General features: G+C 64.0%; 111 protein-coding genes, 4 tRNA genes and 1 other RNA gene (1 of these 116 cut by a window edge). 52 read left to right on the plus strand and 64 right to left on the minus strand.

The genetic code is table 11. From position 1 onward, the window contains the following. Positions 1–802: 802 nt before the first annotated feature. Positions 803–991: a helix-turn-helix domain-containing protein gene (locus tag E0473_RS10900; protein ID WP_137680946.1), complete on the plus strand. Its 189-nt coding sequence runs from the start codon at positions 803–805 to the stop codon at positions 989–991. Positions 992–1,019: 28 nt separating this feature from the next. Then, positions 1,020–1,868 carry a type II toxin-antitoxin system HicB family antitoxin gene (locus tag E0473_RS10905; RefSeq protein ID WP_206663439.1) on the plus strand — a complete coding sequence of 283 codons (849 nt, stop codon included), beginning with the start codon at positions 1,020–1,022 and terminating at the stop codon, positions 1,866–1,868. Between the two features lie 40 nt (positions 1,869–1,908). Here E0473_RS10905 and rhuM read toward each other — a convergent pair whose 3' ends face one another. Then, positions 1,909–2,931, minus strand: a complete 1,023-nt coding sequence (gene rhuM / locus E0473_RS10910) for a RhuM family protein (RefSeq protein ID WP_137680947.1) — start codon at positions 2,929–2,931, stop codon at positions 1,909–1,911. Between the two features lie 630 nt (positions 2,932–3,561). Here rhuM and E0473_RS10915 point away from each other — a divergent pair. Then, positions 3,562–3,960, plus strand: a complete 399-nt coding sequence (locus E0473_RS10915) for a Mor transcription activator family protein (RefSeq protein ID WP_137680948.1) — start codon at positions 3,562–3,564, stop codon at positions 3,958–3,960. 197 nt (positions 3,961–4,157) lie between these two features. Here the strand turns inward: E0473_RS10915 and E0473_RS10920 are convergent, their stop codons facing one another. The 7 genes from E0473_RS10920 to E0473_RS10950 form a co-directional block, all read right to left on the minus strand. Continuing rightward, positions 4,158–4,397 (minus strand): hypothetical protein, encoded by a 240-nt coding sequence (locus tag E0473_RS10920; protein ID WP_137680949.1) that lies wholly within the window; start codon positions 4,395–4,397, stop codon positions 4,158–4,160. 177 nt (positions 4,398–4,574) lie between these two features. Continuing rightward, positions 4,575–5,792, minus strand: a complete 1,218-nt coding sequence (locus tag E0473_RS10925) for a tyrosine-type recombinase/integrase (RefSeq protein ID WP_170308141.1) — start codon at positions 5,790–5,792, stop codon at positions 4,575–4,577. A 202-nt stretch (positions 5,793–5,994) separates the two neighbouring features. Beyond that, a tRNA-Thr gene (locus E0473_RS10930) sits at positions 5,995–6,070 on the minus strand. Between the two features lie 58 nt (positions 6,071–6,128). Then, positions 6,129–6,202, minus strand: a tRNA-Cys gene (locus tag E0473_RS10935). Between the two features lie 149 nt (positions 6,203–6,351). After that, on the minus strand, positions 6,352–6,522 hold the full coding sequence (locus tag E0473_RS10940) for a CsbD family protein (protein WP_137680950.1): 171 nt from the start codon (positions 6,520–6,522) through the stop codon (positions 6,352–6,354). 138 nt (positions 6,523–6,660) lie between these two features. Then, positions 6,661–8,121 (minus strand): MFS transporter, encoded by a 1,461-nt coding sequence (locus tag E0473_RS10945; protein WP_137680951.1) that lies wholly within the window; start codon positions 8,119–8,121, stop codon positions 6,661–6,663. Between the two features lie 234 nt (positions 8,122–8,355). Then, positions 8,356–9,555, minus strand: coding sequence for an LL-diaminopimelate aminotransferase (locus tag E0473_RS10950; protein ID WP_137680952.1), 1,200 nt, complete (start codon positions 9,553–9,555; stop codon positions 8,356–8,358). Positions 9,556–9,705: 150 nt separating this feature from the next. On the opposite strand from E0473_RS10950, the gene E0473_RS10955 reads away from it, so the two are divergent. The 6 genes from E0473_RS10955 (at position 9,706) to E0473_RS10980 (ending at position 16,012) form a co-directional block, all read left to right on the plus strand. After that, on the plus strand, positions 9,706–11,601 hold the full coding sequence (locus E0473_RS10955; protein WP_241657464.1) for a PHA/PHB synthase family protein: 1,896 nt from the start codon (positions 9,706–9,708) through the stop codon (positions 11,599–11,601). 151 nt (positions 11,602–11,752) lie between these two features. After that, positions 11,753–12,649 (plus strand): phasin family protein, encoded by an 897-nt coding sequence (locus E0473_RS10960; RefSeq protein ID WP_137680953.1) that lies wholly within the window; start codon positions 11,753–11,755, stop codon positions 12,647–12,649. A 219-nt stretch (positions 12,650–12,868) separates the two neighbouring features. Then, positions 12,869–13,279 (plus strand): ATP-dependent Clp protease adapter ClpS, encoded by a 411-nt coding sequence (clpS, locus tag E0473_RS10965; protein WP_241657465.1) that lies wholly within the window; start codon positions 12,869–12,871, stop codon positions 13,277–13,279. Between the two features lie 109 nt (positions 13,280–13,388). Continuing rightward, positions 13,389–14,636: an LptF/LptG family permease gene (locus E0473_RS10970; RefSeq protein WP_137680954.1), complete on the plus strand. Its 1,248-nt coding sequence runs from the start codon at positions 13,389–13,391 to the stop codon at positions 14,634–14,636. Further along, positions 14,626–15,726 carry an LPS export ABC transporter permease LptG gene (gene lptG, locus E0473_RS10975; protein ID WP_137680955.1) on the plus strand — a complete coding sequence of 367 codons (1,101 nt, stop codon included), beginning with the start codon at positions 14,626–14,628 and terminating at the stop codon, positions 15,724–15,726. The genes E0473_RS10970 and lptG overlap by 11 nt, the downstream gene beginning before the upstream one ends. Positions 15,727–15,790: 64 nt before the next feature. Further along, the gene (locus E0473_RS10980; RefSeq protein WP_137680956.1) at positions 15,791–16,012 is read left to right on the plus strand and encodes a hypothetical protein; all 222 of its coding nucleotides are present in this window, start codon (positions 15,791–15,793) and stop codon (positions 16,010–16,012) included. 20 nt (positions 16,013–16,032) lie between these two features. Here the strand turns inward: E0473_RS10980 and E0473_RS10985 are convergent, their stop codons facing one another. Continuing rightward, positions 16,033–17,118 (minus strand): fatty acid desaturase family protein, encoded by a 1,086-nt coding sequence (locus E0473_RS10985; RefSeq protein ID WP_137681488.1) that lies wholly within the window; start codon positions 17,116–17,118, stop codon positions 16,033–16,035. 102 nt (positions 17,119–17,220) lie between these two features. Here E0473_RS10985 and E0473_RS10990 point away from each other — a divergent pair, with 102 nt between their 5' ends. From E0473_RS10990 to E0473_RS11005, 4 genes are all read left to right on the plus strand, one after another. Then, positions 17,221–18,405 carry an N-acetyltransferase gene (locus tag E0473_RS10990; RefSeq protein ID WP_137680957.1) on the plus strand — a complete coding sequence of 395 codons (1,185 nt, stop codon included), beginning with the start codon at positions 17,221–17,223 and terminating at the stop codon, positions 18,403–18,405. 51 nt (positions 18,406–18,456) lie between these two features. Further along, entirely contained in the window at positions 18,457–18,909 is a 453-nt protein-coding gene (locus tag E0473_RS10995; protein WP_241657467.1) for a response regulator, read from the plus strand. A gap of 378 nt (positions 18,910–19,287) precedes the next feature. Continuing rightward, complete coding sequence (locus tag E0473_RS11000; RefSeq protein WP_137680958.1) at positions 19,288–20,082, plus strand: response regulator; 795 nt, start codon at positions 19,288–19,290, stop codon at positions 20,080–20,082. 28 nt (positions 20,083–20,110) lie between these two features. Further along, positions 20,111–20,476 (plus strand): winged helix-turn-helix domain-containing protein, encoded by a 366-nt coding sequence (locus E0473_RS11005; RefSeq protein WP_137680959.1) that lies wholly within the window; start codon positions 20,111–20,113, stop codon positions 20,474–20,476. On the opposite strand, the gene E0473_RS11010 is transcribed toward E0473_RS11005, so the two are convergent. The 10 genes from E0473_RS11010 to E0473_RS11055 all read right to left on the minus strand — a co-directional run bounded on the left by E0473_RS11010 (position 20,473) and on the right by E0473_RS11055 (position 29,675). Beyond that, positions 20,473–21,840 carry an MATE family efflux transporter gene (locus E0473_RS11010; RefSeq protein ID WP_137680960.1) on the minus strand — a complete coding sequence of 456 codons (1,368 nt, stop codon included), beginning with the start codon at positions 21,838–21,840 and terminating at the stop codon, positions 20,473–20,475. The genes E0473_RS11005 and E0473_RS11010 overlap by 4 nt on opposite strands. 44 nt (positions 21,841–21,884) lie before the next feature. Beyond that, positions 21,885–22,886 carry an alcohol dehydrogenase catalytic domain-containing protein gene (locus tag E0473_RS11015; protein WP_137680961.1) on the minus strand — a complete coding sequence of 334 codons (1,002 nt, stop codon included), beginning with the start codon at positions 22,884–22,886 and terminating at the stop codon, positions 21,885–21,887. A gap of 7 nt (positions 22,887–22,893) precedes the next feature. Beyond that, on the minus strand, positions 22,894–24,012 hold the full coding sequence (locus E0473_RS11020; protein ID WP_137680962.1) for an NAD(P)-dependent alcohol dehydrogenase: 1,119 nt from the start codon (positions 24,010–24,012) through the stop codon (positions 22,894–22,896). 53 nt (positions 24,013–24,065) lie between these two features. Further along, the gene (locus E0473_RS11025) at positions 24,066–24,920 is read right to left on the minus strand and encodes an SDR family NAD(P)-dependent oxidoreductase (protein ID WP_137680963.1); all 855 of its coding nucleotides are present in this window, start codon (positions 24,918–24,920) and stop codon (positions 24,066–24,068) included. A 138-nt stretch (positions 24,921–25,058) separates the two neighbouring features. Continuing rightward, entirely contained in the window at positions 25,059–25,619 is a 561-nt protein-coding gene (locus E0473_RS11030) for a 2,4'-dihydroxyacetophenone dioxygenase family protein (protein ID WP_241657468.1), read from the minus strand. A gap of 74 nt (positions 25,620–25,693) precedes the next feature. Then, entirely contained in the window at positions 25,694–26,233 is a 540-nt protein-coding gene (locus E0473_RS11035) for a 2,4'-dihydroxyacetophenone dioxygenase family protein (protein WP_137680964.1), read from the minus strand. A gap of 13 nt (positions 26,234–26,246) precedes the next feature. Then, complete coding sequence (locus E0473_RS11040) at positions 26,247–26,780, minus strand: 2,4'-dihydroxyacetophenone dioxygenase family protein (RefSeq protein WP_137680965.1); 534 nt, start codon at positions 26,778–26,780, stop codon at positions 26,247–26,249. A gap of 75 nt (positions 26,781–26,855) precedes the next feature. Then, positions 26,856–27,815: an AraC-like ligand-binding domain-containing protein gene (locus E0473_RS11045; RefSeq protein WP_137680966.1), complete on the minus strand. Its 960-nt coding sequence runs from the start codon at positions 27,813–27,815 to the stop codon at positions 26,856–26,858. Between the two features lie 6 nt (positions 27,816–27,821). Next, on the minus strand, positions 27,822–29,114 hold the full coding sequence (locus E0473_RS11050; protein ID WP_137680967.1) for an MFS transporter: 1,293 nt from the start codon (positions 29,112–29,114) through the stop codon (positions 27,822–27,824). Positions 29,115–29,132: 18 nt separating this feature from the next. Continuing rightward, positions 29,133–29,675 (minus strand): VOC family protein, encoded by a 543-nt coding sequence (locus E0473_RS11055; RefSeq protein WP_137680968.1) that lies wholly within the window; start codon positions 29,673–29,675, stop codon positions 29,133–29,135. Positions 29,676–29,811: 136 nt separating this feature from the next. On the opposite strand from E0473_RS11055, the gene E0473_RS11060 reads away from it, so the two are divergent. Genes E0473_RS11060 through arsC form a run of 3 tightly spaced genes read left to right on the plus strand, consistent with a single transcriptional unit; the run spans position 29,812 to position 31,480 of the window. Further along, a complete protein-coding gene (locus E0473_RS11060) occupies positions 29,812–30,570 on the plus strand; it encodes a class II aldolase/adducin family protein (protein WP_137680969.1) in 759 nt (252 codons plus the stop codon). A gap of 14 nt (positions 30,571–30,584) precedes the next feature. Further along, on the plus strand, positions 30,585–31,139 hold the full coding sequence (locus E0473_RS11065; protein WP_137680970.1) for a (2Fe-2S)-binding protein: 555 nt from the start codon (positions 30,585–30,587) through the stop codon (positions 31,137–31,139). Next, on the plus strand, positions 31,136–31,480 hold the full coding sequence (gene arsC, locus E0473_RS11070) for an arsenate reductase (glutaredoxin) (RefSeq protein WP_137680971.1): 345 nt from the start codon (positions 31,136–31,138) through the stop codon (positions 31,478–31,480). The genes E0473_RS11065 and arsC overlap by 4 nt, the downstream gene beginning before the upstream one ends. Here arsC and E0473_RS11075 read toward each other — a convergent pair. Then, on the minus strand, positions 31,477–32,304 hold the full coding sequence (locus tag E0473_RS11075; RefSeq protein WP_137680972.1) for a hypothetical protein: 828 nt from the start codon (positions 32,302–32,304) through the stop codon (positions 31,477–31,479). The genes arsC and E0473_RS11075 overlap by 4 nt on opposite strands. Positions 32,305–32,357: 53 nt before the next feature. Here E0473_RS11075 and lipB point away from each other — a divergent pair, with 53 nt between their 5' ends. Both lipB and E0473_RS11085 read left to right on the plus strand, forming a co-directional pair. Beyond that, complete coding sequence (gene lipB / locus E0473_RS11080; protein ID WP_277751521.1) at positions 32,358–33,035, plus strand: lipoyl(octanoyl) transferase LipB; 678 nt, start codon at positions 32,358–32,360, stop codon at positions 33,033–33,035. Positions 33,036–33,037: 2 nt separating this feature from the next. Continuing rightward, positions 33,038–33,376, plus strand: coding sequence for a hypothetical protein (locus E0473_RS11085; RefSeq protein ID WP_137680974.1), 339 nt, complete (start codon positions 33,038–33,040; stop codon positions 33,374–33,376). On the opposite strand, the gene E0473_RS11090 is transcribed toward E0473_RS11085, so the two are convergent. The 4 genes from E0473_RS11090 to E0473_RS11105 are packed head-to-tail and all read right to left on the minus strand — an operon-like array spanning position 33,373 to position 37,519. Further along, a complete protein-coding gene (locus tag E0473_RS11090) occupies positions 33,373–34,260 on the minus strand; it encodes an HpcH/HpaI aldolase/citrate lyase family protein (protein ID WP_137680975.1) in 888 nt (295 codons plus the stop codon). The two genes, E0473_RS11085 and E0473_RS11090, sit on opposite strands and share 4 nt — an antisense overlap. A gap of 14 nt (positions 34,261–34,274) precedes the next feature. Continuing rightward, positions 34,275–35,594 (minus strand): DUF2254 domain-containing protein, encoded by a 1,320-nt coding sequence (locus E0473_RS11095; protein WP_137680976.1) that lies wholly within the window; start codon positions 35,592–35,594, stop codon positions 34,275–34,277. An 8-nt stretch (positions 35,595–35,602) separates the two neighbouring features. After that, on the minus strand, positions 35,603–36,598 hold the full coding sequence (nadA, locus tag E0473_RS11100) for a quinolinate synthase NadA (protein ID WP_137680977.1): 996 nt from the start codon (positions 36,596–36,598) through the stop codon (positions 35,603–35,605). 36 nt (positions 36,599–36,634) lie between these two features. Beyond that, complete coding sequence (locus E0473_RS11105) at positions 36,635–37,519, minus strand: MBL fold metallo-hydrolase (protein ID WP_137680978.1); 885 nt, start codon at positions 37,517–37,519, stop codon at positions 36,635–36,637. 34 nt (positions 37,520–37,553) lie between these two features. Here E0473_RS11105 and glpK point away from each other — a divergent pair, with 34 nt between their 5' ends. Continuing rightward, positions 37,554–39,029, plus strand: coding sequence for a glycerol kinase GlpK (gene glpK / locus E0473_RS11110; protein ID WP_137680979.1), 1,476 nt, complete (start codon positions 37,554–37,556; stop codon positions 39,027–39,029). A gap of 3 nt (positions 39,030–39,032) precedes the next feature. Here glpK and E0473_RS11115 read toward each other — a convergent pair whose 3' ends face one another. Both E0473_RS11115 and E0473_RS11120 read right to left on the minus strand, forming a co-directional pair. Continuing rightward, on the minus strand, positions 39,033–39,527 hold the full coding sequence (locus tag E0473_RS11115; RefSeq protein WP_137680980.1) for a DUF1465 family protein: 495 nt from the start codon (positions 39,525–39,527) through the stop codon (positions 39,033–39,035). Positions 39,528–39,635: 108 nt separating this feature from the next. After that, on the minus strand, positions 39,636–39,833 hold the full coding sequence (locus tag E0473_RS11120) for a YdcH family protein (RefSeq protein ID WP_119594809.1): 198 nt from the start codon (positions 39,831–39,833) through the stop codon (positions 39,636–39,638). A 235-nt stretch (positions 39,834–40,068) separates the two neighbouring features. On the opposite strand from E0473_RS11120, the gene E0473_RS11125 reads away from it, so the two are divergent. The 5 genes from E0473_RS11125 (at position 40,069) to tilS (ending at position 45,652) form a co-directional block, all read left to right on the plus strand. Then, positions 40,069–40,224, plus strand: coding sequence for a DUF465 domain-containing protein (locus E0473_RS11125; protein ID WP_137681491.1), 156 nt, complete (start codon positions 40,069–40,071; stop codon positions 40,222–40,224). Positions 40,225–40,327: 103 nt separating this feature from the next. Beyond that, positions 40,328–42,604 carry a phosphoenolpyruvate--protein phosphotransferase gene (gene ptsP, locus E0473_RS11130; protein ID WP_137680981.1) on the plus strand — a complete coding sequence of 759 codons (2,277 nt, stop codon included), beginning with the start codon at positions 40,328–40,330 and terminating at the stop codon, positions 42,602–42,604. A 125-nt stretch (positions 42,605–42,729) separates the two neighbouring features. After that, on the plus strand, positions 42,730–43,569 hold the full coding sequence (locus E0473_RS11135) for a helix-turn-helix domain-containing protein (protein ID WP_137680982.1): 840 nt from the start codon (positions 42,730–42,732) through the stop codon (positions 43,567–43,569). Positions 43,570–43,713: 144 nt separating this feature from the next. Next, complete coding sequence (locus E0473_RS11140; protein WP_241657469.1) at positions 43,714–44,703, plus strand: tetratricopeptide repeat protein; 990 nt, start codon at positions 43,714–43,716, stop codon at positions 44,701–44,703. A 4-nt stretch (positions 44,704–44,707) separates the two neighbouring features. Continuing rightward, complete coding sequence (gene tilS / locus E0473_RS11145; RefSeq protein ID WP_137680983.1) at positions 44,708–45,652, plus strand: tRNA lysidine(34) synthetase TilS; 945 nt, start codon at positions 44,708–44,710, stop codon at positions 45,650–45,652. 207 nt (positions 45,653–45,859) lie between these two features. Here the strand turns inward: tilS and E0473_RS11150 are convergent, their stop codons facing one another. From E0473_RS11150 to E0473_RS11185, 8 genes are all read right to left on the minus strand, one after another. Continuing rightward, positions 45,860–46,609 carry a L,D-transpeptidase family protein gene (locus tag E0473_RS11150; protein WP_241657470.1) on the minus strand — a complete coding sequence of 250 codons (750 nt, stop codon included), beginning with the start codon at positions 46,607–46,609 and terminating at the stop codon, positions 45,860–45,862. 193 nt (positions 46,610–46,802) lie between these two features. Then, on the minus strand, positions 46,803–49,586 hold the full coding sequence (locus tag E0473_RS11155; protein WP_137680985.1) for a phosphoenolpyruvate carboxylase: 2,784 nt from the start codon (positions 49,584–49,586) through the stop codon (positions 46,803–46,805). Continuing rightward, complete coding sequence (gene eda / locus E0473_RS11160; protein ID WP_137680986.1) at positions 49,583–50,194, minus strand: bifunctional 4-hydroxy-2-oxoglutarate aldolase/2-dehydro-3-deoxy-phosphogluconate aldolase; 612 nt, start codon at positions 50,192–50,194, stop codon at positions 49,583–49,585. The genes E0473_RS11155 and eda overlap by 4 nt, the downstream gene beginning before the upstream one ends. Beyond that, the gene (locus E0473_RS11165) at positions 50,191–51,165 is read right to left on the minus strand and encodes a glucokinase (protein WP_137680987.1); all 975 of its coding nucleotides are present in this window, start codon (positions 51,163–51,165) and stop codon (positions 50,191–50,193) included. The genes eda and E0473_RS11165 overlap by 4 nt, the downstream gene beginning before the upstream one ends. Then, positions 51,165–52,964: a phosphogluconate dehydratase gene (edd, locus tag E0473_RS11170; protein ID WP_137680988.1), complete on the minus strand. Its 1,800-nt coding sequence runs from the start codon at positions 52,962–52,964 to the stop codon at positions 51,165–51,167. The genes E0473_RS11165 and edd overlap by 1 nt, the downstream gene beginning before the upstream one ends. Positions 52,965–53,017: 53 nt before the next feature. Further along, a complete protein-coding gene (gene zwf, locus E0473_RS11175; RefSeq protein WP_137680989.1) occupies positions 53,018–54,448 on the minus strand; it encodes a glucose-6-phosphate dehydrogenase in 1,431 nt (476 codons plus the stop codon). Between the two features lie 80 nt (positions 54,449–54,528). After that, positions 54,529–55,332: a transglutaminase-like domain-containing protein gene (locus E0473_RS11180; RefSeq protein WP_137680990.1), complete on the minus strand. Its 804-nt coding sequence runs from the start codon at positions 55,330–55,332 to the stop codon at positions 54,529–54,531. Positions 55,333–55,403: 71 nt separating this feature from the next. Continuing rightward, positions 55,404–55,820, minus strand: a complete 417-nt coding sequence (locus tag E0473_RS11185) for a secondary thiamine-phosphate synthase enzyme YjbQ (RefSeq protein ID WP_137680991.1) — start codon at positions 55,818–55,820, stop codon at positions 55,404–55,406. A gap of 79 nt (positions 55,821–55,899) precedes the next feature. Between E0473_RS11185 and E0473_RS11190 the strand changes: the two genes are divergently transcribed. Both E0473_RS11190 and E0473_RS11195 read left to right on the plus strand, forming a co-directional pair. Beyond that, the gene (locus tag E0473_RS11190; protein WP_137680992.1) at positions 55,900–56,292 is read left to right on the plus strand and encodes a DUF6152 family protein; all 393 of its coding nucleotides are present in this window, start codon (positions 55,900–55,902) and stop codon (positions 56,290–56,292) included. 22 nt (positions 56,293–56,314) lie between these two features. After that, positions 56,315–57,028, plus strand: a complete 714-nt coding sequence (locus E0473_RS11195) for a hypothetical protein (protein WP_161981578.1) — start codon at positions 56,315–56,317, stop codon at positions 57,026–57,028. A 63-nt stretch (positions 57,029–57,091) separates the two neighbouring features. Here the strand turns inward: E0473_RS11195 and E0473_RS11200 are convergent, their stop codons facing one another. From E0473_RS11200 to E0473_RS11215, 4 genes are all read right to left on the minus strand, one after another. Then, a complete protein-coding gene (locus E0473_RS11200) occupies positions 57,092–59,113 on the minus strand; it encodes a TonB-dependent receptor (RefSeq protein ID WP_137680994.1) in 2,022 nt (673 codons plus the stop codon). A 100-nt stretch (positions 59,114–59,213) separates the two neighbouring features. Next, on the minus strand, positions 59,214–60,797 hold the full coding sequence (locus tag E0473_RS11205; RefSeq protein WP_137680995.1) for an amidohydrolase: 1,584 nt from the start codon (positions 60,795–60,797) through the stop codon (positions 59,214–59,216). A 117-nt stretch (positions 60,798–60,914) separates the two neighbouring features. Continuing rightward, positions 60,915–63,821 carry a TonB-dependent receptor plug domain-containing protein gene (locus E0473_RS11210; protein ID WP_241657471.1) on the minus strand — a complete coding sequence of 969 codons (2,907 nt, stop codon included), beginning with the start codon at positions 63,819–63,821 and terminating at the stop codon, positions 60,915–60,917. A 252-nt stretch (positions 63,822–64,073) separates the two neighbouring features. After that, positions 64,074–64,550, minus strand: coding sequence for an Lrp/AsnC family transcriptional regulator (locus E0473_RS11215; RefSeq protein ID WP_137680996.1), 477 nt, complete (start codon positions 64,548–64,550; stop codon positions 64,074–64,076). Positions 64,551–64,714: 164 nt separating this feature from the next. Here E0473_RS11215 and E0473_RS11220 point away from each other — a divergent pair, with 164 nt between their 5' ends. From E0473_RS11220 to gcvPB, 5 genes are read left to right on the plus strand one after another with little or no spacing between them, the layout of a single operon-like run. Continuing rightward, entirely contained in the window at positions 64,715–67,120 is a 2,406-nt protein-coding gene (locus tag E0473_RS11220; RefSeq protein ID WP_241657473.1) for a zinc-dependent metalloprotease, read from the plus strand. After that, the gene (gene gcvT / locus E0473_RS11225; RefSeq protein WP_241657474.1) at positions 67,113–68,249 is read left to right on the plus strand and encodes a glycine cleavage system aminomethyltransferase GcvT; all 1,137 of its coding nucleotides are present in this window, start codon (positions 67,113–67,115) and stop codon (positions 68,247–68,249) included. Before E0473_RS11220 ends, gcvT begins: the two co-directional genes overlap by 8 nt. After that, positions 68,249–68,623 (plus strand): glycine cleavage system protein GcvH, encoded by a 375-nt coding sequence (gene gcvH / locus E0473_RS11230; RefSeq protein WP_137680997.1) that lies wholly within the window; start codon positions 68,249–68,251, stop codon positions 68,621–68,623. The genes gcvT and gcvH overlap by 1 nt, the downstream gene beginning before the upstream one ends. 14 nt (positions 68,624–68,637) lie before the next feature. Beyond that, the gene (gene gcvPA / locus E0473_RS11235; RefSeq protein WP_137680998.1) at positions 68,638–69,996 is read left to right on the plus strand and encodes an aminomethyl-transferring glycine dehydrogenase subunit GcvPA; all 1,359 of its coding nucleotides are present in this window, start codon (positions 68,638–68,640) and stop codon (positions 69,994–69,996) included. Further along, positions 69,993–71,543 carry an aminomethyl-transferring glycine dehydrogenase subunit GcvPB gene (gcvPB, locus tag E0473_RS11240; protein WP_137680999.1) on the plus strand — a complete coding sequence of 517 codons (1,551 nt, stop codon included), beginning with the start codon at positions 69,993–69,995 and terminating at the stop codon, positions 71,541–71,543. The genes gcvPA and gcvPB overlap by 4 nt, the downstream gene beginning before the upstream one ends. 110 nt (positions 71,544–71,653) lie before the next feature. On the opposite strand, the gene E0473_RS11245 is transcribed toward gcvPB, so the two are convergent. Both E0473_RS11245 and rimO read right to left on the minus strand, forming a co-directional pair. After that, on the minus strand, positions 71,654–72,403 hold the full coding sequence (locus E0473_RS11245) for a helix-turn-helix domain-containing protein (RefSeq protein ID WP_137681000.1): 750 nt from the start codon (positions 72,401–72,403) through the stop codon (positions 71,654–71,656). A gap of 334 nt (positions 72,404–72,737) precedes the next feature. Continuing rightward, complete coding sequence (gene rimO / locus E0473_RS11250; protein WP_137681001.1) at positions 72,738–74,102, minus strand: 30S ribosomal protein S12 methylthiotransferase RimO; 1,365 nt, start codon at positions 74,100–74,102, stop codon at positions 72,738–72,740. Between the two features lie 73 nt (positions 74,103–74,175). On the opposite strand from rimO, the gene E0473_RS11255 reads away from it, so the two are divergent. Beyond that, the gene (locus E0473_RS11255; RefSeq protein WP_137681002.1) at positions 74,176–74,589 is read left to right on the plus strand and encodes a DUF1761 domain-containing protein; all 414 of its coding nucleotides are present in this window, start codon (positions 74,176–74,178) and stop codon (positions 74,587–74,589) included. A gap of 222 nt (positions 74,590–74,811) precedes the next feature. On the opposite strand, the gene E0473_RS11260 is transcribed toward E0473_RS11255, so the two are convergent. The 5 genes from E0473_RS11260 to sppA form a co-directional block, all read right to left on the minus strand. Next, positions 74,812–75,876 (minus strand): potassium channel family protein, encoded by a 1,065-nt coding sequence (locus E0473_RS11260; protein WP_137681003.1) that lies wholly within the window; start codon positions 75,874–75,876, stop codon positions 74,812–74,814. Positions 75,877–75,899: 23 nt separating this feature from the next. Continuing rightward, entirely contained in the window at positions 75,900–76,652 is a 753-nt protein-coding gene (gene surE / locus E0473_RS11265) for a 5'/3'-nucleotidase SurE (RefSeq protein WP_137681004.1), read from the minus strand. Between the two features lie 10 nt (positions 76,653–76,662). After that, positions 76,663–77,946: a serine--tRNA ligase gene (serS, locus tag E0473_RS11270; protein ID WP_137681005.1), complete on the minus strand. Its 1,284-nt coding sequence runs from the start codon at positions 77,944–77,946 to the stop codon at positions 76,663–76,665. Between the two features lie 71 nt (positions 77,947–78,017). Next, a tRNA-Val gene (locus E0473_RS11275) sits at positions 78,018–78,092 on the minus strand. Positions 78,093–78,188: 96 nt separating this feature from the next. Then, positions 78,189–80,084, minus strand: coding sequence for a signal peptide peptidase SppA (sppA, locus tag E0473_RS11280; RefSeq protein ID WP_137681006.1), 1,896 nt, complete (start codon positions 80,082–80,084; stop codon positions 78,189–78,191). Between the two features lie 114 nt (positions 80,085–80,198). On the opposite strand from sppA, the gene E0473_RS11285 reads away from it, so the two are divergent. Further along, a complete protein-coding gene (locus E0473_RS11285; RefSeq protein ID WP_137681007.1) occupies positions 80,199–81,230 on the plus strand; it encodes an aspartate carbamoyltransferase catalytic subunit in 1,032 nt (343 codons plus the stop codon). Then, positions 81,227–82,459 (plus strand): dihydroorotase, encoded by a 1,233-nt coding sequence (locus tag E0473_RS11290; RefSeq protein ID WP_137681008.1) that lies wholly within the window; start codon positions 81,227–81,229, stop codon positions 82,457–82,459. Before E0473_RS11285 ends, E0473_RS11290 begins: the two co-directional genes overlap by 4 nt. A 48-nt stretch (positions 82,460–82,507) precedes the next feature. On the opposite strand, the gene E0473_RS11295 is transcribed toward E0473_RS11290, so the two are convergent. Both E0473_RS11295 and E0473_RS11300 read right to left on the minus strand, forming a co-directional pair. Then, complete coding sequence (locus E0473_RS11295) at positions 82,508–83,866, minus strand: tetratricopeptide repeat protein (protein WP_161981579.1); 1,359 nt, start codon at positions 83,864–83,866, stop codon at positions 82,508–82,510. 34 nt (positions 83,867–83,900) lie between these two features. Then, positions 83,901–84,617: a ParA family protein gene (locus E0473_RS11300; protein ID WP_137681010.1), complete on the minus strand. Its 717-nt coding sequence runs from the start codon at positions 84,615–84,617 to the stop codon at positions 83,901–83,903. 295 nt (positions 84,618–84,912) lie between these two features. On the opposite strand from E0473_RS11300, the gene E0473_RS11305 reads away from it, so the two are divergent. From E0473_RS11305 to bfr, 4 genes are all read left to right on the plus strand, one after another. Next, positions 84,913–86,013 (plus strand): SPOR domain-containing protein, encoded by a 1,101-nt coding sequence (locus E0473_RS11305; RefSeq protein WP_241657475.1) that lies wholly within the window; start codon positions 84,913–84,915, stop codon positions 86,011–86,013. 55 nt (positions 86,014–86,068) lie between these two features. Then, positions 86,069–87,352, plus strand: coding sequence for a DUF418 domain-containing protein (locus E0473_RS11310; RefSeq protein WP_137681012.1), 1,284 nt, complete (start codon positions 86,069–86,071; stop codon positions 87,350–87,352). Between the two features lie 73 nt (positions 87,353–87,425). Then, positions 87,426–87,620 carry a (2Fe-2S)-binding protein gene (locus E0473_RS11315; RefSeq protein ID WP_137681013.1) on the plus strand — a complete coding sequence of 65 codons (195 nt, stop codon included), beginning with the start codon at positions 87,426–87,428 and terminating at the stop codon, positions 87,618–87,620. A 121-nt stretch (positions 87,621–87,741) separates the two neighbouring features. Further along, positions 87,742–88,224: a bacterioferritin gene (gene bfr, locus E0473_RS11320; protein ID WP_137681014.1), complete on the plus strand. Its 483-nt coding sequence runs from the start codon at positions 87,742–87,744 to the stop codon at positions 88,222–88,224. Positions 88,225–88,237: 13 nt separating this feature from the next. Here the strand turns inward: bfr and E0473_RS11325 are convergent, their stop codons facing one another. Together E0473_RS11325 and der are read right to left on the minus strand one after the other, a co-directional pair. After that, positions 88,238–88,444: a hypothetical protein gene (locus tag E0473_RS11325; RefSeq protein ID WP_137681015.1), complete on the minus strand. Its 207-nt coding sequence runs from the start codon at positions 88,442–88,444 to the stop codon at positions 88,238–88,240. Positions 88,445–88,578: 134 nt separating this feature from the next. Then, on the minus strand, positions 88,579–90,027 hold the full coding sequence (gene der / locus E0473_RS11330; RefSeq protein ID WP_421721788.1) for a ribosome biogenesis GTPase Der: 1,449 nt from the start codon (positions 90,025–90,027) through the stop codon (positions 88,579–88,581). 154 nt (positions 90,028–90,181) lie between these two features. Between der and E0473_RS11335 the strand changes: the two genes are divergently transcribed. Further along, on the plus strand, positions 90,182–90,913 hold the full coding sequence (locus tag E0473_RS11335; RefSeq protein ID WP_137681016.1) for a CHAP domain-containing protein: 732 nt from the start codon (positions 90,182–90,184) through the stop codon (positions 90,911–90,913). Here the strand turns inward: E0473_RS11335 and E0473_RS11340 are convergent. Together E0473_RS11340 and E0473_RS11345 are read right to left on the minus strand one after the other, a co-directional pair. After that, the gene (locus E0473_RS11340; RefSeq protein WP_137681017.1) at positions 90,910–91,491 is read right to left on the minus strand and encodes a hypothetical protein; all 582 of its coding nucleotides are present in this window, start codon (positions 91,489–91,491) and stop codon (positions 90,910–90,912) included. The genes E0473_RS11335 and E0473_RS11340 overlap by 4 nt on opposite strands. 50 nt (positions 91,492–91,541) lie before the next feature. After that, entirely contained in the window at positions 91,542–91,979 is a 438-nt protein-coding gene (locus E0473_RS11345) for a VOC family protein (protein ID WP_137681018.1), read from the minus strand. A 203-nt stretch (positions 91,980–92,182) separates the two neighbouring features. On the opposite strand from E0473_RS11345, the gene E0473_RS11350 reads away from it, so the two are divergent. Continuing rightward, positions 92,183–92,833, plus strand: a complete 651-nt coding sequence (locus tag E0473_RS11350; RefSeq protein WP_241657523.1) for an SIMPL domain-containing protein — start codon at positions 92,183–92,185, stop codon at positions 92,831–92,833. Between the two features lie 71 nt (positions 92,834–92,904). Here E0473_RS11350 and E0473_RS11355 read toward each other — a convergent pair whose 3' ends face one another. Further along, on the minus strand, positions 92,905–93,666 hold the full coding sequence (locus E0473_RS11355; protein ID WP_137681020.1) for a TorF family putative porin: 762 nt from the start codon (positions 93,664–93,666) through the stop codon (positions 92,905–92,907). 312 nt (positions 93,667–93,978) lie between these two features. On the opposite strand from E0473_RS11355, the gene E0473_RS11360 reads away from it, so the two are divergent. Then, positions 93,979–94,779 (plus strand): metallophosphoesterase family protein, encoded by an 801-nt coding sequence (locus E0473_RS11360; RefSeq protein WP_137681021.1) that lies wholly within the window; start codon positions 93,979–93,981, stop codon positions 94,777–94,779. Between the two features lie 19 nt (positions 94,780–94,798). On the opposite strand, the gene rnpB is transcribed toward E0473_RS11360, so the two are convergent. The 4 genes from rnpB to E0473_RS11380 form a co-directional block, all read right to left on the minus strand. Continuing rightward, positions 94,799–95,227, minus strand: an RNA gene (gene rnpB / locus E0473_RS11365) — RNase P RNA component class A. Between the two features lie 39 nt (positions 95,228–95,266). Continuing rightward, positions 95,267–95,992, minus strand: a complete 726-nt coding sequence (locus E0473_RS11370; protein ID WP_137681022.1) for an N-acetylmuramoyl-L-alanine amidase — start codon at positions 95,990–95,992, stop codon at positions 95,267–95,269. A gap of 2 nt (positions 95,993–95,994) precedes the next feature. After that, entirely contained in the window at positions 95,995–96,648 is a 654-nt protein-coding gene (locus E0473_RS11375; protein WP_137681023.1) for a histidine phosphotransferase family protein, read from the minus strand. Positions 96,649–96,660: 12 nt separating this feature from the next. Next, entirely contained in the window at positions 96,661–97,107 is a 447-nt protein-coding gene (locus E0473_RS11380; protein WP_137681024.1) for a M67 family metallopeptidase, read from the minus strand. A 77-nt stretch (positions 97,108–97,184) separates the two neighbouring features. Here E0473_RS11380 and E0473_RS11385 point away from each other — a divergent pair, with 77 nt between their 5' ends. Both E0473_RS11385 and rpoH read left to right on the plus strand, forming a co-directional pair. Next, positions 97,185–98,132 carry an RluA family pseudouridine synthase gene (locus tag E0473_RS11385; RefSeq protein WP_137681025.1) on the plus strand — a complete coding sequence of 316 codons (948 nt, stop codon included), beginning with the start codon at positions 97,185–97,187 and terminating at the stop codon, positions 98,130–98,132. A gap of 135 nt (positions 98,133–98,267) precedes the next feature. Beyond that, on the plus strand, positions 98,268–99,170 hold the full coding sequence (gene rpoH / locus E0473_RS11390; RefSeq protein ID WP_137681026.1) for an RNA polymerase sigma factor RpoH: 903 nt from the start codon (positions 98,268–98,270) through the stop codon (positions 99,168–99,170). A gap of 97 nt (positions 99,171–99,267) precedes the next feature. On the opposite strand, the gene E0473_RS11395 is transcribed toward rpoH, so the two are convergent. Beyond that, complete coding sequence (locus E0473_RS11395) at positions 99,268–100,572, minus strand: amidohydrolase (protein ID WP_241657476.1); 1,305 nt, start codon at positions 100,570–100,572, stop codon at positions 99,268–99,270. 148 nt (positions 100,573–100,720) lie between these two features. Here E0473_RS11395 and mtgA point away from each other — a divergent pair, with 148 nt between their 5' ends. The 5 genes from mtgA to E0473_RS11425 all read left to right on the plus strand — a co-directional run bounded on the left by mtgA (position 100,721) and on the right by E0473_RS11425 (position 104,208). Then, positions 100,721–101,392 carry a monofunctional biosynthetic peptidoglycan transglycosylase gene (gene mtgA, locus E0473_RS11400; RefSeq protein WP_137681027.1) on the plus strand — a complete coding sequence of 224 codons (672 nt, stop codon included), beginning with the start codon at positions 100,721–100,723 and terminating at the stop codon, positions 101,390–101,392. 4 nt (positions 101,393–101,396) lie between these two features. Beyond that, positions 101,397–102,323: a cation diffusion facilitator family transporter gene (locus tag E0473_RS11405; RefSeq protein WP_137681028.1), complete on the plus strand. Its 927-nt coding sequence runs from the start codon at positions 101,397–101,399 to the stop codon at positions 102,321–102,323. Between the two features lie 172 nt (positions 102,324–102,495). Continuing rightward, positions 102,496–102,978: a MarR family winged helix-turn-helix transcriptional regulator gene (locus E0473_RS11410; RefSeq protein ID WP_137681029.1), complete on the plus strand. Its 483-nt coding sequence runs from the start codon at positions 102,496–102,498 to the stop codon at positions 102,976–102,978. 91 nt (positions 102,979–103,069) lie between these two features. Further along, positions 103,070–103,561, plus strand: a complete 492-nt coding sequence (locus tag E0473_RS11415; RefSeq protein WP_137681030.1) for a GFA family protein — start codon at positions 103,070–103,072, stop codon at positions 103,559–103,561. 299 nt (positions 103,562–103,860) lie between these two features. Next, a complete protein-coding gene (locus E0473_RS11425; RefSeq protein ID WP_241657478.1) occupies positions 103,861–104,208 on the plus strand; it encodes an SDR family oxidoreductase in 348 nt (115 codons plus the stop codon). A gap of 26 nt (positions 104,209–104,234) precedes the next feature. Here the strand turns inward: E0473_RS11425 and E0473_RS11430 are convergent, their stop codons facing one another. The 3 genes from E0473_RS11430 to E0473_RS11440 form a co-directional block, all read right to left on the minus strand. Then, positions 104,235–104,432, minus strand: a complete 198-nt coding sequence (locus tag E0473_RS11430) for a hypothetical protein (protein WP_137681031.1) — start codon at positions 104,430–104,432, stop codon at positions 104,235–104,237. Positions 104,433–104,580: 148 nt separating this feature from the next. Continuing rightward, entirely contained in the window at positions 104,581–105,852 is a 1,272-nt protein-coding gene (gene clpX, locus E0473_RS11435) for an ATP-dependent Clp protease ATP-binding subunit ClpX (protein ID WP_137681032.1), read from the minus strand. Between the two features lie 210 nt (positions 105,853–106,062). Continuing rightward, complete coding sequence (locus E0473_RS11440) at positions 106,063–106,746, minus strand: ATP-dependent Clp protease proteolytic subunit (RefSeq protein WP_137681033.1); 684 nt, start codon at positions 106,744–106,746, stop codon at positions 106,063–106,065. Positions 106,747–106,928: 182 nt separating this feature from the next. Here E0473_RS11440 and E0473_RS11445 point away from each other — a divergent pair, with 182 nt between their 5' ends. Both E0473_RS11445 and E0473_RS11450 read left to right on the plus strand, forming a co-directional pair. After that, positions 106,929–107,282, plus strand: coding sequence for a hypothetical protein (locus E0473_RS11445; RefSeq protein ID WP_206663440.1), 354 nt, complete (start codon positions 106,929–106,931; stop codon positions 107,280–107,282). A 32-nt stretch (positions 107,283–107,314) separates the two neighbouring features. Further along, positions 107,315–107,542: a hypothetical protein gene (locus E0473_RS11450; RefSeq protein ID WP_137681035.1), complete on the plus strand. Its 228-nt coding sequence runs from the start codon at positions 107,315–107,317 to the stop codon at positions 107,540–107,542. 9 nt (positions 107,543–107,551) lie between these two features. Here E0473_RS11450 and tig read toward each other — a convergent pair whose 3' ends face one another. Both tig and E0473_RS11460 read right to left on the minus strand, forming a co-directional pair. After that, positions 107,552–109,162 (minus strand): trigger factor, encoded by a 1,611-nt coding sequence (tig, locus tag E0473_RS11455; RefSeq protein WP_137681498.1) that lies wholly within the window; start codon positions 109,160–109,162, stop codon positions 107,552–107,554. 93 nt (positions 109,163–109,255) lie between these two features. Continuing rightward, positions 109,256–109,340: transfer RNA gene (locus E0473_RS11460), tRNA-Leu, on the minus strand. 142 nt (positions 109,341–109,482) lie between these two features. On the opposite strand from E0473_RS11460, the gene E0473_RS11465 reads away from it, so the two are divergent. Next, entirely contained in the window at positions 109,483–109,806 is a 324-nt protein-coding gene (locus E0473_RS11465) for a DUF3297 family protein (RefSeq protein ID WP_137681036.1), read from the plus strand. 59 nt (positions 109,807–109,865) lie between these two features. Here E0473_RS11465 and nhaA read toward each other — a convergent pair whose 3' ends face one another. Together nhaA and E0473_RS15635 are read right to left on the minus strand one after the other, a co-directional pair. Next, positions 109,866–111,092 carry a Na+/H+ antiporter NhaA gene (nhaA, locus tag E0473_RS11470; RefSeq protein ID WP_137681037.1) on the minus strand — a complete coding sequence of 409 codons (1,227 nt, stop codon included), beginning with the start codon at positions 111,090–111,092 and terminating at the stop codon, positions 109,866–109,868. A gap of 126 nt (positions 111,093–111,218) precedes the next feature. Next, positions 111,219–111,380 carry a hypothetical protein gene (locus tag E0473_RS15635; protein ID WP_241657531.1) on the minus strand — a complete coding sequence of 54 codons (162 nt, stop codon included), beginning with the start codon at positions 111,378–111,380 and terminating at the stop codon, positions 111,219–111,221. On the opposite strand from E0473_RS15635, the gene E0473_RS11475 reads away from it, so the two are divergent. Beyond that, on the plus strand, positions 111,318–111,538 hold the beginning of the coding sequence (locus E0473_RS11475) for a glycosyl transferase family protein (RefSeq protein WP_241657524.1). Its footprint extends 1,129 nt past the window's final position; only the first 221 of its 1,350 coding nucleotides appear in the window; its start codon is at positions 111,318–111,320; its stop codon lies off the right edge, out of view. The two genes, E0473_RS15635 and E0473_RS11475, sit on opposite strands and share 63 nt — an antisense overlap.

A 111,538-nucleotide genomic window follows, 5' to 3' on the forward strand; every position in this document is an offset into this window, starting at 1 on the left:
ATTGGGCTGTACCGAAATGCAGGGCTTCTTGTTTTCGAAGGCCTGCTCCGCCGCAGATCTCGCAACGCTATTCAAGTCCCACAAAATCCGGCCTCATACTGAGAGCTGAGGTCATCAAGCGCCCACGCCGCAAAATGTACCGAGAGGAGACTGGCGGATTTCGGTCGCCGAAGCTCAAAAGCTGCCTTTCAGGAAACGACCCGGTTGAAGGCAATACGCTCGGGCTGGGTTGCTAGGAAGCGACGCCGGGCTCGCCTTCTCTTCCGATCGACACCTTGTGCTCGCGCTTGCTCTCGGAGAACGGCCTCAAGGCCTCTGGGATCACCTGCCGAAAGCCGCAGCAACCATAGGAATGACGGAAAATATGCATGACAAACAAAGCCACGACTTTGTACCTTCGCCTTGTACCCTGGCGAGGCTCAAAGCGCAGTAAATCCGTTATTTTCTGAAGAATCAGCCCTTTGGAAAAGGCTGGTGCGCTTACAGGAACCGCAAAGGTGGCTGGGAGTGCCTAAATTGCAGCCTTCTATGAGTTTCGATTTTGAATTGGCCCCTAAAGCGGCCCCCTAAAATCGTGGATTGGAGCGAACACGTGCGGCCAAGGATGGCCCCCGGCCCGGCCGCATCTGGGATGGGCGGGGGAGCAGCACCTTTGAACCCCTCACCAGTTTCACGGATTATTGCGAGCAGCGTCCCGGCTCTTCATAAGTTTGGAGTTATCTATACCGCGTCGAATATGCCGAGCGTTTTACTCGCCTGCCCGCTAGTTTGCCAATGTTCCTACGGAAAGAGGCGAACACGAATGAATACGGCATATCTTCTGACGGTACGGGAAACCTGCGATGCGCTGCGGATCGGGCGCACGAACGTCTATCGCCTGATAAGCGAAGGCCAGTTGAAGGTGGTCAAGATCGGGAGCGCCACCCGCATCACAACTGCAAGCATCCGGGCGCTTGTCGGCGCGGATGCGGGCGAGGCGGCGAATGATTGACCCGCTGGCGAACCCGATAGAGGATATTGTGCGTGCGCGGCTGGATTGGGACGCGCCGCTAAGCCTGTGGTGCTGGCAGACGGCCACCGAAACCTTGCTGGAAATCGGGGTGGAGGTGCCGACGCATGGGGACGCCGCTAAGGCGGGCGCTGTGATCCGAAGGATGAACGGCGGGTATTCTCGGCGCAGTAATGGCCACAATCTGTCGCTTGTGCCGCCGAAATCGGACGCCTTGCATTCCTACGACGATAACCCCGAATGGACCGAGGCCGATTTTGCGAAGGCGCGCACCGCTGCCGAGGCATTCCCGCCTGCGGTGATCGGAGCATTCGGCAAAGGTAAACCGGCCCGTCCAGCCGGCAATCGCAAGCCGAACGCTAAGCAATCAGCGAAGGGCCGCGATGTGGTGAGCGAAACGGGCAGAGCATTCTATTGTGGCATCGTCGAGCGGGGCGAGGATAGCTTTTATATCAGCTTCCCCAATCTGCCGGTCTGTGTTGCCGCCGCCGACGATATGCAGGCGCTCGCCACGAGCGCGGAGGCCGTGTTAAAGCTGCACCTGTCTGGAATGCTGGACCACGGCGAAAGCCTGCCCGCGCCAAGCGACCCGCTGGCAATCGAGGCAGACCCGGACGTTACCGAGGTCGCGCTCCTCATGGTTGGCGCTGACGTGACGCAATCGAAGGTGCGCGTTAACGTGATGTTTGACCGGGCGTTGCTGGCCGCCATCGACGCGGCGAGCGCCAACCGCTCGCGCTTTCTGGCGGACGCGGCACGCGAGAAGCTGGCCGGGGTGGTAGAGCATGACGCCAAAGGGATTGCAGGCAGCCCGCAAGTTGAGTGCGATGACGACGAAAAACGTTTCGGAAGCGGCTAGGAAGGCCGACTGCGCCTAAGCCCAATGCCGAGAAGTGCCATTAGCGGCGCTTTCCGGTAATTTCCTTCTGCGTGGCCTTAATCTCCGCGATTGCTTTATCTGCTTCCTCGTGCCTCAGCCGTTTTTGCTCAGCTTTGTATTTGCCATATTCAAGTTCGGCGTGGCGCTTAGCATCTACCATCTTCACACGGCCGCCGCCTCGCAAAACGACACGACCGAGGCCTCTTAGTTGTGTATCAAAAAGACTGGACGCTTCATCCATCGTCCTTAGCCGTCCCATATCCATTTGGTCTTCAAAGATATCTAGCAGGATCACAGTAAGGCGATTAAGTTCTTTGATTTCGGACTCGCCGAGAAAATTTTTTGAAACAGTGACGTCTGCCTTTCGGATGTTCTCGTTCGGCCAAGTTCGCAAACCCATATTGGGCTCTTTAGCGTTGGCTCGCGCTCGCAACACTTCCGCAGGAGTGTTCGAGCAAACTGCGTGGACGAGCTTTGCTTGTGTATTGCGGTAAAACTCATGCCACTCATCAGACTGGCCATCATAGTCCTGGCACATTGCACAGATAGAGCGAAGCTCTCGATAGACATTCGCCTCATCCGCACGAATGTCGCGGATAATCTCTTTCAGTTCCGCGATACGATCTCGGTTCTCCGGAGCCTTCAAGCGCGGTGCATCCACAACAAATCCCTTCGTGGCGAATTGAACGAGCTTCTCGGTTGCCCATCTGCGGAAAAGGGTGGCTTGCTTGGAGGCGACACGGTAGCCAACCGATATAACCATATCCAAACTGTACAACTTTACAGGCTTGGTCGAGGTAGCAATTTGCGCTTTATGCAAATTGCTCTCGTCAAGCTCACCCTCATCCAAAATGCTGTTGATGTGTCGGGATATCGTCGAGACGTCACGCCCAAAAAGCTCAGCGATCTGCGCCTGTGTCATCCACAGGCTATCACCCTCGTAGCTGACTTCTACGTGGGTGCCAGTTCCATCACCGTAGATTAGAAACCGACTGCCGGTGCTCTCATCTTCATGAAGCTGTACGGGCTCTAAGTTTGACATGCTACCTCGCGAATCGAACGAATAGAGAACGTACGAGGCCCCATCTGAGACGCCAAGGGATCGCAAACGTTTTCCACCGGCGCATTTCGCCAGCATCATACCGCCCGACGGCTGACCCGCCACCGATCTGGGACGAATGACCCGGCCGCCGCGCCGGGTTTTTCACGTCCGCCCCTCGCGCCAGTGCGTTTAAACGCCGCGCCCACCGCCGCCGGCCGGCCCGGCCCTCGCGCCAGCGGGAAGCATAGGCCGGCGAGGGGGTGCGGGGTGTAGGGTTGCCTACACCCCGCCGCCATCGGTCTAAATGACGGGAATTGCGGGGGAAAGCGCGCGCAGGGGTGGCAGGGGGTGTAGGGGGTGCAGCAACTTTCCCATGTTATCCCCTGTTTCCCCCTCTCCCTTTTAAACTTAGTAAAGCTTCTAAAAGCCTACACCCCCCTACACCCCGCCCCCTTCTAAGTCTTAAGTGTCTGATTTAATGGAAACGCTTTGGGGGTGTAGGCTATCAAGCAGCCCACACCCCGCCTACACCCCTGACCGCGCCGCGCCTTATAGATAACTCGCGGCATTCGCGATTCAGGTTGCCGTCAACAATCTTTAGAACCGTCGGGCATTCAATGAGGGGCACCGATGGCAACGCCGGACAACTTCCGAGAAATCGCGGACGTGATTGGCGAGGATAACGCCGTGCGGCTTATCGAGGCGCTGCCCACCTATCGCGAGCGGGCTAGCAACTATTCGAGCGAGCGCGCCTTGCTCTATGTGCCCAAGCGCATCCGGCCCGATCATCACCTTGCGAAAATTCTAGGGCAGGAACTTGCGGACAAGCTGGCCGAGGGTTTCGGCGGGGAAATGCTCAAGCCTGCCAACGCGCGGACGGCTCGCCGAATTGTCCGCGACAAGCTGATTAGACGCCGGGCGAATGACGGGGGCGCGCGCATTCCCGACCTGTCGCGCGCCTTCCACCTGACCGAGCGCCAAATTCGCAACATCGTGAGGCGGCGCGAGGTGGTGGGCCATCAGTTATAGCGCTGGCGATGAAACAAACTGCGTGTCGGCTGGAACCGGCAGTGTTGAATGAGGTGCGCCAGCTGCCAACGGGATAGCGCCGCACAAGGCGACGCGAACCGGGGGAGCGGGACAACGCGACTGGCGCGCCCCGCCGAGCCGTCGCCGCTCTGGAAATCGGCCGGCAGGAATAACGCGAATATCCGGCCATGCCCGGCCTAGCGAACTGACCCGGTTTTGGGATGATAGTTGCACTCGTCCAACCGCGCGCGGAGCCGGTTGCCCGCAAATTGGCTAGGCTGGCCGGGAGTGCGACGGTTTGGTGCGGTCGTTATTTCGCCGCCCTTCTTGAAGTCGAACGCCATCGCGCGAAGCGTGTTGCCAAGGTCATGGCGGCCCCATGCATCGGCGTCCTGTGCTGCTTCAAACAGCACCGCAACAACGCAGTCGCGGGTCACGCGGTTGCTGCCTATTCTTTGCGATATATGCCGTCATCAGGTCTTTCCTTCTCATTATGCGCACGGCTTTGCTGTCCGGGCCGTGGCAGGTCCGGTTGACGGGGAAGGTCCCCGGCGATTGTGATGTTAAGGTTTCGGGCGCTTCCGGTTGGCGAGCGCGCCCGCTAGGCTATCGGGCTATCCCGTGCCGCGCTCTGGGAATGGCACGATCTCGGCGCCGTTGCGGAGCGTATCGAGGTGGTCGCTCCACCATTGGGCCATCTCCACCCGCTCTTCCCAGCGCTCGCCCCGGTCGTAGGGCCTGCGTGATCCGTCGTTCTCGACATGGGCAAGCGCGCGTTCGATAGCGTCTGGCGACCACTTGCCGCTTTCGTTCAGCAGCGTGGAGGCCATGGCGCGGAAGCCGTGGCCGGTCATTTCGTCGCTGGAATAGCCCAGCCGTCGCAAACCGGCGTTGATAGTGTTTTCGCTCATGGGCCGGGTGCGGGTGCGCACCGAGGGAAAGACGTAGCCAGCCAGGCCGGTGATGGACCGTATCTCTTGCAAGATCGCCACAGCCTGCCGCGAGAGCGGTACGCGGTGGTCCCTGCGCATCTTCGTTTTCTCGGCTGGGATGATCCACAGGGCATCGTCCAGCGCGATTTCATCCCATTGGGCGTGGCGCAGTTCGCCGGGCCGCACAAACACGTGAGGAGCCAATTGTAGCGCCAGCCGGGTAATGCCCATGCCTTCGTAGCCGTCAATCGAGCGTAGCAACTCTCCGACTCGCACCGGATCAAGGATGGCGGCGAAGTGCTGCACCTTGGGCGAAGTCAGGGCGCCGCGCAGGTCGCGGGTAGGATCGGACGCCAGCCGGGCCGTGGCGATGGCGTGGCGGAACACGCGGCTGGCGAGTTGGAGTAAACGGTTGGCGGTTTCGTGCTTGCCCCGCACATCGAAGCGCCGAACCACTGCCAACACCTCTGGGGCGGTAATGTCCGACACGGGGAGGGTGCCGAGCGCAGGATTAAGGACTGACAGGAAGTATTCCGTTTTCTCGACCGTGCGCGGGGCCATGCCCTCGCGCTTGCGCTTTTCGAGCAGTTCCTTGGCGATTTCCCCGAAGGTGTGGCCAGCCGCTTCCCGTGCCCGCAGCTTCGCGCGCTGCTTCTCCCGCGACGGGTCTTGACCGTCGGCAATCAATTCGCGCGCCTCATCGCGCTTCTGGCGGGCCTTGCTTAGGCTCACATCTGGATAGGCGCCAAGGCTCAGTTTCTTTTCGCGGCCGTGGATCCAGTATTTCACCTTCCAAAGCTTCCCGCCGCTCGGTTGGACCAAAAGGAATAGCCCCCGCTCGTCGCCCATTTTGTAAGGCTTCGCGCGTGGCTTGGCGTTCCTGAGCGCAATGTCGGTCAAAGGATGTGGCCGCGCCCTTCCGAAATATCCGCCCCAAGGTGGGGGCCAATTGACGGGACCGCTTTCGGCTGGCCCCCGGCTTGGCCCCGTTTGGGGGCCAGATGCTGGCGGACGCGTTCGAACGCTGGCGGTCGCTAAAGCCGCAAATGTCAGGGATTTCCGGGGGTGTCCAGCCGGGAACGAACGTCCGTGAACTGGAAAATGGTGCCGCTTACAGGACTCGAACCTGTGACCCCATCATTACGAATGATGTGCTCTACCAACTGAGCTAAAGCGGCGCTCATCGTCCTTTAGGTTCACACGCAGCGGGCCGCAACGCGCAAACTTACAAGGAAGTGGAGGCCCGAGCCGGAATCGAACCGGCGTGCAAGGATTTGCAGTCCTCTGCGTAACCACTCCGCCATCGGGCCGGAAGGCGCGCCAACTAGCGAATGCCGGAGCTTTGCGCAATGCCTTTGATTGCTTGCAGCATCTTTCTCGCTCCCGTGCGCAATCGGGCGAACGCAAAAGGGGCGCCAGTTTCCTGACGCCCCTTTTGATATGGTGTTGAAGAGTTCGCTCAGATCTTGTCGCCGAGCGCGCCTTCTACTTCACCCTTCAGATTTTGGGCCTGACCCTTGGTCTTCTGCGCCTTGCCTTCAGCGCGGGTTTCCGGATCGTTCGACTGTTCCTTCACCGAACCCGCAACCTGGTTGCCGAGGCCCTTGGCTTTATCTGTAAGTTCACCCATTTCGGATCTCCTTCATATCGGGCAGGCAGCGTGCCTGTCTTACCCAATCAACGAGGCGAGCGAGCGCATGTTCCATCGTTGGTGAGCATTTGCGCCCAGCCGAAGGATGGGGGCGACGTACCGGGCTTGTTCGGCTGCCTATTCAGCGGCTTGCCTCGCGACTACCGGAGGCTGAGCCGCGTCCGATGCCGCCTTCAGCTTCTTTGCATAGTGCGACAGCGCAAGGATGCAGACCACGATCCCGGCAAGGCAGATGGCGGTCGCGACATAGCCATCGAGCACTGCCTGCTTGGACCCAAGAAACAGCCTTGCGCCAATAAGCGGTGCGGCCACGGCGGCGAACTTGGCCATGAAGCTGGCCCAGCCGCCGCCGGTCGCGCGCACGGCGCTGGGATAGTAGATGCTGGTGATCGAGATCACCGCCGCATGGCCCGCGCCGACCAGCACCATGCCGACCAGCACCACAGGAATGAAGGCCGGGCCGTCGAGCACGATGCCGAAGCCGAGCAGCAGCACGAAAGGAATTGCGATGAGCGGGGCAAGGATGATCCCGCCAGGGCCGCGCCGCTCGGTAAACATCAGTAGCAAAACGCCCGCGATCGCCCCGGAGATGCCGCCTATCGAGCTGATGTCGCGCGCGGTATCCACGGTCAGCCCCAGTTCCTCGAGGAAGACGACGCCGAACGCGGTCTTGAGATAGATCGAGAAGGAACTGAAGAAATAGGCAGCCCAGATCAGAGGGGTGATATAGGCCAGCCAGCCCTTGAACAGCTCTTTCATCTTGCTTAGCGGATCTTGCTTGTCGTCGGTCTTGCGTTCGTCGGAAAGGGTGAAGGCGGAGTACTCTCCAGCGCTGAACTGCGGGTCGAAGCGTGCCAGCATCGGGGCGACCTCGCTTGCCGGCTTGCCAGAGGCGACCATCCATCGGGCGCTTTCAGGCAGGAAAGTGAACAGGATAACCGCCAGCAGGGCCGTCAGTCCGCCGCAGAAGAAAAACACCATCTGCCAGCTCGGCTCGGCCATGAACGAGGGGACGGTGCCCGCCGCATAGAGCCCGGCATACCAACCACCAGGCGAGGCAAGCAGGTTGGCCGCCTGCGCCGCGCCAGCGCTGCCGATAGAGAACCCGAGCATGATGATCGTGACTGAGGTTGCGCGCATGCTCTTGGGCATCGATTCGATGTTGAGCGACCAGATCGGCGCTAGCAACCCGCCGATGGCGAGGCCGCCCAGCAGGCGCAGGGTAAACAGCAGCTCGGGCGATCCGGCAAAGCCGGTCACGAAAGTCAGCACAGCCGCGCCCAGCGTCGAAATGATGATGACCGGGCGGCGGCCGAGGATATCGGCGATATAAGAGCCGATCAGGGAGCCGATCATCTGGCCGATGAACGCGGCGGTCGAGACGTCGCCCATCTGTGCCTCGGTCAGCCCCATATCGTCGCGAATCTCGGGCAGCGTGACTGAAACGAGCGCGAAATCGAGCCCGTCGAAAAAGGTCACGAGGCAGCTGAGCAGCAGAATGTGCAGGTGGAACCTGGTGAAGGTCAGCTGTTGCAGGAACGCGGATACGTCCAGCGTTTTCGCCGGTAGAGTGGCCATGTGCGATCTTCTCCCTGACCGTAGCCCTTAGCATGCTCACGGTCTGGCTGTAGCTTAGGCCAGAAGCTTGGGCGCAATGCAAGGCGCTTTGGGCAGAGAATTGGACGCTTCGGGCACGCGCCAGCGCGATTCGTCGCAGATTTGGCTCGGCGCGCAGACGCCGCCCGGTCGGCCCGCTTCCTGCAAGAAGCAGGGCAGGTCACCGGGTGGCGTCCGCAGTATGTCAATGCGGCGTCAGGCTGCGCTCGAGTTGATACCCATGCTTTGCAGGTAGCGGCGGATGTTGCGCCCTGCCTGGCGCAGGCGCTGCTCGTTCTCGACCAGGCCAATGCGCACGTAACCCTCGCCATCCTCGCCATAGCCGACGCCGGGGGCGACTGCGACTTCGGCATGGGTGAGGAGCTGTTTGGCGAACTCCATGCTGCCCATCTCCTTCAGCGGTGCAGGGAGCGGAGCCCAGGCGAACATAGAGGCGGGCGGGGGCGGGATTTCCCAGCCCGCGCGGCCAAAGGCCTCCACCATTACGTCACGCCGCTTGTGGTAAAGCTGGCGGTTCTTCTCGACGATATCCTGCGGTCCGTTGAGCGCGGCCACGGCCGCCGCCTGCATCGGGGTGAAGGCGCCATAGTCGATATAGCTCTTCACGCGGGTGAGCGCGGCGATCAGCGTCGGGTTGCCGACGGCAAAGCCCAGCCGCCAGCCAGCCATCGAGAAGGTCTTCGACATCGAGGTGAATTCCACCGCCACGTCCTTGGCGCCGGGAACCTGCAGGATCGAGGGCGTCGGTTTGCCGTCGAAGTACAGTTCAGAATAGGCAAGGTCGGACAGGATCCAGACCTTGTGGAACTTGGCCCAGTCGACCAGCCGTTCATAGAAGGCGAGATCGACCACTTCGGCGGTGGGGTTGCTGGGGAAGTTCACCACCAGCACCGTGGGGCGCGGAACGGTGAAGTTCATCGCCTTTTCCAGCTCGTCCCAATAGCGCTCGTCGGGCGTGGTCGGCACCGAGCGGATCGAGGCCCCGGCGATGATGAAGCCGAAGGTGTGGATCGGATAGCTCGGGTTGGGGGCGAGGATAGTGTCGCCCGGCGCGGTGATCGCGGTGGCGAGGCTGGCCAGACCCTCCTTCGAACCGAGCGTGACGACCACTTCGCTTTCCGGGTGCAGCTCCACTCCGAAGCGGCGCTGGTAATAGGCCGCCTGAGCCTTGCGCAGGCCGGGGATGCCCTTCGACTGCGAATAGCCGTGAGCGTCAGGGTTCTGCGCCACTTCGCACAGCTTGTCGATCACATGCTGGGGAGGGGGCAGGTCGGGGTTGCCCATGCCGAGGTCGATGATATCGCGTCCTTCCGCTCGCGCGGCCGCTCGCATCGCGTTGACTTCGGCGATGACATAGGGCGGCAGTCGCTTGATGCGGTAGAAATCGGTATCCATGGCCTTGCTCGGCTATTTCCTTGTTGTTGATAGGGGCGGCCCTTGTGAAGCAATCGCATAGTTTGCGCAACGCGCTGCATCGGGCATCGTGCGCTTTGTGCTGCCAATCGGCGCGCAGCGCGTTATGAGGGGGATGAAGGAACCGGGGCTATGGCAACAGACGACATCCACGACGGCAAAACCGACCAGACCGGCCAGGATGTGGCCGACATATTCACCGAGATGCTACGCATTCAGGGCGAGGCGGCGCGTCAGATGATGGCCGGCTTTTCGCCCGAGGCGGCGGATTCATGGCCCGACAAGGCGGCGATCGACGATTTCGGCGCGGCAATGCTGGCGGCGCAGCAGAACTGGTTCGACATGATTATGCCGGGCGAGAACAAGCTGCCATCCGCGCTGCCCGATGCCCATCCTTCGGCCTGGTTCGATGCCATGCACAAGCTGGCGGCGACCATGCCGGCCTTCGATCTCGAAGCGCAACAGTCCATGTGGCGCGACGGGCTTGAGCTGTGGAACAACATTCTCGGCCATTACACCGAGCAGGGCAGGAGTGATGCGAATCTCGAAGCGCTCTGGCGCAATGATCGACGGTTCGCCGATCCGGCCTGGCGCGCGGAACCGGCCTTCGCGCTGATCCACCAGACCTACCTGTTAATGGCCGACCGCATTTCCGCCGCCATCGAGCGGGCGGAAGGGCTCGACGAGTTCGAGCGCGAGCAGATGAGCTTTGCTACCAAGGCAATGCTCGATGCGATGAGCCCGGCGAACTTTCCGCTGATGAACCCGGTGGTGCTCGAACGCACGATTGCCACGCAGGGCGAGAACCTCGTGAAGGGGCTCGAACGGCTGACCCACGATCTCGAAGCGGGCCAGCTTACCCACACCGACAAGAGCACCTTCAAAATCGGCGAGAATATCGCCGCCACGCCCGGCAAGGTGATCTACGAGACCGAACTGTTCCAGCTGATCCACTATACGCCGACAACCGAGAAGGTGCTCGAAACGCCGCTGCTGATCTTCCCGCCGTGGATCAACCGCTTCTACATTCTCGACCTCAACCCGAAGAAGAGCTTCGTGCGCTGGGCGCTCGAACAGGGGCTGAGCGTGCTGTTGGTGAGCTGGCGCTCGGCCGATGCGAGCCTGGCCGATATCACCATGGACGATTACGTGCGCGCGCAGATCGAGGCGATCGAGGTCACGCGCGAGCGGCTCAAGGTGAACGATGTTCACACGGTCGGCTATTGCGTCGCGGGCACCACGCTGGCGGCGACGCTGGCGGTGCTGGCGCGGCGGGGCGAGGCGGACAAGGTCGCTTCGGTCACTTTCCTCACCGCGCAGGTCGATTTCGAGCGCGCCGGGGCGTTGAAGCTCTTCGTAGACGAGGAGAACCTCGACTTCATTCGTCAGGCCAGCACCAAAGGCTATTTCGACGGGCGCTATATGGCGGCAACCTTCAACCTGCTGCGCGGCACGGACCTGATCTGGAACTACGTCGTAAACTACTATCTGCTCGCCGAAGACTATCCCGCCTTCGACCTGCTGTACTGGAATGGCGACGTTACCAACCTGCCCGCCAAGTGGCATGAAGCCTACCTCACCAATCTCTATCGTGACAATCTGTTGGTGGTGCCCGATGCGCTGTCGGCGGATGGCACGCCGATCGATCTCACGCGGATCACCACGCCTGCCTATGTGCAGGCTGGGCGGGAAGACCATATCGCGCCGCCCGAAAGCGTGTTCGAGATCACGCGCCACCTCGCCGGGCCGCTGCGGTTCGTGCTGGCTGGCAGCGGGCACATCGCCGGGGTGGTAAATCCACCCGCTGCGGGCAAGTATCAGCACTGGACCGGCCCCGAAGGCGCAGAAAGTCTCGATCAATTTGTCGCCTCGGCGAGCGAGACGAAGGGCAGTTGGTGGCCCGACTGGTTCGCCTGGATCGAGCAGCTGCGGCCCGCCGAGGTGAAGGTGAAAGGCGCGCGCAAGCCGGGCGGCAAGACAAACCCTGCCATCGAGAATGCGCCCGGGCGTTACGTACGGCAGCGCTAGCGCCGCTCTACACTCGGCTCCACTTATTGTGCGCTGCACAAAAGTTCCTTGACAAACGCGATCTGATACCTTATTTGTGCACTGCAACAAAGTGATTTGACCGCCTGTCGCGGATGAGTCGGCAGCCGGTAGTCGCAGAAGCGAGGTATCGATGGCAAACGAGCCCAGCAAGAAAGACCCCAGCTCCGAGGCAGCCGCCGAAAAGGCCTATGCCGATGCTGCTGACAGTGCGAAGCCGAAGGCAGAAGCGGTGGCCGAGAAGGCCAAGGCAGAACCGACTCCGCAAGCGCAGGAAAAGCCTGCTGCGAAGGTGGCTCCGGTTAAGCCAGAGCTCGCCAAAGCAGCCCCTTCCAAGGCTCAGACCGCCAAGGCGGAGCCTGCCAAGAAGGCTCCGGCGAATAGGGCTGCGGCCAAGAAGTCTGCGGCAAAGCCGCTGAAGCCGAAAGCTTCGGTCGCGCCCAAGGCACCGGTTGCCGCACCTCCCAAGGCCCCCGTTGCAGCCAAGGCACCGGCCAAGCCCGCCTCTGCCAAAGCTGCTTCGAATACCAAGCCCACCGTACCCAGCGCTGCCCCCAGCGTCACCGAATTGAAGGAAAAGATCATGACCACCAACGATTTTACCGCCACGATGACCGAAACCATGAGCGGCACCGTTGCCGAAGTGCAGGCCAAGATGCAGGAAGCTTACGAGAAGAGCACCAGCATGGTCACCGAGATGACCGAGTTCGCCAAGGGCAATGTCGATGCCATGATGGAATCGGGCAAGATTCTGGGAGAAGGCGTGCAGGGCATGGGCAAGTCCATGGCTGACGATGCCAAGTCGGCTTACGAGACCGCCACGGCCGACATGAAGGAAATGGCTTCGATCAAGAGCCCGACCGAGCTGTTCCAGCTGCAGGGCAAGATCATGCGCCGCAACTTCGATGCCATGATGGCCAATGCCTCGAAGGGCACCGATGCAATGATGAAGCTCGCCAACGACAGCGTTGCCCCGCTTAGCGGCCGCGTGAACATGGCTGCCGAAAAGATGTCGAAGGTTGCCGCCTGAGGCACCTTTTTACGATCAACCGGCTACCGACCTCTCCTCCTCTCCCCGGTAGTCGATTGGGCCGGGCGATCCTTGCGATCGCCCGGCCTTGATCGTTTTTGGAGCCCTACCAAAGCCATTCGGCTCTCGCGCTTAACCGACAGGTAAGCTGCGCCTGACAACAAAATGCTCATGCCCGACTTGCAGCGGAGCCATGCGATACGATATTTGGTGTCAACAATGACCAGCCCCGATCTCCCTCGTGCCGTATCAGACGGCTCCGACCGTGCCCTGGCGGCCCTGATTCCCCATGCGGGCCCGGACCGTGACGATGAGGGCGATTCCGGCGGCGGCTCGGGTCAGGCCGCGCTTGCCACCAAGACGCGCGCCAAGCCGAAGAAGCCGAGCCAGTACAAGGTGCTGCTGCTCAACGACGACTATACCCCGATGGAATTCGTGGTGATGGTGCTCAAGCGCTTCTTCAAGATGGACCTTGAGCAGGCGACGCGGGTGATGCTGCATGTTCACCAGCGCGGCGTCGGCGTCTGCGGCATTTTCCCTTATGAGGTGGCCGAAACCAAGGTGAATCAGGTGATGGATTGCGCCCGCGAGAACGAGCATCCGCTGCAATGCACGCTCGAAAAGGCGTGACCCTCGCGCCACGGGCGACGCGCTGTCCGACCGGTGCAGCGCTTAGGGCATGACCGCGGCATAATTAGCCGCTAAGGCCAGCACGCCCCATATTGCAGCAGCTAAGCTATTGTCCCGCTTCATCACCTCCGTTGATCGCTATATTTTCCGCCTCGTGGTGGTGCCGATGGTCGGGGTGTTCCTGCTCGCGGCGAGCCTGCTGCTGCTGGAAAAGATGCTGCGCCTGTTCGAGTTCGTCTCGCTCGAGGGCGGACCGGTGGGCGTCGTCTTCAAGATGCTGCTCAACCTGATCCCGGAATATGCTGGGCTGGCAATCCCGCTAGGGCTGATGCTCGGCATCCTGTTTGCGTTCCGCAAGCTGGCGACATCGAGCGAGCTGGACGTAATGCGAGCGGTGGGCTGGTCTTACACCCGACTGTTGCGCGTACCCTATCTCATCACGCTGGTGCTGCTGGGGTTGAATTTCGCCATCGTTGGGTATCTCCAACCCAAGGCGCGCTTTGCCTACCAGGAGATGGAATTCGAGCTTCGGTCTGGCGCGCTGGGCGCTTCGATCCGGGTCGGCGAGTTCAACGCCATCGAAGACCGCGTGGCGCTGCGCATCGAGGCGAGCGAAGACAGTGGGCGCCGTCTGCTCGGCATTTTCGCGCGCCTGGCGGACGATAACGGGCAAGTGCTGTCGATCTCGGCGCGCGAGGGGCGGTTCCTCGCCAATCGGGAAGATCGCAACACGATCATCCTGCGGCTGGCCGATGGCACCATCATTCACGACGTGGCGGACGGCCCGCCGCGTGTGCTCAGCTTCAGCCAGCACGACCTGCCTATCGACCTTCCCGCGCTGGAGGATTTCCGCGCCCGCGGGGCGGACGAGCAGGAGTATGTCCTGCCCGAGCTGCTGAGGATCGGCTGGAGCCCCGAGAGCAGCGCCGACGTGCGCGCGGCCAGTCAGGCCAATTTCAACTTCCGCATGGTGGAGGTGGTGATGATGATCCTCCTGCCGCTGATGGCGCTAGCGCTTGCGATCCCGCCCAAGCGCTCGACCTCGTCGCTGGGGGTGTTCGTTTCCATCGTGATCGTGGTCGCCTATCACAAGGTGAACCAATATGGCGCGGAGGTCGCCGCCATCGGCCGGGTCGATCCGTTCCTGGCGCTTTGGGGGCCGTTCGCCGTGCTCGCGGTGATGATCTTGTGGATGTACTATCAGGTCGCCTTTGTGCCCGGCGGCCAAGCGCTGGGCGTGCTTGAGAGGCTCTTTGCCAAGCTGGGCAAGCGGGTGAAGAAGCTGTTCGGGACCAACCGGCGCAAGGCCTTGCGGCTCTCGGACGCAGAGGATGAGGGATCGTTGGGTGCTGTTTGACTTCTTCCCGTCGCGCCAGCTGACCTGGTATCTGGCCAAGACCTTCGCGGTCCGCATCATTGCCGTGCTCGGCATGCTGGTGCTAGTGCTGCTGATGCTCGACCTGCTGGGCGAGACGGGCGACATTCTGGCTGCGCCCGGCAATGGCGAGCCAGAACTCCTGCGCTATGCCTCGCTGCGCCTGCCGCAGCTGATCGCGCGGTTCCTGCCCTATTCGGTGTTGCTAGCCACGATCATCACCCTGGCAGCGATGAACGCCAATTCCGAGGTAGTTGCGATGAAGGCGGCGGGGCTTTCCGCGCACCAGATTCTCGCCCCTTTGCTGCTCACGGCGGCGGTGGTGGCTGCGACGAGCTTTGCCTTCAACGAGCGGGTGGTGACGCGCTCGACCATGACGCTCAAGGCGTGGCAGGAAGTCGATTATGGCACCATCACGCGCGAGCCTGACGCACGCACGAACGTCTATTTCAACGATGGCAACGACGTGCTGATGGCATCGGTGATGAGCGGGCGGGGTGCGCGCAGCGTGCTCACCCGTGTGACCTACTACGAGCGCGACGATGCCGGGATGATTGCCCGCCAGATCCGCGCCGACCGTGCGACCTTTGCCAACCCCGGCTGGGCGCTGGAGGGCGCACGGGTGTTTACCGTGGCCACCGCCACAGAGAAACCCCTGCCCGATGGAACCGTGGTGGCCCCTGGCGTCACGCTCGCGCAAACAGAGCTGCGCCGAGTCGATCCCGATAGCGAGCCGCTGCCGCAGCTGACCGACAGTATCGATGCTTTGGAATCTGCCGGTCGCCGCACCGCCGAGCTGGAGGCCAAGTGGTGGCACAAGATTTCGGGGCCGTTGTCGGCGGTGCTGATGCCCCTGCTGGGCGCGGTCGCAGGCTTTGGCCTCGCGCGTTCGGGCCAGCTGCTCGCGCGTGCGGTGCTCGGCATGGCGCTGGGCTTTGCCTATTTCGTGGTCGACAATGCCGCGCTCGCCATGGCGAGCTTTGGCGGATACCCGCCATTGCTGGCGGCCTGGGCGCCGTTCTTCCTGTTCCTGTTCGTGGGCGAAACGGTGCTGGTCAGGACCGAGGAATAAGCGTCCTGTTTGGAACCGTGCTCTAGGGCACCCGTTGCCATCTCAAGCAACGGAGAAAACTCTTATGACGCTCAAACTGCTTTCCGCTACCAGCGCCGCCGCTCTGCTGGCTTTGGCTGGGTGTTCCGACGAAGTGCCAGCCGGCGAGGTAGAAGAGACCATCGACCAGCCCGATCCGGATCTGCGCGAAGAGGTTGTCGATATGCCCGCCGATCCGGGCACGATCGAAACGCGTGAGAAGATCGAGGACGATATCGAAGAGGATATGTCTGACGAGCCGAATTGATCGGCTTGCCAAAGCAGGGTTTATCCGCGCCTTCCCATCGTGCCGCGCGCAATCCGCATTACCAGCACCACCAGACCAGGATGAGACGCTTCCTCGTAAGTAGAGGTGGGGCCAAGCTTGGCTGAAAGCCGTTCGTGCGCCACTGGCAGCGAATGGTAGGGTAGGCTGGGCAACAGGTGGTGCAGGGCATGATAGCGCAGGCCCACGGGAGCCCACAGCGCGCCGATCTTCGTATGGACATTCACCGAGTCGAGATACTGCGCGGTGACGGTCATCGCGTCGCCCTCGTTCTCCCAAAGATGCGCCACCAGCGTGCGCAGCTGGTTGAAGGTCGCCACCGCAGAGGTGACCGCAATCGCCACCAGCAGCGGCTTCCAACCCAACCAAAAAGGCGTGCTGAGCAGGAACATCGCCCATAGGCTCGCCCCGATCTGCTGGAACAGGAACCAGCCGCGCTCCTTCTCCTCGGGTGGACGGCGGCGGAACACCGGATTGATAGACAGCGAAGAGAACCGCTCCCATGCCGCCCGGCGCAATGACGGGATCACGAGGCCCAGCGGTGCGATCACACCCCAGCGTAGCAGCAGCCCGATCGGGGCCAGCGCCGCGACCAGCACAAACAGAGGAAGCGTCCAGGGCTTCATCAGCGCCAGCGCTTTGTATTCAGGATCTTCCACAGTGCCGTAGCGCGTGCGCGAATGGTGGAGCGTGTGGACGTTCTCGTACATCAGGCTCGGCGTAAGCAGCGGAATGCCGACCAGCAGGTTCCACGCGGTGCGGAACCCGGGCAGTGCATCGCGGTGGAGGTGCGTAAGTTCGTGAATGAACAGCAGCGCACGATAGAGCGGGAATACCGCCAGCACACCGCAGGCAACGGCGAGCGGCACGTTGTCGAGCAGGATTGCAGCGGCAAGCAGACCATAGCCGATCAGCGCTGAGCAGAGCATGTCCGGCCAGTATATCTCAGGCCGCGCCACATTGATGTCACGCGTCAGCTCGGCGGCGGCGCGCAGCATCGCCTTGTCATCGGGGATTTGCGCATGCACGCGGCGGCGGGCAGCCTGGCTGCCGCTCTGCGCGGGCTCGATGGTGGTCGTGGCATTCATCTGCATGGTCTTTTCGAATAGATTTCCCGTCGCCTTAGCGCATATGGGCCTTGCGCGCCATTATGTGGCGCTGCACTGGCCCTTCATGCACATACCGGGCTTATGCCCGATGAACGAAAGGCGGTATTTGTGACCGATCAAATAAGTGTCACGCCGGTGAGCGGCAAGGCCGAGTTGAAGGCTTTTGTCGAATGCGCCTACGAACTAAATGCTGGCGATCCCAACTGGGTGCCGCCGCTGCGCGCCGACATGATCGAACTGCTGACCCCCGGCAAGAACCCGTTCCACGAACATGCGCGGATGCAGCTCTTCCTCGCTCGCCGCAATGGCAAGGTGGTGGGGCGCATCTCCGCCCATATCGATGAACTCGCGCTTGAACAGCCGGTGGAGCAGGGCATGGGGCCGGGCACGGGCAACTGGGGCCTTATGGAGGCCGCCGACGAGGCCACCATGGCCGCATTGATCGCGGCTGCGGAAGACTGGCTGCGCGGGCAGGGGATGACCCGCGTGCTGGCGCCGATCAGCCTCTCCGTGTGGGAAGAGCCCGGCCTGCTTACCAAGGGGCAGGATCATCCGCCGATGGTCATGATGGGGCACAACAAGGCTGATTATCAGGCCTGGATCGAGGGGCAAGATTATAAGCTCGCCAAGCGTCTTTTTACCTATGATCTCAACGTGGCCCAGGGGTTTCCGCCGCTGATCGACCGAATCGTGAAATTGGGCGAGCGCAATCAGAAGATCACTGTGCGCAACGTTGATCCCGCGCGGTTCGACGAGGATGCCGAAATCGCCATTTCCATCCTCAACGACGCTTGGTCGAAGAACTGGGGCTTTGTTCCTTTCACCGACACCGAAAAGGAATATGCCAAGAAGAAGCTCAAGCCGCTGATTCTCGCCGGCACCAACATGATAGCCGAACTCGATGGCGAGCCGGTCGCTTTCATGCTGGCCTGGCCTGATATCAACCGCTTGCTCATCACCATGAATGGCAAGCTGTTACCGTTTAACGCGCTGCGGTTGCTGTGGTGGCTGCGCAAGCCCAAGCGAGCCGATTTCCGGGTGCCGCTGATGGGCGTGGTGAAGAAGCACCAGAATACCCGGCTGGCCAGTCAGCTGGCCTTCATGATGATCGAGTACATCCGCAGAGAAGCCGTGGGCACCTATGGTTGTGCGCGCGCGGAGGTAGGCTGGGTGCTGGAGGATAACCAGGGCATGGTCGCTATCGCCGACGCGATCGGATCGAAGTGCAACCGGGAATACAGCATTTACGAAAAGCCTTTGGTCTGAGGCGGGAGCCAAAGTGTCGTTGGCGCGTTTGTTCGGCACGGAGAAATTTAGTTGCCATCGACCTCTACAGATACCTCTGCCGACGAGCGGCCCAAGCCGGTCCGAGGGCTCGCGCATGTCTTGCTGGTGGAGGACGATGCGATCCTCGCCATGGCGCTTGAAGATGCGCTGATGCGAGCCGGAGCCGGCAAGGTCACGATCTGCGCCAGCGTAGAACAGACCATGCGAGAGTTGGACAGCGAACAGCGTCCCGATGCGATCGTACTCGACGTGCATCTGGCTGACCGCGACGACGGCTGGGCGCTGGCCGAATTGGTCACCATGCTTGGTCCGCGCCCTCCGCGCATCGCTTTTTCGACCGGATCGCCTGAGTCCATTCCGGCCAACGTTGCCGCGCTTGGCCCGGTATTCGTGAAGCCCTACGATCCTGACGATCTGGCCGCCGCTTTATCGGAAGGACCCAAGTCGGGACTGTTCACGCTGCTGCGCCGCAACGGGCGCTGATCCACCTTCACATAATGCCTCTTTGCCGGTGCGCTGGCTTGCTGCGCCTGCGCGTCCGATGCTTGGAAAAGCCTGACCGCTTAGATCAAAAAAAGGCCCCCGTCCGGTTTCGGGCGGGGGCCTAATCTTGGATCGTGTCACCGGTCGCAGGGACGGGAAGAGGGGGGTAAGCGGCGGTGACAGAGAGGAAATGCGCGTTTGTAAAGTGCGTTCCCAAAAAAATGTGCGAAGCGTAAATATTCTTGATCGAGTGGCTTTCGGGCAGGTGAATCAGGCCTTTTCGATTGGCGCTGATGATGGCACGGCGCGTGAAACAAGATGGGCTGGAACCCTCGGCGTCGATATGCGTTCAGGGCAAGTCGAAAGAGGGAATAATCTATGTCAATCGGAGCTGAAATCGCCGCGCACTTGCCGTTCCTGCGCCGCTACGCGCGCGCGCTGACGGGGTCGCAGGCGAGCGGCGATGCCTTTGTTACTGCCACGCTCGAGGCCGCATTGGCCGATGCAGAGCTGGCAGAGGAGCTGCGCGGCGGCCGTGTGCCGCTTTATCGCGCTTTCACGAAAATCTGGTCGAGCGCTGCGGTCGAGTCCGAAATGTCTTCGGGCGAGAGCATGGGGCACGAAGCAGCGGCGCAGTTGCAGCTTGGCCGCATCACGCCCGCCAACCGCCAGGCGCTTCTGCTCACCACAGTGGAAGACTTTACCTCGCAGGAGGTGGCCACGATCATGGATCTCGAGGTTTCCGAGGTGGAGGATCTGGTGCGTGATGCCATCGCCGAGATCGAGCGTGAAAGCACCACCCGCGTGCTGATCATCGAGGATGAGCCGCTGATCTCGATGCAGCTGGAAGACCTCGTGCGCTCGCTGGGCCACGAAATCTGCGGCACGGCGGCCACCCGGACCCAGGCGCAGGAATCGGTCAAGGATGTGATGCCCGGCCTCGTGCTGGCCGATATCCAGCTGGCGGACGGCTCATCGGGCCTCGATGCGGTGGACGATATTCTCGCCATCGGTTCGGTGCCGGTGATCTTCATCACCGCCTATCCGGAACGTCTGCTTACGGGCAACCGGCCCGAGCCGACTTACCTCATCACAAAACCCTTCCAGGAAACGACCGTGCGCGCCGCGATCAGCCAGGCGCTGTTCTTCGGTTCGAGCAAGCCGCTAAGCTGACGCGCGGCGCCTGCTTGGACGGGGCCGCATGAAGCGATTGAAACTCAAGCTGCAGCTTTACTGCGGCGATGAGATTGCGATGGGCCCCGGCAAGGCGGACTTGCTTGAGGCTATCGCACGCACCGGCTCCATCTCCGCCGCCGCGCGCGAGATGGAGCTGAGCTATCGGCGCGCATGGTTGATGGTCGACGTGATGAACCGTTGTTTCCAGGAAAAGCTGGTCGAAAGTACGCCCGGCGGTGGCCGGAAGGCCGGTGCCCGTGTCAGTGATGCCGGGCAGCGGGCGCTTATCGCCTATCGCGCATTGCAAGAGCGGGTGATGGGCGTGGTGCCTGCCAGCGAAGATGTGCTGCAAACGATGCTGCGCGACCGGCCGGCACCGCCCGGAGCCTAGCTATTGTCGGCTGGCTTCTTCCGGCTCGTCTGCGAAAATGCCAGCAGGCGATAGGCCAGCGCCGCTGCCACCAGCCCGCCCGCGAAGTTCGCGACCAGCTCGCCGCTGTAAACTGCGCTTGCCCCCCAGCTCGGTTGCAACAGCAGGGCGAAAGGCACCATGGCCAGCCCCACCCGCGCAAGCGAGAGCACCAGCGCCTTGGTTGCATGACCGACCGCGTTGAACGCCCCATTACACACGATGAACACGCCATAGGCGGCGTAGCCCCAGGCCGCGATCCGCAGGTAGGACGTGGCCGCCTGCCGCGTGGCCGGATCGTCGGTGAATAGCGCGGCTAGCGGGTCGCAGAAGAAGAACAGCGCGGTCGCCACCAGCAAGCCGTAGCCAAGGCAGAACAGCCCCGATTGCACCAGCGCCAGTCGCGCGCGATCATAGGCGGCGGCGCCCCAGTTCTGCCCGACGATCGCCCCGATCGAGCCCGACAGGCCGAGCAGCGGCACCACCGCGAAGGTCTGCAAGCGCCCGCCGATGCCGAACCCGCCGACCGCCGCCTCGCCCTCGCGCGCGAGCAGGCCGGTGAGGATCGCCAGGCCCAGCGGGTTGATCGAGCTGGTGAAGCTGGCGGGCAGGGCGACCCGCAGAACGTCGCGCGCGCCTTCGGCCACGTCGGCTTCGCGCAGCAGGGCGGGGCGCAGGGGGATTTCGGAGCTTTGTACCGCCCACAGCCCAACGGCCATTCCCAGCAGCCAGCCTGCCACCGTGGCATAGGCCGCGCCCGCCATACCGAAGCCCGCGAACCCGAAAGCCCCGTCGATCAGGATCGGATCGAGCACCCAGTTCGCCAGCGCAAAGCTCAGCGAGACGAGCGTGGAGCGGTTAGCCAGCCCCTGCGCGCGTAGGGTGCCGTTGAGGCCCGACAGGCACAAAAGCAGCGGGAAGCCCAGGGCATAGGGCAGCATGTACAGCCCGATCAGCCGCAGCGCTTTGCCATCGGCGCCCATCAGCGAGAACAGCGATGTCGCACCCAGCGCCAGCGCCAGAGCGATCAGCAGCCCGAAGCCGAGGCCGAGCAGGACGCCCAGCGTCGCGCAGGAGGCAGCGCGGCGCTCGTTACCTGCACCGATGGCGCGGCTCACTACCGAGGACGTTCCCACCATTACGCCAACGCCGAGGCTGGCGAGCGCGGTGCCGACAGGGAAGATAAAGCTGATTGCGGCCAACTCGGTCGCGCCGAGGCGGCCGATGTAATAGGCATCGACAATGCCGGTCGATACCATGGCCGAAACGCCGATGATCATAGGCGCGGTCTGGCGCACCAGATGGCCCGCAATGGAGCCGCGGACCAATCTTGCCTTTTCGCTCATCGAAGGCGCGATAGCCTGCGTCGCGCCGCAGCAACAGCGCTAAGTTAGGGCGCGATCATGACCTTGCATTGGCCGCTGCGCTGCTTGAGGCTTTCGAACACCTCGGGGGTGTTCGAAAGCGTGATCGTATCGGTGACCATGATACGCGGCGCGAGCGCTCCGCTTTCTAGCGCGGCCAGCGTGGCGACATATTCCTGGCGGGTGAAGAAGGCGCTGGTGACGAGCCGCACCTGCTTGCTCAGCATCGCGAACGAATTGAAAGTGTCGGGCTTGGTGCATAGACCCAGCAGCAGTATCGTGCCATCGGGGCGAACTTGCTCCACGGCCTGCGCGATTAGTCCCGGAATGCCGACGCATTCGAACACCACATCGGCAGGCCCGCCCAGCGCGCGGGTGGCGCTGCCCACCGGATCGGCCGGATCGACCACGAACGCATCGGCGCCCATTTCCATGGCCCGCTGTTCCTGATGGCGGGCGATGTCCTGCACCGCCACGCGTCCGGCTCCCATGCGCTTGGCCCAGAAGGCGACCGCCAGCCCGATCGGCCCCGCGCCGAGCACCAGCACCTTGTCGCCGGTTGTCATGCCCGACAGATTCACCCCGTGCAGCGCGACCGCCAGCGGTTCGATAATCGCGCCATCGGCAAGGGTGAGGTCGCTCGGCAGCGGCACGCACTGGTTGGGCCGCGTCACCGCATACTCGGCATAGCCGCCGCCTTGCAGCCCGAACTGCTCGCACCACTGCACGGTGCCCTTGCGGCACTGCTCGCACCGGCCGCAGCTTTTAAGCGGGATGACCGAGACGAGGTCGCCCGTTTTATATCCGCTGACATCCTTGCCGGTCTCGACCACTTCGCCTGCGAACTCATGGCCGAGGATATCGCCGTGCTGGCAGCCGTACGCGGCATCCTCGGTCATGTGCAGGTCGCTGCCGCAGATGCCGCAGCGACCGACCTTCACCACCAGCTCGCCCGCCGACGGTGCCGGATCGGGTACCTCTTCCCACTTCAAAGGGGTGTGCAGGCCCTGGAAGGTGACGGCTTTCATCGCCTGCTTACTCTTCGGAGATCTTCAGCACGGGCTTAACCACCGAGCCGTTCTCGCTCGCCTCGATCGCATCGTTGATCTCGTCGAAATCGAAATAGCCGATCAGCTTTTCGAACGGGAACTCGCCCTTCACGTGATAGTCGAGCAGTTCGACCAGGAACGAGCCGACATCGCTGTCGCCCCCCAGAATGCCCATCACGCGGCGCCCGCCGCCCATGAATTCGGCTTCGTTGAAGGTAAGGTCAGCCTTCGGATCGCTGGCCCCCACGATACCGCAGATGCCCATCGGGGCGAGCAGGCCCCAGGCGTCCTGGATGATCGTGTTGATACCGGTGGTGTCGAAGGCATAGCCGAGGCCCTGCGGCACCAGCTCCTTGATCTTGGCGATGGCATCATCCTTGCCGTTGAAAGCGTGGGTTGCGCCCAGTTCCTTCGCCAGTTCCAGCCGGCCATCGTTCAGGTCAACCGCGATAATCGGGTTCGCGCCCGCGATCTTCGCCGCCATGATCGCCGCCATTCCCACAGTGCCTGCGCCGAACACGGCAATCGGCATCCCTTCACGCACCTTCATCGAGCGCAGCACCGCGCCCGCGCCGGTCATCAGGCCGCAGCCGATCGGCGCGAGCCGTTCGAGCGGGATATCCGCGGCGCTGTCGGGCACCTTTACGGTGTTGAGCTGATGCGCGATGGCATGAGTGGCGAAGCTCGACTGGCCGAAGAAGTTGGCGTTCATCTTCTCGCCGCCCTTGAACATCACGGGTGAGCCATCGGCCCGCGCGCCGCTCCAGTTGTGCGGGAAGAAGTTGTAGCAATAGGTGGGGGCGTCGACTTCGCAGCTGGGGCAGGTGCCGCAGGAGTTGAAGCTCATCACCACCCGGTCCCCCGGCTTGGCGACGGTGACATTGCTGCCCACTTCCTCGACGATACCCGCGCCTTCGTGGCCCAGCACCACCGGATGCGGCACGGGCAGTTGCTCGTCGCGCACGGCCATGTCGGTGTGGCACACCCCGCAGGCGACCACGCGCACGCGCAGTTCGTCGGGGCGCAGATCGTCCAGCTCGACATCCTCGATGGCGAAGGGCTCGGTATTGCCACGGCAAATGGCGGCGCGGGCGGGGGTGGTCATGCTATTTCTCTCCAACTAGGACGACTTGTTATGGGGTATCTATGCCTCGTGGGTCAGCCGTTCAACGGCTTGACCGGGCCAAGCTGCATCCCGCCGTCGATCATCACATGGGCGCCGGTCATATAGCTGCCAGCATCGGAGGCGAGCAGCAGCGCAAGCGGCTTGATCTGATAGGTTTCGGCCATCCGGCCCACTGGCACCAGCTTGTCCCACGCTTCCTTCGCGGCAGGATTTTTCTTCACCCAGCCATCGCCGATATTCGTTACGAAGGGGCCGGGCGCGATGGCGTTCACGCGGATGCCATAGGCGGCCAGTTCATAAGCGGCGTGACGCATGAAGTGTTTCACACCCGCCTTCGCCGCCATGTAGGGCACGCCGACGATGGCTTCGTTGACCTCCGCCGCGTTCGACGAGGTGATAACGATCGACCCGCCGCGGCGCCCATGCGTTTCGGGGGTATTCGCCTTCATCACCCGCGCCGCCTCGCGCACGGTGCGGAACACGCCCGAAAGGTTGATATCGATGGACTTGTCCCAGCGATCTGGATCGTAAACGTCGATCTGCCCTGCGGGATTGCGCTCGTCTTCGGGGCTCCAGAACCCGTTGCCCACATCGAGCCCGGCATTGGCGAAGGCAATATCGCAACCTCCATAGGCCGCCACATGGTTGTCGAAGGCCTTGGCGACCTGCGCGAGGTCCGTCACGTCGCAGCTATCCCAGCGCGCTTCGTAACCTTCGTCGCAAAGTCGCTGCGCTTCGCGCGCTGCGCCCTCGGCGTCGATGTCGGTAAGCGTCACTTTCGCGCCCGCCTCCGCAATAGCTTCGGCATAGGCGAGGCCAATGCCCGAGGCCGCGCCTGTGACAAGGCCCGAGCGGCCGGTAAGGTCGAATTGATCGAGCGTTTTCATGCGGTCATCCTTCCAGAGCCGGAATTGCGCCGAACTTTCGAGGGAAGGGTCGCGGCCTCACCCGGCGGCGCAGTAAGCGCGCACGGATGAGGCCGCGAGGGGCATCGACGAAGGCCTCTCCCCCCTTCATCGCGCCAATTACAGATAGAGCTGCCGGTTGATCTCCAACCCGTGCTCTTTGCAGTAGCTTTCGTAGTGGCTCATAAACCACCAGACATCCAGAGTCTCGACGAAATTTCCATTCTCGTCATAGAACTCGTTCGCGCCCTGCATCCAGAAGAAAGCCTTCATCCCGTTCGGATCGTCGGTGACGAGCGTGTGCGCGTGGCCGGGGAATTCGGTGATGAACTCGCCGGGGCCACAAACCCAGTCGTATTCCAGATAGCGGAACGAGCCTTCGAGCCCGATTGCCCAGACCATCCCGCGATGCTTGTGCGTGCCGATCACACCGGGCGATTTGATCCACAGCACGTTGGCATAGACGTTGTTGCGCACATCGAAGGCAAGGTGGCGGATCGCGGCATTGTCGCCGAAGGGAACCCAAGGGCTCTCTTCCTCCGACAGGCCGACATAGGTGCCCGCGACGCAATACTGGTCGAGCATCGGCTTGTGCGCTTCGGGCACGGAGACGATCTTGTACGCGCCCGAGGGCGGAGCTTTCATCCCGCCCAGCGCCGGTTTGTCAGTGGTTGTTGCCATGGGATCGATTGCTTTCGCTTGGCGTCATTGCCGCGTCACCGTCGGCTCCTCGCAATGACGAAGTTTGAACTCGCTCAGAGGTACAGCTTCTGGTTGATTGCGATGCCGTTTTCCTTGCAGTGGTTCTCGTAGTGTTCGATGAACCACCACACATCGACGGTATCCATGTAGGTGCCCTGCGCGTCATAAAACTCGATCGGTCCGTTCATCTGGCCGAACAGCTTGCAGCCGTCGGGATGTTCGGTGACCAGCGTATGCGCTTCGCCGGGTGTTTCCAGAATCAGCCCGCCCGGCGTGCCGACCCAGTCGTATTCGAGATAGCGGACGCTTCCTTCGAGCGTGACCATGGTCACAGTGCCGCGGTGCAGATGCGTGCCGATCGTGCCTGGGCCCTTCATCCACAAGATGTTGGAATAGGTGTTGGTGCGCACGTCGAAGCTCAAGTGTTTGATCGCGGCGCTTTCTCCAAATGGAACCCACGGCGAGTCCACATCGGTTTGCGCATCGATATAGCGCCCGCCGGGGCTCAGCCGTTCCACCGTGTCGCGATAGGGCCACGGAACATCGACGATTTCCTTGGTGTCGGATGGCGGGGCCTTGAGTTTGGTAGCCATGGATACTCTCCTGTTATCTTATCAATGTATCGACATAGTCGGCACCGATGCCCACGCTCTCGTAGTGCTCGCGGGCGGCCGTCATATAATCGAACACATCATAGTGTCCGACCGAGTTGCCTTCCTCGTCGAGCCACATCAGCGGACCGGAGACGACGAAAAACACCTTCATCGGATCGGGGTGCTCATAAGAAACGAGGGTGTGCGATTCGCCGGGTGTCTCGAAGATGAAGTCGCCCGCCGTGGCGGTCCAGTCGTGCTCGAGATAGGCCCACTTGCCGCTGATCGTGTAAGCCCAGATCGGCTTGGGGTGATAGTGCCGGTTCACGATGCAGGCCTTCTCGGCCATCAGCACATCGGCCCACATGTTGAGGCTGGGGCTGATCCACACCGGCTTGGAATAGACCCCCTCGACGATCGGCACCCAGTATTCCTTCGGGCCTTCCGCGATCTTGGCCATATAGGCCTCGGGTTTGGCACCGGGGCGCAGGGCATGGGGAACAGGCGGCGTACCCGCCCAGGGTTCTGTCGTAGGGGCTTCGGGCATGTGCTCTCCTCTCGTCGCCGCCCTCTTTTTGAGGTGCGGACTGGCTGCCAGAGTACACCTCGCGCAGGCGCTAAGCTAGGACTGAGGCGAACCTTCGCCGGTATCATCGCGCAGCGCGCGGAATTCGCGCGGGGTCATGCTGTTACGGCGGCGGAAGCAGCGGGAGAAATAGGCGCTGTCGTTAAAACCGTGGTCGAACGCGATCTGGGTGATGGTGGCCTCGGGATAGGCGAGCAGTTTTTCGCCCGCGCGGGTGAGGCGGCGCTCCTGAATATAGGCGCTCGGCGTGGTGCCCATGGACGCAAAAACCTTCTGCACCGCGCGCACCGAGATGTCGCAGGCCTCGGCGATGTTCAGCACCGAGAACTCCGGATCTTGCAGCCGCGCCTCGACGATGGCGCGCACGCGGCTCGCCATTTCCGGCTGGGCGCGTTTGGCCTGTTCGAAGTCCGCCCCGTGCAGGGCCATGGCCAGCATTCCGGCGAACAGTCGGGCGACCTCTTCTTCCCAGCCGAGGTGATGCTCCTCGCGATAGCCCTGCTGCCATAGCGAGAGCAGGAAATCGTGGAAGATCCGCAGGGAGGGCGAGGTGCCGGGCAGCCGCTGCACCAGCCGATGATCAAGCGGGCCGAAGCTGGCCTCGATCAGCGCGCGCGGGAATTCGATCACCAGCGTTTCGTGATGGCTGAGCGCGATCTCGTAGGGCGCGGCGGTGCTGCACAGCACCGCATCGCCCGGTTCGAGCTGCGCGGTCTGCGTCCCTTGCGAATAGGTTCCATGGCCACGCGATTGCAGGTGCAGAATCAGGTTGTGCTCGCTCCCCGGCAGCGGCTCGCGCAGCACGCGGCAGGGGTTGGTACGCGGGCGCAGCATCGCGAGCGGGCCGATGTTCCAGCTCCACATGCGCCCGGTGAACTCGCCATAGGCGGCCTCGACCCGGCTCCCGGCGTAGCGCAGTGCGGCCATGTCGTTCCAGTACCGCGCGCGCTCCGAAGGGGCGACGTCGCGGGTGGTGAATTGCTGGACCGCGCTCATGCTGCGTCAGACAGGCCGGAAGGTGAGGCCTTTGCGCCTCAGCGCGGCCGGGGCGGTTTCCTGCAATCCCAGCGCGATCACGCCCGAGACCAGCGAGAGGCCGATCAAGAGCCACAGGAAGCTGTCCATACCAAAGGCATCGTTCAGCGCGCCGCCAATAATCGGCCCGAACACGCCGCCCAGCACCTCGCAGCTGCCCATGGCGAGGCCAAGTACGGTCGCGTGATGGACCGGGCGGAAGGTTTCGGACGGGATCGTCGCCATGAAAATCGGGAACACCCCGTTCACCGCCCAGCCGACGAAGAAGATCGCGGCGAGGCCAAAAGCGCCCCCCTCCCAGTACATCGCGCCAAGCGGGCCGAGCACCGCCAGAAGCGGCAGCGCGACCATCACCGGCTTGCGCCCGATCACATCCGAAATGCCGGCCACGGTGAACGAGTAGATTGCCGCCGCAATGCCGAGCGAGCCCATGATCCAGCTCATCGTGCTCGGGTCGTAGCCTTTCACCTCGGTGAGGTAGAGCGGCATGAAGGCCCAGGTGGTGACGAAGTGCGCGACCATCAGCACGCCGACCACCACGCTGATCCACATGTTACGGATCTTCATCGCGCTCACGACATCGGCGAAATAGTTGCCCTTCGGCGCGGCCTCTTCGGCCACCGGAGCCTTGGCAGGCTCGCGCAGCGCGAACCAGATCAGCGCGGCGCTCAGCAGGCCAGGCAGGGCAGCAAGGTAAAAGGCTTCGCGCCAGCTGTATTGCGTGGCAAACCACACCAGCACCACCGGGGCAAGAAAGCTGCCGAGCAGGTTCGAGCCAAGGTTCTGCGCCACGCCTTGCGCAAGCCCGCGCCGCTTGGGGTCGACCTCGCTCGCCACCATCGCATGGCTGATCGGCATCACGCCCCCCTCGGCTGCACCCATCAGCAGGCGGGCGGCGAACAGGAACAGGAAGCTTGTCGCCACGCCTGAGAGGAACGAGCACAGCGAAAAAGCCACGGTCGACAGCACCAGCAGAATCTTGCGCTTGCCGAGACTGTCGGACAGCCGCCCCACGAAGAAGGCCGCAATAGCCCAGCTGAACGAGAGGCCGGAGGCAAGCAGACCGATCTGCGTCTGCGACAGGTCCAGCTCGGGCTCGACAAAGGGCATCAGTGCGTTGAGCGCTTGCCGGTCGAAGAAGACGATCCCGAAATTGAGCGCGAGCAGGAACACCAGCAAGGTCTGATAGGCGGGCGAGTTGGTCAGCCAGTTGCCCTGAAGCTGTCCGGGTTGCGGTGTGTCGGTGTGCGGTGCGGACATGCGTTTGCGTTCCTATGCTCAGGCGAAGGGGCGGGCGGGGTCGGAGCCGTTCCAGTTGCGGCTCGCTTCCCAGAAGCGGGTGAAGGTGGCGTCCATCGCCGGGTTCACGGGCAGCAATTCGAGAAAGCCGGTGGCCGCGCCATCGCCGTTATCGAGATAGACCACCTCACCCCCGGTGGGGACCGCAGCGCGATAGGCCTCGTGATAACCGCGCGTCTGATAGTCCGCGCTCGCGGCATCGACATCCTCAACCGCAATCCCGAAATGGTGGAAGCCATGCCCGCGCAGCCGGATCGTCTCGCGATAGACGCTGGGGTGGCTGTCGAGCGGCTGGATCAGCTCGATCATCATGTGCCCGGCAAAACCCATGGCGAGCGTCACATCGGCGCGGCTCTCCAGCCCGCGGTAGATCTGGCCCGGCGCGAACAGGTGCGGCAGCACGAAGAACGGCCCGGCGCGCTTGTCCGCCGTCCAGTGCGCGATGGCCGCCATCAGATCAGGCACGATAAAGGCCGTTTGGGCAATCGTGCCCATTGGCTGGCCGAAGCCGAGCTGCTGCATCGCTTGTCTCTCCCCGGTCAGCTCTGCGGCCAACCTTTCCCGAAAGGCTTGCGCAGGGCGCAGAGAAAGTCAATGAAGCTTCCACGAGTTGAGAGGCTTGCACGAGTCAAATAGACCCAGAACGAGAGAGGCGATCATGGCAACGCAACTGAAACCCCGTGTCCAATGCAGCGAGGCCGAATGGAAGGCCCGGCAGGAGCTGGCCGCATGCTACCGCATCTTCGCGCACCTTGGCTGGTATGAGAGCATTTATAACCACATCACCGTGCGCGTGCCGGGCGAGGATGATGCCTTCCTGATCAACCCATATGGCCTGTTGTGGGAAGAGGTGACGGCTTCCAGCCTCATCAAGATCGATGGCGAGGGCAACAAGGTCGGCGACAATCCTTATCCGGTGAACCTTGCGGGGTTCACCCAGCATTCGGTGTTCCACAAGAGCCTGGATCACGCCCACGCCATCGTCCATACTCACACGCCTGACACCATGGCCGTGTGCAGCAGCAAGGGCGGCCTGCGGCAGAGCAACTTCTATTCGTGTTTCTTCGCCGGCGAAGTGGGTTACCACGATTTCGAAGGCGTCACTGTGCGCTCGGAAGAGGGTGTGCGGCTGATCGAGAATGTCGGCCAGAACAAAGTGCTGCTGCTGCGCAACCATGGGCCGGTGGTGATGGGCAGCACGATCTACGAGATGTTCCTGCTTTACTACATGTTGCAGCGCGCCTGCGAGGTGCAGGTGAAGACTTCTGCCATGGGCGATCCGCTCGAAGTGTCGGACGAGGTTATCGCCGTGCACCAGCGCGACCGCGATAACCAGCTGACCGACGAATTCGGCAAGCTCGATTTCGAAGCCTGGACCCGCAAGATCGACCGGATAGACTCCAGCTGGCGCGACTGACATAGGCTGACGTCATGACTGCCATGACCGTCAACGACAGGCCGGTGAACTTCGACCTCGATCCGGCCACCCCCTTGCTGTGGGCGCTGCGCGAGGCGGCCAACCTGACGGGTACGAAATATGGCTGCGGTGAGGGCGATTGCGGGGCCTGCATGGTGCTGGTCGATGGCGAGGCGCTGCGAAGTTGCCTGATTACGCTCGCCGAGGCCGAGGGGCGCTTCATCACGACCATCGAAGGGTTGGCGCGTGACCGCTCGCATCCGGTGCAGCAGGCAATGGTGGCCGAACAGGCTATCCAGTGCGGGTTCTGCACGCCGGGGATCGTGATGGCGGCGGCGGCGCTGATCAGGCGCAACGCCGATCCCAGCGAAGACGAAATTCGGCGGGCCATTCCCAACCTGTGCCGCTGCGGGGTCTATCCGCGGTTGGTGGCGGCGGTGCAGCGGGCTGGCCGCGTGGCGCGCCGGGCCGAACGCATCAGCGCAGCGCCTGCCCCTGGAATCGACCCTGCCGATGCCGCGCGCGCGGTGCCGGCGCTGGATATGGACAACAAAGGACCAACCGAATGAAAGCGACGATCTGGCACAACCCCAAGTGCGGCACTTCGCGCAACACGCTCGCCATTCTGGAAGAGCGGGACGGGGTGGAGGTTGAGGTGATCGAATATCTCAAGAATCCGCCCAGCCGCGAGAAGCTCGCGCAGCTCTATGCCGATGCCGGGATGACGCCTGCCGAGGGCCTGCGTATGCGCGGAACCGATGCCGAGGAGCGCGGCCTGCCCGAAGCCGACGCCGATACCGTGCTTGATGCCATGGTGGCCGAGCCGATCTTGATCGAGCGCCCGCTGGTCGAAACCGAAAAAGGCGTGCGTCTGTGCCGGCCCAAAGAGACGGTCGAAGAGATTCTCTAGTCGAACGTGGCGCTGGCGGAAACGCTGGCGCCCGATAGCTGGCGGTGCGTGGCGGCCAGCACCGCCACCACCACAACGGTTGCCGCCATGCCGAGGAGGCCGCCGACAACGCCTTGCACCAGCTTGCCCGCCTCGCCGCCAATCGCCGTGATCAGTCCGGCCATGACCAGCCCCGCGACCATCGAGATCACCATATAGACGATAAAGATCAGGATGAAGAACAGCAGGATACGAAACGAATTACCCTTCGTCAGCGTCCAGCTTCGCTTCAACACGGCAATCGGGTTGGCCACCTTCTCAATCGCGATCACCGGCGCGGCGAGCGAAAACTTGATCATGGCGTAGATCGTCACCACGATGGCGATCAGCGCGCCCAGGGCGATCAGCGCCTCAATTCCCGTAGCCGACAGCAGCGCCACGATGGCCACGAACAGCACCGAAATGCCCAGCGTTACGATCAGATAGGCCGCGATGGCTGGCAACAGCCCCTTCGCGCCCATCGCAATCGCCTCGCCCACTGTGGGGCGCCCCTTGTCGCGCAGCAGCGCCAGCAGGCTGATATAGCCGACCATCTGGGCAAGCGTGGCAAGCGCGAAGATCCACCAGCTTTCGCCATAGGCGACCATGATTTGCTCGCTCAGCTGCTCCACCTCGTCGGGCGTGGTCATGGGAGAGGCCATGATCGCGTTGAGATCGGGTCCTACCAGCGCCACCAGCAGCGAGGGCAGGAAAAAGAAAATCCCGGCGACGATTGCCAGCACCTCGCGATTGGCGGCCATCATTGCGACCGCCTCGTTCCAGGCGGCACCCATGTCGAACTTCATCGCTTGATCCTCTTATTCGCGGCCACAATCGTGAGCCGGGGCTTGATAAGCGCATCACCAAGCGCCACGCAAATGCGGTTATGAGCTTTCAGCCGATTGAATGGCGCCAGTCCTACGCGCCGATCCCCTACCGTGCGGCGCTGGCCGAGCAAGAAGCCCGCAACCGCGCCATTGCCGATGGCGAAGCGGGTGAGTTGATCTGGCTGCTTGAACACGAGCCGGTTTACACCGCCGGGACCAGCGCCGACCTTGCCGACCTCGTCGATCCGCGCTTCGACGTGGTCGAAACCGGGCGCGGCGGGCGGTATACTTATCACGGGCCGGGCCAACGCGTGGCCTATGTGCTGCTCGACCTCGGCAAACGCGGGCGCGACGTGCGCCGGTTCGTCCACGGGATTGAGAACTGGGTGATCGCCACGCTGGGCGATTTCGGGGTCGAAGCCTTCGCCGTGCCCGAGCGGATCGGTATCTGGACCCACGACATCGACGGGCGTGAGGCCAAGATCGGCGCGATCGGCGTGCGCGTGCGGCGGTGGGTGACGATGCACGGGCTGGCGGTGAACCTGTCGCCCGATTTGTCGCACTTCGGCGGGATCGTGCCCTGCGGCATTGCCGACTATGGCGTCACCAGCATGCAAAGGCTGGGAAAGCCGCTTGCGCCCGAGCTATGGGATGAGGCATTGCGGGCGCGCAGCGAGGAGTTCCTTGCTGCGCTCGCCGCTGCGGAGTGACCATGCGCCAACCGATCTTCAATGCCGCTCTGCTCGTCGCCGCCTGCGGCCTGCTGACGGCTTGCGACCTGTTCTCCGATGAGCCGGACGAAAGCGCCATCGACGAAAGCAATGTCAGCGGCGAGGTGCTGGAGGGCACGATCTCCGACGATATGTTGCCGCTCGACGAGCTGCACTCGGCGCCGCCGCCGGTGGACGCAGCGCCCAGCGGCACCGCAAATGCTGCGCCGGGCGCTGATGCGGCGAGCGACGAGGCTGCGACCGAGCAGCCCGAGGAGAGCGCGCCCGAAGCTCCGGCAGAAGTGCCTGCACCCGCTGAGGCAGACGAAGCGGCGAACTAGCTGCGGCTGAGCAGCAGGCGCGCCTGCGCAAGGTGCGGCTTTTCGATCATTTCGCCATCGAGCTGCAGGGCCCCGGCGTCGGGCCGCTCGTTAAACGCCTGCACGATGGCGCGGGCGCGGGCGACTTGCTCTTCGCTCGGAGTGAAGGCAGCGTTGATAACCGGCACCTGCGCCGGGTGGATCGCCAGCATCCCTGAAAACCCATCGGCACAGGCCTCGCCCGCAACCCGGGCCAATGCGTCGAGGTTGCGGAAATCGGCGTGGATGGTTTCGATAGCGGCGACCTTCTTCGCTCCGCCGGCCAGCACCACCTGCGTGCGGACATGGCGGAACAGGTCGGTCCAGCGGCCATGCTCGTCGCGCTTGCGCTGCGCGCCGACCGAGCGGGCGAGGTCTTCCGAACCCCAGCCGAAAGCGCTGATGCGATTGAGGACAAAGGCTGGATCGGAGAAGGCGGGAATCGCCAGCGCCGCCGCCGCGCTCTCGCCGAGCATAGGCATGATCGCGGTCTCGCCGCTGGGTAAACCGCTGTTTTGCTCCAGTTCGTAAAGCTCTGCAGCAAGCGCGCGCAGCTGATCGGGCGACGTGACCTTGGGCGCGATTATGCCGTGCGGCGCGCCGGGCATTATCGCGGCCAGATCGCTTCGCCAGTGCGGCGTGTCGAGCGCGTTGATCCGCACCCAGCGGCGCATATGCGCGCCCGCCGTCAGCTCCGCGCCGTGAACCTGCAGCCACTCGCGCGCCTGTTCGCGGGCCTTGGGCTTGGCGGCGTCGGCCACCGCGTCCTCCAGGTCGATCACCACCACATCGGCGCCAGCGCCGGCAGCCTTGGCCAGCTTCCTGTCGCTATCGCCGGGAACGAACAGCCAGGATCGGATCGGCATCGTGAGGCTCCTCGTTAGTCGGCGAAGGACCGGGCAAAGGCGGTGTAGCGGACCTCGACCTCGGCCAGATCGGGGCCGCGAAGGCACTCGCGCGTCTGATCGTGCAGCCGTGACCCCTGCCGGGCCAGCAATGCGCGCCGGGCTGGCGAATCGATCGCATCGGCAGCATGGCGCAGTGTGTCGAACATGACCTTGGTCGCAATCGGGCTGGTCGCGACCGCGCTAGAGATCGCGCCGAAGCCGCGCTTCACATAGTGGTCGAAGTCGTCGGGCAGCGGATAGACGGTACAATCCGAACCTTCCTCGTCGTCGTGCAAAATCTTGTCGAGATTGCGCGTGCCAAGTTCGGCGGTTGCCGCGCCGAGCCAGTGAACCGCCGTGATTGCGGTGAACGGATCGTTGATACCGGGCGACAGCGCCCGCAAACCGATCTCGACCAGCTCGTCGATCAGGAACTGCGGGTCTTGCTCAGGGCTGCGGGCAAAGCCGAAGGTGAAGGCGGCGTGCAGTTTCTCCTCTCGCTCATCGCTGGCCTCGGCACTGATTATCTCGCCAAGCGCCATCCCCGGATGCACAAAGTCGCCCGTGCGAACGCACAGCACGAAGCTGCCTCCGGCTTCGCGCATAACGCCCAGCATTTCCTCGAAGTCGATCAACTGAATATAGCCGGTGCGCTGGGCCAGCAGCGGCTCGCCCGAAGGGCGCGCGCGCGAGTGCTCGGCGGCTGCCTCTTCGGGAAACTCGTCGCGCACCATGTGCAACAGACGGCGGCCGATATCGTGCAGCACCTTGTTGATGCGGATGGCCGAGGGCACATGGTTGAGGAAGTAGACCAGCACGCCGACCGAAATTGCCATCAGGGCATAGGCAACCAGCAGCGACAGCTGCGGCACGAAACCGGGCAGGGGATCGCCCGCAGCGCCGAGGGCCGGTGTTTCGTCCTCGCCGCGCACGGTGTGCAGCACACTCAAGGCATAAACGAAGGTGCCGATGAAGGTCGCCAGGCTAAGCTGGTTGCCCTTGTCCTCCATGAAGTTGGTAAGCAGGCGCGGGCCATAGGTGCCGCTGGCATAGGCGACCGCCGCAATCGTGATCGAGAACACGGTGGAGGCGACCCCGATCATCGACCCGGCGATGACCTGCAACATATTCGATGCGCTTTCAGGCCGCGCCGCGACCACCCAGCTGGCATCGGTCAGCCCTTCGACAAGGCCCGACCGGTCCACCCACACCGAGGCGAAGGCGAGCAAGGCCGCGCCAATCGCGAATAGCGAAGGGAAGAACCAGTAGTTGGCGGTCAGGCGGGCCCAGAACCAGCGCAGATCGGCTTTCATGCCCCTTGTCAGCCTGCCGTTACCGGCCCCAGATCGCCCTTGCCGACCGAGGCGCTGGCCATTTCCAGCATCTTGTCGAGGCTGGCCTTGGCCTTCACCCGAAGGCCTTCCTCTATCTCGATCCTCGGTTCGAGGTCACGCAAGGCGACGTAGAGTTTCTCCAGCGTATTCAGCGCCATGTAGGGGCAGATATTGCAGTTGCAGTTGCCGTCGGCCCCCGGTGCGCCGATGAAAGTCTTTTCGGGCAGCGCCTTTTCCATCTGGTGCATGATGTGCGGCTCGGTCGCCACGATCAGCGTGTCGCCCGGGAAGTCGCGCGCGAAGTTGAGGATCGAGCTGGTCGAGCCGACATGATCGGCATGGTCGATGATGGCGGGCGGGCACTCGGGGTGCGCGGCGACGGGAGCGCCGGGGTGCTGCGCCTTCAATTTCAGCAGTTCGGTTTCGCTGAAGGCCTCGTGGACGATGCACACACCCGGCCACAGCAGCATTTCGCGGTCGAACTTGCGGCTGAGCCAGCCGCCCAGGTGCCGGTCCGGGCCGAAGATGATCGGCTGATCCTTGGGGATCTGCTGCAGGATCGTCTCGGCGCTGGATGAGGTGACAATGATGTCGCTGAGCGCCTTCACCTCGGTCGAGCAGTTGATGTAGGTGAGCGCGATATGATCGGGATGGCGCGCGCGGAAAGCGGCGAACTTTTCGGGCGGGCAGCTATCCTCAAGCGAGCAGCCCGCTTCCATGTCCGGCAGTACCACGATCTTTTCGGGGCTGAGGATCTTGGCGGTCTCGGCCATGAACTTCACGCCGCAAAAGGCGATCACATCGGCATCGGTTTCGGCGGCCTTGCGGCTGAGTTCGAGGCTGTCGCCCACGAAATCGGCCAGATCCTGCAATTCGGGCTTCTGATAGTAATGGGCAAGGATCACCGCATTGCGCTCTTTGCGCAAGGCATTGATTTCGTCGATCAGGTCGGTCCCGGCGGGAACTTTGGCAGCGTCGCTCATGCGCGAATCCTCATGTGGTCTTTGGGGCGCTGTTTGTCAGGCTATGGCCCAGATGTCACCTGAACGCGTGGCGAGGCCGCGCCGTTCCAGATCGATCAGATGGGCATGGACGCTTTGCCCGGCGGCTGGCCAGAGCTTTTCCGACACGCCCTTGTACATCACCGGCACCAGCGCGGCGATGGAGCGGGCCTCTTCGCCGAGCAGCTTGACGATCTGCCGCTCGCGCTGGCGGCGATGCCCGGCCATGCCGCGGACCAGCTGCTTGGGCTTTTCGACGGCGGGACCGTGGGCGGGGTAGTAGATGCGATCCTCGCGGGCGTAGAGTTTATCCAGGCTGGCCATGTAATCGGCCATGTCGCCATCGGGCGGGACCACCACGCTGGTTGACCAGCCCATCACGTGATCTCCGGTGAACAGTGCCCCGCTTTCCTCCAGCGCATAGCACAGGTGGTTCGAGGTGTGCCCCGGCGTGGCGACGGCGGTGAGGGTGAAGCCGGGGCCGCTGATTTGCTCGCCGTCGGCCAGCGTACGGTCGGGCGCATAGTCCTGATCGAACGGCGCATCGACGCGCGGTTCGTCCGAATGGATGTGCAGCGCCGCGCAACCGATGATCGGCGCGCCTGTCGCCTGTGCCAAGGGAGCCGCGGCAGGAGAATGGTCGCGGTGGGTGTGGGTGCAGAGGATCGCCACCACCGGCCTCTCGCCAATGGCGCTGGTGAGCGCGTCGAGGTGGGCGGGGTCGGCCGGGCCGGGATCGATCACCACCACGCCTTCCTCGTCGCCGACCAGATAGGTCTGCGTCCCGGTGTAAGTGAAGGGCGAGGGATTGGGCGCGAGCACGCGCGCGACCAGCGGCTCAAGCTGTTCGACGTTACCAGTCGGCCATGATGACGGGTCTTGGGGTTGCGGGGGCAGGGACATGCGCGCCATATGGCGGCAACGGAGGCGGATTGCCATGAGTGACCGGTACATTCTAGTTCTCGACGAAGGCACCACCAGCACGCGGGCCATGCTGTTCACGCTCGATGGAAAGCCAAGCGGCACGGCGCAGGCGGAGCTGAGGCAATTCTATCCGCAAGACGGTTGGGTGGAACATGACGCCGCCGAGATCTGGGACAAAACGCTCGCCTGCGCGCGCGAAGTCGTGGAGCAGGCTGGCGGGGCCGAGCGCATCGCTGCCATCGGCATCACCAACCAGCGCGAAACCGTGGTCGCCTGGGACAAGCACACCGGCGAGCCGCTCACCCGCGCTATTGTCTGGCAGGACCGGCGCACCGCCGATTTCTGCGCGCAGCTCAAAGCGCGTGGGCACGAGGAAACGGTGCGTGGGAAGACCGGCCTGCTGCTCGATCCCTATTTCTCCGCCACCAAGATGCGCTGGATGCTCGACAATGTGCCCGAAGTGCGCGCGGCGGCAGAGCAAGGCACGCTGGCTTTCGGAACGGTCGAAAGCTGGCTGGTGTGGTGCCTCTCGCAAGGTGAGCGCCACGTCAGCGATGCCAGCAACGCCAGCCGTTCGCTGCTTCTGCCGCTCGATAGCGACACCTGGGACGAGGGCCTGTGCGATCTGTTCGGCGTTCCGCTGGCCGCGTTGCCGGAGGTGGTCGATTGCGCCGGAGCCATTGGCGAAACGGCGCCCGAGCTGCTCGGCAAGGCGATCCCGATCTGCGGAATGGCGGGCGATCAGCAGGCCGCTACCATAGGGCAGGGCTGCCTCGAACCAGGCGCGACCAAGGCGACTTATGGCACCGGCGCTTTCATCCTCGCCAGCACCGGCGCGCAGGTGCCGCACTCGGACAACCGCTTGCTCGGCACGGTGCTTACGCAAATTGGCGGCACGCGGACCTATGCGCTCGAAGGCTCGGTGTTCGTTGCGGGGAGCCTGATCCAGTATCTGCGCGACACCCTCGGCCTGATCGCCAGCGCAGACGAAACCGAAGACCTCGCCCGCAGCGTGGCCGACAGCGGCGGGGTGGTGGTGGTGCCCGCACTCTCTGGGCTAGGCGCGCCGCACTGGCTCCCGCAAGCACGCGGCAGCATCACCGGGCTCAGCTTTGCCAGCAGCAAGGCGCATGTCGTGCGCGCGGCATTGGAGGCCATGGCGCACCAGACGCGCGACCTCGCCGCCGCCTTCGCCGCCGACGGCGCACGCTGGCGCGGCATCCGCATCGATGGCGGCATGGCGGCGAACGACTGGATGGCGCAGGATATCGCCGACATCCTGCAATTGCCTGTTACCCGCCCGCACTTCGTCGAGACAACGGCGCTGGGCGCGGCGATCCTCGCAGCGCTGGGCTGCGGTGCCTATCCCACGCTGGCCGAGGCCGCCTCCGCGATGACGGGGGCGGCGCGCACCTTCACCCCCGAGATGGACCCGGCTGCCCGCGCCCTGCGGCTGGCGAACTGGGAGCGGGCGCTGGCGAAAGTGTGATGGTCAGCGCGCGGCGAAGGCGCGGTCGATCCGGTTGTGCAGGTTCTCAAGCGCGGGCGGTGCGACTTCGAACCCGCGATGAAACGCCTCGTCAAGCCGGGCCAGCCTGTCGTACAAGGAGCAACTGGTTTCGACGACGGCGCGCGCCGGTGCGCTCAGCGCGGCCAGCTCTTCCGCCGAGCCGAGGGCTTGCGCAGCGGGCAGGCGGCCGAACCGGCGCAGCTGAAACGCGTTCAGCTCGCCGCTGAAATAGGCCCGGAAATTGAGCAACCAGGCCATCGCGTGCATCAGCCGCGTCGTGGTGCGCAAGGCTTCGCACGAAAGGGTGAGGCGGGCCGTCGTGCCGCTATCGGCCGCGTCGCCGAGGCTATCGGCGCGCAGCGAAGGTTGCGCGGCGCGAGCCGAGGTAAATTCGGCGCGGGCGGCTTCGGTGAGGCACAAGGCCTCTTCATAGAGAGCATCGAGAATTGCGGGCGAAACGGTTGAAGCATTTTGCATAGCGCTTATCGAGCTAGCGCCCCACCTAGCTCGACGCCAGTAAGGGTTGGCGCGATTTTCCCACAAGCGTAAACCTGTCCCACGCGGGAACGATTTTCACCGCTGCGATCAGGCGATGATATCGGGCGTCAAATAGTCGGTAATGGCGGCGATCTGGTCTTTCAGACGCAGCTTGCGCTTCTTCAGGCGGGCCACCTGCAACAGGTTGGGGCCGCCGCTTTCGGTGAGCGCGGAGATGGCAATGTCGAGGTCGCGATGTTCGACCTGAAGCATTGCCAGCGCCTTGCGCATCTCTTCTTCCGTCATGCGGCAACTGTGCCCATTTTCGCAGCGCTCCTCGTGATTGGTGGCGACATATCCTTGCGTTCTACCGCTTCGCCGCAACCCGTAATTGTCCGTTTAGAACTATTGTGATTTGATGACAATTGCGCGGCTCGCCTCGCATGTACCGGCCCAGCCGAGTCGGCCCATCGAGGCGGGTTTTCCGCGCGGTCCAACTCGGCCGGGTTTTGTCCGGCCATGGCGAAAGGAGAACAGCCCTATGCAATCTTCCCATGTCAGCGCGCTTCAGCAAAAGCATGAAGGCCTTGACCGCCGCCTCAAGGAAGAAATGAGCCGCCCGTCGCCCGATGCGTCGCTTGTTCAGGACATCAAGAAAGCCAAGCTAAAGCTTAAGGAAGAAATCGCGCTGCATTAACGGCCCGCAAGCGGCGCGCGGTCTTGTCTCCACCTGATTTTTAGGGCGGGGTAAGCCGCGCGCCGATTTGCATTTTTCGTTTCGTGCTATAGGCATTTCGGTCATGCCGTTGTCCGCCGCCTCTGCCGCTCGCACGATTCTCACCCGGCTGCACGAGGTGATGGCGGCGCGCACCCATGCGCAGGCCAAGCTCAACAACGTGGTGGAAGTGATCGGCGAGACGCTCGATAGCGAGGTCTGCTCGGTTTACCTGCTGCGTGAAGGTATGCTCGAACTGTTCGCCACGCGCGGGCTGAATCAGGCGGCCGTCCATGTCACCCGGCTCGGCGTGGGCGAGGGGCTGACCGGCACCATCGCCCAGAATATCGAGACGCTGAACCTCGAAGAGGCGGCCACCCACCCCGAATTCCAGTATCGCTCCGAAACCGGCGAGGAACGGTTCCACTCCTTCGCGGGCGTGCCTATCGTGCGGCGCGAGCGGGCGATTGGCGTGCTCACCGTGCAGCATGTCGAGCCCCGGCTTTACGAAGAGGTGGAGATCGAGGCGCTGCAGACGGTGGCCATGGTGCTGGCCGAGCTTATCAATCACGCCGGCCTCGTCGATGGCGAGGAGCTGGGCGGGGCCAGCAATGCCCAGACCGGGCAGGCGCAGATCAACGGGCTGATGCTGGTGAAGGGCCTCACGCGCGGCAAGGCGGTGTTCCACCAGCCGCGCGTCCATATCGAACAGACCGTGGCCGAGGATATCGAGGCCGAGCGCGACCGGGTCTATCAGGCCTTCGACCGGATGCGCGACCAGATCGAGCAGATGTCGACCCAGGCCGAGTTCGGTGTCGATGGCGAGCACGAGCAGGTGCTCGAAACCTACAAGATGTTCGCCTACGACGAGGGCTGGAGCCGCCGCATCAACGAGGCGATCGATTCCGGCCTAACCGCCGAGGCCGCGATCGAGCGCGTGCAGCAGCGCACCCGGATGCGGATGCGCCAGATACAAGACCCGCTGCTGGCTGACCGGATGCACGATCTGGAAGACCTCTCGAATCGCTTGCTGCGGATCGTTTCGGGTAAGGTCGGCACGGCGGCGACCAGTGGGCTGACCGGCGATTCCATCCTGATCGCCAAGAACCTCGGCCCGGCGGAGCTGCTCGAATATGACAAGCGCCGGTTGCGCGGGGTGGTGCTGGAAGAAGGCTCGCTCACTGCGCATGTGGTGATCGTGGCGCGCGCGATGGGCATTCCGGTGGTCGGTCGCCTCAGGAACCTGCGCGGGCTGGTGCGTGAGGGCGATGAAATTCTCGTCGATGGCGACACCGGGCAGGTCACGCTGCGCCCGACGCAGGCCGTGTCCGATGCTTTCGAGGAACGGCTCGCGCGCAGCCGCGAGCGGCGGGCAGGCTATGCCAAGCTGCGCGATGTCGAGCCGCGCACCAAGGATGGTGTGCGCATCGAGGTGATGATGAACGCCGGCCTGCGCGACGACGTGGCGATGCTCGGCATGACCGGCGCGGACGGCATCGGCCTCTATCGCACCGAGTTCCAGTTCCTCGTCTCCGCCGCATTGCCCGCGCGCGAGCGGCAGGCGCGGCTTTACCGCGAGGTGCTCGACGCGGCGAAGGGCAAGAAGGTGATCTTCCGCACCGTCGATATCGGGGGTGATAAGAGCCTGCCCTATCTCGTCAACAAGACCGGCGAGGAAGATGAGAACCCGGCCATGGGCTGGCGCGCGCTACGCCTCTCGCTGGAGCGTGATGGCCTGCTCAAGGCGCAGGCGCGCGCGCTGCTCGAAGCGGCGGCGGGGCGCGAGCTGAACGTGATGTTCCCGATGGTGTCCGAACCGTGGGAATTCGACGATGCGCGCAAGGTGTTCGAACATCAGGTCGCCTACCTCAGGATGCGCAAGCACCAGCTGCCGAGCAAGATCAACTACGGTGTGATGCTGGAGGTACCGTCGCTGGCCGAGGTGCTCGACCTGCTGCTCGACCGGATCGCCTTCGTCTCGATCGGCACCAACGACCTCACGCAGTTCCTGTTCGCGGCTGACCGTTCGAACCCGGCGCTGGCCGAACGGTACGACTGGCTGAGCCCGGCGATCCTGCGCTTCCTCGCCCGCGTGGTGAAAACCTGCGCGCCGTTCCCGGTCGATGTCGGCGTTTGCGGCGAGATGGGCGGGCGGCGGCTTGAGGCGCTGGCGCTGATCGGGATCGGCTTGCGGCGGCTGTCGATCACGCCGGCGGCGGTGGGGCCGCTCAAGGAACTGATCCGCAGCATCGATACCACCCTGCTTTCGGTGCAGATGGACGAATGGCTGGCCAATCCCCCGGCCGATCTGCGCGGCGCCATGCGCGACTGGGCCGAGGAGCAGGGGATCGAGTTCGAGTAAAAGCGGCAGAAATGCCCTGATTTAGCTTGGTGCCTCCCTTGACTTGCCGCACGCTTGTCTTTCTTTTGGGACATATGTTGGTCCGGGCCGCCAGGGTGTGATGCCGAAGGGTCGCAGGTAGGGTAATGACAGAAGACGAAGAGACTTCCGAGGCCGTCAAGGAGACGCCGCCCGCTGGCATCGGCGCACAATTGCGCGCCGCGCGAAAGGCGCAGGGCAAGTCGCTGGACGATATGGCGGCGACCACGCGCATTGCGACACGCCATATCGAGCATCTCGATAACGGCGAGTTCGATCTGCTGCCGGGGCGCATCTACGCCATCGGCTTCGCCAAGACCTATGCCAAGGAAGTGGGCCTCGATCCCGAGGACGTGGCCGATCAGGTCCGCGCCGAAATGGGCGAGGAACACTCCGACCACACGAATTACGACGCCACTTTCGAACCGGGCGATCCGGCGCGCGCGCCCGGGCGCAAGCTGTTGTGGTTCTCGATCTTTGCCGTGGCCTTGCTGCTGGCGGGGCTGTTCGCCTTCGCGCGCGAGCTGTTCGCTCCTGCCGCCGATCTGCCCTCGCTGGTGGAGCAGGAACAGGCCGAAGAAGCAGCGCAGCGGGCGGCAGCAGTGGCAAGCGAGCAGGTCGCGGCGGAAACGCCGCAGGCAACCGGCGACGTTGCCATCACCGCCGAGGGCGAAGCCTGGGTGCGCATTGCCGATGGCGAAGGGCGCGTGCTGAAGGAAGAGATTCTGGCCGAGGGCGATAGCTACACCGTGCCCGCCGATGCCGAGAACCCGCAGATTTCCACGGCGCGGCCCGATTTGCTGACGATCACGATCGGCGGCAAGCCGGTGCCGAAGCTGGCTGAGGACATGCGCACCTTCATCGACGAGCCGTTCAGCGCCGCGGCGCTGCTCGCGCGCGGGGAGCAAGCGCAGCCAGAGCCGGGCAGCTCAGCCGCGCCGCGCTAAGGGTGGTCGGCGCCGGACGCAGTGGCGATTGGCGGGGGATTGGCACTCCTCGTCTATTTCCCGCTTCGGTTAATCGCCTATCTTGGTAAATGCTGGCATCAGTCCAGCGGGGTCGACATCGAGGCAGGAGGATAAGCAAGCACGATGATCCAGCAGATTGCACGGGCACGCCGCGGCCTGATGATGAGCAGCGCGGTGGCGCTGGCCATGGTTGTGAGCACGCCGGCAGCGGCGCAGGCTGACGCGCGGCTCGAACGGATCGAGGCTCAGCTGCGCGCGCTTCAACGCACCGTGTTCCCCGGCGGGGACGAACGGTTTTTCGAGCCCGAGATCACGCCGCAGGCGAGCAATGCGAATACGCCCACGCCCGGCGTTTCGAGCAGCGCGCTGACCGATGTGCTCTCGCGCATCTCGGCGATCGAGAGCCAGTTGACCCGACTCACCGCGGCGACCGAGGTGAACCAGAACGCGCTTTCCGCGCTCGAACAGAAGGTGGCGGCAATGGAAGCGCGCGGCGCCGTGGCCAGCACGCCCAGCCCGGCCCAGCTGCAAACGCCCACGCCGATGCCGGCAACGACGCCCGAGACAAGAGCGGCAACGACCCCGACGCCCACACCTGCGCCCGCTCCTTCGGCTAATCCCAATCAGCCCAGCGGCGTGATCGCGGTGCCCGGCTCGGCCCAGGCCGGCCCCAGCGCGGAGCGGCTGGCAGGCGTGCAATCCATCTCCAAGCCCGCCACCGGCGATATGGGCGAAGACGAATATACCTACGGCTTCCGCCTATGGGACGCTAAGTTCTTCCCAGAAGCGCAGCAGCAGCTTGCCCTTTATATCGAGCGTTATCCCAACCACCGGATGATCTCCTATGGCCGCAACCTGCTCGGCCGGGCCTATCTCGATGCGGGCGATCCGCGCAGCGCGGCGACGCAGTTCTTCGACAACTACCAGTCCGACAAGCAAGGCGCGCGCGCTGGTGACAGCTTGCTCTATCTGGCCGAGAGCATGATCCAGCTCGAAGACACGCGCCGCGCCTGCATCGCTCTTTCCGAGTTTGGCGATACCTATCCGGCGCTGGCGACGGGCCGTTTGCAGTCGATGTACGACGCGCTGAAAGGCCGCGTCTCCTGCAACTGAGCCGATGAGCGAAACCGTGCCGCCTGAACTGGTCGCGCGGTTTCGCGAGGCGCTGGCGCGGCTCAATCCCGAACAGCGCACAATCGGGCTCGCCGTATCTGGCGGGCCCGATTCCATGGCCATGCTGTTGCTGGCCCACGCCGCAATTCCGGGCCGGTTCGAAGTCGCGACAGTCAACCACGGACTGCGCCCTGAGGCGGCGGACGAATGTGCGCTGGTCGCTGCTGCCTGCGACAAGCGCGGCATCCGTTGCGATATACTCAAGGTTTCGGTGGGTGAGGGCAACGTGCAGGCTACGGCGCGCGAGGTGCGTTATGGCGCCTTGTGCGGCTGGGCCGATGGCTCTGGGCTGGCAGCCTTGGCCACCGCGCACCATGCCGACGATCAGGCCGAAACCTTTCTCATGCGGCTGAACCGTGGGAGCGGAGTGGCTGGCCTGGCCGGAGTGCGGGAAGTCAACTTTCCGCCATACTTCGACTGCCGCATCATCCGCCCCTTGCTGCATTTCCGCCGCGCCGAACTGGCGCAGGTGGTGGCGGGCGAGGCGGTCGCGCACGATCCCTCGAACCATGATCCGCGTTATGACCGGGTGGCCATGCGCCAGCACCTTGCCGGGTGCGAGTGGCTCGATCCGCTGGCGATTTCCCGTTCCGCGAGCATTCTTGCCGAGGCCTATGAGGCGGTGGAGGACTATGCCGATCTGCTCTGGCGGCAGGCGGTGCGCCCCGAGGGCGAGGGCTACGTCATCACTCCAGTGCCCGCGCGCGAGATGAACCGGCGGCTGCTGGCGCGGGTGCTCGAAAAGCTCGGCGGCAGACCGCGCGGGGGCGATGTGGCGCGCCTGCTGATGAAGCTGGAGGCGGGCGAGGGGGGCAATGTCGCGGGCGTGCTAGCGCGGGTGAAGCGCGGCGAATGGGTGCTGCGGCGCGAGCCGTCGCGGCGAGCTTAGAGCAGGTTGACGTAGCATTATCCCGTAAAGCCCTTCCCCTTGGGGAAGGGTTGGGATGGGGGGGCCCCGTCAGCTAGGCTCGAGCCCCCACCCCCAGCCCCTCCCCAGGTGTCGAAGGGTCGCCCTCACCTTTGATCTATGCGCATGGAGCGAAAGCAAGAACAATCCTTCGACAAGCTCAGGACGAGCGGGTGCTGGTGAGAATACTCACCCCGTCTTCAGCGACCCGCCCAGCCCGGTGCGAACGCCATCGGTGATGATCACCACATCGCCCACCTTCGCAATATCGTAGAGCTTCGACACGAACGCGTCGGGCACGCCGATACAGCCGTGGCTGGCATAGCCGCGCTCGACCTCGCTGCCGCCGTGGATGGCGATCCCGTCCCAGGTCAGCCGCAGCGTCCAGGGCATCGGCGCATTGCCGTATTTCTCCGAGACGTTGTGCCGCTCCTTCGTCAGGATCGGGAACACACCGGTGGGCGTGGGGTGTTCAGGCGTGCCGAGCATCGCCGCAGCCGCACCGATTTCGTAGCCTGCGCGAAACACGCTGATCACCCGCGCCTCAAGATCGACCGTGACGCGCAGCGGGCCATCGGGCACGCCCGCGTCGTCCCAATGCCATTCGCCGTAACGGATGGGGCCATCAATCGGCAGCACGCGCTTGATAACAAGGGGATCGTTCGGATCGTAATCGGGCGCGGCGGCCAGCGCACGCTCCGCCTCGGCCTTGGCTTGCGGATCGACCGGGTCGAACCCGTCATAGTCGGCGGTTGGGTCGGCCACGCCGCTACCGGGCGTGGCAGCAGGAGCGGGGCTTGCCTCGGCGCTATCGGCCAGCACGTCTTCGCGCGTTAGCCAGCCGTCCATCACCTCTTTGGGCTCAAGCGAGCGGCCAGCCACCAGCAGCAGGGCAATCACTGCCACCACCAAGAGGCTCACGCCGCCGATCCATTTCACGCTCGGGTCCATCGGCGCGATAATGGGGCAGGGAGGTAAACATTTCCAGTGCCGCACACGATCCGTTCGTGCTGAGGAGGGTGAAGGCAAAGCCTGAACCCGTCTCGAAGCATCAGGCGTAAGGCCCGATCCTTCGAGACGCTCAGACTGCGTCTTCGCTCCTCAGGACGAACGGGGTTTTGGTGAGAGGGCGCTACCCATGCGCGCCGAACACATTGGCAATCACCGTGGAAATCCGCAGCGACAGCGCATAGGCCTCGTCGATCGGCTCGATGAAGTTTCGGTGTATCGCTTCGTAGCCATGGTCGGCGTTCTCGGGCCAGTCGGTGGGCTCGGTAAGGTCGAACTGATCGATCTGCGGGAAGCTCACCGGATAGGCCCGGCGCAGCTGCGCCAGCGCCTCGTCCACGCGCAGGGTGAAGACCATCTCCAGCACGTCGTCACGGCTCACATCGTTGGCGCGGCTGAACACCGGCACGCTGACCGCGCGCAGGAACATGTGTTGCAGCAGCGCCAGCCGCAGCGCCTGCGCCGCGCCGATCATCCGGCGTTTCTCCTCGCGCGCCGTGTCGGCGTCTTCCTCGGGGACCAGCGCCAGCAGCCGGTGCAGCTTCATCGCATCGACGCGCAAGCGGCTGGCGAGCCGCCGGAACACGCCCGCGCGGTCATCCTTCACCAGATATTCGCTCAGCGCTTCGCAGGCGTCGGTGAGGTGGGTTTCGGTGCCGCGATAGGGGCGGCTGGCCCAATAGGCCGAATTGAACAGCTCGCCAAAAGCGGCGACCGTCTTCACGCTGGCAAGGCCATTGGCCGCTCGCACCAGTCGGATCAGCTCGCGCCCGCGGGGGCTTTCGCACAGCAGAGCGGCGATTTCCTCGTAATTGCCCTCAGCCGCTTCGCCCACGCCCGCGATCACGTTGACCGGATAGCCAAGCTGCTGGAGGATCGAATTGTGCGGGATCGCGCGGATCTGCCGCAGGCTCATGTCGCGGTCGGCGTTGAGGTCGCTCTGGCGGCGGCTAACGCGGCTGCCGGTGGAATTCAGAAGGCCCAGCCCGAAAGCGGTGATCGCACGGCTGTAGGTCCGGCTTTCGAGATGCTCGCGCTGGTGCTCCTTGATCGCGCGGTAGAAGTCGAGCGAAAGGTCGGTCCGGCGATAGAACTCGTCGGTCGGCGCGTCCGGATCGGTGTCGTTCGGGCGCAGCACGGCGATGCGGGTGAGCATGGCGAGCGCCAGCTCTGGCGTGTCGAACCACAGGTAGCCGTCGCCGCCCTGAAAGCTGACCTCGGGCTCAAGCGCGATTCCGGCACGTACGAAGCGGCGCTTGGCCCAGGGCGAGAGCGCCCAGTCGAGCCGGTCGGCCATCTTGGTGGGATGCGCGCCGCGGCCCATGCTTTCGCCGTGGGTGTTGAAGATCAGCGCGCTGATGTCGGTGAGGCCGTTGGCGTCCATCGCCTTGGCGAGGCGGCCCTGAAGGCGCTCGATGGCGAGGCTGGCGGGAAGCTGGCCGACGAAGCGCCCGGCATCGGAAAAGCCTGCCTGTATGGCAATGCGCCCGCGCTTGCGGACATAGGCCTGATATTCAGGCTCGGCGAGCAGTTCATCGAGGAAGCGGCCGCCGTGTTCGAGCGCGGTTTCGGTTTCGAACAGGGGCGAGCAATCGACCTTGTCCTCGATCCCGAACAGCTTGGCATAGTAAACAGCGGCGAGCACCGTTGCAGGCTCTTCGCACTCGGCAATCAGCATCCGGATCGGCGCGTCGGCATCGATATGGGCGAGGATCTGCGCCATGGCAAGGAACTGGCGGGTGGCGGTGCTGGCCTCTATCGCGAGCGCCCCGAAGTTGGAGCGCAGCGGCTTGGCCTCGGCAATCGCCTTGCGCAGGTGGACCACCGCGCCCTTGCTGGAAAGGTCGATCTTGCCATCCGGGTCGATCCGACGGCGAATCGCATTGTGCAGCTGCTTGGCGTTAACGCGGAAGTGGATCCAGCCCATGCCTAACCCGTCGGCGCGCATGGCGGCGGCAAGCGTTTTCAAGGCAATAGCGCGGCCTTGGTCGGCCTCGCGCGCTTCGGCCTCGAGCTGGCCGATCATGCCCTTGAGGGAAAGCAGCTTGCGCGGATCGCTGGCGGTTAGCCGGTTCGCGGCTACGGATAGCGCGGCGGGATCGGACAGATCGGCGGCAAAGTCTTTCGCCCGCTCAGCAGCATAGTCGCGTGCGGGGACCAGTTCGGAAAGCAGCGCGTGCCTGGCGTCGATCTGTTCAAGCTGCGCGACATAGCGCGCCAGCCGCTCGGCCTTTTCGGCAAGGCGGAAGCCGATCGAGTTCGACCAGGTGATGTCGGTCCGCCCGTCCATGTCATAGCCGACCCAAGTGGCGAAACGGAACGGCAGCGGGGCGAGATCGTGCCAGTCGCCCGGCCATTGCTCGGCGGCATGGCCCAGCAACGTCGTGACCACCTTGTCGCGCGCATCCTGAGCGTTCGCGATGGCGAACATGGCGCGGCCGTGTTCATAAGGCAGCGTGACCTGCGGACGTTCCTCGCCGACGCAGGTTGAATCGATTGTGCCCTCGCCAGAGGCGCAATTGGCCAGCGATTCGCTTTGTTTCGGGGGCAGCAGGAAGGTCGGGTGCGCGGTAAACACCGCGTGGAGCTGCGGGCGTTCCCAGCGCTGCTTGAAGGCGGCGAAGGTGGCGCTGTCGAAGCTGGCCTTAAGCGCGGCGGTGTTTTCATCCTGCGCCACCGGAGCGACGAAGCTCGTCATCCGCTGGCAACGATTTTGCAATGCCGAGACTTCCAGTTCAGCAATCATCGCCTCGCACTGTGCGAGGGTGAGTTCGCCCGCCTCAAGCTGCCGCGACAGGTCGAGCGAGAGCTGGAACACCGGGTTGAACAGCGGGGTTTCGACGGTGTGCTGGTGCAGGTCTTGCAGTCGCGCAGTGAGGGCGGCGACCGAGGTGAGCGGCTCGTTCATCCGGCCAGATCCGTCGCCTGTTTGGCAAGCGCTTCGATCTCGGCAGGGCTGGCACCCTTGGGCGCGACCCAGCTGCCGCCCACGCACAGCACCTGCTCGATGGCGAGCCAGTCGGGCGCGGTCTTGGCCGAGACGCCGCCGGTGGGGCAGAACTTGCACTGACCGAACACGGCGGTGAGCGCCTTCAGCGCCGGGATGCCGCCATTGGCCTCGGCAGGGAAGAATTTGAAGTGGGTGAAGCCAAGGTCCAGCCCCTTCATCAGCTCGCCCGGCGTGGCAATGCCGGGCAGATAGGGCACGCCGTTGCGCTTCACCGCCTGCCCCAAAGGCTCGGTGAGGCCCGGCGAAACGATGAATTCGGCGCCTGCCGCGAGCGCGGCATCAAGCTGCTCGCTGTTGGTCACCGTTCCGGCGCCGACGATGGCGTCGGGCACGAGGTTCATGCGCTTGATCGCTTCCAGCGCATCGGGGGTGCGTAGCGTCACTTCGAGCACCTTGAGGCCGCCAGCGACCAGCGCTTCGGCAATGGGGCGCGCCTGGTGGATATCGTCGATCACCAGCACCGGGATGACGGGCGCCATGCGCATGATTGTTTCGATTTTGCTCATGAGAGGTCTCCGTGGCGCTGAAGGAAGGCGGCGGCAGCGCCGAACAGGCCGGGTTGGGGATGGGTGATGAGTTTGACGGGCAGGCTCGCCATCAGGCTTTCAAAGCGGCCCTTGGCGCGGAACCGCTCGGAAAAGCCCGAGCGCGGCAGATGGTCGCGCAGACGATAGCCGAGGCCGCCCGCGATCACGACGCCGCTCGCGCCCTGAACCAGCGCCGTATCGCCCGCCACTGCGCCGAGCGAGAGGCAGAACCGGTCGATGGCGGCTTCGGCGAGGCTGTCCGTCCGCTCCATGCCAGCGGTCCAGATCGTGATATCGTCCTGCTCGGAAAGCGCGCGGCCCTCCATCGCGGCGAGCGTTGCGTAGATGTCGACAATGCCGGGGCCGGACACCACCCGCTCGACCGAAACGCGGCGGTGGCGCTTGCGCAGGCGCGCCAGCAGCGCGTCCTCGATGGCGTCGAGCGGGGCGAAGTCGGCGTGGCCGCCTTCGGTCGCCTGCACATGGGTTTGGCCCGCGCCGTCGCGATAAAGATGCGCGACGCCAAGGCCGGTGCCCGGCCCGAGCACGCTGAGCGTGCCGCTGGCAGGCAGGGGGCCTTCGGGGCCGGCGAGGTGGAGGAACTCATCCTCGGGCGCGTGGGCCACCGCATGGGCCACAGCCTCGAAATCGTTTACCAGCACGTAGTTATCGACGTCGAGCTTCTCGCGCACCAGCGCGGGGCGGATGATCCATGGGTTGTTGGTGAAGCGGATCACCTCGCCTTGCACCGGCCCGGCAATGGCGATGGCGACGTTGCGCGGCAAGGTGCCGCCCATCCGATCACGAAAATCTTCCCAGGCGGTCTGGAAGCTGGCGTGATCCTCGGTGTGAAGCGTCACCGGCTCTTCGAGAGCGATGCTGCTGCCCGAGCCGCTGGCGAGCGCGAAGCGGGCGTGGGTTCCGCCGATGTCGACCGCAACGAGATCCATTACAGGCCTGCCGCTGCCAGCATCGGCGACGCTCCCTTTTCGGCCTCGTCGGCCAACAAGCGATACATCGCGAACAGCTCGCGCCCAGTGCCGTCTTCCGGTTCCGGATCAGGCGCAGGGGTGCGGGTGGAAAGATCGGCAGTGGTCGAGAGCTCACCCGTCACCGCGCAGACTTTCACCACGTCGCCATCGCGCAGCAGGCTGAGCGGCCCGCCGCCCAGCGCTTCGGGTGAGCAATGGATCGCGCTTGGCACTTTGCCCGATGCGCCGGACATGCGCCCGTCGGTCACCAGCGCCACCTTGTAGCCGCGATCCTGCAACACGCCCAAGGGAGGGGTCAGCTTGTGCAGCTCTGGCATCCCGTTGGCGCGCGGGCCCTGGAAGCGGACCACAACCACCACGTCGCGGTCAAGCTCGCCCGCCTTGAAGGCCTCGGCCACAGCACCTTGCGTCTGGAACACCCGGCACGGGGCCTCGATGGTATAGCGCGAGGGATCGACCGCGCTCGACTTGAAACAGGCGCGGCCCAGATTGCCCGCCACCAGCCGCATCCCGCCATCGGGGGCGAAAGGCTCGGCGGCCGGGCGCAGCATCTCGGTGTCGCCCGAGGGGCCGGGATCGCGCCATGCCAGCGTCTCGTCGTCGAGCCACGGCTCTTCGCCAAAGGTGGCCATGTCATCGGCACCCGAGGCGAGCACGTCGGCGTGGGCAAGCCCGGCGCTGAGCAACTCGCGGGTGACGTAGCCCATGCCGCCTGCCTCGTGGAAGTGGTTCACGTCGCCCGAGCCGTTGGGATAGACCCGCGCCACCAGCGGCACGACGCTTGAAAGCTCAGCTAGGTCGCTCCAGTCGATGATTACGCCTGCCGCTCGCGCGAAGGCGGGTATGTGGATCGCATGGTTGGTTGAGCCGCCAGTGGCGAGCAGGCCGACCACTGCGTTCACGATTGCCTTCTCGTCGACGCAAACCCCAAGCGGACGGGACTTGGCCTTGGCCAGCTCGGTCACCCGGTGGACAGCAGCTCGGTCAAGCTGCTGGCGCAGCTTGCTGCCGGGGCGCACGAAGGCTGCGCCGGGCACATGCAGACCCATCATCTCCATCATCATCTGGTTGGAGTTGGCGGTGCCGTAAAAGGTGCAGGTGCCGGGGCTGTGATAGGAGCCCAGTTCGCTGTCGAGCAGCTCGGCGCGGCTGGCCTTGCCCTCGGCATAGAGTTGGCGCACGCGCTGCTTCTCCTTGTTGGAGACACCGCTGGGCATAGGGCCGGAAGGGACGAACAGCGCGGGCAGATGGCCGAAGCGCAGCGCGCCCATCAACAGGCCGGGCACGATCTTGTCGCAAATGCCGAGCAGCAACATCCCGTCGTACATGGCATGGCTGAGCGCGATGCCGGTCGCTTGCGCGATAGCGTCGCGGCTGAACAGCGACAGTTCCATGCCTGCTTCGCCCTGCGTCACGCCGTCGCACATGGCCGGGGTGCCGCCCGCGACCTGCGCTGTGGCGCCAGCCTCGCGGGCATAGACCTTCAGCCGCTCGGGATAGCGATAATAGGGCGCGTGGGCGCTAAGCATGTCGTTATAGGCGCTGACCACGGCGATGTTCGGCCCGGCGTTGGTCTTCAGCGCTTCCTGATCCTGCTCGGCCCCGGCGAAGGCGTGGGCGAGGTTGGAGCAGGAGACCATGGTGCGGTCCTGCGCGTTGCCGCCTTCTCGCTCGATCAGTGCGAGATAGGCCTCGCGGGTGGGTTTGGAGCGCTCGATAATGCGCTGGGTTACGGCGGTGATGGTGGGATGGGTCATTAAACGCTCACAAGGGCACAATGGCACAGAGGGGAGGGCGAGGGGCGTTGCACCTATTCATGCCAGCTCGCCCCGTCGCGTTCGATCAGGGCGATGGCGGCGCTAGGCCCCCAGCTGCCCGCAGCATAGGTCTTGGGCTTGAGGTCTTCTTCGCCCCAGGTCGCGCGGATGGAATCGATCCAGCTCCACTGCGCTTCGACCTCGTCGCGGCGCACGAACAGCGTCTGGTCGCCCTTCACCAGATCGAGCAGCAACCGCTCGTAAGCGATGCGCTTTTCCTTGCCCGAGAACGCATCGGGCATGGCGATGTTGAGCGGCACTTCGCGCAGGGCAATGCCCTCCTGCTCGATGCCGGGTACCTTGGCCATGACCGAAAGCGTGATGTTTTCTTCCGGCTGGATGCCGATCACCATGTGGTTGGGCTTCACCTTCGCGCCGGGAAAGATCGAATGCGGGATCTCGCGGAACTGCACCACGATCTCGGTCACGCGGCGCTGCATACGCTTGCCGGTGCGTAGGTAGAACGGGGTGCCGTGCCAGCGCCAGTTGTCGATATGGGCCTTCAGCGCGACGAAGGTTTCGGTGTCGCTGTCGCGGCCCAGTTCCTCGTCGTAGCCGGGCACGATCTCGCCCACGCTGGCACCGCCGCGATACTGCCCGGTCACGCTTTCACCCGGGCTGATCTTGCGCAGCGCGCGCAGCACCTTCACCTTCTCGTCGCGCACGGCGCTGGCGTCGAAGTGGGTCGGCGGCTCCATCGCGAACAGCGCGAGCAGCTGCAGCATGTGGTTCTGCACCATGTCGCGCAGCGCGCCCGCGTCGTCATAGAAATCGACCCGGCTTTCGAGGCCCACCGTTTCGGCGACGGTGATCTGCACATGCTCGATCAGCCGCGCGTTCCACAGCGGCTCGAACAGCATATTGGCAAAGCGCAGCGCGATCAGGTTCTGCACCGTCTCCTTGCCGAGATAGTGATCGATGCGGAAAATCCGGTCTTCGCTGAAGGCCGAGGCGACCGCGTCGTTGATCTCGCGCGAAGAGGCAAGATCGGTGCCGAGCGGCTTTTCGAGGCAGATGCGGGTATTCTCGCCCGCGAGACCGTGCGCCGCCAGCCCCTCGATGGTGGGCTTGAACAGGCTCGGCGCGGTCGACAGAAAGATTGCCACCTGCCGGTCTTTGCCGACTTTCTCCGCCAGATCGGCGTAGTTCTCGGGCGTTGTGACGTCGAGTGTCTGATAGTGCAGGCAGTTGAGGAAATCGGCCAGCGGGCCGCGTCGGTCGGCCGGGAGGTGTTTCTCCAGCGCGGCGCGGGCGAGGTTGCGAAATTCGGTATCGCTCATGTCCGAGCGGGCCGTGCCGACAATATTCAGATCGTCGGGCAGCAGGCCGTCGGCATGAAGCGCCGCCAGACTTGGCAGCAGCATACGCTGGGAAAGGTCGCCAGTGGCACCAAAAAGAACAAGCGTGTCGGCCCTAACGGTCATAAATCCCCTGCTGAGAACGTTCCCAGCATCATGGAGCTGGTCTATGCACTAGTGCTGCATCGCACCATCGCAAGCAAGGTCTAGCCGGAGATTTCTTTCACCGCCACCTCGCTGAAATTGAACTGCGCGGCGCCGAACACGGTCATGAAGCTGACGTCGGCAGCATCGCGGCCGACGCCGATTTTGGCGGTCAGCGCCGGTTCGGCCATGCCGGTGGCATCGACCATCTGCCAGGTGCCGCCTTGCGGGGTCTCTGGGTCGGCAAGGAAGACCTCGGCAATCGCATGAAAATCCTGCGGGGTGACACCGGGGGCAAAACAGCTGACGTAGCGCGCTGGGATGGCCGCCGCCCGTGCCAGCGCGACCAGCACATGAGCGAAGTCACGGCAGATGCCGGCCTTGGCGTCGATGGTGTCGAGCGCGGTGGTCGCGGCGTTCGAAGAGCCTGGGGTATAGGTGATATTCTGCGCCACCCAATCGCGCATCGCGGCCACCTTGGCGCCGCCCTCGAGCCCGGCGAACTCGCTGCCGACAAGGTCAAACAGGCTGGAGGCCTGGCAATAACGCGAATCGAAGAGGTATTTCACCGCTTCGCCCGGCAGCAGGCGCGGGGGAACCCGGCCCATCAATTCCAGTTCCGCAATCTGGCGCATAACCTCGACCGTGGCGGTGTAGTCGACCCGGCATTCACCGTCGGCGTGAATCCAGAAACGGTCGCCGATATTGTCCTGCGCGGGCACGCGCGCGGTGTGCATCGCCTTGGGAATCCAGGTGTCAGCGCTCAGCAGCTTCTGCTCGAGCAGCGGGGCAGCCTCGAACTGGAGCAGCACGTCTGTCGGCTGCCAGAGGGTGAAGCCGAAATGGGCGGAAATCGACAGCGGCATCGGATGGGAGACTTTCGCGAGAGGGAGGGATGGGCACTCTAAGGGCTTACGGCTAGTCTCGCGCGAAGTTCCTACTCGCCGATGACATGGGCCACGATTTCGCGCCTGTGAGGCCGGGCCCGGTGTTCGGCAAGGAAAATTCCCTGCCATGTCCCCAGCAGCATCCGCCCATCGCCAACCGGCACTGAAAGCGAGGCCCCGGTCAGTACCGAGCGCAGGTGTGCGGGCATGTCGTCTGGCCCTTCGTCATCATGCTCGTAATGCGGGCCTTCGGGCGCCATCTGGTCAAGCCAGCGCAGGGTGTCGCGCGGCACGGCGCTGGCGGCGTTCTCGTTGATCAGCAGGCTGGCCGAGGTGTGGCGGCAGAAGATCGTGACGAGGCCGGTTTCGATCCCGGTATCATCAAGCCATGCGGCCACCTCACGGGTGATCTCGATAAGGCCTTTGCCCTGTGTTGGGATGGTGAAGCGGATCTGATGTTGTCGCATACTGCGGATTTAGCGCGCGAATCTCTTGCGTGACAGAGTCAAAAATGCTCAACAATCGTTACACGAGAGAGGTACTTTCATGAGCAGACTTATCCTTGCGCCCCTCGCGCTGGCTGCGGCGCTGACCGGAGGCCTGGCAAGCGCGCACCATTCCTTCGCTGTTTTCTTTGACGACAAGCAGGAAGTGACCCTGCGCGGCACCGTCACCATGTTCCGCTTCACCAATCCGCATGGCACGCTCGCCTTCGATGTGCGCGGCCCGGATGGCAAGGTTCAGCATTGGCGGGCGGAGACCAATGCACCCTCCGTGCTGCAACGGCGCGGGTGGAACCGGGGCAGCGTGCGCCCGGGGCAGGTGATCACGATCAAGGGCTGGCGCGCGCGCGACGGCAGCCGCTACATCCGCATGGGCGAAGTGCGCGATGCCGAGGGCAACCTCGTGGGCGGCCGGTTTGGAACGAACGATGACTAGGCACTGGCTTGCAATCGCGCCGATGGTCCTGGCCGTGGCTGGCCCCGCCATGGCGCAGGACGTGCCTGATCTTGAGGGCTTCTGGGGCTTGTCGTGGACACCGGGCGAACCGGTGGCCGACATGGTCGAGGCCCTGCCGCCCAACACGGTGATGATCGAGGATACCGGCGTGCCAGAGTTTCCGCGCGGCGAATTCGGCGGCCTGATTCTGACGCCCGAGGCCAAAGCCCATGCCGAAACCTGGCGCAGCGAAGACGACATGACGCTCGACCGCGTGTGTCTGCCGCCCAGCATCGTTTATGCAATACAGGGGCCGTTCCCATTCGAGGTGCATCAGACCCCCGACCTGATCGTGTTCAAATACGAGTACTTCGATCAGACCCGGCTGATCTTCATGGACGGACGCTCTGCCCCGGAAGGTCAGCCACATTCGAAAATGGGCTTTTCGGTGGGGCACTGGGAAGGCGGGGATCTGGTGATCGAAACCGATCACATTTCTGCCAGCACCATCACCAACAACGGGCTCGATCACTCCGAAGACATTACAATGATCGAACGCTATCGTCTTAGCGAGGACGGCTCCACGCTGATGGCGACGCAGTGGTTCTCCGATGCGGCTTCGATCGAGAACAACGGCGCGCGCTGGATCGAATGGGAAAAGCGCGAGGGTGAGCACATCTACCCTTACGAATGCGATCCCACCTTTGCGTTGGAATATGGCGCGGTGGAGGAATAGCTCGGGCGGGCATCTGCGTTCGCGTCATCCTCACAACAAACGGGGATGGTTTGGCAATGCGCCTTAAAACTCGGCGTAAAGCTGGAACTGTACGGTCCGCGCCGAGATATAGCTCAGCGCGCCGCTGGAGCTGACGTTCCAACCATAGGCGTTCAGCACGTTCTCGCCCCGAACACGCAGCACCATCTCGGCATCGCCAAGCGTGAAGCGGTAGCGCATACCCAGATCGAGCGTGGTTTCTGCGCCGACCATCAGCGTGCCGAGCGCGTTAACAGGCCGCGCGCCCTTGTGGTCGAGCGTGAAATCGAACGAGAACGGCGACGTGCCCTGATCGAGGCGCCAGTCGAAGTTTCCCGTCATCCGGACCTTGGGCTGGCTGACGGGTCGGGTGCCGATCAGCCCTTCATTCACTGCTTCACCGCTTAACGAAGGGTCTGACAGAACCGCTCCGCCAAGCAAGGTCATGCCCGCTATAGGACGGGCGATGGCGGAGAATTCCAGCCCCTCGTTCACCACTGTGCCAAGCAGGCGATAGCGCAGCGCGGTGTCCAGATTGTAATAGGGCTTGGAGATCCGAAACGCGCCCAGCAGCAGCGTCACCGCATCATCGGGATCGTAGCGGACCACCAGCTCTTCCTGCCGGGTGTTGATGGCAGCGGGCGCCTCGGCCCGGTTCACGGCGCGGTCGGGGGCGACATCGGCCTCCTCCATCCCGCGGGCGAGTGCACCGAACAGCGTCAGCCGGCCGGTGAGCGCGAGCGCCAGCGATCCGTTCCAGGCAATCGGCCTGGCCCCGGTGGCGACATCGGGCGTGTCGGCGGCGGCGTAATCTACCGTCTTGGTATAGTCGATTGCGCTCGCGCCTAGGTCGAAGCGCAGGAACCGCGTCAGCGCGCCCGACCAGGCGAGCCCGGCGAACAGCTGGCGGACCTTGTCGCGGCTGGTGTCGCGAAAGGCGAATGTCGGCTCCGGGCGCTGATCGTGAACGAATAGCGAGCCCGCGCCGAGCGATATCCGCTGCGATCCGCCGAAGGTCCGCAAGCGGTCGCGCCCGCGTAGGCTGGCCGAAAGCTGCTGGGTATGGCCGAGCAGCGAAAACTGCTGCACCAGCCGCAGCTCTCCCGAAAAGGATCGGTCGAGGCTGCTGGGAGATGCGACAATCGCGCGCTCGGCAATGGTGCCATCGGCGGTCACGCCTGTCATCAGATCGGAAAAGCGGCTCAGGTCGCGCTTGCCCGAGAAGAAAGCTCCGCTTTCGAGGCGCAGGTTGGGGCCGAGCGGCGCGCGCACGATCAGGCCGCCATCGAGCGTGTTGCTTTCGTTATCGGCCCAGTCCTGCCCGAGGAAGCGAAAGCGCTCGATCTCGGGCGGCAGCGCCTCGCCTGCCACGAAGATCGAAGGCTTTGCTTCATCGTCGCGAACCCCGCCGACGGAGGCGAAGGCCAGCACCTCGGTTTCGGGTCGCGGGTCGTAGGAGAGCAGGAAGCCCACATTGGCCCGGTGCGCGCGGCTCGAATCGTCGCTCTGGCTGGCGCGATAGTAGCCGCCCGAAAACAGCCCCAGACCGGGCGCGATCCCGCTCAGCCTGAGATCGTAGCCCAAGCCTTCGTGCCCGCGCTCGCGTCGGCTCACGTCCACCGTCAGCGAGCGGCCAAAGCTGGCTTTGCGCAGGCCATAGTCGACCAGGCCGGTGGGGGCAGGGAAGGCATAGCCAAGGGTCGCGATGCCGACCCTGATCGTGCTCGACGAGCTGAGGCGCGGCGAAAGGCCGGTCACTTGATCGTAGTAAAGCGCTTCAAGCCTCACGTTGCCCGCATCGACCGGGTTGAACCCGCGGACCTCGCGCGAGGAATAGAGCCCGGTCCGCTCGCTGCCGACTTGGCGGCCGAAGGCATCGTTGCTTTGCGCGATGGCGTTTTCGGCCACCGTTTGCGTCGTCTCCTCCTCATCGGCTGTGGGCGGGGAGGTTATGGGCAGTTCGTCTTCGAACTGGTCCTGCCCAAGGGCTGGTGAAGGCAGCGCCAGCGTCAGCAGGCCCGTGCATAGCAGCCAGCCGGAGCGCGCGGTCGGGTGGATTATCGACACGCCTGGTTGTCCTAATTGCGCGTTGGAGGTCGGCGAAAGCGGCAACGGGCGGCCTTCTGCTCGGAGCAAAAGGCCGCCCGCCGCGAGGAAGCCTGGAGGCTTAGCCGCCCGTGGGCGGATAGGAAACGCCAAGCTGGTCGAGGTAGCTGTCGTACTTGCTGGGGTCGTAATAGAACTGCTCCTGCTCGGGGCGGATGCGGTCCATCAGTTCCTTGTTGAGGTGAATGCCGGGCATGTCCTCGTCGGTCAGCACGGGATCGTAGCTGCCTTCGGCGAACTGAACCTCTTCCTGATACTGCTTGGCTTCGGCCAGTTCATCCGGGTTCATGATCAGGTCGAGCGTGGTCAGCGCCACCGCCTTGGCGCCTGCCACGGCGCCCTTGTGGGCGATTGGCGTGGCCATGGCGACGGCTGCGGTTTGGTGGTGGCCGATCATGCTGGGGATGTTCGAGGGGAAGCGAATGGTGATGGTCGGCACCGCCCACATGATGTCGCCGATATCGTCGGAGCCGCCGCCGAGCGAGAATTCGGGCGGGCCGCGCAGGGGCTCGACCTCGGTCTTGAGTGGCTCGATCGGACGCTCCAGCCCTTCCTGCACCATGCGGGTGAAGACCTGATCGTCTTCGGTCCAGTCGGGCATCCCGACATATTCGATATATTGCTGCGCCAGTTCGGCCATCGGCTTGTTGCCGTGCTGCGGGGCGGCATAGCCGAGCAGGCGGCGCGTCACCGTGGTGTCGGTAGCCATGGCGGCTGCTTCAGAGATGCGGTTGCCGGTCTCGTAAAGGTTGCGGATGCTGTCGAACTCGCGCTCGCGGAAATAGTACCAGACCGAGGCGACGTCGGGCACGATGTTCGGCTGGCCGCCGCCGTTGGTGATCACATAGTGCGAGCGCTGGGTGGGATAGAGATGCTCGCGCCGCATGTTCCACGCCACGTTCATCAGCTCAACCCCGTCAAGCGCGCTGCGCCCGGCCCAAGGCGCACCCGCACCGTGCGAGGACGATCCGTGGAACGTGTATTCGACCGAGACCATCCCGTTGCCGCCGCCATCGCCATAGCTTGTGCCGAAGCCGTTGCCGACGTGGGTGAAGATGGTGGCGTCAACGTCGTCGAACATGCCCTCGCGCACGAAGAACGCCTTGGTCGCGAGCAGCTCTTCCGCGATGCCGGGCCACAACATCAGCGAGCCGGGAATGTTCTCGCGTTCCATGATGTCCTTCACCGAGAGCGCGGCGGCGACCATCACTGCCATGCCCGAGTTATGGCCTTCGCCATGGCCCGGAGCGGCCTCGATCTGGGGGCGCAGTTCGGTGATGCCGGGCACCTGGCTGAGGCCGAGCAGGCCATCAACGTCGGAGCCGAGGGCGATCTTCGGGCCGCCGGTTCCGTTGGTCCAGGTGGCGGTGAAGGCGCTGGGGATGCCGGCCGAGCCCAGTTCGATGGTGAAGCCGTTTTCTTCGAGGATACCGGTCAGGTATTCCTGCGTCTTGAATTCCTGAAAGCCGGGTTCGGAAAAGCTAAAGATGCTGTCGACGATTTCCTGCACCAGCTTGGCGCGGGAATCGACGCCGGCGACGGCTTCATCGCGCAGGTTGGCGGGAATTTCTGCAGCCGCAGGGCTGGCGAGTGCGAGCGACAGCGTGGCCGCTGCGGCGAGGAAGGTTGAGCGTACAGACATCATCTCGGGTGGTTCCTTGCGCTTGAGTTGGGGGGAAGGGTTTGCCCGTGTGACTTCGGGCATTTGCATGGCTCAATACGAAGCGGGGGCCGACACCTTCGCGTCGGCCCCCGTGGCTGCTTAGTACTTGATGCTCAGGCCGAGGCGGAACGTCCGGCCCAGCGTGTCGTAAAGCGAGCGGTTCGTCTGCGGGTAAGCCTCGGTGTTGTTCCCGAACGGCCCGTTGCCGATCAGCACCGGCGCGCGATCGAACACATTCTTCACCGCAAACAGCGCCGTCGCCTCGACCCCACCGACCTCGAAATCGTAGTTGAAGTTGCTGTCGAGGTAGAAGGTGCCCTTGATCGAATTGGTATTGATCGTGCGGTTCAGGTTGTCGCTCGTCGGGCAGCCGGTGGTGCATTCGATCCAGTCGTTGTCGTAGACGCCATCGCCGAAACCGCGACCCACCAATACCGCCGAGAACCCGCTATCGAAGGCATAGCCAGCCGAAACGCGGTAGACGAGAGTGGGGATGCCGCCGCCCGCGTTGACGCCAGCGATATCATCTACCTCGAAGCCCGAGTCCGAGACGTTCTCGATAGTGTAGGTCGCGAGGCCGCGCAGGGTCAGCGCGCCATTGCCGATCGGCGCGCGGTAACTTGCCTCGATATCGAAGCCGCGCGACTTCTGGCTGGCGAAGTTGATCGGGTAGCGGTTGATGAACTCGACATCGGTGTCGGAGCCGGCGGCATAGATGATGTAGTCGCACAATTCCGGTTCGCTGCCGTCGAAGCACAGGTCGACCGTCTGCTGGGCAGTGATGGTCGATACCGCCCCCTCGATGTCGATATCGAAGTAGTCCACCGAGGCGGTGAAGCCGGGCAGGAACATTGGCGTGAAGACCACGCCGAGGCCCAGCGTATCGGCCTTTTCCGGCTCTAGATCCGGGTTGCCCAGAGTGCGCTCGACGAACTCCTCGGGCCGGACTGCGCCGCCACCGATTGGAATGTTGACCGCATTGGTGCGCGCGGTGCCCGCGTCGAACAGTTCGAGCAGGTTGGGCGCACGAATATCGCGCGAGAGCGTGCCGCGGAAGCGCAGGTCGTCGAGTGGCTGCCACGAGAGGCCTGCCTTCCATGTCGTGACCGTGCCCGAGGTCGAATAGTCGGTGACGCGCACCGCACCATTGAACTCGGCTCCGAAGCCCAGCGGAACGAGCGCTTCGACATAGCCTTCCTTGACGTTCACCTTGCCGGTGGTGACCCGGTAGTTGCCGTAGAGGAAGCGGTTGAGGTTTACGGGATCGATATAGCCATCGACCGAGTCCTCGCGATATTCGCCGCCGAACGCGATGCTGACCGGGCCTTCCCAGGTGTTGAACAGCTCACCGATTGAGAAGTTCAGCGCCACCACGTCCTGCTTGATCTCCTGCTGGCGCGAGGGATAGACCTCGAACAGGAAGTCGAGCGCTTCCTGCGTCACCCCGCCCACGCCGATACGGTTGATCGGCACGCAGCCGGGCAGATCGTTCGACGGATCGGAGTCGGTGTTGACCCGGCACTGGATGGTGCCGCCCGAGACAACTGCATCCTGCATCGCGTCGAGCCGCGAATTTTGCCAGGTGTTGATCAGCATCTCGTCAGTCTTGGCTTCGCCGTGCTGGAAGTAGGTGTCCCAGTCGAGTTCGAGGCCGGCGAGGCCGAAGAACCCGCTGGCACCGGCCACGTACCGCGAGACCTCCCGGGTGTTGTCGCCCCCTGCGGCCGGAATCCCGGCATTGGAGGTGCCCATGCGGATGGCGGTGATGGGTTCGGCGGCGGTTGCGTTGTAATCGGCGATCTGGGCCACCAGCTCGGGCGGGAGGTAGGCGTTGTCGATCGCGATATCGACGTTCACCGAGGGCGTTTGCTGATAAAAGCTCCTCCCTTCGAACTTGTTGTAGCTGGCCTGCGCGAACACCTCGAAGCTCGGCGTGATTTCGTAGCTCAGGCGGCCAAACAGGCCGATCCGGTCCTCGTCGTTGGCGAGCGAGTTCGAACCTACGTGGCCCTGGCTCGAATAGTCGTAGTCACCGCCGACCATCCACTGGCCCGAAACCTCGCCGAAGTTCAGGTCGTTGATCGAGGCGAGGCCGGTCGTGTTGTCGATCGTTCCGAAATAGGTGCCGTCGAACGGGCAGGAGGCAGCGTCATCGCCAGCCCGGCAGCCGGTGATAAGGCCGCCCGGCGTAAGGTTGGACGATCCGATGCGCGGGGCCACGATGCGCGAGGGCAGGCCGTTGCCGGGTACATAGTCGGGGTTTTCGATCATGAAGTAGTGCGACTGGTTCCAGTCGCGGTCGATGAAATCCTTGCCCGTCTGGTTGAAATATTCGCCGCTGACGATGAGGTGGCCGCGCCCGCCTGCAAATTCGGTGCCGAGGGTGAGCTGGGCAAGATGGTTGGGAACGTCGGAATAGGTGGTGACACCGTATTCGTAGCTGGCCTTGATGCCGGTGAAGTCCTTATCGAGGATGAAGTTCACCACACCCGCCACAGCGTCCGAACCGTAAACCGAGGAGGCACCGCCGGTCACCACTTCGACCCGCTCGATCAGCGCCTGCGGGAAGGTGTTGATGTCGACGAGGCCGTCCGAGGTAGAGCCGACCGAGCGCTGACCGTCGAGCAGCACCAGCGTGCGCGACTGGCCGAGCGAGCGCAGGTTCAGCGCCGAGATGCCAGACTTGCCGTTGGACAGGCTGCCCGAGTTCGAAACGGCGGTCTGGCTACCGCTGACCGAGGGCAGCGTGTTTACGAAGTCAGCGATGTTGGCGGGGGCTTCGGCGTCGATTTCCTCGCCGGAAATAACCGAGAGCGGGGTCGGCGCATCCGAACCGTCGCGCACGACGCGGCTTCCGGTGACGACGATGCGGCTTTCGTCATCGGACACCTGGGCAAGGGCTGCGCTCGGCATCAAGGCCAGGCCGGCAACGCTGGCGACAGAGGCCAGCAGGCTGACGCGGGCAAGGCGTGCAGCGCGGGTGGTGGCGGAAAGCGGATTACTCATGGATCGAACCCCCATTGATTAGGTGCGTGTCGATCCTCCCCAAACGAAAATACGGGTCATTCTGCGGCTGCGGTGTTTCGTCCCTGATCGAAACTTGCCGAGCCGTGCGCCCTGAAGAATTTATAATTCAATTCCGGCGACCGGATGCCGCAAAGTTTGCGTCATTTCGATTGCTGTTCGGGGATATCCGTCATAAAAATAAGAAATTGCAACGGATTTCAATTTTAACCCGGCAAAGATTATTGTGATTCGTCAACGCTTGCCGTCTGATTCGAGAATTACCGGCGCGACGCGCCTCTTTGCCACCTCGCGCATGAGGAAGGATGAGCGGATTTTCGATACATAAGGCAGTTTGGAAAGCTCGCGCCGGTATACGTGGTCGTACTCTTCGAAGCTGCGCACGTTGATCAGCATCATGAAGTCGTTCTCGCCCGAGATGAAAGAGCAGAACGACATCGACGGGCATTCGAGCACGGCGGCTTCGAATTCCACCAGCGAACTTTCTTCCTGCGAACTGAGCTGGATGAGAACCAACGCGGTGATTGAATAGCCGAGCTTTTTCTGGTCAATTATCGCGGCATATCCGGAGATAACGCCAGCCTCTTCGAGAATCTTGCGGCGGCGAGCCACCGCCGTGCTCGACAGGTTAACCTCTTCGCCCAGAGCCACATCGGCTGCGCGACCGTTGGCTACCAGGCCTTTCAAGACTCGCAAATCGGTACGATCCATGGATGCGATGGAGGATTTCAACGATATATCCTTTCATGACGCTCGATATTAAAAATATGACTGCCAAACTTTTGCATATTTCACGATAAACGCAATGGCTTTGGTGGTATCCCCCTTAATAGAAAGCCGCGCAAGGTCTGGCGGGGCGCAATCACGGGGGCATCATGCGTTTCGTTTCAAACACTTCATGCCTGCGCGCGGCATCTTCGCGTGCGGCACTGGGCATGGCCGCCTTGATCGTATCAACATCGGCCCAGGCGCAGGACCGCTTGTTCGCCCCAACCACTCCGGCTGACAGCGGCGCGGTCTACTTCACGCTTCCCGCGCTCGATGCCGAGGGCGACTCGGGTTGCTATATCTATGCAACCTCGCTGCGTTCGGGCCTCGGCTCGCCAAACATGCGGCTCGATCGCGGGATGCTGGGCGATGAGCAACTGCTGTGCTTCCGCAAGGTCGGCACCCAGATTGCTGCTGTGTTCGAGAACCCCAAGTTCGAGGCCACCGGCGATGCCGACACCGCTACCGGCGCGGCTGAAAGCTTCCCCACGGCGGTGGTCGCCATGCTGCCGATCGTTGACGATCGCGGCGCGGGCGGGGTGGTCGTCGACATGTCGAAGTTCCTCTTGCGCGATTCCATCGACGTTTCTGCGGCGCTGGCACCCGGCGGCGACTATCGTGCCGCGCCCGACCTTTCGGGCATCGACACCGCTTCGGTGAAGAGCTTTCCGCTCAACACCGAGATAGACACCATCCAGACCTTCACCAGCGCGCGTCCCTCACGCGAGATGCGCGATTTCTCGCCCGAGCCCCGCGCGCTCACCTTCATCGTCCATCACTCGTTTATCGCGTTGCCCGAGCCTGGCTTCGTGCCGCGCGTGGCCGATCCGCGCGCGCCGGTGTCCGGCCCGATTATCTATGATTACGGCTCCCCGCTCGGCCAGCCGGTAGCGATCCCGCTGGCCGCTCGCTTCCGCCTCGAAAAGACCGATCCCAGCGCCGAGGCAAGCCCGGTGGTCAAGCCGATCGTGTTCTATATCGACCGCGCCGCACCCGAACCGGTGCGCACTGCGCTGATGGAAGGCGTGAACTACTGGGCCTCCTCGTTCGACAAGGCGGGCTTTACCGGCGGTTTCCGCGCCGAGATCCTGCCCGAGGGCGCAGACCCGCTCGACGTGCGCTATAACATGGTCAACTGGGCCAACCGGATGACGCGCGGGTGGTCCTACGGCGGCGGCATCCGCGACCCGCGCACTGGCGAAATCATCAAGGGCAACGTGGTGCTCGGCGCGCTACGTGTGCGGCAGGACATTACCATTTTCGAGGGGCTGGTCGGCACCGCGCAAAACGGCACCGGCGGCCCGAACGACCCGGTGCGGGCGGCGCTAGACCGTATCCGCCAGCTCGGCGCGCACGAGGTCGGCCATGCCATCGGCTTCATGCACAACTTCGCCGGCTCCACGCAGGATCGCACGACTGTGATGGACTATCCCGGCCCGCGCATCCTGTTGGAAAACGGCCAGATCAGCCTGCGCGATGCTTACAAACACGGCGGCGGCGCATGGGACGACTATTCGGTCGACTGGCTCTACGGCAGTGCCGAAAGCGCCGAAGCCAAGGCGTGGGCGGCAGAAGAGGCTGGCCTTGCCTTCTCCACCGATATCGACGGCCGCGACCCCTCGCTGCCAAGTGCTGCGGCCTCCATGTGGGACGACGGACCTGACCCCATCGCCGCCCTCGACCACATGGAGGCGGTCCGCGCCATCGCGCTCGCCAACTTCGGCGAGCAGGTGCTGCTGCCGGGCGAGCCGCTGGCCTTCCTACGCCGCAAGTTCGTGCCGATCTGGCTGCTCCACCGCTACGATATCGACGCGGCGGGCAAGCTGATCGGCGGCCTTGCCTATGATTACAAGGTGGCGGGCGATAACCACCCGCTGCCCGAATGGATCGACGCGGACACGCAGCGCGCGGCGATGGCCGCCCTGATCGACACGCTCGACGAGAATTTCCTCACCGTGCCCGACCGGCTGCTGCCGCTGCTGTCGGTGCCGATCACCCGAACAGGTGATCCGCAGTTCGATATCGAGGTGTTCCGCAATTCGGGCGCGGCCTCGTTCGATCCGCTGGTGGCGGCCGACGTCGCCGCGCAGATCACGCTCGACAGTATGCTCGCACCTGCGCGCCTTACGCGGCTTGTCGAGCAGCACAGGCAGGATGCAACCATGCCAGGGGTCACGGATCTGGTTGACGAACTGGTTTCAGATGTGATCAATGCGCGCAGCAACGAGGTCGGTCGCCGGATCGCCTGGCGCACCGTGCTCTCGCTGGTGGAGGCTATGCGCGACGAAGAAACCTCGCCTGAGGCTGCGGCCATTATCGCCAGCCGGCTCGATAGCCTGAAGGACGGGCTGGAGGATGCGGAAGGCGGCGTCGACGCAGACTGGGCGCATTATGTTGCCGACTTGCTCGACGATCCGGATGCGCTCGCAGCGGTGCTTTCCAACAAGGAAGAGGCGCCCGAGATTCCGCCCGGGATGCCCATTGGCGGTTTTGGAGGATGGTTCGATGACTGAGGCCGCGACGATGGAGGCCAAGGCGGAACCTCTGCTGCTCCCGCTCGATAGCTGGCACCGCGAGAAGGGCGGCCGGATGGTCGAGTTCGCGGGCTATGCCATGCCCATTCAGTATGAAGGGATCATGGCCGAACACGAGTGGACACGGACGAGCGCGAGCCTGTTCGATGTCAGCCATATGGGCCAGCTCACCGTGGCTGGGCCGGGTGCCGGTGCTGCGCTCGAAAAGCTGCTTCCGGCGGATCTTGGTGCGCTGAAGGAATGCCGCACGCGCTATTCGCTGTTGTTGGCGCAGGATGGCGGCATTCTCGACGATCTGCTTATCACCCGCACCGGCGAGGATTCGTTCCGGCTGGTGGTGAACGGGGCGACCAAGCACGACGACATCGCCTATCTGCGCGCGAACCTGCCCGAAGAGGTGACGCTCGCCTATCATGACGAAATGGCACTGATCGCGTTGCAAGGCCCGCTGGCCGCATCGGTGCTCGACGACCTTCTGCCGGGCATTGCCGAGGCGCTGCCGTTCATGGCCTCGGCCAGCCGGGGCTGCGCGGATGCGCATCTGATCGTGTGCCGTTCGGGCTATACCGGTGAGGACGGGTTCGAAATCGCTGTGCCTTCGGACAAGGCGGTGAAGCTGGCCGATGCGCTGCTGGCGGACGAACGGGTCAAACCCGCCGGGCTGGGCGCGCGCGACAGCTTGCGGCTTGAGGCGGGCCTCCCGCTTTACGGCCATGATATGACCGCGAGCATCGACCCGGTCAGCGCGGACCTTGCCTTCGCCATTTCCAAGCGTCGACGCGAGCAAGGCGGCTTTGCAGGGGCCGAGACGATCCTGCCGCTGCTGGCAGAGGGTGCGCCGAGCAAGCGCGTGGGCCTCGCCATCGAGGGCCGCGCTCCGGCACGCGAAGGCGCGACGATCATGGCGGGCGAGCGCGTGGTTGGCGTCGTCACCTCGGGTGGCCATTCGCCCACGCTGGGTCGGCCCATTGCCATGGGCCATGTCGAGGCGGGGCTCGCCGCAACCGGCACCGAACTTCAAATCGACGTGCGCGGCCGCAAGCTTTCCGCCACGGTCGCACCGCTTCCCTTCGTACCTCACAACTACCGTCGCCAAGGAGGAAAATAATGACCCGCTACTTCACAACCGACCACGAATGGATTGAGGTCGAAGGCACCAGTGCCACCGTGGGGATTACCGATCACGCTCAGGAGCAACTGGGCGATATCGTCTTCGTCGAGGTGCCTGCGGCGGGCACCGCCGTGGCCAAAGGCAAGGAAGCCGCCGTAGTGGAATCGGTCAAGGCCGCGAGCGACGTCTACAGCCCGATCACCGGCGAAGTGACCGAAGGCAACGCCGCGCTCGAAGACGATCCGGCGTTGGTCAACACCGCCGCCGAGACCGACGGCTGGTTCTTCAAGGCCACCATCGCCGACACGTCGGAACTTGCAGGGCTGATGAACGCCGAAGCCTACGCCACCTTCTGCGCCGATCTCGACTAACACGAGGCAAGTCCATGCGTTATCTTCCGCTTACCCCGGCTGACCGGGCCGATATGCTGTCGGCTATCGGTGCCCCATCCATCGAGGCGCTGTTTGCCGATGTGCCCTCCGCCGCACTGCTCGACGGGCCGATCGAAAGCCTGCCAAATCACGCCAGCGAAATGGCGGTGGAACGGCATATGGCGCGGCTCGCGAGCCAGAACACGGCGGCCGGGGAGGCTCCGTTCTTCCTCGGCGCAGGGGCCTATCGCCACCATGTGCCGGCCTCGGTCGATCATCTGATCCAGCGCGGCGAGTTTCTCACCGCCTATACGCCCTATCAGCCCGAGATCGCGCAGGGCACCTTGCAGATGCTGTTCGAGTTTCAGACGCAGGTCGCCCGGCTTTACGGCTGCGACATTGCCAATGCCTCGATGTACGACGGGTCGACCGCGGCTTGGGAGGCGGTGGCAATGGCCCGCCGCATCACCAAGCGCGGCAAGGCGCTGCTCTCGCCGGGTCTGCATCCGCACTATGCGGGCAATATCAAGACCATGGCGAAATTTACCGGCGACCAGATCGTGCACGAGGCCCCGCGCCTCAGCGCCAATGCGGGCGAGGACGCGCTGATCGCGCAGATCGACGGTGAGACTTCCTGTGTCTTGGTGCAGTATCCCGACATTCTCGGACGCTTGCCAGATCTCGCCAGGATTGCTGAGGCCACCCACGCGCAAGGTGCCCTGCTGGTGGCGGTCGTCACCGAGCCGGTGGCGCTCGGCGCGATCCGCTCGCCGGGTGAGCTGGGCGCGGACATCGTGGTGGGCGAGGGCCAGTCGATTGGCGTCGGACTGCAATTCGGCGGGCCGTACCTGGGCCTGTTCGGCTGCCGGTCGGAGCATGTTCGGCATATGCCGGGCAGGCTCTGCGGCGAGACCGTCGATGCAAGCGGCAAACGCGGCTTCGTGCTGACGCTGAGCACGCGCGAGCAGCATATTCGGCGCGAGAAGGCGACCAGCAACATCTGCACCAACTCGGGGCTGTGCGCGCTGGCCTTCTCGATCCACATGACCTTGCTTGGCGGTACGGGCCTGGCGGCGCTGGCGGCGGAAAACCACCGGCTGGCTTGCCTAGCGGCTGACAAGCTGGCCGAAGTGCCGGGAGTTTCGGTGCTTAACGACAGCTTCTTCAACGAGTTCTGTCTCGTCCTGCCCACCGATGCCCGCACTGTTGTGCGAGAGCTGGCGGCAGACGGCGTGCTGGCGGGTGTTTCGCTCGGGCGGCTCTATCCGGGGGAGGAGGGGCTTGCCAAAGGGCTGCTCGTCGCCGTTACCGAAACCATCAGTGAGGACGATATCGACGCCCTTGTCACCGCGATCCGGGAGAAACTTGCATGAACGCGAACCCCTCCGGCTGGCGTCCGTCCACCCCCGAGGCTGTCGCTCTCGATGGCGAAGGCGCGCCCACCAGCACCGGCAACCGCGCGCTGATGCTCGAAGAAGGGCTGATCTTCGAGATCGGCTCACTGAACAATTGCGGCGTCGACCTGCCAACCCCTTCGGCAGAGACGTCCACCCGGCTGGGCGGGATGTCACGAGCTACCCCTCCCGCCCTGCCGGGCTTAAGCGAACCCGAAACGGTGCGGCACTACACGCGCCTCAGCCGCCAGAACTATGCCATCGACCTTGGCCTGTTCCCGCTCGGCAGCTGCACGATGAAGCACAACCCGCGCCTTAATGAGAAGGTGGCGCGGATGCCCGGCTTTGCCGATCTCCACCCGCTCCAACCGATGAACACGGTGCAGGGCGCGCTCGGCGTGATTGACGAGCTGGCGCACTGGCTGGTGACGCTCACCGCTATGCACTCGGTGGCGATGAGCCCCAAGGCCGGCGCCCATGGCGAGCTGTGCGGTGTGCTCTGCATCCGCGCCGCGCTCGAAGCACGCGGCGATCCGCGCGAGGTGATGCTGGTGCCGAGTTCGGCCCACGGCACCAACCCCGCCACCGCCGCCTTCGCCGGATACAAGGTCGAGGCCATTCCGGCGGGAGACGATGGACGGATCGACTTCGCAGCGCTCAAGGCGCGGCTCGGGCCGGACGTGGCGGGGCTGATGATCACCAACCCCAACACCTGCGGCCTGTTCGAACGCGACATGATTGCGATCTGCGAGGCGGTCCACGCGGCGGGCGGCTATGTCTATTGCGACGGGGCCAACTTCAACGCCATCGTGGGGCGCGTGCGGCCGGGCGATCTCGGCATCGACGCCATGCATATCAACCTGCACAAGACCTTCTCCACCCCGCACGGCGGCGGCGGGCCGGGTTCGGGGCCGGTGGTGCTGTCGGAGGCGCTCGCCCCCTATGCGCCCTTGCCCTATGTCACCAAGGCGGCAGACGGCAGCTTTGAACTGGTCGAGGAAGGCGACGCAGGCGCGGGCGAGAGCTTTGGCCGGATGGCGGCGTTCCACGGGCAGATGGGCATGTTCACCCGCGCGCTCACCTATATTCTGTCGCACGGAGCCGATGGCCTGGCGCAGGTCTCGGGCGACGCGGTGCTCAACGCCAACTATGTGCTGCGCGCATTGGAAGGCGTGATGGAGGCGCCCTTCGCCGATGCGGGGCCGTGCATGCACGAGGCGCTGTTCTCCGACGAGGGGTTTGCCAAGGGCTTTTCGACGCTCGACTTGGCCAAGGCGCTGATCGACGAGGGCTTCCACCCGATGACGGTTTACTTCCCGCTGGTGGTCCACGGTGCGATGCTGATCGAGCCGACCGAATGCGAGAGCAAGGCCGCGCTCGACGAGTTCATCGGCGCGCTGCGCGGGATTGTCGAGCGGGCCAGGGCGGGGGACGAAAGCCTCCACCTCGCACCGCTTTATGCGCCTCGTGCCCGGCTCGATGAGACGGCGGCGGCTAGGAAGCCAAAGCTGGTGTGGACGGAGTAGCGGCGGGAGTAGGTCGAAACGTAATTGGGCGTCAGCTTCGGGATGTTCCTGCCGCAAGAGCGGCCATTCCGGAGTCGACCCAACTCCGGACATTCGCCAAGCGGGAAGGTTCAATTGGGGGCTTCGCGCGAACGAGTGACGATAAATTGCCATTCGACGTCGCTGCCCGGTAAGAAAATCGAACGCTGAGCAACCCTGAGAGGCTCGTTCGGAAATTGATTTGAAGCATAGTAGAGCGTTTTTCCCGACGCCTGAGGGTATCTCACCTCGAGGTTGCGATCCCATAATGATCGGCTCCGCAAGTCGTAGTGTCCTGTGCCGCTAATCTGCCAATAGTGCCCGCTTTGCGGTTGCAGATAGCGTTGGTCGCTAAGAGCTTCTGTAAAGAAAACCTCCCCGTCAGGGCCAACTTCAGCCACAGCGATGATGTTGGTAAGCGCACGTTCGAGCTGTTTTTCTTCTTGCCGATTCTGGCGCACGGCATCCTGATAGGCCTTTTCCTCTCCAACGGACTGCGACAACAAAAATAGTGCTAATGCTGTTGCGATAGTGATAACGGCTATTGCTCCCAAAATCAGTGACCAGGTGAACACCGCATGGGACTGGTGGGCTGTAGTGGTAAAGTCCGGCGTTTGGGCTACTGTTGGACCGTACCCTTCTGCCTCGTTGAGTAACCGTGCAGCTTGCAACGAGGAAGTGGTGCCGAGCTTTGTCCTTGCCATCTTCAACCGCTTCTCGACCGCGTGGTGCGAAATCTGCAGATCGGCCGCGATTTCTTTTGCGGATTTGTGTTGTAGCCATTCCCGCAGGCACACTTTCTCGCGCTCGGTCAATCGAGCGAGTTTCTCTTCAGTCTTCATGTTTTTGGGGGTAAAGATGGTATGGGACAGATCGAAGTAAGGCCCGATAGTGATGACCTTTTAGGCTCAATAAGCGTGATTGCTTTCCACCTCAATTCCAGCCATTCGATCATAGAGCTGACATCCCGATAGCGGACGATCGTTCGAAAGCGGCGGCGGGGCCTGCGAACTGGCCGCTTTCCTACACGCGCCAAGCGCAGGCATAAGAGCGAAGGCCCTGCGCCTGCGCTCTTTCCCATCGTCGAATTCCTGCGGCTTTGCGGTGCTTTTGTGACCCGGAGCTTTTTCTCTCCAGGACACTGTCACACCTGTCACACCTTGGGGCGTGACAGGGTCAGGCAATGACCCCGAACAGGTCATGAGCGTCGGCATCCTCGACCTCGACGTTTACGAAGGCACCGGGCTGCAAGTCAGCGGGCACATCGCGCAAGTAAACCGCACCGTCGATCTCGGGTGCATCGGCCTGCGAGCGGCCGGTGGCGCCGATATCGCCGTCCTCGTCAGGCTCGCCGACCTCGTCGATGATCACCGGAAGCACGTTGCCGACCTTGGCCGCGAGCTTGGCCGCACTGATTCGCTCGGTCACTTCCATGATCCGGGCATAGCGCTCTTCCTTCACCTCCTCGGGCACCGGGTCGGGCAGGGCATTGGCCTGCGCCCCATCAACCGGCTCGAACCTGAACGCGCCTACGCGGTCGAGTTGGGCCTCTTCCAGCCAGTCGAGCAGGTACTGGAAGTCCTCCTCGGTCTCGCCGGGGAAGCCCACCACGAATGACGAGCGTACCGCGATCTCGGGGCACACTTCGCGCCAGCTCTTCAGCCGTTCGAGCACCTTGGCCTCGTTCGCCGGACGCTTCATCGCCTTGAGCACTTTCGGTGCGGCGTGCTGAAAGGGAATATCGAGATAGGGCGTAAGCAGCCCCTCCGCCATCAGCGGGATCACCGCATCGACGTGCGGGTACGGGTAGACGTAGTGCAGCCGCGTCCACGGGGTGGCGCCATCGGGCGTGCGCAGCTGGCCGAGTTCGCGGGCGAGGTCGGTCATATGCGCGCGGACGGGGTGGCCCTTCCACTCGCGCTCCTCATGGCGGGTGTCGACGCCATAGGCCGAGGTGTCCTGACTGATCACCAGCAGCTCGCGCGTGCCCGCGGCGACCAGCTTTTCCGCCTCGCGCAGCACCGCGTCGATGCGGCGGCTGGCGAGTTTCCCGCGCAGATCGGGAATTATGCAGAAGGCGCAGGAGTGGTTGCAGCCCTCCGAGATCTTGAGATAGCTGTAGTGGCGCGGGGTCAGCTTGATGTCAGGCTGCGGAATGAGGTCAACGAACGGCCCCTGCGTCGGCGGAGCGGCCTCGTGGACGGCTTCGACAACGTCCTCGTACTGATGCGCGCCGGTGATCGCCAGCACCTGCGGGAAACGCGCGCGGATCGCCTCGGCCTCGTCGCCCATGCAGCCGGTCACGATCACGCGGCCGTTTTCGGCCATCGCCTCGCCGATAGCTTCGAGGCTTTCTTCCTTGGCGCTGTCCAAGAAGCCGCAGGTGTTGACCAGCACCACGTCGGCCCCGGCATAGTCGGGGCTCATGGCATAGCCATCGGCGCGTAGCCGCGTGAGGATGCGCTCGGAATCGACCAGCGCCTTGGGGCAGCCGAGCGAGACCATGCCGATGCGCTTTGGATCAGGTATTTGGGTAGCCATTATCGCAGCGCCCCTACACCCGATGGGCGCGATGCGCTAGATGGGCGCTGCTTGTGAGAAAAGGAGCCGAGCGATGGGCGCAATCAACCTGCTGGCGGTGTTCGCCGGAACCGCAGCGTTCTGGCTGCTGGGCGCGCTCTGGTATGGGCCGTTGTTCGGCAAGGCCTGGCGCGACATGAACGGCGTGACCGAGCAGATGATGAAGGATGGCATTCCGGGGGCGAATCCGGTCTGGCTCATCATGCTGCTGAGTTTCGCGTTCGAGATGGTAGTGGTGCTGATGCTTGGCCATCTGATCGCGCGCACCAATCCGGCTCCGCACGTAATCATGATGATGGCAACCGGCCTCGCGGTGGCGGTGATGGCTCCGGCGCTGGGGATCAACTACCTCTACCAGATGAGGCCGGGAAAACTGTTCGCCATCGACGCGGGCTACTTCGTGGTGGGCATGGCGCTGGCAGGCGGGGCCTTTATCCTGCTGGGCTAGAGACTGATAACATGCCCCTGATCCACCATGCTCCCCTCCCCTTGGGGAGGGCCTGGGGGTGGGGGCTCGAGGCTGGCGTGGAACCCCCATCCCAACCCTTCCCCAAGGGGAAGGGCTTTGCGGGTCAACGCTTTGTCATCAGGCTCAGGGCGAGCGGGTGTTGGGGAAGAGGAGGCGGCTCAGGTCTGGGATTGAACTTTTCTTCAGCCCTGAGAGAAAAGGTCAGCCCTCGCTCTCAGTCGGCGCGCTGGGCAAAATTTCCACCACCACATCGCCCGCCTGAAGTGCGTCGGTTTCCGGCTCCCAGAACCCGCAAGCACGGCCATTGCGATAAATCCGCATCCCGCGCCCGCCCGTCGCCAGTGCAGACAGCGACTTGCCGATTTCCTCAGGCTTCACCGGCCGTTCGACCAGTTGCACCCGGCCCGTCACCGAGGCGAGGTCGGCGAGGTATTCGGCGATATGCGCCCCGCGCGCACTGCCGGCCAGCAGCAGCCCCGTAAAACGGACGGGGTTGATGACCTTGTCCGCGCCCGCCTGCCGCGCAAGCAGCTCGTTATCGTCGGCGCGAACGACCACGCTGATCGGCACGTTGGGGGCCAGATGACGCACGGTGAGCACGATCAGGATCGAGGCATCGTCACGGCCCGCAGAGACGAGGACCGTTTGCGCCTGGTCGATCCGCACCGCGCGCAGGTTGTCATCGCGTGTGGCATCGGCCTCGATCACGTTGCAGCCCAGATCCTCGGCATGGACGAGGCGCTCGGGCGCGGTATCCATCACCACGATGCAGGCGGGATCGGTCCCGCGCTCGATCAGTTCCTCGACCGCTTCCTTGCCGGAAACCCCGAACCCGAGCACGACGACGTGGTTCGATAACTGGTCCTGAATGCGGGCCATGCGGAACTTCTCCCAAGATCGCTTGATGAGGAAATTGTAGGCGGTGCCCACGAAGATAAACAGCACGGCGAAGCGCACCGGCGTCACGATCACGGCCTCGACCAGCCGCGCGCGGTCGGAGATAGGGGCAATGTCGCCGAACCCCGTCGTGGTGATCGAGATCATCGTGAAATAGACCACGTCGAGAAAGCTGACGTGGCCATCGGTATTGTCGATCAGCCCGTCGCGGTCCCACCAGTGGATCATCACCACCAGCATGATCAGCGCCAGCGCGATCGAGAGCCGGATGCCAAGATCGCCCCAGACGGGGATCTGCACTGCGCGGCGCAACGGGGAAAAGCGGCGTCTCTGTTCGCCCGAACGCTTGGGAGGATGGTTTTCGAACATGCCTGATCCTCCCGCCATGCCCCTCAGCCGAACTGCTCCGCCAGGCGGCCGATGGCGGCGTGGTCGGTAAGGTCGAGCTGCAGCGGCGTTACCGCCACGTAGTTTTCGGACACGGCTTCCAGATCGGTGCCGTGATCGAGCGTGTGCTCCATCTCTTCGAGCCCGAACCAATAGTAGTTGCGCCCGCGCGGATCGGTGCCCTCGACCACGCTGCCGCGGGCGTAGTCATGGAAGCCCTGCCGCACCACACGGATGCCGCGCACCGCATCGGGCGCGCAGGCTGGGAAGTTCACGTTGACGAGTGTGCGCTTGGCCATGGCAGTTGCCATCAGCGGCTTGAGTACCTTGGCGCCCCATTCTTCGGCTACGGCGAAGCTGCGGCCCAAGTCGCGAAAGGCCTGGCTTAACGCGATAGCCGGAATGCCTGCCAGCGCCGCTTCCATCGCTGCCGAGACGGTGCCTGAATAGGTGATGTCGTCGGCAAGGTTCTCGCCGGAGTTGATGCCGGAGAGAACGAGGTCGGGGGTCTTCTCGGCAAACAGCTTGCGCAAGGCGAGGTTTACCGAATCGCTGGGCGTACCGGTGACGGAGTAGCGCTGGTCGCCGTGTTCGCGCAGCCGCACGGGGCTGTGAAGGGTGAGCGAATGGCCCGCGCCCGACTGTTCCTCCGCCGGGGCGCAGACCCACACGTCATCGCTCAGCGTACGGGCGATTTCTTCGAGCAGCGCGAGGCCGGGGGCGTGAACGCCGTCGTCGTTGGTGAGCAGAATGCGCATGGGCTCGGCTCTAGACCAGCGGCTTCACAACTTCGACCCCGCCCATGTAAGGCGCGAGCGCGGCAGGTACGGCGATAGTGCCATCCTCCTGCTGATAGTTCTCCATCACCGCGACAAGTGTGCGGCCCACGGCGAGGCCCGAACCGTTGAGAGCGTGGCAGAAGGCGGTCTTCTTGCCGCCCGCCTCGGGACGATAGCGCGCATTCATGCGGCGCGCCTGAAACTCGCCGCACCAGCTGATCGAGCTGATCTCGCGGTAGGCATCCTGCCCCGGCAGCCAAACTTCAAGATCGAAGGTTTTCTTCGCGCCAAATCCCATGTCGCCGGTGCACAGCAGCATCTTGCGATAAGGCAGTTCGAGCGCCTCAAGCACGGCCTCGGCGCTGGCGACCATATGCGCGTGTTCGACTGCCGCGTCTTCCTCGCGGCAGATGGAAACCAGCTCGACCTTTTCGAACTGGTGCTGGCGGATGAAGCCGCGCGTATCCTTGCCAGCCGCGCCTGCTTCGGAGCGGAAGCAGGGGGTCAGCGCGGTGAGGCGCAGCGGCGCGGACAGGTCGTCAATGATCTGCTCGCGCACCGAGTTGGTGAGCGAAACCTCGGCGGTCGGGATGAGCCACAGGTCATCGCCGGTGCGGAAAAGGTCTTCGGCGAACTTCGGCAACTGGCCGGTGCCATAAAGCGCCTGATCGCGCACCAGCACGGGCGGATTGCACTCGGTATAGCCGCGCTCCCCGCTCTGGAAGTCGAGCATGAACTGCGCCAGCGCGCGGTGCAGCCGCGCCATCGGGCCGCGCAGGAAGGTGAAGCGCGCGCCGCTCATGGCCGAGGCGGTGTCGAACTCCATGCCCAGCGCCGGGCCGAGGTCGGCGTGTTCGACCGGCGTGAAGGCGAAGTCGCGCGGGGTGCCCCAGCGGCTGACCTCGACATTGCCATCTTCGTCGGCGCCTTCGGGCACGTCATCGGCGGGCAGGTTGGGCAAGCTGGCGAGCGCCGTCTCCAGCTCCGCGCCGAGCTGACGGTCGCGCTCTTCCAGCTCGGGCATGGTCTGCTTCAGTTCGGCGACCTCGGCCTTGAGCGCTTCGGCCTTGTCCTTGTCGCCCTGGGCCATGGCTTGACCGATGGCCTTCGAAGCATCGTTGCGGCGGCTTTGCGCTTGCTGCAGCCGGGTCGAATTGTCGCGCCGCTCGCTATCGAGAGCGAGTAGCCGCTGCGAAGCGGGTTCGGTTCCGCGACGGGCGAGGGCGGCATCGAAATCTGCGGGATTTTCGCGGATGAATCTGAGGTCGTGCATGGGCTCGGCCTATGCCCCGATGGGGCGCGCCTTGTCCAGCAGAGCTTGGGCCAAATCCGGTTGGTTGGAAATGGTGGGCGCGGCAAGGATTGAACTTGCGACCCCACCCGTGTGAAGGGTGTGCTCTACCACTGAGCTACGCGCCCGCCCTTGCGATTCGCGATCACGTCGCGTCCCGGGCAGGGGCGCGCCTTTGCCACTTGTCCTCACGCTTGGCAAGGCCCTCGTGCAGCAGAATTGCGTCAGCGCCCGCTGAGAAACTCCAGCACCGCCCTCCAGCCCGCCGGGCCAGAGGTTTTGGCTTTCGCCCTGGGCTGCCCCTCGATCACACAGCCCAGGCACCGCGCCTGCACGCCGGGCGTTGCCACCATCTGCTCCAGATCGCGCAGCATGTCGGCCACCACCCGCCCGTTGTCGCCCGCAATCGCGGCTGAAACGGTTAGCGGCTGCCTTGCCTCGGAGGTTTCGCCGGTGAGCAGGCCTGCAACCATCGCTTCGAACGGATCGCGCGGATCGGCCAGCCGTTTCACGCCCCAGTCGCCTTCCTCGATCCCGGCCTGCTGCGCGGCATAGGCCAGCGCATCGTCGAGCCCGCCGAACTGATCGACCAGCCCGAGCTGGCGCGCAGTGCCGCCGGTCCATACGCGGCCTTGCGCCACCTGATCGATCTGACTGGGCGAGAGCTTGCGCGCACGCGCCACGAGGCCGGTGAAGCGCCGGTAAAGCGACTGCGTTTCGATCCGCATTAACGCGTCCGCCTCGGGCGAGAAGCCGCCCAGCACGTCGGGCTGGCCCGACAGCGGAGTGACTGCGACCCGTTCGGGATTGACGCCATAGTCCTGCAGCAACCGCTCGAACGAGGGCACCGTCAGCACCACGCCGATCGAACCTGTCACCGTCTCAGGCTCGGCGAACACCTGCTGGCCAGCGGTGGAAATCCAGTATCCCCCGCTGGCGGCATAGTTGGCCATCGAGACCACCACCGGGATCTTCTTGTCGCGATAGCGCATCAAGGCGCGGCGGATCGTCTCCGAGCCGGTGACTGTGCCACCGGGCGAATCTATCCGCACTACCAGTGCGGCCAGATCGTCGTCGAGCGCATCGTCGAGCAGGCGCTCGATCCGGGCCGCGCCGGCTGTGCCGGGGCCGGCTTCGCTGTCGTTGATGGCGCCGGCGATGGTCACCACGCCGATCGTCTTGTCGCCAGCCTGCTCCTCAGGGCCGGTGTTGGCGCGATAGACGTCAAGCTCGGTATGGGCGAAGGCGGCGGGGTGGTCGCTCCACTGGTCCTTGCCCGCCAGCTCCGCCATGTGCGCGCCCCACTTGGAATAGGTGCCGATGGAGTCGGCAAAACCTGCCCTAACGGCGAGCTTGGCCATATCGCCATCCTCGGCGGTAAGCGCGGCCTCTATTTCGGTGGTGATGGCGTCGAAATCGGCCTCGGGCCGGTTCTTCACGATGGCGGCGCGATATTCGTCCCACAGCTCGCCGATATAGGCCTCGGTGTTCTGGCGGAATTCGGGCGACATGGCGGCATTGGCATAGGGTTCGCCCGCACCCTTATAGTCGCCGACCTGATAAACGTGCGCGTTTACGCCGAACCGCTCCAGCGCGTCGGCATAGAACAAGATCGTGCCGCCGGGGCCGCGAATGGCAACGCCGCCCAGCGGATCGACCCACACATCGTTCGCCTGCGCGGCCAGCATCATCGCATCGTCGGTGTAAGCGAGGGCATAGGCGCTGACGGGCTTGCCCGTGGCGCGGAAGCGGGCAAGCGCATCGGCCACGTCCTTCACCGAAACCTGTCCGCCGCCGGTGAAGGTGGTGAGATCTAGCGCGATGGCCTTGATCCGGTCATCCTCGGCAGCGCTGTCGATGGCGTGGACCAGCTCGTGCGCGGCATATTCGCGCGTGGGCAGGCTGCGTGAGATGAGGGTCGAGAGCGGATCGATCTCGGCAACTTCCTCGACGATGGAGCCGTCGAGCTTCAGCAGCAGCGCCCCGTCGTTGACGCTGCCGGGATTGGGACGGGCGGAGAGCGCCGCAAACAGCAGGGTGAAGAACAGCAGGAAGAAGGCAAGCGCCAGCGCATCCTTGATTCCAACCAACAGGCGCCAGACCTTGCGCGCAAAACTCATTACTTCGATCCCATCTATCGTGCGGTGGAGGGCAATCTAGAGAGCCTTTGCCACGCCCGCCAGCGGCAAAAGCGCTTGAGCAGGCGGGCGCTTGCGATTAACGGCTCGGGCTTGATGACATCGGCGCCCACCTCTTCGGCCGGCTCGCGCTTCCCTGCGGGCAAACGGGCCTATCCGCACCGCGACCTGATCGCCATATCGCAGCTTGAGCGGCACGAGATCCTCTATCTGCTGGCCGAGGCCGAGCAATGGGTCGAGTTCAACCGCCGCGCCACCAAGCATTCCGATGCGCTGGCGGGTCTCACCATCATCAACGCCTTCTTCGAGAATTCGACGCGCACGCTGCTCAGCTTCGAGATCGCGGGCAAGCGGCTCGGGGCCGATGTGGTCAACATGCATGCCTCGCAGTCGAGCATCAAGAAGGGCGAGACGCTGATCGATACGGCGGTGACGCTCAACGCGATGCGCGCCGATGCTATCGTGATCCGCCACGGGTCGAGCGGGGCGGTGGGGCTGATAGCGAGCAAGGTCGATTGCCCGGTGCTCAACGCGGGCGACGGGCAGCACGAGCATCCCACGCAGGCGCTGCTCGATGCGCTGGCCTTGCGGCGCGCACTGCGCGAGCGGGGCGCGACCAGCGAGGACTTTACCGGGCTGACGGTGACGATCTGCGGCGACATCCTGCACAGCCGGGTCGCGCGCTCGAACATCCTTTCCTTGCAGGCGCTGGGGGCCACGGTTCGCACCTGTGCGCCGCCTGCGCTGATGCCGCAGGGGATCGAGGCGATGGGCGTCGAGCCGTTCCACGATTTCGACCGCGCGCTGGCCGGAACTGACGTGGTGATGATGCTGCGCCTTCAGAACGAGCGGATGGACGGGCAGTTCATTCCCTCTCCGCGCGAATATCACCACCTTTACGGCCTCACCCGCGAGCGGCTCGCCAGCCATGCGCCCGAGGCCATCGTGATGCATCCCGGGCCGATGAACCGGGGCGTCGAGATCGACAGCGACGTGGCCGACGATCCGGCGGTCTCGCTGATTACGGCCCAGGTGGAGATGGGGGTGGCGATCCGCATGGCCTGCCTCGATGTGCTGACCCGCCGCACGCGCGGTGTGGCCGGATGGAAAGACGGGGAGTGGGTATGAAACAGCGCGCTCCGCTTGCGATTACGAATGGTCGTCTCGTCACTCCTGCAGGAGTGGTCGAGGGCTCTGTGCGCTGCGCCGACGGGCTGATCGTCGCCGTTGGCGAGGTGTCGCCGGAAGAGGGCGACCGTGTCGTTGATGCAGGCGGGCTGCTGATTGCGCCGGGTTTGGTCGATCTGGGCGTCTTCGCGGTTGATAAGCCAGCGTTTCACTTTGGCGGGATCACTCGCGCGGGGCTGATGCCCGACTGCTCGCCCCTGCTCGATCACCCGGCGCGGGTGCGTTTCATGGCGCAGAGCGGCAAGCCCGACTTCTGGGTCCACCCCTTTGCCGCCGCCACCATTGGCCTTGCGGGCGAGCAACTGGCCGAACTCGCGCTGATGCGCGATGCCGGCGCGAAGGCTGTGGCGACCGGCCGGCGCTGGATCGGCGATAGCGGCGTGATGCTGCGGTTGATGCAGTATTCCGCCATGCTCGATCTGCCGGTGGTCGCCCATGCCGAGGATGCGGGGCTTTCGGGCCGTGCCGCTGCAACTGCGGGCGAAATGGCGACGCGGCTGGGCCTGCCCTCGGCCCCTGCCCAGGCAGAGACGCTTGCGCTGGCGCGCGATATTGCGCTGGCCGAAATGACCGGCGCGCGCCTTCATGCAAGGCAGGTGACAACGCGCGCCGGGCTGGCGCTGGTACGCGCGGCCAAGGCGCGCGGCGTTGCGATCACCGCCGGGGTCACGCCTGCGCACTTCATGCTCTCGGACCTCGCGCTGGCGGACTTCCGCACCTTCGCCCGGCTCTCGCCGCCCTTGCGCAGCGAAGACGACCGACAGGCCGTTATCGAGGCCATTGGCGATGGCACAATTGATTCAATCGCCTCCGGGCACGATCCGCGCGGGCCGGAAGACAAGCGCCTGCCCTTTGCCGACGCAGAACCCGGCATGGCCGGTGCCGAAACGTTGCTCGCGATGGTGCTGACGCTGGTGCGCGACGGGGTGATCGATATGGCCCGCGCGTTCGATCTGGTGGCGCGCAACCCGGCGCGCATTCTCGGCGTTGCGGCGGGTGTGCTGGAACAGGAGGCCGAGGCCGATCTCGTGCTGGTCGATGAATCGAAGCCGTGGCTGGTCGATCGGCGCAAGATGGCGGCGACTGCGGGCAACACGCCGTTCGACCGGCAGCCGACCGAAGGCCGCGTCACGCGGATGTGGAAGGGTGGGGTCGAAGTCGCGCTTTGACGTTTCGGGAAACGAAACCCCGAAGTTGGTCAAAGGTGTCTTGCAGCTTTAGTTCACAGCACCGGGCAGCGGATTGGCCGCCGACCAGCTGATGCAGCCCGCACCAGCAGAGCGGACATTGCGGCACATTGCGGTGCTGGCACTGCGGTCGAAACCACCGGCGGACACGCGCCAGTAACGCTTGCCGCGAACGCTCGCCGGCGTGATCACCATGTCGTGCGCTGCCAGCTCGGGAAAGCGGCTGACATAGGTATTCCATGCCCGGCGCGCGCCTGCTTCGCTGGTGAAGCTGCCGAGCTGGACCAGATGGCTTGCCTCGGCGCTGCGGCTGACAACCGGCGCTGCCACCGGCGACACCACGCGGGCGGGAGCTGCGGCAGGAAGCGGCTGCACCACCGGGTTGCTGACGAAGGCAAGGCTGTCGCTGGCGGTGGCGCGCTCGATGGTGCTGGGCCCGCGATCCACGTCGGTGAAGGCCTGCGCGAAATAGTTGCGGGCTGTCGGTGCCGCCGGAGCCGGCTTCATCGCCAGCGTGGCGGCGGTTTCGGCTTCGCTCGCCACGGGCACGGCCACGGGCGCGCGGCTGGCGGCAGAGCTGAGCGCGGGCACGTCGCCCAGCGCGGCCAGTTCGGCCCCGTCATAAACGGCGCTGGGGAAGGTCTCCACCTCGGCATAGAGCGGCGCGCTCTGAGCGGGCGAAAGCGCCAGTTCGACCGGCTGGCCCATATCCTGAATGTTCGTCGGCGCGCCAATCAGGCTGGCAATGCGGCGCTGGTAGGAATCGGCGCTGGCAAGGCCCGCCCATTCCTCCAGCCGGGCATTCACCTCGCCCGCCGGAAGATCCTGCTGCGCCATCAGGCGCGCTTCGCGCCAGCGTCCGGCCATCGCAAAGGCATAGGCCAGGTTCTGACGCATCTTGACCGTGTTTTCACCCGCGCGGATCGCGTTCGACATGATGTGAATGCCGCGCTCGGGCTGACCGGCGAGCGCCATGGCGAGGCCAAGGTCGGCCGGTGCGATTTCGCTGCCCCAGGTATCGAGCAACTCGCTGGCTTCGGCATACTTGGCCTGCGCGATCTGGGCCAGCGCAAGGCTCAGCGCTGCGCGCGGGCTGGCTTCGCCAAGCTCCATCGCATCGGTGAAGGTGGTTTCCGCCGAGGCAAAGCGCCCGGCATCGAGATAGGCATCGCCCAGAGCGAGGCGCAGCGCGGCATCGTGCGGGCTCGCGGCGACAGCGGCTTCAGCCTGCGCGATCGCCGCATTGGCCTCAGCCAGCTTTGCCGGAACATCTGCACGTGAGGCCTGGCTGTGGGCAGCAGGCCCGCCAGCGCAGCCACTGACCAGCGCGGCGGCGATGGCCGAAGCGAGGCCAATGCGAAGCGCGGTTTTGGAGGATGTGATCGTCATCGTTTTGGTTCCCTCGGCGCTCGGTTTGTCTGGCTTACTGCGCCACGCGGCGGCCGAACCCGCCTTGCGGCCGGGCGCCGATGCCCTGCTGCGAAATCTTCTGGTGGCCGGAGAACACCGTGCGGCGGAAGTTCTTTTCGAGCCGGTCGGCGACATAGGCCCACAGCGCGGTCACTTCCTGCGCACTGCGGCCCTCGGGATCGACCTCCATCACCGTGCGCCCGTCGATCATCGAGGCGGCGAAATCGGTGCGGTGGTGCAGGGTGATCGGCGCGACCGTGCCGTGCTGCGAGAGCGCGACGGCAGCCTCGGAAGTGATCCGCGCCTTCGGGGTGGCGCCGTTCATGACGAAAATCAGCGGCTTGCCCGCGCGTTCGCACAGATCAACAGTCGCACCCACGGCGCGCAGATCGTGCGGGCTGGGGCGGGTGGGCACAACCATCAGCTCGGCCACGGCGATCACCGACTGGATCGCCATGGTGATGGCGGGCGGCGTGTCGATCACGGCCAGCTTGAAGCCCTGCTGGCGCAGGATGGCAAGATCGTTGGCGAGGCGGGCGACAGTGGTCTGCGCGAAGGCGGGAAAGTCTTCCTCGCGCTCGTTCCACCAGTCGGCCAGAGAGCCTTGCGGATCGATGTCGATCAGGACGACTGGCCCGGCCCCGGCGCGCTGCGCCTGCACGGCCAGGTGGCCTGACAGCGTGGTCTTCCCCGAACCACCCTTCTGTGATGCCAATGCCAGTACGCGCAAGGCATGTCCCCTTTGAAAACATCGGTCAAACAGGCACCCGGAGGTGCTTTGGAGAATGGATTGGCAGAACACCGTTTATATTGAGTTAAACGAGCCGCTGCCGAGCGGTGCTTTTTCAGCCGTTTGGACGCTTTTGTGAGATCGTGCGCGAGGCTTGCCTCCGCAAAAACACTGAGAATAAACTCTTTGCTAAGCGTCGATTTACTATGACAAGGTCGAATTGGCGGGCATTTGGCTCGTCGCCTAGGGAAACGGCATGGCTTTGCGCACGAAATCCGGCTCTGTGTTCATACTGATGTCGGCGGCAACGCTGGTAGTCGGCACCCCGCTGCTGGCCAATGTGCGCGACGGTGTCGATGCCTGGGGCAGGGGCGACTATTCCGCAGCGGTCGCGCTTTGGGAAGGCCCGGCGGCGCAGGGCGATCCCGATGCCCTGTTCAATCTGGCGCAGGCATACCGGCTGGGGCGCGGCGTTCCCGCCGATATGGCGAGGGCGGAAGATCTCTATCGCCGTGCGAGCGAGGGAGGGCATTTGCGGGCTGCAGATACCTATGGCCTGATCCTGTTCCAGAGCGGGCGGCACGAAGCGGCCTTGCCTTATGTGCAGGCGGCGGCGCGGCGCGGCGATCCGCGTGCGCAATATCTGCTTGGCATCGCCCACTTCAACGGCGACCTGGCCGGGCGCGACTGGGTGCGCGCCTATGCCTTTCTGACGCTGGCCAATGGGCAAGGTTTGCCGCAGGCAGCCTCGGCAATTGCCGAAATGGACCAGTATATTCCGCTGGATCAGCGCCAGCAGGCGGCAGGGCTGGCGCAGCAACTTCAGGCTGAAGCCGAAAGCGCGCGTGCCGTGGAGCTGGCGCAAGTGGATTTTGCCGGCACACAGGTTGGGTACGAGGGCGATACCGGTCTTCCCGCCGCCAGTTCGCAGGTGCCACGGCCTATCCCGACCACGGCAGTGTCGCCATCGGTTTCCGCCGCGCGGACTTCGCTCGCCGAGGCAAACCGTGCCGACGGCACCCAAAGCCCTGCCGAGGCCGGGGCAACCTTTGCTCGCGCGCCGCAGGCCGTACCGACACAGGAAGGGGCTCCTGCACCTGCGCGCGTTGCGGCTGCCCCAGCCCCAACGCCGTCCGCGCCCGCTCCTTCCACGGCAGCGAGCATGACGGGACCGTGGAAAGTGCAGCTGGGCGCCTTTTCGGTGGAAGGCAATGCACAGCGGCTGTGGTCCTCGCTTTCGGGCCGGAGCGAGCTGGCCGGGGCGCAGCGTCTGCTGGTGCCGAGCGGCCGTGTCACGCGTCTGCTGGCAGGCGGCTATCCCAGCCGCAGCGCCGCGCAAGAGGCCTGCTCGGCGCTCAAGCGAAGCGGGCATGACTGTCTCGTCACGCGCGATTGAGGGTGCGCGAATAGGCTTTCGCCCCGCGCGCAACCTCTGCTAGCCACTTGGCGACATGCCGACGAGCGCCTCCCTTTCCGAGCACCGCGAGGCGCTCCCGGTTGCCGCACGGCAGCGCCTGACGAGCCTCGATTTCATTCGCGGAATCGCGGTATTGGGCATTCTGGTGGCCAACGTGGTCGGTTTTGGCCAGCCGCTTGATGCGTACACGTGGCCCGGGGGCTTTCTGACACCGCATGGCGAGGCCTCCGACTGGCTGTGGGTGGCGCAATTCGTGCTCGTCGATGGCAAGATGCGAGGGCTGTTTTCGCTGCTGTTCGGGGCAGGGCTGGCGCTGATGGCCGAGAAGGCGGCTGCGGACGCGCGGGAGGGGCTGATCGGCCTGCAACTGCGCCGGCTGGGCTGGCTTATGGTGTTCGGCCTGATCCACTTTTACTTCCTGTGGCGCGGCGACATTCTGGTGCTTTATGCGCTGATGGGGATGGCGGCGCTGCTGTTCATGCACTGGCCGCGCATGAACCTGCTGGTGCTCGGCGTGCTGCTCTATGTGCTGGGCATGGTGATCAACATGGCGATCATGGCGACGCCGTTCTTGATCACGGAGACGAGCCTTGGCGCAGGCCCGGCCATGGCCGAAACCCGGATAGAGCTGATCGCAGCAGCGCAGGCCGAGATCGCCCGCGGTCAGGCGGAAACGGCGATTTTGACTTCGGGCAGCTATGCCGACTTCGTTGCCAACAATCTGCGCGAGCACCTGTGGGAGCCGTTCACCGGCGCTGTGCTCTATCTGTTCGAGACCTTGCCGCTGATGCTGATCGGCATGGCGCTTTATCGCTATGGCCTGTTCAGCGGCGAGCTTGACGCTGTAAGTGTGCGCCGCTGGGGCTGGGCGGGGCTCGTGCTGGGTTCTGTGGTGACGCTGGCCGTGGCCCTGTGGATCAAGGCGACGGGGCTGAGCTATTGGGGAACGCTGGCGGCCTTCCTGGCCTTCTCGCACCTGCCGCGATTGCCGGTGATTATGGGCCTTGCGGCGCTGCTTGCGCTCTCTTCGCCGCGGTGTAAGGGCTGGCTTGCGCGCAGGGTGTGGGCGGCGGGGCAAATGGCCTTCAGCAACTATCTCGGCACCTCGCTGGTGATGGTGCTGGTGTTCCATCCGTGGGCGGGCGGGCTGTGGGGCAAGCTCACCCGGCCCGAGCTATACTTGGTGGCGCTGGGCGGCTGTGTGCTGATGCTCGCCTGGTCGCAGCCGTGGCTGGCGCGCTTCCGGTTCGGGCCGCTCGAATGGCTGTGGCGCTGCCTGACCTATGGCCGTCGCTTTTCGCTCCGCCGGAAAGGCTAATTTCACCCTTGCTATTGCGAATAGATCGCATAGACTGGCTCGTGCGAATCAATCGCAGGAGTGGGATGAGCCAATGTACATCTGCATCTGCAATGCCATCAAAGAATGTGACCTGCGCAAGGCTGCGCGGCTGTGTCCTGGCGATGCGGAAGGTGTCTATGGCGCGCTGGGCAAGAAGCCGAACTGCGGCCATTGCCTGGAAGAGGCTGACGACCTGATCGCCGAGGAGCGCAGCTCGGTTCTCGCACCGGCTGATATTGCGGCCTGATCGCATTCGCAAAAGCGCAGTTTTCCGCCATTTTTTGACCTTCGAGACGCAGAATTCGCTTGCTCTGCAGCGGGGTGGTGGCCCACATGGCCGCATACCCCTAAGCCAGTGGAGACATCACATGAAGGGCGACGAAAAGGTCATCGAGTTCCTGAACAAGGCGCTCACCAACGAACTCACCGCGATCAACCAGTACTGGCTGCACTATCGTGTGCTGAAGGACTGGGGCGTCCACAAGCTCGCCGACTACGAGCGGCACGAGAGCATCGACGAGATGAAGCACGCCGACATCCTGGCGGAGCGCATCCTGTTCCTCGGCGGGCTGCCCAATTTCCAGGCCATCCACCGGCTGAAGGTGGGCGAGACCGTGGAGGAAATCCTCAAGGCCGATCTGGCGATGGAGAACGAGGCTATTCCCTTGCTGCGCGATGCAATCGCCCACTGCGAGATCGTGCGCGACTACGTCAGCCGTGACCTGTTCGCTTCGATCCTCGATAGCGAGGAAGAGCATGTCGACTTCCTCGAAACGCAGTTCGACATGATCGACCGGATGGGCCTGCAAAACTACGTGCAGCTTAACTCGTCGTCGCCCAGCGAAGGCTGAACGGCGCGCGGGCTCACCCCACTTGCCAATAGGGCAGGCGTTCGGCGTTGACGCGCCGGACGCTGGCCAGCCTGCGATCCTTCTGCCACACCTCGGCCACGCCCGAGGCCATGTTGATCTCTGCCACGATCAGCGCGGTGCGCAGATCGGGCACGTCGAACGTCATGGGCGAGCTGCCAGCGGCAGGTGCGGGCGAAATGTGCAGGGAATACCGATCCATTTGACCTCTCCAATGCCGCTGCGGAATGCCGGTTCCCGCGCGACTCGACTTGTCCCCACGAGCCTTATCGCACGGAAATGGTGCAGGATTATGTCAGTATGTATCGTGGGCCTGCAAATGGCCGAAATTTTCGCTCAATCGAACGGATTTTTCGGACTCTTAAGCGTGATGCGCACCGGCACCGCGCCGAAGTCCAGCTCCTTGCGGATCGAGTTCACCAGATAGCGTTCGTAGCTGGTGGGCAGATCGTCCAGCCGGGTGCCGAAAATCACGAACCGGGGCGGGCGCGTGCCCACCTGGGTGATATAGCGCAGCTTGATCCGCCGTCCGCCGGGGGCAGGGGGCGGGTTCATGTTCAGCGCGTGGTCGAACCAGCGGTTCAGGCCTGAAGTCGACACGCGGCGGCTCCATGCTTCGCGCAGATCGAAGGCGGCGGTTAGCATCTGATCGAGCCCCTTGCCGGTCACCGCCGAAACCGCCAGCAGCGGCACGCCCTTCAGCTGCGACAGCCCATCATCGAGCGCCGCGCGCACGCCATTGAACAGCGCGCTGGTATCCTCGGCCACGTCCCACTTGTTGATCGCGATCATCAGGGCGCGGCCTTCGTCGATCACCTTGTTGGCGATCTTGAGATCCTGCACTTCCAGCCCGCGTGTCGCATCGAGCAGCAGCACCACGACCTCGGCATAGTCGACTGCGCGCAGGCCATCGGCGACCGAGAGCTTCTCAAGCTTGTCGACGACCTTGGCACGCTTGCGCATCCCTGCCGTGTCGATCAGGCGGATCTTGCGGTTCTCGCCCGATTTGGGCTCGGTCCAGTCCCAGTCAATGGAGATCGAATCGCGCGTGATCCCGGCCTCGGGCCCGGTCAGCAGCCGGTCTTCGCCGAGCAGCTTGTTGACCAGCGTGGACTTGCCCGCATTGGGCCGCCCGACGATGGCCAGCGCCAGCGGAGCGGCCGGGTCATGCGCTTCCAGCTCGATGCCCTCGGCCTCGGCTGCCTCGGCGGCGGCGCGCATCCGGTCGGCCTCGATGGCAGCTTCGGCCTCGGCCTCGATCTGCATCCGCTCGGCCTTTTCGGAGATCAGCGGGGAGAGCGCGGTGTAAAGATCGGCAATGCCTTCGCCATGTTCGGCGCTGACCGGCACCGGCTCGCCCATGCCGAGCGACCAGCCCTCGATAATGCCGCTTTCGCCCGCATTGCCTTCGGCCTTGTTGGCGATGAGCACCACCGGCACTTCTTGCTCGCGCAGCCAGCGGGCGATTTCCTCGTCAAGCGGAGTAAGGCCCGAACGCGCATCGTAAACGAACAGCGCGGCATCGGCGCCGGTGAGGCTGACCTGCGTTTGCGCCAGCATCCGGCCCGGCAGGCTCTGCGCGTCCTCGTCTTCCCAGCCGGCGGTGTCGACCGCCTCGAACTCGAGCCCGAGCAGGCCCGCTTCGCCCATGCGCCGGTCACGCGTGACACCGGGCTGATCATCGACCAGCGCGAGGCGCTTGCCCACCAGACGGTTGAACAAGGTCGACTTGCCGACATTGGGTCGGCCGATGATAACCACCTGCGGGAGTTTGCGCATTTTCATGATAGCGGTGCAGGTGGCGCGCCCGGCGACGCTTGGCAAGTGTTCTTGCGCAGCGAGGCGCGCAGGGACGGCACAGCAAATTGGCAATTAACCTAGGTTGTTTACCTAGTTTCTCGATAACTTCCTAACCTTCTGGCGGCAGGTCGGTGTCGTTATGAGGAAGGTCCTTTTCGCCAGCCTGCTGATCCTCGCCGCAGGTGCGGGCGCGCCCGCTGCGGCAGAATATGCCGCGCCTGCGCCCGGTACGCCGGGCACGGCGAACGGTGACTACCTGCAATGTGTGCCCTATGCTCGCCAGGTTTCAGGCATCAAGATTTATGGCGATGCGCATACCTGGTGGGGCCAGGCCGAAGGGCATTATGCGCGTGGGCATACGCCGCGTGTGGGGGCCGTGATGGCCTTCGTGCCCTATCGCAACATGACGCTGGGCCATGTCGCCGCTGTCAGCCGGATCGTCGATTCGCGCACGGTGCTGCTGCGGCACGCGAACTGGTCGGAAATCGGCGGGCGGCGCGGCCAGATCGAAGACGATGTGCGCGCGGTGGACGTATCGCCCAACAACGACTGGAGCGAGGTGCGCGTCTGGTATGCGCCGTCCGATGCTCTGGGCACAACGCACTGGCCGGTCGCGGGCTTCATCTACAACGAGAAGCCGGGCGCGCAGAGGGTGCCGTTCCGTTATGCTTTCGCCGATCTGCCAGCCTCACCCAACGCTAGCGCATCGGTTGCGCGGCAGGAGGGGAGCCCGCCGCCGGTGCGCCAGCAGGCCCGCGCTCGTGTGCAAACGGCTTCTTCCAATCAGGATGATCGCTTCGCCGCAGAGCTGGCGCTTGACCGGATAGGCGGCGATGCGCGGTTCGTTCGCGCCTTCGCCAGCCTGCGTTAGGCGCAGCCTTCCACAAAGCCGAGTTCGGGCGCGGTGCCCACGTGCATCACGCTCACCGTGCCGTCGGCCCCGATCTCGAAACGAAGCGCGGGCTCGCCGCTGTCGGCGTTGGGGGCGGTGAGATCCTTGGCGGGAGGATCTTCGTATTTGTGGGGCGTTTCGCGGAAACCGCCGAAAGCGCGGCGCACTTCTGTTTCCGTGGCTCCCGTGCCAATACCCTCGATCAGGGTCACGTCGCTGTCCGGCCCCACGCTGATGCGGCGCACGGCCCCGCCTGTCACCATGGCCCAGACATCGGGATAGTCGGGCGAGGTATACATGGTGCAGCCGTCGCTGATCTGTATGTCGGGCGCGCTCCAGCTGCTGTTTTGCGGCACTGGCGCACCAATACCGAGATCGCCCAAGCCTTCCAGCGTGAGAACACGGCCTTGCGCAGGCGTGGCTTGGACGGCGGCCGGACTGGCCGGTGTTGTGGCAGGCGCGCCGGTGGTGGCGTCTGCTTCGGGCGCGCTGTCGTCTCCGCCCGAACAGGCGGCGAGGGCGAGGGCCGGGGCGGCAAGGAGCAGGATTCGCATCATGACAGCGTAAACTCTTGCGGTCTGCCCACGGTTCCTCGCCGCCGCCATGCTCACCAGCTGCCGGTGTTCTCCATGCTCGCCCACGGCTCCTGCGGGTCGAGGTAGCCATCCTGCAGCAATTCGATCGAGATGCCATCGGGCGTGCGGACAAAGGCCATGTGGCCATCGCGCGGAGGGCGGTTGATGGTGACGCCTGCGTCCATCAGCTTCTGGCAGGTGGCGTAGATATCCTCCACCCGATAGGCGAGGTGGCCGAAATTGCGCCCGCCGGTGTAAACCTCGGGTTCGCTGCCGTCTTCTGCGGGCCAGTTGTAGGTCAGCTCCACTTCGGCCACGTCCTTCTGGCCGGGCGCGGCGAGGAAAGCGAGCGTGAAGCGGCCCTTCTCGTTCTCCATGCGCTTCACCTCTTCCAGCCCAAGCAGGCCGAAGAAGGCAATCGTCTCGTCAAGATCGGTGACGCGGATCATCGTGTGAAGGTATTTTGGCATGGAGAAGGGCCTCGGTTGGTCGCTGTTCAAAAACGGTTCATCGCTCATAAGCCACAGTTCGTCGCAGCCTTGGAGCAGGGAGATCGCAGATGAGCAGCAATATCGACGATTCAAGTGATAGCGCCACCGAAAATTCCGCGCCGTTCTGGCGGCGGACGAACACCAAGCTGTTTTTCGGCACAGCGCTGATCCTTGCGGCGGGCATGGTTGCGGGTGGATATCTGATGGGCGACGGCCTGCTGCGCGCGCGGTTGGCCGATCGGTCGGTTACGGTGCGCGGCCTTGCCGAGCGTGACGTGACCGCCGATCTGGCGACCTGGACGATCTCTTATTCGGCCAGCGCAGCCAACCTTGGCGAGGCGCAGGCCAGCGTGGACCGCGATACCGAACAACTGACCGCCTTTTTCAAGGAACTGGGCTTTCCTGACGACGCGCTGCAACCGGTGGCGGTGAACGTCTCCAGCTTCACCAACGATGGCTATCCCACTTTCACCGTGCGCCAGCGCATGAGCCTTCGCACCACCGATATCGAAAAGGCGCAGAGCGCGGTGCGGCGCCAGTTCGATCTAGTGCGGCGCGGGGTGATGCTCGAGGAGGGGTCGGGGATGAGCTATTCGTTCACCGGCCTCAACGCAATCAAGCCCGAGATGGTGGCCGAAGCGACGCGTGATGCGCGCGCGGCGGCGGAGCAGTTTGCCGAGGATTCGGGCAGCGAGGTGGGCGCGATCCGCCAGGCGACGCAGGGCTATTTCGAGATCACCAGCCGCGATGGCGACAGCGGCGGTTGGGGCACGGCGGACACCCCGTTCAAGAAGGTGCGGGTGGTGACCACGGTCGATTTCATGATCGACTAGGCAGCGCGCCTGCACAAAAGAAAAGGCCCGCACCTTTCGGCGCGGGCCTTTCCTCTGAAAGCTTCAGGAAATCAGAAGCTGGCCGACAGCGTGACGACGACAGCGTCATCCACGAAGTCGTAGATGAAGTCGTCGGCAGGGCTCTCGGTGCCCATGTCGTCGATGGTCGAGGGATCACCCTCGGCACCAACGTAGGCAACGCCAACCGACGCCACGGAGCCCAGCGCCACGTCGGCACCGATCGACCAGTCCCACGCCTTGGAATCGGCAGTGTAGGTCAGGAAACCGTCGGTGTAGCCGAGGTGGCCCGCCAGGCTCACCGGGGTGTTGGGAATGCCGACGCCAACATCGGTGTAGATGTAGAAGTTGTCCTCACCGTTGAGCGAATCCTGCTCGGGAGCGTAGGCAACGCCGAGGGTGACGTCAGCCGGGCCAACGGTCGCGCCGACCGAGGCATAGGGCTCGATGTAGTCGAAGTCGCCCGGGCCCGAGTTCGGGTAAAGGTAGGCGAGCACACCGATGTCGTAGCTGATCACGCCAGACGAGCCAGCGTAACCGGCGTAGACGTCAAGCTCGGTGTGGCCGTAGCCGACGGTGTCTTCGTCGAGGCTCGAACCCCAGGTGCCGACATAGAAGCCGCCGATGGCCGCATCGACACCGCCCTGGATGGCGATATCGCCGCCCGACAGGTCAACACCGCGGAAGCGGTATTCCGAAACAACGGCAGCGTTGCCCGACAGCTCGATGTCCTGCGCGGCGGCAGGGGCGGCGGCGGCGAAAACGGAACCGGCAAGAACAGTGGCAGCCAACAGGCTGCGGACGGACGTAAGCATGGGCAATTTCCTCGATTGCTGTTGAAACTGTGCCTCGTCCCACCTGCGCAGCAATACTTCGGCCTCTGTTTTTTGGATCGGGCCGATAAATGTTTGCTTGGGATGAAAAACTGCCAACATGCGCTGCATTGCACAAGATCAATTGCGGCACAGGCCCATCTCGTGTAATTTGTGTGTCATAATCGCATCACTGGGTATGGTTACCGGTGCGTCTGCGCCACGTTTTCCGATATCGCCGGCTTCCAACACTGCGGACTTGGGGCGAGTGCTGCCTTGACCGAGGCTGATCGAGGGCCATTTCAAACATGGATCATGAAGGATTTCCTGCAAAAACTGTTCGGCAAGTCCCCTGCCGTGCCTGACGCTCGCGCAAGCTTGCCCGCAGGCCAACGCGTCTATGCGATCGGCGATGTGCACGGCCGGCTGGACCTTCTCGAAGCTCTGGCCGAGGCCATCGAGAGCGACGACGAGGCGCGTTCACCGGCGCAGACCAGCGTGATCCTGCTGGGCGACCTGATCGACCGCGGGCCCGACAGCGCGGGCGTGGTCGCTTTCGCGCGGGCATGGCAACAGCACCGCGAAGTGCGGATCCTGGCGGGCAACCATGAGGAAATGTTCCTCAGGAGTTTCGCCGATGCCGAGGTGTTGCGCCCTTTCTTGCGCCACGGCGGCCGGGAAACGCTTTTCAGCTACGGCGTCGATCCCAAGGCCTATTCGGCTGCGACGGTGGAAGAGGTGCAGGCCATGATGGCAAGCGCGGTGGGCAAGGAAGAGCGCGCCTACATCGCCGGTTTCGAGGATATGATCGTGCTGGGCGATTATGTGTTCGTCCATGCCGGGATCGATCCGAGTGAGCCCCTCGAAGCGCAGGCCGATGCCGATCTGCGCTGGATCCGGGAGCCGTTCCTCAGCCATGACAAGCCTCTGGGGTTCGTTGTCGTGCATGGCCACACGATTGCCGATGAGGTGCAGGTCCGCCCGCACCGCATCGGCATCGACACTGGCGCCTATGCCAGCGGCAGGCTGACCGCGCTCGCGCTCGAAGGCGACGAGCGGCGCTTCATCGAAACGGTGCAGGCCGAGGACGGCACGATCACCACGCGCGCCTTCTGACGTTTTTACCTGGGGCTCGTGTGCCGGGGAGCCTGTAAGCCGGGTTCTGTGTCCGCCGACCTTATCCTGCGTGCAGGAAGGTATCGGCGGCGGCAGCCATTCGTCTGGGCGGCCGGTTGCCCGGCGCGCTCTGGCGACCAACCCGGGTCGCTCGGGGCGAAACACCCCTGCCTCTTGCGAGGCGCGCGACCCCTATGCGGTCTTGCTCCGGGTGGGGTTTGCCATGCGGGCCCTGTTGCCAGCGCCCCGGTGCGCTCTTGCCGCACCCTTTCACCCTTGCCTGTGCCCGGTAAGGGCCATCGGCGGTATACTCTCTGTGGCACTTTCCCTGTGGTTGCCCACGGCGGGCGTTACCCGCCACCCTCGTTTCGTGGAGCCCGGACTTTCCTCGCACCATCGACCCGCTCATCCTGAGCCTGTCGAAGGGCGCGGCTGCCCGGCTCCCCGGCACGGGCGCGCTTATAGGCGCGGCACGGCGTTGCGCAAGTTAGCGTGCAAGCCCGCGGTCGCGGTCAAGCAGGAGCTGGAACAGGATCGCGCGGCATTCGCCGTCGATCACACCGTCGATGAGGTCGGGCCGCCAGCGACGCTGAAACGCCTCGACCACCTTGGTCTGGTCGGAGATATCATATCCGAAGCGATCAAGTGCCAGCAGAAACGCACCGTCGTTTTCGAACGGGTCGCCAAGATCGAGCCGCTCGGGATTGGCGAGGCACAGGCCCACCCGTGCGAGCCGCCCCCAGGGGAACAGTTCGCCCGGATCGATCTTGCGGTCGGGCGCGATATCCGAATGGGCGACCACGTTGGCGCGCGGAATATCGCGGCGTTTCACAATGGAATGGACCAGCGGGATCAGCGCCTCGATCTGCGCATCGGCAAAGGGGCGATAGCCGTTGGTGTGGCCGGGGTGGTCAAGCTCGATCCCGATGCTGGCCGAATTGACGTCGTGTATCCCGCGCCAGGACGATTTGCCTGCGTGCCAGGCGCGCTTGTCCTCGTCGACGAGCTGGATGATCGTGCCGTCTTCCTCGATCAGATAGTGTGCCGAGACGCCCGCTTCGGCCTCGCACATCCGGGTGAGTGCCGCATCCTTGCCCACCATGTCGGTGTAATGCAGCACCAGCATCGAAATGGGCAGTTGCCGTTCGTTCCAGTTGGGCGAAGGGGCGTGGCGGTCGACCAGTTCGGCAGGGTCGAGCGGTTGCCCGTCCATGGTCAGCCGATCATTCCTGGCACGGGCGGCAGCGCGGCGCCGAGCACGAGCATCTCGTCGGCACGGGCCGAGCGCAGTTCGCCGCCATTTTCGCTTGCGAGCAGGTGGATCATATGCGCCGGAGCAGTGCGGCCGGTGAGCTCGCTTTCGGGCAGGTCGCCAGCCAGGGCGCGGCCCACGCTCTCGTCGAAGGCGATCTTTTGCCCTTCCGCGCGGATGACGATTTCGGTCGCTCCGTCGCTGCGTTCGGCCCCGACCAGCAAGGTGCCACCGCGCACCAGCGAATCGAGCCCGATGGCGGCGAGGTTGAGCAGGATCTTCACCGCCGGTTTCGACAGCGTGTTGACCTCCAGCGCCCAGGCAAGGCTGATGCGGGCATTGCCGGAGGCGAGGCCTTCGATCAGCTCCTTTGGCTCTTCCACCGCGACCTGTTCGCCGAAGCCACCGGCGGCCCCGAAAGCGAGGCGGAAGAACTTCAGCTTCATCGCGGTGGTCTGCGCGCTTTGCTCAAGCAGCTCGATACAGCGCGCGCGCATTTCGGGGTCGTCCTCGTCGGCGAGCAGTTCGAGGCCATTGTTGAGCGCACCCACGGGGCTGAGCATATCGTGGCACAGGCGCGAGCAGAGGAGGGCGGCAAGATCGGTGGAGGAGGTCATCAGGGCTGCTCCTTACCGGCTTGAGGCCTGCGTGAAAAGCGCTTCAAAGCCCTGTTTATTATCTGACCACAGGCCAATGGCCCCATCTTGCCCCACGATCGCCCAGATTGCGCGGTCATGTGCGGCCATGGCGCGGTCGGTGGCCGAGGGTTCGGCGGGGCCGCGCGGGTGCGAGTGATAGTAGCCGAGCACCTGGGGGCCGCCGGCGCGGGCGGCGCGGTGGGCGTCGATCAGTGCCTGCGGGTCGATCTCGAAGTGCGTTTGCGGCGAGAGGTGGACGTTGCGGGCAGGGCGCGCTTCGGTGATCGCGCCCGCTTGGCCGAGCAGGAGACCGCAGCATTCAAGCGGGGCGGCGAGCCGGGCATGGGAGCGGATTTGCTCGGCGGCGGCATCCGCAAGCACCACATCCGACTGCCCCGAGCTTGTCGAAGGGCTGCTTTTCTCTCTAGACGGGCTCATGTCGTTCTGGACCTACATGCTGCATTGCCGGGCAGGCAAGTCTATCACCTCGCGTCTGATACCTACGGGACAGGCATATGTCTGAGATCGTATCTGGAACCATCGTTGACGATGGCCGCCTCGACAAGGCCTTGGCTGATACGAGTGAGCTTTCGCGCGAACGGATCAAGGCGCTGATATTCGAAGGAAAGGTCGAGATCGCGGGCAAGATCGCGACTGCTCCCTCTGCCAAGGTTCAGGCGGGACTGAGCTTCGTTATCCACCTCCCACCCCCAGACAATCCACAGGCTCGTCCACAGGATATCCCCCTCACCGTGGTGTTCGAGGACACGCACCTGATCGTGGTCGACAAGCCTGCTGGCATGGTCGTCCACCCGGCGGCGGGCAATCCCGATGGCACGCTGGTCAACGCGCTGCTGCACCATTGCGCGGGTCAGCTCAGCGGGATCGGCGGGGTCGCGCGGCCCGGCATCGTCCACCGCATCGACAAGGACACCTCGGGCCTGCTCGTGGTGGCCAAAAGCGATGTTGCGCATGAGGGGCTGGCCAAACAATTCGCCGACCACTCGATCGAGCGCCGCTATCTCGCCGTCTGCGGTGGCTATCCGAACCCTGCCGTGGGCACGATCAATGCCCGGCTGGGCCGGTCCGAGCGCGACCGAAAGAAAATGGCGGTGCTCGACAACAATTCCTCGCGTGGCAAACATGCGATCACCCATTACAAGCTGATTGAACGGCTCGATCATGCGAGTCTTATCGAATGTCGGCTCGAAACCGGGCGGACCCACCAGGTGCGGGTTCACCTTTCGTCAATCGGCCATGCGCTATTGGGAGATCCTGTCTATGGACGCGATCCGTCAGCCATACGCACCACGATCCGCAACCTCGGTTTTGCGCGCCAGGCGCTGCATGCCGCGAGCCTTGGTTTCGTCCATCCAGTCAGCGGCGATTCGATACAATTTGCGACCGAATTGCCGTCCGATATGCGGGAACTCATCGACGAACTTGGTCGTTCTGATCGATGAAATGCACACACATTGCGTGCAAAGCTTCTATAACGGCAACATGCTCTTTGCGGAGCATCCCAGGTGGCCCCACAGCCGTGATGCCCAGCAGGGGTCCGGCATCGGCGGTCGACACAGAAGAAAGGTAAGGGAACAGTGAGCCAAGTCCGACCCAGCGTGCCAGCCTTAGGCGGTGAGCAGAGCCTCAATCGCTATCTGGCCGAAATCAAGAAATTCCCGGTGCTGACGGCTGAGCAGGAATATATGCTCGCCAAGCGCTATCAGGAACACGAAGACCCCGAAGCTGCCGCGCAGCTTGTCACTTCGCACCTGCGCCTGGTGGCGAAGATCGCGATGGGCTATCGCGGCTACGGTCTGCCCGTGTCCGACCTCATTTCCGAAGGCAATGTCGGCCTGATGCAGGGCGTGAAGAAATTCGAGCCCGATCGCGGTTTCCGCCTCGCGACCTATGCCATGTGGTGGATCAAGGCGAGCATGCAAGAGTTCATCCTGCGCTCGTGGAGCCTGGTGAAGATGGGCACCACCGCCGCGCAGAAGAAGCTGTTCTTCAACCTGCGACGGATGAAGAAGCAGCTCGAGGCCTACGAGGACTCAGACCTGCATCCCGATGACGTGGCGAAGATCGCCACCGATCTGGGCGTGTCCGAAACCGAAGTCGTCAACATGAACCGTCGGATGATGATGGGCGGCGATGGCTCGCTCAACACGCCGATGCGCAATGGCGAAGAAGGTTCGGGCGAGTGGCAGGATTGGCTGACCGACGACCGTCCGCTGCAGGACGAGACTGTCGCCGACGCCGAAGAGGCGGAGGTACGCCACGATATGCTGCTCGAAGCGATGGACAGCCTTAACGATCGCGAGAAGCACATTCTCTCCGAACGGCGGCTGACCGAGAACCCCCAGACACTCGAGGAGCTGTCGCAGGTCTATGACGTGAGCCGCGAACGCATCCGCCAGATAGAAGTGCGCGCGTTCGAGAAGCTGCAGAAGGCGATGCAGCGGATTGCTGGCGAGAAACTGTTGCCCGGAGCGGCCTGAGCTTCACGGCTCTGAAATGAAAAAGGGCGCGGAGGGTTATGCCTTCCGCGCCCATTTTTCGTCTCATCTCCCCTCCCTGTCGGGAAGGGCTTTTTGCTCAGCTAGGCGCAGCGAGGTTTAGCACGGCAGTGATCAACGCCTGTGCGCCCAGCGTTACCGTGGCCTCACCATCGATGCGGAAAAACGGCGAATGGTGCGAGGGGACGGGCGGGCCTCCGTTCGCTGCCGCTTCGATGTCCTCAAGCGGGGTGCCGCCGATGCCGATGAAGTAGCCGGGCACGCCTGTATCCTCGGTCACGAAATAGGCGAAATCCTCCGCGCCCATGCCGGTCTGCTTCTGGACCACCACCGCATCTTCGCCAAAGGCTGAGCGCAGCGCCGTATCGAGCCGCCGCGCCAGCGCATCGTTGTTGATATTGGCCGGGGTGCCATACTGGTGAGTGACCTCGGGCAGCATGTCCTCATCAATGCCATGCGCACGGGCGGTGCCCACGGCGACACGCTCGATAGCCTCCAGCAATTGCGCGCGCACCGCCGGATCGTTGCTGCGCACAGTCAGCTGCAATTCGGCACGGTCGGGGATGATATTGCGCTTGGTGCCGGCGTTGAACATTCCCACTGTGATTACCGAAGGTTGCAGCGGTGCCACCTCGCGGCTCACGATGCCTTGCAGGCCGGTCACGATTTCGGCCCCGATATAGACCGGATCGCGACCCGCGTGCGGATAGGCCCCGTGCGCGCCCACGCCATGGACCACGATGTCGACCGCGTCGGAACTCGACGAGACGAGGTTGGAGCTGTCGGCGATGTTGATCGTGCCCACGGGCGCGCCCGCGGCGGAATGGAAGGCGAGGGCATAGTCAGGCTTGCCGAAGCGGTCGTACAGCCCGTCTTCAAGCATGGCGCGCGCGCCGCCCAGCCGCTCTTCAGCGGGCTGGACCACCAGCATTACCGTGCCCGACCACTCGTCGGTATGCGCGGCGAGATAGCGCGCGATGCCCACCAGCGCGGTGATGTGCGAATCGTGCCCGCAAGCGTGCATCACCGGGTATTGGACCCCGTCGGCATCGACCTGGGTAACGGTGGAAGCATAGTCGAGCCCGCTGTCTTCCTTGAGCGGAAGGCCGTCCATATCGGCGCGCAGCATGACCAGCGGCCCCTCACCATTGCGCAACATCCCGACGACGCCGGTGCCGCCGACATTCTCGGTCACCTCGGCCCCGGCTTCGCGCAGCTCCGCGGCCATGCGCGCGGCGGTCTGCACTTCCATGAACGAGAGTTCGGGGTTGCGGTGGAAGTGTTCGAACAGCGCGGCGAGGTGGCCGTCCCAGTCGGCCTCGATAGCGGCGGCCATTTCGGCATCCTGCGCCAGCGTGGGCGTGGCTGTGGTTGAAACAAGCAAGGCGGCGAGCAAGGCGGTGCGGAAAATGGCGACAATTCCTTCAATGGCAACCGATTGAGGCGCCCATAGTGGCGCAAACGCTCAATCTTGCAAGGGCGTGGAGGAGGTGGATGTTCATGGCGCTGCCAGCCCGCTATGACAGGGCCATATGGTAACGCGCATCTTTATCTGGCTCGGCCGCCTCATTTTGGCCTTTGTCGTGCTGAGCCTGCTCGCGGTAGGGCTGTGGCGCTTCGTTCCGGTGCCAGTCACGGCTACGATGCTGATGGACGAGAATGGCTTTACCCGCGACTGGGAGCCACTTTCGCGGATCGACCGCAATATGGTTTCTGCCGTGATCGCGGCAGAGGACAGCAAGTTCTGCGAACATTCCGGTTTCGACGCCGAGGCAATCGAGCAGGCGATCGAGGAGCGGATGGCGGGCAAGCGTGAGCGCGGTGCATCGACCATCAGCCAGCAGACCGCCAAGAACGTGTTTCTGTGGCAGGGCGGCGGCTTTTTCCGCAAGGGCCTGGAGGCCTGGTTCACCTTCCTGATCGAGCACCTTTGGGATAAGCGCCGTATCATGGAGGTCTATCTCAACGTAGCGGAGACAGGGATCGGCACCTATGGCGTTGCCGCCGGAGCCGAGCGCTATTTCCAGCACTCGGCCGCGCAATTGAGCGAGAGCGAGGCGAGCCGGATCGCAGCCGCACTGCCGAGCCCGAAGACGCGCGCCGTCATCAATCCCACAGGTTTCACGCGGCGCTATGGCAATTCGATCAGGGCGCGGATCGGCGTGGTGCGGCGTGACGCGCTCGACGCTTGCGTTTACGAGTAAGACGATGAGCGGCGCGCACAGCCATAGCCACGGGCACAGCCATGGCCACGATCACGGCCACTCGCACGCCCCCAAGGACTTCGGGCGCGCCTTTGCCATCGGCATCGTGCTCAACACCGTGTTCGTCGCGGTGGAAGCGGTTTACGGCTATATCTCCGGCTCGATGGCGCTGGTGGCCGATGCGGGGCACAACCTCAGCGATGTGCTGGGGCTGATCATCGCCTGGGGCGCGAGCGTCGCTGCCAAGCGGCCTGCAACCTCGCGCTTTACCTATGGCCTTAAAAGCTCGACCATTCTCGCCGCGCTCGCCAATGCGATGCTGCTGTTGATCGCGATCGGGGCGATCCTGTTCGAGACCGTCCACCGCATCATCGACCCGGTCGAGCCCGAGGGCTGGACGATGATCTGGGTGGCCGGCGTGGGCATCGTCATCAACACCGCTACCGCGCTGATGTTCATGCGCGGGCAGCATGATGATCTGAACGTGCGCGGCGCCTTCCTGCACATGGCGGCCGATGCGCTTGTTTCGGTGGGTGTGGTGGTGGCGGGCGTTGTGATCCTGCTCACCGGCGCGGTGATTATCGATCCGCTGGTCAGCCTCGTGATCGTGGCGGTGATCGGCTGGGGCACCTGGGGGTTATTGAAGGACAGCGTTCGGCTGGGCCTCGCCGGTGTGCCCGCCGGGGTCGACGAAGCCGCGGTGTTTGCCGAATTGAAGAGCTTGCCGGGGGTGAGCGATGTTCATCATGTCCACATCTGGGCCGTCAGCACGACCGAGACCGCGCTGACTGCGCATCTGGTGATGCCGGAAGGTCATCCGGGCGATGCGTTTCTGCGCGATGCGGCGCACGAACTGAAGCATCACCACGCCATTGGCCACGCGACGTTCCAGGTGGAGAAAAGCCGTGAGGCTTGCGACCGCTGCATCTGAAGGCGGCGCTGTAACGGCTGTGTAACCGTTGCGTTCGGGCGGATTACCGTAATTAACCTGTCGGCCTTTGCGGGTTCCGGCATGGTAGTCGGCATCTCCGGGCTGCGGCCCGTGCGGGCGGATTGGGGCTTCCGCAGCGCGCTGGCAGCGGCCCTTCGCGAAAGGACCGACAATGACCGCCGCCGACCATTCGTTCGACCAAGCCAACGCTCCGCAAGCCCTGTCAGATCGGTTGATCATGGCCTGCGAGGCTGTGGTGCGTTGCCGCGCTGCCAGCTTCCGGCAGAGCTTTGGCTTGACCGAGATCCATTATCGCCTTCTGGCGCAGGTCAACGCCCATGCGCCGATCACTCTGGCCACGCTGGCGGCCAACCTCAGCCGCGACTGCGGGCAGATCAGCCGGATGGTTAAGATGCTCACCACGCGCGGCCTTATCGCGAGGCCGACGACCCCCGCGCCGCGGCCGCTGGCCATTCGGCTCACCCCCATGGGGCGCACCATTTGCGAAGCCATGTCCCGGATTGCGCAGGACAGCGAACAGGCGATTGCGGCTCTGTTGCCTGAGGAGGACAAGGTGCAGGCCTCGCTTGCGGTCGAGCGAATCTATTGCGCTGCGCGCACCGTGCTCGAAGAGGAGCGGCTGGAGCCTGTCTGAACGGGCCAAAACGGCGCTTTGATAAGCGGTCTGTCAATGGTATCTGCCTACGTAGTTTCGCTGTTCCGGCGGGCAGGGCGTGGGGAAAGAAATGCAAGCGGCGCGAGGGGGCGGCTGCGCGTGCGGCCATGTGCGATATCGGGTAAAGGGTGAGCCGATCTACACCAACAACTGCCATTGCCGCCTGTGTCAGCAGCAGACCGGCTCAACCGGGGTGGTCAACGCCTTCTACGAATCCGACCGGATCGAGGTGCTGCAAGGCAGGCTGAGCGAGCATATGATGGTTTCGGGCAGCGGCGGCCCGCATCTGATCTGCCGGTGCCGGGAATGCGGCACAGCCTTGTGGAGCATCTATCCGCGGCTCGGACGCCTTGGGATTGGCCTGCGCGTGGGAACGCTGGACGAGCCCGGCGCGCTGACGCCCGACGCAGTGATCTTCACCGAGAGCGCGATGCCCTGGGTGACCTTTCCCGAGGGCATTCCGCAATTCGAGCGGACCTATGACTTCCGCACGCTGCTGCCTGCCGAACGGATAGACCGTATGCTGGCGCTGATGGGGCGGCGTGAGTCGTTTGGGGCCTGACCCTCGGCTGCCTGCTCGGCCCGCCATCGGGCGCGGATCATCTCGGAGGTTTCGCGCGAGCCATCGTGGCTCCAGCCGGGTGGCCTTAGCAGATAACCGAATTTGTCCCGCCACCGCGCGCGCCACATGTCCTCCGCAATTCCTACCCATTCGTGAAAAGCGGCCCAGAGCAGGCCCGTGATCCCGCCCGTGCGTTCGAGCGGCTTGACTAAGTGGTAGCGGATTGTCTCCTCTTCGGTTGCACCGCATGACGCGGTCCGTAGTTCCGGCGATGCTGGCAGAAGAGGGCGGGGGCGCTGGTGTTCACCTCAAGCTTCGTCGGCAACGGCGTGGCGCTACCAGGTATGGGCGCTTACGCTAGCGCCAAGGCCGGGCTTACGGGGCTCGTGAAATCGCGTGCTGCCGACTATGCGCATATGGGCATCAGGGCCAATGCGCTGCTGCCTGGCGGGACCGATACGGCCATGGCCGGCAGCGAAGAGAACAAGGCGTGGGCGGCAGGCCTTCATCCCATGCGCCGCATCGCCCAACCGGAGGAGGTCGCGCAGGCGGCGTTGTTTCTGCTTTCCGATATTGCGAGCTTCGTTACCGGCGGCAGCCTGTGGGCCGATGGCGGCAACCATGCGACCAAGGTGCAGGCGCCATGATAGTGCGCCTGCTCCCGGTGCCTGTATTACTGTTCGGTCGGCTCGTTTGCCGCTTCGGGCAGGGTGCCGAGCGGATCGGCTTCGACCATCTGCGCGACCTGTTCGTAGGCGGTGGCGTTCTGGTTCATCTGCTCGGCCACCGGCGGGTTCTGCTCGCCGACCTGGCGGAAGAACATGCTGGCATCGCGCAGAAGCTTGGCGGCGAGTTGGGCGTTATTGGACATAGTGTGGTTCCTTTTACGGCCGCGCGCAATCCATGCGCGCGGCATGGGGCGCGTCAGTAATGAGTGGACGCACAAAAGCAGGCCCCCGAAGGGGCCTGCGCGAAAATCCGACGATTATAGGCCGGGTGGGAGGCGAGGCGGCCCGCGATTAGGCCGCCTGCTCCTTCTTCTTGTCGTCGTCGTTCGAGACCACGCGGACGGGTTCCTTGCGGCCCTCGACCACGTCGGCATCGACGACAACTTCGGAAATGCCTTCCATGCTCGGCAGATCGAACATGGTGTCGAGCAGCAAGCCCTCGACAATCGAGCGCAGGCCACGCGCGCCAGTTTTGCGCTTGATGGCCTTCTGGGCGATCTTTTCGAGCGCCTCGTCAGTGAAGGTCAGCTCGACATCTTCCAGCTCGAACAGGCGGGCATATTGCTTCACCAGCGCGTTCTTCGGCTCCTTCAGGATCGTCACCAGTGCCTCGACATCGAGATCGTGCAGGGTGGCGATCACCGGCAGACGGCCGACGAATTCGGGGATGAGGCCGAACTTCAGCAGATCCTCAGGTTCGCACTTTTCGAGCATTTCGCCCACGCGCGCCTTGGCCGGGTCCGACACGTTGGCGCCAAAGCCGATCGAACGCTTCTGCAAGCGGTCGCCGATCACCTTTTCAAGGCCGGCAAAAGCGCCGCCGCAGATGAACAGGATGTTCGTGGTGTCGACCTGCAGGAACTCCTGCTGCGGATGCTTGCGCCCGCCCTGCGGCGGAACCGAAGCTGTGGTGCCTTCCATCAGCTTGAGCAGCGCCTGCTGCACGCCTTCGCCGCTGACGTCGCGCGTGATCGAGGGGTTCTCGGCCTTACGCGTGATCTTGTCGATCTCGTCGATGTAGACGATGCCGTGCTGCGCCTTCTCGACGTTGTAGTCGGACGACTGCAACAGCTTGAGAATGATGTTCTCCACGTCCTCGCCCACGTAACCGGCTTCGGTCAGCGTGGTGGCGTCGGCCATGGTGAAGGGCACGTCGAAGGTGCGCGCCAGCGTTTGCGCCAGAAGCGTCTTGCCCGAGCCGGTCGGGCCGACGAGCAGGATGTTCGACTTGGCCAGCTCGACATCGTTGCCTTTGCCAGCGTGCTTCAACCGCTTGTAGTGGTTGTGCACCGCGACCGAGAGCACGCGCTTGGCGCGTTCCTGCCCGATCACATAGTCGTTCAGCGTGTTGCAGATCTCAATCGGGGCGGGGATGGACCCGTCCTTCTTGCCGCCGACGCCGACCTTGGCCTCTTCACGAATGATGTCGTTGCACAGCTCGACGCATTCATCGCAGATGAACACGGTCGGCCCGGCGATCAGCTTGCGCACCTCGTGCTGCGACTTGCCGCAGAAGCTGCAGTAAAGGGTGCTCTTGCTATCGGATCCGCTCAACTTTGTCATAATCCTTGTCCAGTGCGAGCCCCTGTTGCCCAACCGCCGCAGCACATGCCTGACGGGAGAGTCGAATAGGGCAGTCTAGGCGCCGTGTGCGCAAGATCAATTCCCATAAGCCTTAATTCGTTCGGCTTGAGGGGTGCTGAACGCACACGGTTGCCAAATGGCTACAGTGTCCCTCCGGTTTGCCCGGTTTCGGGACACTGCGGCCTCAAGTTATTCCGGAGCGCCGCCCGAACCTTCGGTGGCGCTGTCGTCCTCGCCCTTGGGGCGATGGGCGAAGACCGCGTCGACGAGGCCGAATTCCTTGGCTTCGTCGGCTTCCAGGAAGGTGTCGCGATCCATTGCGCGTTCCACCGTCGCCAGGTCTTGCCCGGTATATTTCACGTAAAGGTCGTTCATCCGCGCTTTGATGCGGAGGATTTCCTTGGCCTGAATCTCGATGTCCGAAGCCATGCCGCGCGCGCCGCCCGAAGGCTGGTGGATCATGATCCGCGCATTCGGCAGCGCCACGCGCATACCCGGCTCACCGGCGGCGAGCAGGAACGAGCCCATCGATGCGGCCTGGCCGATGCACACGGTGCGTACCTTCGGCTTGATGTACTGCATGGTATCGTGGATCGCCATGCCGGCCGTCACCACGCCGCCGGGCGAGTTGATGTACATCGAGATGTCCTGCGAATTCTCGCTTTCGAGGAACAGCAGCTGGGCCACGATCAGCGAGGCCATGTTGTCTTCCACCTGACCGGTGACGAACACGATGCGTTCGCGCAGCAGGCGGCTGAAAATGTCGAAGCTGCGCTCGCCCCGGCTGGTCGATTCGACCACTACGGGCACGAGAGCGCCGGTGGTGGGGTCGGTGTGGAAACGGTCCTTGGCGTCGCCGAAAACGTCGAACATGAATATCCCTTCGTGTGATCCGAACGCTATGTCGCGTCTGGCCGCGCGATGTTCAAGGGGCTTCATCTTCCGACCTGTGCATCACTGGCGATGGAACCGACCCGCGACCCGAGCGACGAGGCTTAGTTGCATGAAATGGGCTTGTCCCATGCTCGCCTATGCCTCCGTATTATTACTTGGAATTGAGGCGCCCTGCGCATCTTTCAGAGCGCTTTCACCGACTATACCACCTTCGTGCCGACCCCCACGGAGGGTCGGCGCAGATCCAGGCTATCGACCTTTATGGCACCGTTTGTTTCGAGCCGGTCGGGTTCGCCGGGGTACGGCTCGACTATTCGCTGGAGCTGCGCGAATCGTCCTACACCGATCCGGTGCTGGGCGGGTTGCTTCCGGTTGGATTTGCCGAGCCGTTCGAGCTTGAGTTGGACTGGCGCCACGATATTCCCGCGACCGACTTGGCCTGGGGGGGGCAGGGCTGCGCCGCACGCGGTTCAGCGCCAGCTACCGCGTCGACGAATACCGCTACGATCATTTGATCGGCGACAACCTCTCGCTATTTGTCGAGCACATGGACCTGCCTGGACTCACCGTGCAAGCCAGGATGTCGAACCTGCTTGAGGACGAGCTGGTTTACGACCGCTACGTGTTCGCCGGGCCGCGCGCGAGCGACAACCTGCTGTTCCGCGAAAACCGCCGCCGCGAGATCGGGCGGGTCATGGAATCCATCGTCAAGGGCAGCTTCTGCGCGAACGAAAAGGGCGGCCTCTCGCAAGGCCGCCCTTTCGGTTGTTCGTGAGCGCCAGGCTTACTCGGCGTCGGCTTTCTTGGCCGGGGCTTTCTTCGCGGCAGGCTTCTTTGCCGGAGCCTTCTTGGCCGGAGCAGCCTCTGCATCGGCATCGGCATCGGCCTTCTTGGCCGGAGCTTTCTTCGCCGGGGCCTTCTTGGCAGGCGCCTTCTTGGCTGCGGGCTTGGCATCGGCCTCGCCGTCTTCACCATCAGCGTCGGCCTTCTTGGCCGGGGCTTTCTTCGCGGCAGGCTTCTTGGCCGGAGCCTTCTTGGCGGCGGGCTTCTTCTCTTCGCTGCCGGCTTCGTCGGCCTCGATCGCCGCTTCGATTTCCTCGCGGGTCACTTCGCGCTCGGTCACGTCGGCCTTGTCGAACAGGAAGTCGACGACCTTGTCCTCATAGAGCGGGGCGCGCAGCTGCGCCTGAGCCATCGGCTCGTTGCGGACGTAGTCCACGAACTGCTGACGCTGCTCGGCCGGATACTGCTGTGCGGCCTGCTGGATCAGCATGCCCATTTCCTGCTGGCTGATCTCCACGCCATTGGCCTGGCCGATTTCGCTCAGCAGCAGGCCGAGGCGCACGCGGCGTTCGGCGATGCGCTTGTAGTCGTCCTTCTCGGCTTCGATCTCGGCCTTGGCGGCTTCGGGATCTTCCTCGCGCGCGGCTTCGGCTTCGAGCTGCTGCCAGATCTGCTCGAACTCGGCTTCGACCATGGTCGGCGGAACGGGGAAATCGTGACTGGCAGCCAGCGTGTCGAGCAGCTGGCGCTTCATCTGCGTGCGGGTGAGGCCGGCGCTTTCCTGCTCCAGCTGGCCCTTCACGAGGCCCGTGAGCTGTTCGAGGCTCTCAAGGCCGAGCGACTTGGCAAAGTCCTCGTCGATCTTGCTTTCGGCTTCGACCTTCACCTGCTTCACGGTGATTGCGAACTGGGCTTCCTTGCCCTTCAGGTGCTCGGCCGGATAGTCTTCGGGGAAGGTGACGGTGATGGTCTTTTCCTCACCGGTCTTCACGCCCGTCAGCTGCTCTTCGAAGCCGGGGATGAACTGGCCCGAGCCGATCACCAGCGGTGCGTCTTCGGCCTTGCCGCCTTCGAATTCAACGCCGTCGACCGAGCCGACGAAGTCGATGATGACCTGGTCGCCCTCGGCAGCCTTCTTGGTCTTGGCGGCGTCCTTGTAGCTCTTCTGGCCCTCGGCGATCTTGCCCAGCGCCTCGTCGATCTGCTCGTCGCTCACGGCGACGGTCAGCTTCTCGAGCTTCAGGCCTTCGAGCGAAGGTACCTCGATCTCGGGCAGCACTTCCAGCTCCACGGTCAGCTCGGCATCCTTGCCCTGCTCATAGCCGTCGGCCATGTCCACCTTGGGCTGGAGCGCGGGGCGCAGTTTCTTTTCGGCCATCAGCTCGTCGATCGCGCCGCGCAGCGTGGTGTTGAGCACGTCGGCGTGAATCGCATCGCCGTGCATCTTCTTCACGAGGTTGGCGGGGACCTTGCCGGGGCGGAAGCCGGGCATCTTCACCTGCGGGGCGATCTTCTTAATCTCAGCGCCGACCTTGTCGGCGATGTCGCTCGCCGGGATGGTCAGCGTGTAGCCGCGCTTGAGGCCTTCATTGGTGGTTTCGACGATCTGCATTGCCATATCTGGTTCTTTCAGGCCTTCTAATTGCTGCGGACCGGGCACACAGTCCCGCATCCGATAACCGGGTATCGGGGCGTCAGCCGGAACTGGTGCGGGCGAAGGGACTCGAACCCCCACATCTTGCGATACTGGTACCTAAAACCAGCGCGTCTACCAATTCCGCCACGCCCGCAGCCCGACGAGAGGTGCAAGGAAGCAAGCCGCCTCGCAAAAATCGAAGCCGCGCCCTTAAAGGCCAGCGCGGCAAAGGGCAAGCACGAAGGGTGAGGATCGGCATTGCCACGCGATGGCCTGCGTTATAGTGGCCTTGCCCCATGAGCGAAGAGCAAACCCCAGAAACCGCCCCCGAGGCGTCCTCCAACACCCCCGCAGCCGCGGAGGTGCCGCCCGATCACCTCGCGATCGACCCGCGCAGCCCGCATTTCGATGGCGAGAAGCTGCAACGCGGCGTCGCCATTCGGTTCAAGGGCCGCGAGCGGCGCGACATCGAGGAATATTGCATTTCCGAGGGCTGGGTGCGCGTACAGGCCGGCAAGGCGATGGACCGCAAGGGCCGCCCGCTGACGATCAAGCTGAAGGGCGAAGTCGAAGCGTGGTATGAAGACCTCGGCGAAGACGCACCGGTCGCAAAGGCCTGATCTGAAGTTTCGATGTTCGAGGGGCCTTGCACAAGCCGGGCCCCTCTCAACACCTAATGTTATACGATCGGATCGTTCGGATCGTCGTATTCCGGACGCACCGTCGTCACCAGCCGCAGCACGCCGTAGCCGAGCAATGCGCTGATTACCGAGCCCACCAGAATACCGATCTTGGCCTCCTCGCGCAGCAGGCGCATCACGTCGCCCACGCCGGGGAAGGCTAGCTCGCCGATGAACAGGCTCATCGTGAAGCCGATCCCGCACAGGATCGATACGCCCCAGATCTCGGCCCAGCTGCAACCTTTCGGCTTTTCGACAATGCCGACCTTCACCGCAGCGAACACGCAGGAGAAGATGCCGAGCTGCTTGCCGATGACCAGGCCGGCAGCCACGCCCAGCGGCAGCGGATCGAGCAGGTTCTCCACCCCGATGTCCGACAGGTCTACGCCTGCGTTGGCGAAGCCGAACACGGGCACCACCAGATAGGCGTTCCACGGCACCAGCGCATGTTCGACATCTTCGAGCATCGAGTTGCCGTCGCGCTTCTTCATCGGAATCGTCAGCGCTGCGAGCACGCCCGCGATGGTCGCATGGACGCCCGAGAACAGCACGCAGAGCCAAAGCGCCAGCGCTGCAAGGATGAACGGCCACAGGCGTCTCACACCAAACCGGTTGAGCGCCACCATCACGCCCAGCACCACGGCAGCCGCAGCCAGCCAGGCGAGCGAGAGGTTGGCGGTATAGAACACCGCGATGATCAGCACCGCGCCGATATCGTCGACGATGGCGACGGTCAGCAGGAATAGCCGCAGGGGAGCCGGCACCCTGGTGCCAAGCAGGCCGATGACGCCCATGGCAAAGGCAATGTCGGTCGCCGCGGGAATCGCCCAGCCGCGCGCCAGGCCCGGCTCCCCGCCAGCGAGAGCCATGTAAACGATGGCGGGCATGGCCATCCCGGCGATGGCGGCCAGCACCGGCAGGTTGCGCTGTTTGGGATCGGACAGGTTGCCCGCGATCAGCTCGCGCTTCACCTCCAGCCCTACGACGAAGAAGAAGATCACCATCAACCCGTCGTTGATCCACAGGTGCATGGTGTTGAGATAGAAGGTGTCCTTCGACCACAGATAGCCGTGGAACAGCTCGTGATAGGCGTGGCTGACACCGGAATTGGCAACAATCATCGCGAATGCTGCAACTGCGATAAGCAGGATGCCTTCGAAGCTATCGGCCTTAAACAGCGCTTTGAAGGGGCGGACGGCGGTTGCGATTAGGGAAGGCTGGTTCATCTCGCCGCCACATTTCGCAGATGCGGGATCGATTGCAAGCCCTGCTCCGCGCATTCAGCGCAATTTTGTCGGCGACTGCGTTGAGTTGGGAAGATTCATCCTATACATGTTTTCCCCTAAGTATAATTAGGGGGCCCAGTCATGGGGAGCGACATTTGGCCAGCCGTCGCAGGGCTGGCTTTCATACAATATGAGCTCCTGCTTTTTGCAGGGGTTTTTTTTCTCATTGGCGCCGCTGACGAACTTGCGATCGATTTGATCTATTTCTTCAAGCGACTTCGCGGTCAACTTCGCACTATCCCCATGTCCACGACGCATCTTCCGCATCGCCAGCTTTCTGGCTTGGCGGTGGTGATGATTCCTGCCTGGCATGAAGACAAGGTCATCGGTCACACGGTCGCTCATGCGCTATCGGCATGGCCCCATCCCGACTTGCGAATCTATGT

Origin of the sequence: Aurantiacibacter suaedae, assembly GCF_005434915.1 — a bacterium.
Classification (GTDB): Bacteria; Pseudomonadota; Alphaproteobacteria; order Sphingomonadales; family Sphingomonadaceae; genus Alteraurantiacibacter; species Alteraurantiacibacter suaedae.

Excerpts from the sequence above, each read along its gene's own strand:
- E0473_RS10900 (WP_137680946.1), top strand. The coding sequence starts at position 803 with ATGAATACGGCATATCTTCTGACGGTACGGGAAACCTGCGATGCGCTG.
- rhuM (WP_137680947.1), bottom strand. The coding sequence starts at position 2,931 with ATGTCAAACTTAGAGCCCGTACAGCTTCATGAAGATGAGAGCACCGGC.
- E0473_RS10915 (WP_137680948.1), top strand. The coding sequence starts at position 3,562 with ATGGCAACGCCGGACAACTTCCGAGAAATCGCGGACGTGATTGGCGAG.
- E0473_RS10940 (WP_137680950.1), bottom strand. The coding sequence starts at position 6,522 with ATGGGTGAACTTACAGATAAAGCCAAGGGCCTCGGCAACCAGGTTGCG.
- E0473_RS10945 (WP_137680951.1), bottom strand. The coding sequence starts at position 8,121 with ATGGCCACTCTACCGGCGAAAACGCTGGACGTATCCGCGTTCCTGCAA.
- E0473_RS10950 (WP_137680952.1), bottom strand. The coding sequence starts at position 9,555 with ATGGATACCGATTTCTACCGCATCAAGCGACTGCCGCCCTATGTCATC.
- E0473_RS10955 (WP_241657464.1), top strand. The coding sequence starts at position 9,706 with ATGGCAACAGACGACATCCACGACGGCAAAACCGACCAGACCGGCCAG.
- E0473_RS10960 (WP_137680953.1), top strand. The coding sequence starts at position 11,753 with ATGGCAAACGAGCCCAGCAAGAAAGACCCCAGCTCCGAGGCAGCCGCC.
- clpS (WP_241657465.1), top strand. The coding sequence starts at position 12,869 with ATGACCAGCCCCGATCTCCCTCGTGCCGTATCAGACGGCTCCGACCGT.
- E0473_RS10980 (WP_137680956.1), top strand. The coding sequence starts at position 15,791 with ATGACGCTCAAACTGCTTTCCGCTACCAGCGCCGCCGCTCTGCTGGCT.
- E0473_RS10985 (WP_137681488.1), bottom strand. The coding sequence starts at position 17,118 with ATGAATGCCACGACCACCATCGAGCCCGCGCAGAGCGGCAGCCAGGCT.
- E0473_RS10990 (WP_137680957.1), top strand. The coding sequence starts at position 17,221 with ATGCCCGATGAACGAAAGGCGGTATTTGTGACCGATCAAATAAGTGTC.
- E0473_RS11000 (WP_137680958.1), top strand. The coding sequence starts at position 19,288 with ATGTCAATCGGAGCTGAAATCGCCGCGCACTTGCCGTTCCTGCGCCGC.
- E0473_RS11005 (WP_137680959.1), top strand. The coding sequence starts at position 20,111 with ATGAAGCGATTGAAACTCAAGCTGCAGCTTTACTGCGGCGATGAGATT.
- E0473_RS11010 (WP_137680960.1), bottom strand. The coding sequence starts at position 21,840 with ATGAGCGAAAAGGCAAGATTGGTCCGCGGCTCCATTGCGGGCCATCTG.
- E0473_RS11015 (WP_137680961.1), bottom strand. The coding sequence starts at position 22,886 with ATGAAAGCCGTCACCTTCCAGGGCCTGCACACCCCTTTGAAGTGGGAA.
- E0473_RS11020 (WP_137680962.1), bottom strand. The coding sequence starts at position 24,012 with ATGACCACCCCCGCCCGCGCCGCCATTTGCCGTGGCAATACCGAGCCC.
- E0473_RS11025 (WP_137680963.1), bottom strand. The coding sequence starts at position 24,920 with ATGAAAACGCTCGATCAATTCGACCTTACCGGCCGCTCGGGCCTTGTC.
- E0473_RS11030 (WP_241657468.1), bottom strand. The coding sequence starts at position 25,619 with ATGGCAACAACCACTGACAAACCGGCGCTGGGCGGGATGAAAGCTCCG.
- E0473_RS11035 (WP_137680964.1), bottom strand. The coding sequence starts at position 26,233 with ATGGCTACCAAACTCAAGGCCCCGCCATCCGACACCAAGGAAATCGTC.
- E0473_RS11040 (WP_137680965.1), bottom strand. The coding sequence starts at position 26,780 with ATGCCCGAAGCCCCTACGACAGAACCCTGGGCGGGTACGCCGCCTGTT.
- E0473_RS11045 (WP_137680966.1), bottom strand. The coding sequence starts at position 27,815 with ATGAGCGCGGTCCAGCAATTCACCACCCGCGACGTCGCCCCTTCGGAG.
- E0473_RS11050 (WP_137680967.1), bottom strand. The coding sequence starts at position 29,114 with ATGTCCGCACCGCACACCGACACACCGCAACCCGGACAGCTTCAGGGC.
- E0473_RS11055 (WP_137680968.1), bottom strand. The coding sequence starts at position 29,675 with ATGCAGCAGCTCGGCTTCGGCCAGCCAATGGGCACGATTGCCCAAACG.
- E0473_RS11060 (WP_137680969.1), top strand. The coding sequence starts at position 29,812 with ATGGCAACGCAACTGAAACCCCGTGTCCAATGCAGCGAGGCCGAATGG.
- E0473_RS11065 (WP_137680970.1), top strand. The coding sequence starts at position 30,585 with ATGACTGCCATGACCGTCAACGACAGGCCGGTGAACTTCGACCTCGAT.
- arsC (WP_137680971.1), top strand. The coding sequence starts at position 31,136 with ATGAAAGCGACGATCTGGCACAACCCCAAGTGCGGCACTTCGCGCAAC.
- E0473_RS11075 (WP_137680972.1), bottom strand. The coding sequence starts at position 32,304 with ATGAAGTTCGACATGGGTGCCGCCTGGAACGAGGCGGTCGCAATGATG.
- E0473_RS11085 (WP_137680974.1), top strand. The coding sequence starts at position 33,038 with ATGCGCCAACCGATCTTCAATGCCGCTCTGCTCGTCGCCGCCTGCGGC.
- E0473_RS11090 (WP_137680975.1), bottom strand. The coding sequence starts at position 34,260 with ATGCCGATCCGATCCTGGCTGTTCGTTCCCGGCGATAGCGACAGGAAG.
- E0473_RS11095 (WP_137680976.1), bottom strand. The coding sequence starts at position 35,594 with ATGAAAGCCGATCTGCGCTGGTTCTGGGCCCGCCTGACCGCCAACTAC.
- nadA (WP_137680977.1), bottom strand. The coding sequence starts at position 36,598 with ATGAGCGACGCTGCCAAAGTTCCCGCCGGGACCGACCTGATCGACGAA.
- E0473_RS11105 (WP_137680978.1), bottom strand. The coding sequence starts at position 37,519 with ATGTCCCTGCCCCCGCAACCCCAAGACCCGTCATCATGGCCGACTGGT.
- glpK (WP_137680979.1), top strand. The coding sequence starts at position 37,554 with ATGAGTGACCGGTACATTCTAGTTCTCGACGAAGGCACCACCAGCACG.
- E0473_RS11115 (WP_137680980.1), bottom strand. The coding sequence starts at position 39,527 with ATGCAAAATGCTTCAACCGTTTCGCCCGCAATTCTCGATGCTCTCTAT.
- E0473_RS11120 (WP_119594809.1), bottom strand. The coding sequence starts at position 39,833 with ATGACGGAAGAAGAGATGCGCAAGGCGCTGGCAATGCTTCAGGTCGAA.
- E0473_RS11125 (WP_137681491.1), top strand. The coding sequence starts at position 40,069 with ATGCAATCTTCCCATGTCAGCGCGCTTCAGCAAAAGCATGAAGGCCTT.
- ptsP (WP_137680981.1), top strand. The coding sequence starts at position 40,328 with ATGCCGTTGTCCGCCGCCTCTGCCGCTCGCACGATTCTCACCCGGCTG.
- E0473_RS11135 (WP_137680982.1), top strand. The coding sequence starts at position 42,730 with ATGACAGAAGACGAAGAGACTTCCGAGGCCGTCAAGGAGACGCCGCCC.
- E0473_RS11140 (WP_241657469.1), top strand. The coding sequence starts at position 43,714 with ATGATCCAGCAGATTGCACGGGCACGCCGCGGCCTGATGATGAGCAGC.
- tilS (WP_137680983.1), top strand. The coding sequence starts at position 44,708 with ATGAGCGAAACCGTGCCGCCTGAACTGGTCGCGCGGTTTCGCGAGGCG.
- E0473_RS11155 (WP_137680985.1), bottom strand. The coding sequence starts at position 49,586 with ATGAACGAGCCGCTCACCTCGGTCGCCGCCCTCACTGCGCGACTGCAA.
- eda (WP_137680986.1), bottom strand. The coding sequence starts at position 50,194 with ATGAGCAAAATCGAAACAATCATGCGCATGGCGCCCGTCATCCCGGTG.
- E0473_RS11165 (WP_137680987.1), bottom strand. The coding sequence starts at position 51,165 with ATGGATCTCGTTGCGGTCGACATCGGCGGAACCCACGCCCGCTTCGCG.
- edd (WP_137680988.1), bottom strand. The coding sequence starts at position 52,964 with ATGACCCATCCCACCATCACCGCCGTAACCCAGCGCATTATCGAGCGC.
- zwf (WP_137680989.1), bottom strand. The coding sequence starts at position 54,448 with ATGACCGTTAGGGCCGACACGCTTGTTCTTTTTGGTGCCACTGGCGAC.
- E0473_RS11180 (WP_137680990.1), bottom strand. The coding sequence starts at position 55,332 with ATGCCGCTGTCGATTTCCGCCCATTTCGGCTTCACCCTCTGGCAGCCG.
- E0473_RS11185 (WP_137680991.1), bottom strand. The coding sequence starts at position 55,820 with ATGCGACAACATCAGATCCGCTTCACCATCCCAACACAGGGCAAAGGC.
- E0473_RS11190 (WP_137680992.1), top strand. The coding sequence starts at position 55,900 with ATGAGCAGACTTATCCTTGCGCCCCTCGCGCTGGCTGCGGCGCTGACC.
- E0473_RS11195 (WP_161981578.1), top strand. The coding sequence starts at position 56,315 with ATGGTCCTGGCCGTGGCTGGCCCCGCCATGGCGCAGGACGTGCCTGAT.
- E0473_RS11205 (WP_137680995.1), bottom strand. The coding sequence starts at position 60,797 with ATGATGTCTGTACGCTCAACCTTCCTCGCCGCAGCGGCCACGCTGTCG.
- E0473_RS11210 (WP_241657471.1), bottom strand. The coding sequence starts at position 63,821 with ATGAGTAATCCGCTTTCCGCCACCACCCGCGCTGCACGCCTTGCCCGC.
- E0473_RS11215 (WP_137680996.1), bottom strand. The coding sequence starts at position 64,550 with ATGGATCGTACCGATTTGCGAGTCTTGAAAGGCCTGGTAGCCAACGGT.
- E0473_RS11220 (WP_241657473.1), top strand. The coding sequence starts at position 64,715 with ATGCGTTTCGTTTCAAACACTTCATGCCTGCGCGCGGCATCTTCGCGT.
- gcvT (WP_241657474.1), top strand. The coding sequence starts at position 67,113 with ATGACTGAGGCCGCGACGATGGAGGCCAAGGCGGAACCTCTGCTGCTC.
- gcvH (WP_137680997.1), top strand. The coding sequence starts at position 68,249 with ATGACCCGCTACTTCACAACCGACCACGAATGGATTGAGGTCGAAGGC.
- gcvPA (WP_137680998.1), top strand. The coding sequence starts at position 68,638 with ATGCGTTATCTTCCGCTTACCCCGGCTGACCGGGCCGATATGCTGTCG.
- gcvPB (WP_137680999.1), top strand. The coding sequence starts at position 69,993 with ATGAACGCGAACCCCTCCGGCTGGCGTCCGTCCACCCCCGAGGCTGTC.
- E0473_RS11245 (WP_137681000.1), bottom strand. The coding sequence starts at position 72,403 with ATGAAGACTGAAGAGAAACTCGCTCGATTGACCGAGCGCGAGAAAGTG.
- rimO (WP_137681001.1), bottom strand. The coding sequence starts at position 74,102 with ATGGCTACCCAAATACCTGATCCAAAGCGCATCGGCATGGTCTCGCTC.
- E0473_RS11255 (WP_137681002.1), top strand. The coding sequence starts at position 74,176 with ATGGGCGCAATCAACCTGCTGGCGGTGTTCGCCGGAACCGCAGCGTTC.
- E0473_RS11260 (WP_137681003.1), bottom strand. The coding sequence starts at position 75,876 with ATGTTCGAAAACCATCCTCCCAAGCGTTCGGGCGAACAGAGACGCCGC.
- surE (WP_137681004.1), bottom strand. The coding sequence starts at position 76,652 with ATGCGCATTCTGCTCACCAACGACGACGGCGTTCACGCCCCCGGCCTC.
- serS (WP_137681005.1), bottom strand. The coding sequence starts at position 77,946 with ATGCACGACCTCAGATTCATCCGCGAAAATCCCGCAGATTTCGATGCC.
- sppA (WP_137681006.1), bottom strand. The coding sequence starts at position 80,084 with ATGAGTTTTGCGCGCAAGGTCTGGCGCCTGTTGGTTGGAATCAAGGAT.
- E0473_RS11285 (WP_137681007.1), top strand. The coding sequence starts at position 80,199 with ATGACATCGGCGCCCACCTCTTCGGCCGGCTCGCGCTTCCCTGCGGGC.
- E0473_RS11290 (WP_137681008.1), top strand. The coding sequence starts at position 81,227 with ATGAAACAGCGCGCTCCGCTTGCGATTACGAATGGTCGTCTCGTCACT.
- E0473_RS11295 (WP_161981579.1), bottom strand. The coding sequence starts at position 83,866 with ATGACGATCACATCCTCCAAAACCGCGCTTCGCATTGGCCTCGCTTCG.
- E0473_RS11305 (WP_241657475.1), top strand. The coding sequence starts at position 84,913 with ATGTCGGCGGCAACGCTGGTAGTCGGCACCCCGCTGCTGGCCAATGTG.
- E0473_RS11310 (WP_137681012.1), top strand. The coding sequence starts at position 86,069 with ATGCCGACGAGCGCCTCCCTTTCCGAGCACCGCGAGGCGCTCCCGGTT.
- E0473_RS11315 (WP_137681013.1), top strand. The coding sequence starts at position 87,426 with ATGTACATCTGCATCTGCAATGCCATCAAAGAATGTGACCTGCGCAAG.
- bfr (WP_137681014.1), top strand. The coding sequence starts at position 87,742 with ATGAAGGGCGACGAAAAGGTCATCGAGTTCCTGAACAAGGCGCTCACC.
- E0473_RS11325 (WP_137681015.1), bottom strand. The coding sequence starts at position 88,444 with ATGGATCGGTATTCCCTGCACATTTCGCCCGCACCTGCCGCTGGCAGC.
- der (WP_421721788.1), bottom strand. The coding sequence starts at position 90,027 with ATGAAAATGCGCAAACTCCCGCAGGTGGTTATCATCGGCCGACCCAAT.
- E0473_RS11335 (WP_137681016.1), top strand. The coding sequence starts at position 90,182 with ATGAGGAAGGTCCTTTTCGCCAGCCTGCTGATCCTCGCCGCAGGTGCG.
- E0473_RS11340 (WP_137681017.1), bottom strand. The coding sequence starts at position 91,491 with ATGATGCGAATCCTGCTCCTTGCCGCCCCGGCCCTCGCCCTCGCCGCC.
- E0473_RS11345 (WP_137681018.1), bottom strand. The coding sequence starts at position 91,979 with ATGCCAAAATACCTTCACACGATGATCCGCGTCACCGATCTTGACGAG.
- E0473_RS11350 (WP_241657523.1), top strand. The coding sequence starts at position 92,183 with ATGGTTGCGGGTGGATATCTGATGGGCGACGGCCTGCTGCGCGCGCGG.
- E0473_RS11355 (WP_137681020.1), bottom strand. The coding sequence starts at position 93,666 with ATGCTTACGTCCGTCCGCAGCCTGTTGGCTGCCACTGTTCTTGCCGGT.
- E0473_RS11360 (WP_137681021.1), top strand. The coding sequence starts at position 93,979 with ATGAAGGATTTCCTGCAAAAACTGTTCGGCAAGTCCCCTGCCGTGCCT.
- E0473_RS11370 (WP_137681022.1), bottom strand. The coding sequence starts at position 95,992 with ATGGACGGGCAACCGCTCGACCCTGCCGAACTGGTCGACCGCCACGCC.
- E0473_RS11375 (WP_137681023.1), bottom strand. The coding sequence starts at position 96,648 with ATGACCTCCTCCACCGATCTTGCCGCCCTCCTCTGCTCGCGCCTGTGC.
- E0473_RS11380 (WP_137681024.1), bottom strand. The coding sequence starts at position 97,107 with ATGAGCCCGTCTAGAGAGAAAAGCAGCCCTTCGACAAGCTCGGGGCAG.
- E0473_RS11385 (WP_137681025.1), top strand. The coding sequence starts at position 97,185 with ATGTCTGAGATCGTATCTGGAACCATCGTTGACGATGGCCGCCTCGAC.
- mtgA (WP_137681027.1), top strand. The coding sequence starts at position 100,721 with ATGGTAACGCGCATCTTTATCTGGCTCGGCCGCCTCATTTTGGCCTTT.
- E0473_RS11405 (WP_137681028.1), top strand. The coding sequence starts at position 101,397 with ATGAGCGGCGCGCACAGCCATAGCCACGGGCACAGCCATGGCCACGAT.
- E0473_RS11410 (WP_137681029.1), top strand. The coding sequence starts at position 102,496 with ATGACCGCCGCCGACCATTCGTTCGACCAAGCCAACGCTCCGCAAGCC.
- E0473_RS11415 (WP_137681030.1), top strand. The coding sequence starts at position 103,070 with ATGCAAGCGGCGCGAGGGGGCGGCTGCGCGTGCGGCCATGTGCGATAT.
- E0473_RS11430 (WP_137681031.1), bottom strand. The coding sequence starts at position 104,432 with ATGTCCAATAACGCCCAACTCGCCGCCAAGCTTCTGCGCGATGCCAGC.
- clpX (WP_137681032.1), bottom strand. The coding sequence starts at position 105,852 with ATGACAAAGTTGAGCGGATCCGATAGCAAGAGCACCCTTTACTGCAGC.
- E0473_RS11440 (WP_137681033.1), bottom strand. The coding sequence starts at position 106,746 with ATGTTCGACGTTTTCGGCGACGCCAAGGACCGTTTCCACACCGACCCC.
- E0473_RS11450 (WP_137681035.1), top strand. The coding sequence starts at position 107,315 with ATGGACCTGCCTGGACTCACCGTGCAAGCCAGGATGTCGAACCTGCTT.
- tig (WP_137681498.1), bottom strand. The coding sequence starts at position 109,162 with ATGCAGATCGTCGAAACCACCAATGAAGGCCTCAAGCGCGGCTACACG.
- E0473_RS11465 (WP_137681036.1), top strand. The coding sequence starts at position 109,483 with ATGAGCGAAGAGCAAACCCCAGAAACCGCCCCCGAGGCGTCCTCCAAC.
- nhaA (WP_137681037.1), bottom strand. The coding sequence starts at position 111,092 with ATGAACCAGCCTTCCCTAATCGCAACCGCCGTCCGCCCCTTCAAAGCG.